The 115,343-nt window shown below is 33.4% G+C and carries 100 protein-coding genes, 1 tRNA gene, 1 other RNA gene and 1 pseudogene (2 of these 103 cut by a window edge); 44 read left to right on the plus strand and 59 right to left on the minus strand.

The genetic code is table 11. The annotated features are described in order from the left end of the window. Positions 1–588 carry the final stretch of an N-6 DNA methylase gene (locus H6589_06470; protein ID MCB9174235.1) on the plus strand. It extends 1,191 nt beyond the left edge of the window, so the window shows 588 of its 1,779 coding nt (coding positions 1,192–1,779); its start codon lies beyond the left edge, outside the window; it ends in the stop codon at positions 586–588. Then, positions 555–1,757: pseudogene (locus tag H6589_06475) on the plus strand (DNA methyltransferase). Before H6589_06470 ends, H6589_06475 begins: the two are co-directional and overlap by 34 nt. On the opposite strand, the gene H6589_06480 reads toward H6589_06475, so the two are convergent. The 4 genes from H6589_06480 to H6589_06495 form a co-directional block, all read right to left on the minus strand. Beyond that, positions 1,733–2,539, minus strand: a complete 807-nt coding sequence (locus tag H6589_06480; protein ID MCB9174236.1) for a restriction endonuclease — start codon at positions 2,537–2,539, stop codon at positions 1,733–1,735. The pseudogene H6589_06475 and the gene H6589_06480 sit on opposite strands and share 25 nt — an antisense overlap. After that, entirely contained in the window at positions 2,514–2,750 is a 237-nt protein-coding gene (locus H6589_06485; GenBank protein MCB9174237.1) for a helix-turn-helix transcriptional regulator, read from the minus strand. The genes H6589_06480 and H6589_06485 overlap by 26 nt, the downstream gene beginning before the upstream one ends. Positions 2,751–2,911: 161 nt before the next feature. Continuing rightward, positions 2,912–3,565 carry an HD domain-containing protein gene (locus H6589_06490; protein MCB9174238.1) on the minus strand — a complete coding sequence of 218 codons (654 nt, stop codon included), beginning with the start codon at positions 3,563–3,565 and terminating at the stop codon, positions 2,912–2,914. After that, on the minus strand, positions 3,562–7,950 hold the full coding sequence (locus H6589_06495) for a translocation/assembly module TamB (GenBank protein ID MCB9174239.1): 4,389 nt from the start codon (positions 7,948–7,950) through the stop codon (positions 3,562–3,564). Before H6589_06495 ends, H6589_06490 begins: the two co-directional genes overlap by 4 nt. An 82-nt stretch (positions 7,951–8,032) precedes the next feature. Here H6589_06495 and tsaD point away from each other — a divergent pair, with 82 nt between their 5' ends. Then, positions 8,033–9,139, plus strand: a complete 1,107-nt coding sequence (gene tsaD, locus H6589_06500; GenBank protein MCB9174240.1) for a tRNA (adenosine(37)-N6)-threonylcarbamoyltransferase complex transferase subunit TsaD — start codon at positions 8,033–8,035, stop codon at positions 9,137–9,139. A gap of 7 nt (positions 9,140–9,146) precedes the next feature. Here the strand turns inward: tsaD and H6589_06505 are convergent, their stop codons facing one another. The 4 genes from H6589_06505 to rnpB form a co-directional block, all read right to left on the minus strand. Further along, the gene (locus H6589_06505) at positions 9,147–13,142 is read right to left on the minus strand and encodes a T9SS type A sorting domain-containing protein (protein ID MCB9174241.1); all 3,996 of its coding nucleotides are present in this window, start codon (positions 13,140–13,142) and stop codon (positions 9,147–9,149) included. Between the two features lie 369 nt (positions 13,143–13,511). After that, on the minus strand, positions 13,512–14,768 hold the full coding sequence (fahA, locus tag H6589_06510; GenBank protein ID MCB9174242.1) for a fumarylacetoacetase: 1,257 nt from the start codon (positions 14,766–14,768) through the stop codon (positions 13,512–13,514). Between the two features lie 90 nt (positions 14,769–14,858). Then, positions 14,859–16,130: a serine hydroxymethyltransferase gene (locus H6589_06515; GenBank protein MCB9174243.1), complete on the minus strand. Its 1,272-nt coding sequence runs from the start codon at positions 16,128–16,130 to the stop codon at positions 14,859–14,861. 306 nt (positions 16,131–16,436) lie between these two features. After that, positions 16,437–16,811, minus strand: an RNA gene (gene rnpB / locus H6589_06520) — RNase P RNA component class A. Positions 16,812–16,930: 119 nt separating this feature from the next. Here rnpB and H6589_06525 point away from each other — a divergent pair. Next, positions 16,931–17,728 (plus strand): HNH endonuclease, encoded by a 798-nt coding sequence (locus tag H6589_06525; GenBank protein ID MCB9174244.1) that lies wholly within the window; start codon positions 16,931–16,933, stop codon positions 17,726–17,728. 17 nt (positions 17,729–17,745) lie between these two features. Here the strand turns inward: H6589_06525 and H6589_06530 are convergent, their stop codons facing one another. From H6589_06530 to H6589_06545, 4 genes are read right to left on the minus strand one after another with little or no spacing between them, the layout of a single operon-like run. Continuing rightward, entirely contained in the window at positions 17,746–18,303 is a 558-nt protein-coding gene (locus H6589_06530) for a Smr/MutS family protein (GenBank protein MCB9174245.1), read from the minus strand. Between the two features lie 32 nt (positions 18,304–18,335). Further along, positions 18,336–19,664: a TolC family protein gene (locus H6589_06535; protein MCB9174246.1), complete on the minus strand. Its 1,329-nt coding sequence runs from the start codon at positions 19,662–19,664 to the stop codon at positions 18,336–18,338. A gap of 10 nt (positions 19,665–19,674) precedes the next feature. Continuing rightward, positions 19,675–22,851: an efflux RND transporter permease subunit gene (locus tag H6589_06540; protein ID MCB9174247.1), complete on the minus strand. Its 3,177-nt coding sequence runs from the start codon at positions 22,849–22,851 to the stop codon at positions 19,675–19,677. 5 nt (positions 22,852–22,856) lie between these two features. Then, complete coding sequence (locus tag H6589_06545; GenBank protein MCB9174248.1) at positions 22,857–23,984, minus strand: HlyD family efflux transporter periplasmic adaptor subunit; 1,128 nt, start codon at positions 23,982–23,984, stop codon at positions 22,857–22,859. A 381-nt stretch (positions 23,985–24,365) separates the two neighbouring features. Between H6589_06545 and meaB the strand changes: the two genes are divergently transcribed. Beyond that, positions 24,366–25,376: a methylmalonyl Co-A mutase-associated GTPase MeaB gene (meaB, locus tag H6589_06550; protein ID MCB9174249.1), complete on the plus strand. Its 1,011-nt coding sequence runs from the start codon at positions 24,366–24,368 to the stop codon at positions 25,374–25,376. Between the two features lie 110 nt (positions 25,377–25,486). Further along, entirely contained in the window at positions 25,487–26,296 is an 810-nt protein-coding gene (locus H6589_06555) for a hypothetical protein (GenBank protein MCB9174250.1), read from the plus strand. Here the strand turns inward: H6589_06555 and H6589_06560 are convergent. Next, complete coding sequence (locus H6589_06560) at positions 26,288–26,809, minus strand: hypothetical protein (GenBank protein MCB9174251.1); 522 nt, start codon at positions 26,807–26,809, stop codon at positions 26,288–26,290. The two genes, H6589_06555 and H6589_06560, sit on opposite strands and share 9 nt — an antisense overlap. A gap of 172 nt (positions 26,810–26,981) precedes the next feature. Between H6589_06560 and rpsO the strand changes: the two genes are divergently transcribed. From rpsO to H6589_06585, 5 genes are all read left to right on the plus strand, one after another. Next, positions 26,982–27,251, plus strand: coding sequence for a 30S ribosomal protein S15 (gene rpsO, locus H6589_06565; protein ID MCB9174252.1), 270 nt, complete (start codon positions 26,982–26,984; stop codon positions 27,249–27,251). A gap of 142 nt (positions 27,252–27,393) precedes the next feature. After that, on the plus strand, positions 27,394–29,532 hold the full coding sequence (locus tag H6589_06570) for a polyribonucleotide nucleotidyltransferase (GenBank protein ID MCB9174253.1): 2,139 nt from the start codon (positions 27,394–27,396) through the stop codon (positions 29,530–29,532). Positions 29,533–29,666: 134 nt separating this feature from the next. Then, entirely contained in the window at positions 29,667–30,536 is an 870-nt protein-coding gene (locus tag H6589_06575) for a sigma-70 family RNA polymerase sigma factor (protein MCB9174254.1), read from the plus strand. Positions 30,537–30,641: 105 nt separating this feature from the next. Continuing rightward, positions 30,642–31,316, plus strand: a complete 675-nt coding sequence (locus H6589_06580) for an RNA methyltransferase (GenBank protein ID MCB9174255.1) — start codon at positions 30,642–30,644, stop codon at positions 31,314–31,316. Positions 31,317–31,476: 160 nt separating this feature from the next. Continuing rightward, positions 31,477–33,306, plus strand: coding sequence for a DEAD/DEAH box helicase (locus tag H6589_06585; GenBank protein MCB9174256.1), 1,830 nt, complete (start codon positions 31,477–31,479; stop codon positions 33,304–33,306). Between the two features lie 70 nt (positions 33,307–33,376). Here the strand turns inward: H6589_06585 and H6589_06590 are convergent, their stop codons facing one another. The 8 genes from H6589_06590 to H6589_06625 all read right to left on the minus strand — a co-directional run bounded on the left by H6589_06590 (position 33,377) and on the right by H6589_06625 (position 46,041). Next, positions 33,377–33,571: a hypothetical protein gene (locus H6589_06590; GenBank protein MCB9174257.1), complete on the minus strand. Its 195-nt coding sequence runs from the start codon at positions 33,569–33,571 to the stop codon at positions 33,377–33,379. Positions 33,572–33,639: 68 nt separating this feature from the next. Next, on the minus strand, positions 33,640–34,797 hold the full coding sequence (gene hppD / locus H6589_06595) for a 4-hydroxyphenylpyruvate dioxygenase (protein ID MCB9174258.1): 1,158 nt from the start codon (positions 34,795–34,797) through the stop codon (positions 33,640–33,642). 31 nt (positions 34,798–34,828) lie between these two features. Beyond that, a complete protein-coding gene (locus tag H6589_06600) occupies positions 34,829–35,989 on the minus strand; it encodes a homogentisate 1,2-dioxygenase (protein MCB9174259.1) in 1,161 nt (386 codons plus the stop codon). A gap of 196 nt (positions 35,990–36,185) precedes the next feature. Beyond that, positions 36,186–38,003 (minus strand): T9SS type A sorting domain-containing protein, encoded by a 1,818-nt coding sequence (locus H6589_06605; protein ID MCB9174260.1) that lies wholly within the window; start codon positions 38,001–38,003, stop codon positions 36,186–36,188. A 22-nt stretch (positions 38,004–38,025) separates the two neighbouring features. Beyond that, positions 38,026–39,852: a T9SS type A sorting domain-containing protein gene (locus H6589_06610; GenBank protein MCB9174261.1), complete on the minus strand. Its 1,827-nt coding sequence runs from the start codon at positions 39,850–39,852 to the stop codon at positions 38,026–38,028. A 102-nt stretch (positions 39,853–39,954) separates the two neighbouring features. Continuing rightward, positions 39,955–40,395 (minus strand): 6-carboxytetrahydropterin synthase, encoded by a 441-nt coding sequence (locus H6589_06615; protein MCB9174262.1) that lies wholly within the window; start codon positions 40,393–40,395, stop codon positions 39,955–39,957. 83 nt (positions 40,396–40,478) lie between these two features. After that, positions 40,479–43,688: a SpoIIE family protein phosphatase gene (locus tag H6589_06620; protein MCB9174263.1), complete on the minus strand. Its 3,210-nt coding sequence runs from the start codon at positions 43,686–43,688 to the stop codon at positions 40,479–40,481. 10 nt (positions 43,689–43,698) lie between these two features. Next, positions 43,699–46,041: a tetratricopeptide repeat protein gene (locus H6589_06625; protein MCB9174264.1), complete on the minus strand. Its 2,343-nt coding sequence runs from the start codon at positions 46,039–46,041 to the stop codon at positions 43,699–43,701. A 313-nt stretch (positions 46,042–46,354) separates the two neighbouring features. Here H6589_06625 and H6589_06630 point away from each other — a divergent pair, with 313 nt between their 5' ends. Beyond that, positions 46,355–46,672 (plus strand): YbaB/EbfC family nucleoid-associated protein, encoded by a 318-nt coding sequence (locus tag H6589_06630; protein ID MCB9174265.1) that lies wholly within the window; start codon positions 46,355–46,357, stop codon positions 46,670–46,672. Here the strand turns inward: H6589_06630 and H6589_06635 are convergent. Next, positions 46,664–47,800 carry a glycerol acyltransferase gene (locus H6589_06635; protein ID MCB9174266.1) on the minus strand — a complete coding sequence of 379 codons (1,137 nt, stop codon included), beginning with the start codon at positions 47,798–47,800 and terminating at the stop codon, positions 46,664–46,666. The two genes, H6589_06630 and H6589_06635, sit on opposite strands and share 9 nt — an antisense overlap. Positions 47,801–47,870: 70 nt before the next feature. On the opposite strand from H6589_06635, the gene H6589_06640 reads away from it, so the two are divergent. Beyond that, positions 47,871–48,425, plus strand: coding sequence for a hypothetical protein (locus tag H6589_06640; protein MCB9174267.1), 555 nt, complete (start codon positions 47,871–47,873; stop codon positions 48,423–48,425). A gap of 2 nt (positions 48,426–48,427) precedes the next feature. Here the strand turns inward: H6589_06640 and H6589_06645 are convergent, their stop codons facing one another. Then, a complete protein-coding gene (locus tag H6589_06645) occupies positions 48,428–48,697 on the minus strand; it encodes a hypothetical protein (GenBank protein MCB9174268.1) in 270 nt (89 codons plus the stop codon). Beyond that, positions 48,666–48,887: a hypothetical protein gene (locus tag H6589_06650; GenBank protein ID MCB9174269.1), complete on the minus strand. Its 222-nt coding sequence runs from the start codon at positions 48,885–48,887 to the stop codon at positions 48,666–48,668. The genes H6589_06645 and H6589_06650 overlap by 32 nt, the downstream gene beginning before the upstream one ends. Positions 48,888–49,102: 215 nt before the next feature. On the opposite strand from H6589_06650, the gene H6589_06655 reads away from it, so the two are divergent. The 4 genes from H6589_06655 to H6589_06670 all read left to right on the plus strand — a co-directional run bounded on the left by H6589_06655 (position 49,103) and on the right by H6589_06670 (position 54,399). Continuing rightward, positions 49,103–49,846, plus strand: a complete 744-nt coding sequence (locus tag H6589_06655; protein ID MCB9174270.1) for a GLPGLI family protein — start codon at positions 49,103–49,105, stop codon at positions 49,844–49,846. A gap of 11 nt (positions 49,847–49,857) precedes the next feature. Then, positions 49,858–52,650, plus strand: coding sequence for an outer membrane beta-barrel protein (locus tag H6589_06660; GenBank protein MCB9174271.1), 2,793 nt, complete (start codon positions 49,858–49,860; stop codon positions 52,648–52,650). A 40-nt stretch (positions 52,651–52,690) separates the two neighbouring features. Further along, a complete protein-coding gene (locus H6589_06665) occupies positions 52,691–53,548 on the plus strand; it encodes a DUF2911 domain-containing protein (protein ID MCB9174272.1) in 858 nt (285 codons plus the stop codon). 221 nt (positions 53,549–53,769) lie between these two features. Continuing rightward, a complete protein-coding gene (locus H6589_06670; protein MCB9174273.1) occupies positions 53,770–54,399 on the plus strand; it encodes a DUF4145 domain-containing protein in 630 nt (209 codons plus the stop codon). Positions 54,400–54,425: 26 nt separating this feature from the next. On the opposite strand, the gene H6589_06675 is transcribed toward H6589_06670, so the two are convergent. The 4 genes from H6589_06675 to H6589_06690 all read right to left on the minus strand — a co-directional run bounded on the left by H6589_06675 (position 54,426) and on the right by H6589_06690 (position 58,374). Continuing rightward, entirely contained in the window at positions 54,426–55,715 is a 1,290-nt protein-coding gene (locus tag H6589_06675) for a T9SS type A sorting domain-containing protein (protein MCB9174274.1), read from the minus strand. A gap of 160 nt (positions 55,716–55,875) precedes the next feature. Continuing rightward, on the minus strand, positions 55,876–56,607 hold the full coding sequence (locus H6589_06680; GenBank protein MCB9174275.1) for a LytTR family transcriptional regulator DNA-binding domain-containing protein: 732 nt from the start codon (positions 56,605–56,607) through the stop codon (positions 55,876–55,878). Next, a complete protein-coding gene (locus H6589_06685) occupies positions 56,607–57,647 on the minus strand; it encodes a histidine kinase (GenBank protein MCB9174276.1) in 1,041 nt (346 codons plus the stop codon). The genes H6589_06680 and H6589_06685 overlap by 1 nt, the downstream gene beginning before the upstream one ends. A 22-nt stretch (positions 57,648–57,669) precedes the next feature. Next, positions 57,670–58,374: a hypothetical protein gene (locus tag H6589_06690; GenBank protein MCB9174277.1), complete on the minus strand. Its 705-nt coding sequence runs from the start codon at positions 58,372–58,374 to the stop codon at positions 57,670–57,672. A 220-nt stretch (positions 58,375–58,594) separates the two neighbouring features. Between H6589_06690 and rpoN the strand changes: the two genes are divergently transcribed. Then, positions 58,595–60,061 carry an RNA polymerase factor sigma-54 gene (rpoN, locus tag H6589_06695; GenBank protein MCB9174278.1) on the plus strand — a complete coding sequence of 489 codons (1,467 nt, stop codon included), beginning with the start codon at positions 58,595–58,597 and terminating at the stop codon, positions 60,059–60,061. A 1-nt stretch (position 60,062) separates the two neighbouring features. Then, positions 60,063–60,680, plus strand: coding sequence for a PAP2 family protein (locus tag H6589_06700; protein MCB9174279.1), 618 nt, complete (start codon positions 60,063–60,065; stop codon positions 60,678–60,680). Between the two features lie 252 nt (positions 60,681–60,932). On the opposite strand, the gene H6589_06705 is transcribed toward H6589_06700, so the two are convergent. Both H6589_06705 and H6589_06710 read right to left on the minus strand, forming a co-directional pair. Further along, on the minus strand, positions 60,933–61,154 hold the full coding sequence (locus H6589_06705) for a DUF2795 domain-containing protein (GenBank protein ID MCB9174280.1): 222 nt from the start codon (positions 61,152–61,154) through the stop codon (positions 60,933–60,935). Positions 61,155–61,309: 155 nt separating this feature from the next. After that, positions 61,310–61,858 carry a cob(I)yrinic acid a,c-diamide adenosyltransferase gene (locus H6589_06710; GenBank protein ID MCB9174281.1) on the minus strand — a complete coding sequence of 183 codons (549 nt, stop codon included), beginning with the start codon at positions 61,856–61,858 and terminating at the stop codon, positions 61,310–61,312. Between the two features lie 81 nt (positions 61,859–61,939). Between H6589_06710 and prfB the strand changes: the two genes are divergently transcribed. Beyond that, positions 61,940–63,026, plus strand: a protein-coding gene (gene prfB, locus H6589_06715) for a peptide chain release factor 2 (GenBank protein MCB9174282.1) whose coding sequence is annotated in 2 segments (ribosomal slippage) — positions 61,940–62,002 and positions 62,004–63,026 — 1,086 coding nt in all. Because the reading frame shifts where the segments join, the coding sequence is not laid out codon by codon here. A gap of 68 nt (positions 63,027–63,094) precedes the next feature. Here the strand turns inward: prfB and H6589_06720 are convergent. Genes H6589_06720 through guaB form a run of 5 tightly spaced genes read right to left on the minus strand, consistent with a single transcriptional unit; the run spans position 63,095 to position 69,815 of the window. After that, positions 63,095–64,066 (minus strand): MoxR family ATPase, encoded by a 972-nt coding sequence (locus H6589_06720; protein ID MCB9174283.1) that lies wholly within the window; start codon positions 64,064–64,066, stop codon positions 63,095–63,097. Positions 64,067–64,103: 37 nt separating this feature from the next. Then, on the minus strand, positions 64,104–65,465 hold the full coding sequence (locus tag H6589_06725; protein ID MCB9174284.1) for a peptidylprolyl isomerase: 1,362 nt from the start codon (positions 65,463–65,465) through the stop codon (positions 64,104–64,106). After that, positions 65,440–66,318, minus strand: coding sequence for a hypothetical protein (locus H6589_06730; protein MCB9174285.1), 879 nt, complete (start codon positions 66,316–66,318; stop codon positions 65,440–65,442). Before H6589_06730 ends, H6589_06725 begins: the two co-directional genes overlap by 26 nt. 4 nt (positions 66,319–66,322) lie before the next feature. After that, entirely contained in the window at positions 66,323–68,305 is a 1,983-nt protein-coding gene (locus H6589_06735) for a peptidylprolyl isomerase (GenBank protein MCB9174286.1), read from the minus strand. 34 nt (positions 68,306–68,339) lie between these two features. Next, entirely contained in the window at positions 68,340–69,815 is a 1,476-nt protein-coding gene (gene guaB / locus H6589_06740) for an IMP dehydrogenase (GenBank protein ID MCB9174287.1), read from the minus strand. A gap of 99 nt (positions 69,816–69,914) precedes the next feature. Between guaB and H6589_06745 the strand changes: the two genes are divergently transcribed. The 3 genes from H6589_06745 to H6589_06755 are packed head-to-tail and all read left to right on the plus strand — an operon-like array spanning position 69,915 to position 71,599. Further along, positions 69,915–70,160 carry a hypothetical protein gene (locus tag H6589_06745; GenBank protein ID MCB9174288.1) on the plus strand — a complete coding sequence of 82 codons (246 nt, stop codon included), beginning with the start codon at positions 69,915–69,917 and terminating at the stop codon, positions 70,158–70,160. A 5-nt stretch (positions 70,161–70,165) separates the two neighbouring features. Further along, the gene (locus tag H6589_06750) at positions 70,166–70,603 is read left to right on the plus strand and encodes a hypothetical protein (protein MCB9174289.1); all 438 of its coding nucleotides are present in this window, start codon (positions 70,166–70,168) and stop codon (positions 70,601–70,603) included. A 9-nt stretch (positions 70,604–70,612) separates the two neighbouring features. Then, positions 70,613–71,599: a YitT family protein gene (locus H6589_06755; GenBank protein ID MCB9174290.1), complete on the plus strand. Its 987-nt coding sequence runs from the start codon at positions 70,613–70,615 to the stop codon at positions 71,597–71,599. 6 nt (positions 71,600–71,605) lie between these two features. Here the strand turns inward: H6589_06755 and H6589_06760 are convergent, their stop codons facing one another. The 10 genes from H6589_06760 to arfB form a co-directional block, all read right to left on the minus strand. Beyond that, entirely contained in the window at positions 71,606–72,004 is a 399-nt protein-coding gene (locus tag H6589_06760; GenBank protein ID MCB9174291.1) for a hypothetical protein, read from the minus strand. A gap of 21 nt (positions 72,005–72,025) precedes the next feature. Then, positions 72,026–73,633 (minus strand): pyruvate dehydrogenase complex dihydrolipoamide acetyltransferase, encoded by a 1,608-nt coding sequence (locus tag H6589_06765; GenBank protein MCB9174292.1) that lies wholly within the window; start codon positions 73,631–73,633, stop codon positions 72,026–72,028. Positions 73,634–73,711: 78 nt separating this feature from the next. Continuing rightward, positions 73,712–74,710: a pyruvate dehydrogenase (acetyl-transferring) E1 component subunit alpha gene (gene pdhA / locus H6589_06770; protein MCB9174293.1), complete on the minus strand. Its 999-nt coding sequence runs from the start codon at positions 74,708–74,710 to the stop codon at positions 73,712–73,714. A gap of 59 nt (positions 74,711–74,769) precedes the next feature. Next, positions 74,770–75,255: a cytidine deaminase gene (locus tag H6589_06775; GenBank protein ID MCB9174294.1), complete on the minus strand. Its 486-nt coding sequence runs from the start codon at positions 75,253–75,255 to the stop codon at positions 74,770–74,772. Between the two features lie 10 nt (positions 75,256–75,265). Further along, entirely contained in the window at positions 75,266–76,309 is a 1,044-nt protein-coding gene (mltG, locus tag H6589_06780) for an endolytic transglycosylase MltG (GenBank protein ID MCB9174295.1), read from the minus strand. Between the two features lie 7 nt (positions 76,310–76,316). Beyond that, a complete protein-coding gene (locus H6589_06785) occupies positions 76,317–76,781 on the minus strand; it encodes a GNAT family N-acetyltransferase (protein ID MCB9174296.1) in 465 nt (154 codons plus the stop codon). Positions 76,782–76,800: 19 nt separating this feature from the next. Then, positions 76,801–77,355: a hypothetical protein gene (locus H6589_06790; GenBank protein MCB9174297.1), complete on the minus strand. Its 555-nt coding sequence runs from the start codon at positions 77,353–77,355 to the stop codon at positions 76,801–76,803. A 49-nt stretch (positions 77,356–77,404) separates the two neighbouring features. Continuing rightward, positions 77,405–78,184 (minus strand): diaminopimelate epimerase, encoded by a 780-nt coding sequence (locus H6589_06795; protein ID MCB9174298.1) that lies wholly within the window; start codon positions 78,182–78,184, stop codon positions 77,405–77,407. A gap of 217 nt (positions 78,185–78,401) precedes the next feature. Next, entirely contained in the window at positions 78,402–78,800 is a 399-nt protein-coding gene (locus H6589_06800; protein ID MCB9174299.1) for a GxxExxY protein, read from the minus strand. A gap of 57 nt (positions 78,801–78,857) precedes the next feature. Continuing rightward, positions 78,858–79,259 (minus strand): aminoacyl-tRNA hydrolase, encoded by a 402-nt coding sequence (gene arfB, locus H6589_06805; protein MCB9174300.1) that lies wholly within the window; start codon positions 79,257–79,259, stop codon positions 78,858–78,860. 115 nt (positions 79,260–79,374) lie between these two features. Here arfB and H6589_06810 point away from each other — a divergent pair, with 115 nt between their 5' ends. Together H6589_06810 and H6589_06815 are read left to right on the plus strand one after the other, a co-directional pair. After that, positions 79,375–80,244 carry an ABC transporter ATP-binding protein gene (locus H6589_06810; GenBank protein ID MCB9174301.1) on the plus strand — a complete coding sequence of 290 codons (870 nt, stop codon included), beginning with the start codon at positions 79,375–79,377 and terminating at the stop codon, positions 80,242–80,244. Between the two features lie 44 nt (positions 80,245–80,288). Further along, entirely contained in the window at positions 80,289–83,864 is a 3,576-nt protein-coding gene (locus H6589_06815; protein ID MCB9174302.1) for a hypothetical protein, read from the plus strand. A 63-nt stretch (positions 83,865–83,927) separates the two neighbouring features. On the opposite strand, the gene H6589_06820 is transcribed toward H6589_06815, so the two are convergent. Then, complete coding sequence (locus tag H6589_06820) at positions 83,928–84,371, minus strand: hypothetical protein (GenBank protein MCB9174303.1); 444 nt, start codon at positions 84,369–84,371, stop codon at positions 83,928–83,930. Positions 84,372–84,544: 173 nt separating this feature from the next. Here H6589_06820 and H6589_06825 point away from each other — a divergent pair, with 173 nt between their 5' ends. Continuing rightward, positions 84,545–84,967, plus strand: coding sequence for a nucleoside-diphosphate kinase (locus H6589_06825; protein MCB9174304.1), 423 nt, complete (start codon positions 84,545–84,547; stop codon positions 84,965–84,967). 217 nt (positions 84,968–85,184) lie between these two features. On the opposite strand, the gene H6589_06830 is transcribed toward H6589_06825, so the two are convergent. Continuing rightward, a complete protein-coding gene (locus H6589_06830) occupies positions 85,185–86,210 on the minus strand; it encodes a DUF2235 domain-containing protein (GenBank protein ID MCB9174305.1) in 1,026 nt (341 codons plus the stop codon). A 111-nt stretch (positions 86,211–86,321) separates the two neighbouring features. Between H6589_06830 and H6589_06835 the strand changes: the two genes are divergently transcribed. Next, positions 86,322–86,711 carry a hypothetical protein gene (locus tag H6589_06835; protein ID MCB9174306.1) on the plus strand — a complete coding sequence of 130 codons (390 nt, stop codon included), beginning with the start codon at positions 86,322–86,324 and terminating at the stop codon, positions 86,709–86,711. Positions 86,712–86,771: 60 nt separating this feature from the next. Next, positions 86,772–87,191, plus strand: a complete 420-nt coding sequence (locus tag H6589_06840; protein ID MCB9174307.1) for a hypothetical protein — start codon at positions 86,772–86,774, stop codon at positions 87,189–87,191. Positions 87,192–87,288: 97 nt separating this feature from the next. Here H6589_06840 and H6589_06845 read toward each other — a convergent pair whose 3' ends face one another. Next, entirely contained in the window at positions 87,289–90,243 is a 2,955-nt protein-coding gene (locus tag H6589_06845; GenBank protein ID MCB9174308.1) for a serine hydrolase, read from the minus strand. Positions 90,244–90,434: 191 nt separating this feature from the next. Between H6589_06845 and H6589_06850 the strand changes: the two genes are divergently transcribed. The 9 genes from H6589_06850 to H6589_06890 all read left to right on the plus strand — a co-directional run bounded on the left by H6589_06850 (position 90,435) and on the right by H6589_06890 (position 96,563). Further along, the gene (locus H6589_06850; GenBank protein ID MCB9174309.1) at positions 90,435–91,280 is read left to right on the plus strand and encodes a transketolase; all 846 of its coding nucleotides are present in this window, start codon (positions 90,435–90,437) and stop codon (positions 91,278–91,280) included. Between the two features lie 66 nt (positions 91,281–91,346). Further along, positions 91,347–91,709 (plus strand): four helix bundle protein, encoded by a 363-nt coding sequence (locus H6589_06855; protein MCB9174310.1) that lies wholly within the window; start codon positions 91,347–91,349, stop codon positions 91,707–91,709. 35 nt (positions 91,710–91,744) lie between these two features. Beyond that, entirely contained in the window at positions 91,745–93,124 is a 1,380-nt protein-coding gene (locus H6589_06860; GenBank protein ID MCB9174311.1) for a VWA domain-containing protein, read from the plus strand. Then, positions 93,124–93,522: a hypothetical protein gene (locus H6589_06865; protein MCB9174312.1), complete on the plus strand. Its 399-nt coding sequence runs from the start codon at positions 93,124–93,126 to the stop codon at positions 93,520–93,522. Before H6589_06860 ends, H6589_06865 begins: the two co-directional genes overlap by 1 nt. Positions 93,523–93,529: 7 nt before the next feature. Then, positions 93,530–94,480 carry a transketolase family protein gene (locus tag H6589_06870; GenBank protein MCB9174313.1) on the plus strand — a complete coding sequence of 317 codons (951 nt, stop codon included), beginning with the start codon at positions 93,530–93,532 and terminating at the stop codon, positions 94,478–94,480. Between the two features lie 20 nt (positions 94,481–94,500). Next, positions 94,501–94,935: a hypothetical protein gene (locus H6589_06875; protein ID MCB9174314.1), complete on the plus strand. Its 435-nt coding sequence runs from the start codon at positions 94,501–94,503 to the stop codon at positions 94,933–94,935. Positions 94,936–95,074: 139 nt separating this feature from the next. Continuing rightward, complete coding sequence (locus H6589_06880; protein ID MCB9174315.1) at positions 95,075–95,623, plus strand: RNA polymerase sigma factor; 549 nt, start codon at positions 95,075–95,077, stop codon at positions 95,621–95,623. Positions 95,624–95,655: 32 nt separating this feature from the next. Further along, complete coding sequence (locus H6589_06885; GenBank protein MCB9174316.1) at positions 95,656–96,066, plus strand: hypothetical protein; 411 nt, start codon at positions 95,656–95,658, stop codon at positions 96,064–96,066. Continuing rightward, positions 96,063–96,563, plus strand: a complete 501-nt coding sequence (locus H6589_06890) for a hypothetical protein (protein MCB9174317.1) — start codon at positions 96,063–96,065, stop codon at positions 96,561–96,563. Before H6589_06885 ends, H6589_06890 begins: the two co-directional genes overlap by 4 nt. A 41-nt stretch (positions 96,564–96,604) precedes the next feature. On the opposite strand, the gene H6589_06895 is transcribed toward H6589_06890, so the two are convergent. From H6589_06895 to H6589_06910, 4 genes are all read right to left on the minus strand, one after another. After that, on the minus strand, positions 96,605–98,332 hold the full coding sequence (locus H6589_06895) for a M3 family oligoendopeptidase (GenBank protein ID MCB9174318.1): 1,728 nt from the start codon (positions 98,330–98,332) through the stop codon (positions 96,605–96,607). 78 nt (positions 98,333–98,410) lie between these two features. Then, a complete protein-coding gene (locus H6589_06900; protein MCB9174319.1) occupies positions 98,411–98,965 on the minus strand; it encodes a DUF5606 domain-containing protein in 555 nt (184 codons plus the stop codon). Positions 98,966–99,029: 64 nt separating this feature from the next. Further along, the gene (locus H6589_06905) at positions 99,030–100,532 is read right to left on the minus strand and encodes an NAD(P)H-hydrate dehydratase (GenBank protein MCB9174320.1); all 1,503 of its coding nucleotides are present in this window, start codon (positions 100,530–100,532) and stop codon (positions 99,030–99,032) included. After that, positions 100,529–100,789: a DUF2752 domain-containing protein gene (locus tag H6589_06910; protein MCB9174321.1), complete on the minus strand. Its 261-nt coding sequence runs from the start codon at positions 100,787–100,789 to the stop codon at positions 100,529–100,531. The genes H6589_06905 and H6589_06910 overlap by 4 nt, the downstream gene beginning before the upstream one ends. A 211-nt stretch (positions 100,790–101,000) precedes the next feature. Between H6589_06910 and H6589_06915 the strand changes: the two genes are divergently transcribed. The 7 genes from H6589_06915 (at position 101,001) to H6589_06945 (ending at position 108,208) form a co-directional block, all read left to right on the plus strand. Further along, positions 101,001–103,346: a TonB-dependent receptor gene (locus H6589_06915; protein MCB9174322.1), complete on the plus strand. Its 2,346-nt coding sequence runs from the start codon at positions 101,001–101,003 to the stop codon at positions 103,344–103,346. A gap of 78 nt (positions 103,347–103,424) precedes the next feature. Next, positions 103,425–103,871, plus strand: a complete 447-nt coding sequence (gene rplU / locus H6589_06920; GenBank protein ID MCB9174323.1) for a 50S ribosomal protein L21 — start codon at positions 103,425–103,427, stop codon at positions 103,869–103,871. A gap of 49 nt (positions 103,872–103,920) precedes the next feature. After that, the gene (gene rpmA, locus H6589_06925) at positions 103,921–104,184 is read left to right on the plus strand and encodes a 50S ribosomal protein L27 (protein ID MCB9174324.1); all 264 of its coding nucleotides are present in this window, start codon (positions 103,921–103,923) and stop codon (positions 104,182–104,184) included. Positions 104,185–104,299: 115 nt separating this feature from the next. Beyond that, a complete protein-coding gene (gene serS, locus H6589_06930) occupies positions 104,300–105,571 on the plus strand; it encodes a serine--tRNA ligase (protein ID MCB9174325.1) in 1,272 nt (423 codons plus the stop codon). A 35-nt stretch (positions 105,572–105,606) separates the two neighbouring features. Further along, positions 105,607–106,131 (plus strand): hypothetical protein, encoded by a 525-nt coding sequence (locus tag H6589_06935; GenBank protein MCB9174326.1) that lies wholly within the window; start codon positions 105,607–105,609, stop codon positions 106,129–106,131. A 2-nt stretch (positions 106,132–106,133) separates the two neighbouring features. After that, positions 106,134–108,002: a hypothetical protein gene (locus H6589_06940; protein ID MCB9174327.1), complete on the plus strand. Its 1,869-nt coding sequence runs from the start codon at positions 106,134–106,136 to the stop codon at positions 108,000–108,002. A gap of 116 nt (positions 108,003–108,118) precedes the next feature. Continuing rightward, positions 108,119–108,208: transfer RNA gene (locus tag H6589_06945), tRNA-Ser, on the plus strand. Between the two features lie 38 nt (positions 108,209–108,246). On the opposite strand, the gene H6589_06950 is transcribed toward H6589_06945, so the two are convergent. The 7 genes from H6589_06950 to H6589_06980 form a co-directional block, all read right to left on the minus strand. Then, positions 108,247–108,693 carry a DUF2141 domain-containing protein gene (locus H6589_06950; GenBank protein MCB9174328.1) on the minus strand — a complete coding sequence of 149 codons (447 nt, stop codon included), beginning with the start codon at positions 108,691–108,693 and terminating at the stop codon, positions 108,247–108,249. Next, a complete protein-coding gene (locus tag H6589_06955; GenBank protein ID MCB9174329.1) occupies positions 108,690–111,788 on the minus strand; it encodes an efflux RND transporter permease subunit in 3,099 nt (1,032 codons plus the stop codon). The genes H6589_06950 and H6589_06955 overlap by 4 nt, the downstream gene beginning before the upstream one ends. Before the next feature lie 95 nt (positions 111,789–111,883). Next, positions 111,884–112,933 (minus strand): efflux RND transporter periplasmic adaptor subunit, encoded by a 1,050-nt coding sequence (locus H6589_06960; protein ID MCB9174330.1) that lies wholly within the window; start codon positions 112,931–112,933, stop codon positions 111,884–111,886. Positions 112,934–112,954: 21 nt separating this feature from the next. Continuing rightward, the gene (locus H6589_06965) at positions 112,955–114,286 is read right to left on the minus strand and encodes a TolC family protein (GenBank protein ID MCB9174331.1); all 1,332 of its coding nucleotides are present in this window, start codon (positions 114,284–114,286) and stop codon (positions 112,955–112,957) included. A gap of 33 nt (positions 114,287–114,319) precedes the next feature. Beyond that, positions 114,320–114,748, minus strand: coding sequence for an OsmC family protein (locus tag H6589_06970; protein ID MCB9174332.1), 429 nt, complete (start codon positions 114,746–114,748; stop codon positions 114,320–114,322). A 31-nt stretch (positions 114,749–114,779) separates the two neighbouring features. Continuing rightward, a complete protein-coding gene (locus H6589_06975) occupies positions 114,780–115,067 on the minus strand; it encodes a hypothetical protein (protein MCB9174333.1) in 288 nt (95 codons plus the stop codon). Positions 115,068–115,073: 6 nt separating this feature from the next. After that, positions 115,074–115,343 carry the end of a DUF3365 domain-containing protein gene (locus H6589_06980; GenBank protein MCB9174334.1) on the minus strand. 687 nt of this gene lie beyond the right edge of the window, so 270 of the gene's 957 nt are visible here — the last part of the coding sequence; its start codon lies beyond the right edge, outside the window — the gene reads right to left on this strand; the stop codon is at positions 115,074–115,076.

Below are 115,343 nucleotides of genomic sequence, written 5' to 3' on the forward strand. Positions count from 1 at the left end.
ATAGATTTTGATGAAAAAGCGGTTCGTGTTGCAAGAACTTTGAATTTAATTGCAGGTGATGGGCAAACCAATGTTTTACATTTAAACACGTTGGATTGGGAACGTTGGGATGAAAAAACAGAAGATGAAGACTGGCAAGACACCTATTTTGAAGGTTGGAAAAAATTGAAGAAATTACGTGAAGACAAAAACAGCAATAGAGATTTTGACTTTGATGTGTTAATGGCTAATCCACCATTTGCGGGAGACATTAAAGAGAGTAGAATTTTATCTAAATATGAATTAGGAAAAAAACCAAACGGAAAATACCAAACCAAAGTAGGGCGTGATATTTTGTTTATCGAGCGTAATTTAGATTTTCTAAAACCAGGTGGACGAATGGCAGTTGTATTGCCACAAGGTAGATTCAACAACAGTAGCGATAAAAATATACGTGATTTTATTGCTGAAAAATGTAGAATTTTAGGTGTTGTTGGATTACACGGCAATGTGTTTAAACCCCATACTGGCACAAAAACTTCTGTACTTTTTGTACAGAAATATAATAAATTTGAACATTTAATCTATATTTTGCATTCTTCGAGTTAGGGCATAAATTATTGACCATAAACGGAAAGTTAGGTTATATCACACCAAATAATTATTTCACTTCTTTGGCAGGTTTATCACTTCGTCAATATTTTTTACAAAATAAATGCGTTACAAGAATTGTAGATTTTAGACATAAAAAAGTCTTTGACGCTCAAACATACACAGCTATAACTTTTCTTGATAACAAGAAAAATGAATCTATCTTGTTTGATAAAATTAAAGACGAGCAAACTTGTTCAAACTTCTTAATTTCAGCTAATGGCTCTCCTAATTATTTAAAAAATCTAAACGTAAACAAATGGCGTTTATTAAAAACCCAAGAGCAAGAAAATATTAGAATCATAGAAACTATTGGAACACCTATAAAGCAATTGTTTAATATTGCAGTTGGTATAGCAACATTAAAAGATGAAGTATTTTTTATAGATTCATCAAACGAAAAAAATAGCTATTTAACAAAAACAACAGAAAACGGAACATTTCAAATTGAAAGGGAAATAACTCGTCCTGTTTATAAAATTTCACAATTTAAAACACAGAAAGACATTGAAAATAATACTTTAAGAATTATAACTCCCTACCATACAAATAATAAAAATGCAGTTCCAATTCTTGAAGATGAGTTCATCTCAAAATATCCTAAATGTTACGAATACCTACTTTCAGAAAAGGAGAAGCTAGAAAATCGTGGAAAAGGGAAAGAAGAGTTTACTCCTTTCTATTCTTGGGGTAGAACCCAAGGAATTACAAGATTTGGCAAAAAGATATTAAACCCTACATTTAGTAAGCATCCAAGATTTTTATTTGTTCCAGAAAAAGATGCCTATTACACTAATGGATATGGGATATATTTTGACAGAGATAATTCTAACACTGTTTCGCTTTTTGAAGATGCAACTCACTCAATGTCAAAAGAAGAAAATATTTTGATTGTTCAGAAAATCTTGAATTCAATTTTAATGGATTATTATGTAAGCAATACAAGCGTTTCTATTCAAGGCGGTTTCCCTTGTTATCAAAAGAATTTCATTGAAAAATTTACAATTCCTAATTTCTCACAAGAAGAAATTAATATTTTGAAAAATCTAAATGATAAATTAGAAATAGACGAATTTTTAATTGAGAAATATAAAGTCAAAATTCAACTCCCAAACCTCGTTTCGTAATTTGATAAAATATTGTCAGTGAAAGTTTCCCAAGACAATTCATCAATACTTGCAGTAGAACTTTCATCTAACAGTCCGTCATTTATTAAGTCTTGATTTGTACTATAAATTTTAGCTGGTGATTGTTCAAAATCAACAAGTAATAAACAAACCCTTTCATATTTGTAATCTTCACGAGTATAATCTAAACGTCCATTAATTGCTTGAAAGGATTTTATATATTTTTCGACAGCACCGACTTTATCAATAAATTGAACTACATTATTATCCATAACAGCGGCATCATATTCTTTCACAGGTATCATATAGACTTCTCCTAATACCATTTTAGGGCATCTAACATGTAGATTTTGTGCTTCTGCAATAGTTCTTTCGTAAAGCGTATCAAAATTTTTAGCAAGTGAACTCATTTGGCTACGAATATTTACAGAAATTGTACGTTCCGTATAATCTTTGCCATAATAATCAGTTGCTTCTCTTAAAATTCCTTCAGTCATTATTTCAGAATCGGGAATATAACCATCAGGTGAAACGCAAACATCTTGATGCTTTTGTTTAATAAATCCAGCTAACTTGAGTTCAGGTTTTGAAGCTCCAAGCGGTGGATGAATTCTATCAGGAGATATTCCTTTTCTAATAAAATCAGCTTTAACAGCTTCGTGTATAAAATTAATTGGTCGAGAAGACCTAATTATTGCTTCTTTTGCTTTAATTCCACCTTCAATAATTGAAGTTTCGATTAGTTCTTTAAATCCGTCAACAGCTTGTTGAATCGTTATCAAATTTGTCATTCCCAAAAAATTCTATTAATGATACTCCAAGTGCAATAGCGATTTTTTCAATATTTACAATTGAAATATTTCTTTGACCATTTTCAACACTCGCAATGTAGCTTCTATCTAAATCAGACGTATATGCTAAATCCTTTTGAGACATCTGCTTGACCTCTCTTAATTCTTTGATACGATTACCTATTTTAGATTTTATTTCCACGAATGCAAAGTTGGAGATTTGTCGACTATAAATCAAAGACTATAAGTAACAATCTAAATAAAATCCAACGCTAAAAACGAAATGAATAAAATAAAAACGGCATACAACAACGTGTATAGAACAAAGTACCATGCGGGCTTCAAGACACCATAAAAGGAACGTTAAACCTTTCCCTCCCACTCTTTAAAAAACTGAGCCAAAAACTGTTCTAAAAACAAGTGTCGTTGTTCGGCAATTTGTTGTGCTGTTTGGGTATTCATTTTGTCTTTTAACAACAAGAGTTTTTCGTAAAAATGGTTAATGGTTGGTGCAGTACTGTTTTTGTATTCTTCGGCAGTTTGGTGTAGTTGTGGTTTAATTTCGGGGTCGTACATCATGCGTTTTTTACTGCCACCATAAGCAAAAGTACGTGCTATACCAATGGCTCCAATGGCATCAATCCTGTCGGCATCTTGTACCACTTTAGAGGTAATGCTTTGCTTACTGTTATCATTATTACCGCCTTTAAACGAAATGTTTTTTATATCGGTAATAATTTCACTTATTTGGTCTTGCGTAAAATCAATAGCTGTTAAAAACTGTGTTATTTTTTCAAAACCAATGTTTTCATCGCCGTTGTTCATTTTATAATCGGCAATATCGTGCAACAAAGCAACCACTTCAACTTTATCCACATCAACATTTTCGGCAAGGGCAATTTGTTTTGCCACGTTAACCACCCTTGAAATATGAAACCAGTCGTGCCCAGTTGCATCAATTAAATGAAACGATTTTGCAAATTCGCGAATGGCAATAAGTTGATGGTTGGTTATCATTTACTTTCAATTTTTGGTTTTTTTCTTCTAAACAACTCACCAAAACGGTCGAATTCCTTACGGTAAAACAAACCTACGCCTTGGGTGTAGTTACTACTTCGTCGTTGCAACGAAAACTGGTTGGATTGGTTAAATCCTTTTACCCGCAATTTACCGTCCTCGGTAATTTTATACTCGATAGAGAAATCGCCCACCAAATTACTTGCATTTTGGTTGTTTGTAGCCCCTTTATTGTCGGAAACACCAAGGTTACCATCAAGCACTACTCTATCGTTAAACAATTGGGTAGATAATGCCAATTCAACCTCTTGGTTAGAAATTTCATCACCTGGTCGGTAATTTAAACCAATATCAAAATCGGTACTAATTTGCGACAACCAATTACTCAATTGATTGGACAACATTTCGGTTGATGTAGTTGAGCCAACATTCGAATAGTTTGCCGTTCCGCCTCCATTGGTTGGAATAAACTGGTTCAATACCAACAACGAAAATACTTGTTTGTTCAACTCTTGTATATTTTCTTGTTGATCGCTTACATACAATACACTTCTTACTTTGTTTTTGGTCGTTTCATCGGCTGTTGGTAATTCTATATCAAAAGCAATATCAGGCGACATCATGGTATTGGTAATGTTTAGTTTTAGGTTTATTGGCGTTCTTTTTTTGTACAATTCGGCACTTGCACTATCTTCGGTATTGGCTATTAACTCGTACAACCTTGCTCTTAAACGGTAAACTGCTGTTAAATTCAATTGAGCCTCTAAAGGGTCGCCATTCCACGAAATTTTACCCCCTTCTTCCAAATCAAATTTCTTGTTAATAATGTTTTGAAGTGTAAACAAATAATCTCCATCTTTTACCACATAATCGCCATACATTTTAAAATCTCCTTGAGGACTGATGTTTATAGCAATATCACCATCACCTCTTGCTCTAATTACATCACCAACTTTATCGTCAAAAATTAAACGAACCTCTGCATCGGGTGTAGCATGTAGTACAAAGTTCATTTCAATGTTCGATAAATCAACTTCCTTCTCCTTTATTTCTTCCTTTACCTCATGGCTAACAAATTCAATAAAGTTGTTTTCCGAAATTTCTTCAGCTGTGTTTAACGGGATATTTATTACCGTTTCTTTTTCGGAGGTTACATCAAGCTCAATGTTCAGTTTGTTTTTATACATGCCTATATTCACCATACCAGTTACAAAAGCTTTCCCGTAAAACATTTCGTTTTCTTTAAGCGTGGTATTCAGTGCCAAAAAGTTTTTTGCATGGAAACCAAAATCTAAACTCACCTCTTTAAAGTAGTTGTGAAAAACCGTAGCATTACTCGATGCTCTATTCCCTCTCTCATCAAAAAATACCACATTATCATAGCTAATCATATCGGGTCTAATCTCTACTTTACACATTGGAGTAGAAAAACTGGTGTTTAGGTAATTCACTAAAAAACTGGTTTTTTGTAATGTAACATAACCTGTAAAAGCTGGTTTATCTAATGTACCTTTCAGTTCAATTTCGGCAGATGCAACGCCTCTCAGGTTAGAAATAAAATCGTCGGTATAATTACTAACCATTTGTAAATCTGTACGTTGTAGCTTTATATCTAAATCCAAGCTTTCTTCTTTCTCAAACGGATAATAATCGCCATTAAAGATGATTGTAGGTAAGTGTCCCTTATAAAATTGTCCATCAACCGATAATCGTTTATCAGCTGGGCTCCATGTTGATTTTACTTGTCCGTTGCCAATACTTGTTTCATTTAAATTCAGTTTGTCAAAATTTAAATCAGAAGTAAAAATAACTTCGTTTTCTTGTTTTTTGATAGAGGCTACTCCATTAATTGTTCCCTGAATTTTAATTATATTTTCAGGTATCAACTTTTGTACGTTGTACAAATTAAAATTGTTAAGGGCAACATCAACTTGGTCGGTAGGTTTGCCCGAAATTTTACCATCAATTAATATGCTTTGATGCCCAGCATCTATCCCCAAACTTTTAATCAGTATTTCAACACCTTCATTTTTTTGATATTCGATAAGGTTGTTTTCGTTAATAGCCCACAAGGTATCGGACACATAAAGGTATGAGTTAGAGAATTGTGTACTAAATGCTTTTGGAGATTTAAACACCGTAAGCAAATTAAAATTAGCCTCAGTTCTGGAGCTAGTATCCTTATTCAACCAATTAATTTGGGTTGAAATAGAGTCGTTTTGCACCACCGAATTGGTCTTGAAATCATCAATAAATAAACTATCACTTTGTTTTATTTGTTCAGCCAAAAGGTCAATCAATATTTTATTTTCGGTTGATTTACTTTCAAATACAGCATTTTTTATTACAATTCCATGTGCATCAATTTTTGGAAAAATTCCTTTAACAGAAAGGGTTTGTTCGCCAGAATGATAATATCCTTTTAATGAAGTATTTTTAGAAAAATCAACCCCTCCCAAAAACAATTTGGAAAGTAAGTCGGACTCAAAAATGGTTAAATCAAAACTAAAGTCGTTGTTAATTTTTACCCCCTCGTATTTATTCGATTGAAATGATGGAAAATAAGCGGTGAAATTATTTGCGCTGGCATCAAACAAGTTTTTAAAGTTGTATTCGCCTTCCAAATAACCTTGCATCATATCCGATTCAACTGATAGTTTTTTTACTTTTCCATTAGCCTCAGATTTTACTAGAATATGTTTTACACGAATATCATCCTCGATATCAGTTAATCGTAAACTAGTAACATCAATTGTTCCTACAAGGTTATCAATACTGTTTCCAACCATATCAACATCCAAGTGCATTGCAAAATTGGTGTTCAATCCTTTATCTTCAATAAAATGAAGTTTTGCCAATTTTGCCTTATTGATATACGATTGGAAATTCATTTTTGGTAATTGACCTGAAAAATCAACCAATCCATTAAAATCAAAATCGATATTTTCATCTTCAACCGACATAAATCCATTAAAGATTTTATTCTTAAACAAACCTTTTACATGCACATTATGATAATCATATCCCTTTACCACAACGTGTTGAACATTTCCTCTTAATTTTGCTTCAATATCTTTCAGTTCCAATCCTTGTCCTTCAATATTAGCATCCATTGATATGGTTCCTACTTCATTTTCAATTTCTAAAAATTTACCCAACTGAAAATTGGTTGTTTTAAGGCTCCCTTTATAAATCGTTTTATTGTTCTGCAATTTCATTGCTAAATCGGTTGACAACCTACCCGCATCGGTATAGAAGGTTCCATAAGTAACAAAATCGTGAAAAAAACCGGTGTAAGTTCCTTTAAATTTAATTTCTCCAAAGTGTTTAAAGTTGTCGGGCAATTCAATAAACTGTTTTGAAGAAAACGGATAAAGTGGGATTTGCTCTAAACTTTTTTTAGATGTAATTAACTCATCAGCCTTAACGTGCATAAAAATATTGTCGGTTTCGGGTATTCCAGTAATATTTACATCGCCTCTAAAGTGAGTACCATCGTCTAAAGTAAAAATAAATTTTCGGGCTTTTAAATTATTTATCCTTCCTCTAACTTCACCCTCAAAATCTACCGATTTATTGACACAATCAAGCGAAGTGGCAAAAAAACATAAATCTTTAAAACTAATTGTTGAAGGTTCGAAGTAAGAATTAATGTTTACATCGCTAATAAAATTTGACATACCATCATAACTCTTAGTTAAGAAATTTACATCGCCTACCAGATTAGAATATGGTGTTTTGATTTTTAACTGTTGTGCAATTATACCTTGCGGCGAAATGTTAAACTTGGTGCTCATGTTATTAATCACAAAACCGCTTTTTTCTTCAAAAGCTAAATGTTCAATGTCACAATTAATTCCTTGTGGGATAAATTCAATGTCGCTCAACGACATATTAAACTTTGACAAAACAGTATGGTCGTAATCAATGCCTAAAACCGGTTCGTAATCAAAGTCGTTGTATGCCAATTTGCTATTTTTAAACTCCACTTTATTCAACGAAAAAATCCAATCACTACTAGTTGTATCAACAGAAGCAAAATGATTTACAATAAATTGGAAATTAAGCGCAGCGTCTTCTTTGTATTTAACAATGTTGATGTATGCATTGTTCAACACAACATCATCAATAATCATTTTTTTATTGCTCAGCGAAAAGGTTTTGATATCCACATTTAACTCATCGATATAAGCCAAGGTATCTTGATGCAAATCCCTTACAAATAACTTGTTTAGAGTAACTCCAGTAAAAAAACTAACGTCAATTTTTTCAACCGAAATTTCGGTATTTAGCTTTTCCGCTAAACTTTCTAAATAATAGGAAATTAAATAGGTTTGAAATCGTGAGCTTTTAGTTGTGGCAACACCAAAAACAATGAGAAGCAATAAAATTGCGACAAGTAGCACCGTTATTATTCTTCTTTTTTTGATAGCTTTGCAGTATAGTTAACCAACAAAAATACGTTTAATGCCGCAATCGTCAACAATTATTTTAGGAATTGAATCGTCGTGTGACGACACCGCTGCGGCAGTTATTTGCAATGGCAAAATTCTTGCCAATGTAATTGCAAATCAAGATGTTCACAAGGCTTATGGTGGGGTTGTTCCAGAACTTGCATCAAGAGCACATCAACAAAATATTGTTCCTGTGGTTGAGGCTGCTATAAAAAAAGCAGGTATCACCAAAAATGAAATAAGTGCTATAGCCTACACCAACGGACCTGGTTTATTAGGCTCTTTGTTGGTTGGCAGCTCATTTGCAAAATCTTTTTCATTGGCACTTGGCATCCCTCTAATTGAGGTAAACCACATGCAAGGGCATATCTTGGCTCATTTTATTGAGGAATCCCCTCCCAGCCTCCCCAAAGGGGAGGGAAACAAAAGCACAAGCCAAACAGATGGCGTAGTGGGAAGCAGTTCCTCCCCTTTGGGGAGGTTAGGAGGGGCTCCTACTTTTCCGTTTATCTGTTTAACCGTTAGTGGTGGTCATACTCAGTTGGTTAAAGTCTCTGATTATTTTACCATGAAGGTTTTTGGTGAAACCATTGATGATGCGGCTGGGGAAGCTTTTGACAAAGTTGCAAAAATGCTTGAACTACCCTACCCTGGCGGTCCACTTGTTGATAAATATGCCAAAGAAGGAAATCCAAACCGATTTGAATTTACTCATCCAAAAGTAGAAGGATTAAACTTTAGTTTTAGTGGTTTAAAAACATCTGTACTTTATTTTCTTCAGCGAGAGATTAAAAATAATCCAAACTTTTTATCAGAAAACCTGAAAGATATTTGTGCTTCTGTACAAAAAACGATAGTAGATATTTTATTGATTAATGTGAAGAAAGCGTTGATTCAAGAGAACATTAATCAAATAGCTATTGCCGGAGGTGTTTCAGCCAATTCTGAATTACGAACTCGTTTATTAGAGTTGAAACAAGAAGGTTACCAAGTGTTTATTCCAAAGTTTGAATATTGCACCGACAATGCTGCGATGATAGCCATAACTGGTTATTACAAATATTTAAAAGGAGAATTCTCCAATCAACAAACTACGCCAAACGCACGAATGAAAATTTGAGTATTGATTAAAACTTTACTTTTTGGGTAATTACCTCAGCATTATTAAAAACCTTTAACAAGTATATCCCAGAGCTAATTTGAGTTGTTGGCAACATAACTGTTTGGTTTTTTCCAGTTAAGGTTTCTAACGATTGATGGACTAATTTTCCAGTCATGTCGTACAATTCGAAATGAATCGCATCATTATCACCACAATTTAGTTTAACCGATAATACATTACTTTCAAACGAATGATAAGTATTAACCAATTCTAATCCTTTAGAGCCTTTAAAAATTACCGTTTCAATGTTGCTATAGCTGTATTTTCCATCAAAATCAGTTTGTTTTAATCGGTAATAAGAAACGCCATTTAATGGTGATTTATCAATGGTAGAATAGTACAAGTTCACATAGCTATTTCCTGCCCCATTTTTAAAATAGATTGGTTCAAAATTGATGGCATCAACCGATCGTTCAATGGTAAAAAAATCGTTGTTTATTTCGGTAGTTGTTGCCCAATCTAAATCAACCACACTTCCATTAGCTGTTGCTTTGAAATAAAGCAATTTAATCGGTAAAATGGTTGGTGCTTTTGCTATGGCGTGAAGAGAAAAACTTTGATAACCAGTTCGCTGTGCATAACCAGCTCCTCCGCTATAAATTCTTCCCGCCAAACCTGTAGCTGGTATAACCGTTGGTGCAGCTAAAAATGTACTCCAATCGGCATACGTTACTGACGAAGCATCACGTTTTACAGGGCAAAACATATTATCATCAGCAGCAGACAAACCAGCCACATTTTGCACATACAAATTCACTCCATACGTTCCACTTGTCGGCTGAGCATCTGGCGTTAAAGTCCAAACTGCAGAATTTAACACATTGGTTAATTGTGTCCCCCATTGCACTGCCGATGCACCTAAATTAGCATCAACATCAGCTGCTGGTGTACCTTGTGGTACATTTGCTACTTTAGCATCGATATATGTTGTTGTGGCTAACGAATTATTAATTAAATCGAAACGTTTGTAATTAGTCGTTGCCATTCCATCTCCGATAGGGAAAACATAAGTTGAAGTATTGTTGGCAATATGATGACGTAAATTTCCATTGATAAACTTGGTGTTCGAATATCCAATAATTGTGGGAACCGTTGTATTGGTAATGATTAACTTGTTTGTTCCTGTGCTTAACATCCCAGTTGTAAATGTTAAATTATTTGACACTGTAACATCTTGTGATAACGAAACACCAGAGGGATTACTATTGTTCAATCTTAAATTGTAAAACTGGGTTGAACCACTTCCAGAAAACGACTGTGCATTGGCTGAACGTAATTCAGTTAAACCATTTGTTCCAGTTATAATTCCATTGTTGGTAATGTTTCCTTTTATCGAAAAATAACTTAACGCATTATTTAATGTTAACACCCCTGAGCCACTAGTATTGGTGATAAGTAAATCATTACAAATAGCTCCATTGGGGTATGTTGCGGGAGAAGCTCCAATAATTGGGTCGTTAGCCACGTTATCAATGGTAACATTGTCTAAAGAATCAGGCACCTCATAATTTTGCCAATTGTGGCAATCAAACCAATTATTATCTAACAAACCTGTCCAATAACCACTACTAAACCCTCCAGGAATGATTGAAAAAGTATAACCACTAGAATATACAGGTACTTGTCCATTATAAGTCGGGCAATCTGTTGAGGCTGACCAATTTGAAATGTTGTTTAACCGATTAATCCAATCTTTTTTTGATGCTGGAGTTGTTAAGCCTGTGTATTTCACATTTACAGTACCTGTTGATGGCATAATACTAAAACAAGTCAAAGGTACTGGCAGCCCTCCTCTTTGCGTAGAGTTGTTATTACAAGTCCATGCGGTATAAGTATTGATAGCGAACATATAAGTTCCTCCAGTATAGGTAGCATTACTAGCTCCTGCAGGATCATTCCATAATCCTCCTTGCATTAAATACACCTGCTCGTCGTTACTATTTAGATTAAAACTATTTCCAACTGGGTAAGTTACTGTCCAATTGTTATCAGGATTAATTCCAGTAAAAATCGTACTGTTTAATATCCTAAAAGTAAATATGGTACCCGCAGCTAATGTGGATGTTGTTCTTGTAATAGTAATAACACCTTCACCGTCTCCCCAAGTATTGCTTCCACATCCTACTCGTTCAAAACCATTATCAGTAATATGAAAAGATGTACCTGGAGTTATATCAACAAAACTAACTAAACTGATTTCATCTTCACCACTTGGATCCCCTCCACAAGCTCCCTGATTTACACATATCCCTACAATTGCCATGTCTCCACCAGAAAAAAGCGTAACGGTATTAATATCAAACGTAGAGCTTGTTGCTCCTGTTAAACCACCACTGGTTGCATTTAACGTGAATCCTGTTCCTGTTGCCGAATGAATAATAGAACTGAATGTAGCCACTCCTGCAACTGCTGCCGCAGTTTGTGGCGAACTCGTCATAGTTCCAGTAGAAGTAACCGAAATGGTTCCTGTAAAATTTATATCAACATTATTACATGCATCTGTTGCTGCAACCGTAACACTAGGTGCCATAATTTGACCTTGTGCAGTGGTTGTTGGTTGTTGAACAAACAACAGTTTAGTTGCAACTACGCTAATTACATTTAGCCCGTTTATGGTTGCTATTGGTGAAAAAGAAGATTTACCAGAGCCAGCAGCACTAAACGTAACATTGCCATTAGATATTTGAAATCCAAAATCTTCTCCATCAAAATTAGTAGCACCAATACCACAATTTAGCGTTAATCGAACACTAATTGTTTTGGTAGAATTATCAGCTACATTAATGTTTAAGCCTGAAAAAGCAACTCTATTTGGACTTGTTGTTACAACACCTGAACCTACATTGGTAGTACCATCAAATAAATCAATTGCTCGAATTGCTGTCGACCAGTCGTTAACTGCATTACCAGCTGCTTGAGAAAATATAATACTATTTACAATGGTTGCTAAATTATCAGCATCAGGAGAGCTTGCTCCTCCATCACGAATAGTAAATTGCCAAACTTGTGTTCCTTGTCCAGAAGTTAATGGCCCTGCCGTATTGATTGTAGAAGAGATTGTAGCTGATTCTCCGTTGGCTGTTATAATATCTGACGTTGAGGACGCAATAACATCGCCACTACAAGTTACATTTTGTGTAGTAGCTCCACCACCAGCATTAGTAATAATTTCACCATTGTAAGCTCCAACTACTCTACCTGCTCTTAAACGAACATAAATTGGTGTAGAAGCTAACGTTGCAGAGGTATAAGGCACCAACACACTACCCGAAAAAGCAGTATTATCAAGTGAAACCTCATAATTGGTCGGTGCTGTAACAGTAATATTACTTGGGAAACCCGTCAATAATGAACCACTTAAATTATAACTTTGAGAAGTTGAAGGTCCAGCTCCTTGAAAATACAAAAAACCGGATAAAGTTGCTGGCGAGACAACTAATGCTGGTCCAGCTGGAACAGTACCTTCAAGTAAAATATTTCTCATCCTAACCCCTTTATAAGCTGCAGCTAACTTAGACCATCTCAACTTAAAAGTTGTAGATAAAACCGTACCTATATTCCAAGTTCCTGCCGAAATATATGACGACGAAGTAGGTGTCGCAGATGTAAATGTAGTTGCATTCCAAGTCGCACCATTATCATCAGAATACTCTACTAAACAAGGATAATTCGTTCCTGCATTATAAGTTGCTACTTGAAAAGTAAGTGTTAAGTTCGTATAACCAGAAACATCAAATGTTTCAGAAATAATTTTATCTCCAGTCCCCTCAATTAACCAATAACCTCCCTGCTGAATAGGTTGAGCCACATCTCCATTGGTATAAGTCCAGCCAGCAGTAGCTGCAGCACATGTATTACTATGAATGGTAACTTGACCCCTTCCTGCTATTTGCAAAAACAAGAAACCCAATAACAACAATGTTCTTCTTAATGGATTTAAATTTTTGATAAATAGCTTCATCGTAAAATATTTATAATTACGAAGCTGGCTTATTAATACTGTATTAAACAGTATTCTTCAAGGATGATCAACTTCAAAAAATGATATTATAAAAAAAATATAATTTTTCTAAACGCTCAATACTAAATTTTATAATTTTCTAGTGGTTTCGGAATCTTACAACTTAAAATTGCAAGTCTTATAGGGTGTTCACTAGCACACAATTAATTTAACAATCCAAAACTACCCACACACAACCTATAATATGATTATGTGAATATTAATAAATCGTTAAAATAGTAGATGTAAAAATAACAAAAAGGTTGCTTTACCAAGAAAAAAGAAATTCCTAGTTTTCAACAAATTACACACAATATAGAAAAGCTAAAACTATTTGGCTGGCAATACTTTTGCTGCTACTTCACCAAAACCTATCCTTACTCCATCTTTTTCGGCAAAACCTCGCATAATTACGGTATCGTAATCCGCAATAAATTTACGCTCTGATCCGTCAAGCATTTTTACTGGTTTTGTTCCTTTCCATGTAGTTTCAAGCATTGAGCCATATTGTCCTTCGTTTGGTCCACTAATGGTTCCTGACCCCATGCAATCGCCAACTCTAATATTACAACCATTAATGGTGTGATGTGCCAATTGTTGGTTCATGTTCCAGTACATGTATTTGTAGTTTGATTTACCCACAGAAACTTCTTCGCTGTTTTCTGGTTTAATCAGCACTTCTAAATTAATGTCAATGTGTTTGTTGCCTTTGTATTCTAAATATGGAAATACTTTTGGATCTTGAACTGGACCGGCAACTCTAAATGGTTCTAACGCATCTAACGTAACAATCCAACACGATAAATGTGACGCAAAGTTTTTACCTAAAAATGGACCTAATGGAACATATTCCCAGGCTTGAATATCACGAGCACTCCAATCGTTAAACAACGCCATTCCAAAAATATAATCGTCGGCTTCGTCTGTGGTAATTGAATCGCCAAGTGGTTTGCCTTGATAAGTGAAAAATGCTGTTTCCAATTCATAATCCAACAAATTACAATTTCCAAAAACCGGAGCTTCTTCTGGGTTTGGTCTTTTTTGACCTTTTGGACGATGTATTGCAACACCCGAAGCCAAAATGGAACTTGAACGACCGTGATACCCCACAGGAATGTATTTCCAGTTTGGCATTAACGCATTTTTTGGATCTCTAAACAAACAACCTACATTAAAAGCATGTTGCTCGCTCGAATAAAAATCAGTATAATCGCCAACCTTTATTGGCAACAACATTTCTACGTCAGCAATATTCAACAAAGCAGCTTTAACGTTCGAGTTGTTTTGAGCTTCTGTATTGGTATCAACAAAAAGTTGAGATAATTGATTTCTTAAATCGCGAGTAGCTTGTTTACCCAACAACATAAAATCGTTTAAAAATGATGAATTAAATAAAGCAGCATCAAACTTTACTAAATTGTGTAACGCCAATTGGTGAATATCAATTACTGTATCGCCAATACGGGAAACGACAACTGTTCCGTTTTTTGTTTTCGCTACACCAAATGGAATGTTTTGTATTGGAAAATCGCTGTTTTGTGGCACTGAAATCCAGCTTTTTAATTTAGGGTTATTTGCTTCTATCATTTTTTATTTTTTATCTTCTTTGTGGGTTTAACCCGCAATCTTAATTAAATTCAATACACTAGATTACGGGTCAAGCCCGTAATGACGTAGTTACTTAAACAACGGATATTTCTCCATCATCTCGTTTACTTCATCTCTTACTTCTTCAATAATGGCTTGGTTGTCCTTGTTGGTGATAACTTTGTCCATCAATTCTACGATGCGAACTATTTCTTTTTCTTTCACTCCTCTTGTAGTAATGGCTGCAGTTCCTACTCTTATTCCTGATGTAACAAATGGCGATTTATCATCGAAAGGCACCATGTTTTTGTTTACTGTAATATCTGCTTTAACCAACAAATTTTCGGCTTCTTTACCCGTAATGTTTTTTGAACGTAAATCAATTAACATACAATGGTTATCAGTACCACCTGAAATCACTCCGTAACCTCTTTTCGTCAATTCATCTGCCATTACTTTGGCATTTTTCATTAGCTGTATACAGTACTCCATGTATTCGTCTGACAATGCTTCTTTAAAAGCAACCGCTTTAGCTGCAATAACATGTTCTAATGGTCCTCCTTGTGTTCCAGGAAAAACTGCTCCATCTAAAATGGCAGACATCATTTTAATTTCTCCTTTTGGCGTTTTTAATCCCCATGGGTTTTCAAAATCTTTCCCCATCATAATCATACCGCCTCTTGGTCCACGTAATGTTTTGTGAGTAGTTGTTGTAACAATGTGGCAGTGTGGCATAGGGTCGTTTAACAAACCTCTAGCTATTAAACCTGCAGGGTGAGAAATATCTGCCATTAACAACGCTCCTACTTTATCGGCCACTTCACGCATACGCTTATAATCCCAATCTCTACTGTAAGCTGATGCTCCAGCAATGATTAACTTAGGTTGTTCAGCTATGGCTGTTTTTTCAATACTATCGTAATCAACTCTACCTGTTTCTTTACTTACGCCATAAAAACTGGTTTTATACAATTTACCCGAAAAATTTACTGGCGAACCGTGTGTTAAATGACCTCCGTGTGATAAATCAAATCCTAAAATTTTATCACCAACTTGCAAAACACCCAACATAACTGCTGCATTGGCTTGTGCTCCTGAATGTGGTTGAACATTTACCCATGCTGCATTAAACAATTGTTTAGCTCTATCAATAGCAATTTGCTCAATAACATCAACCACTTCGCAACCACCATAATAACGCTTAAAAGGTAAGCCTTCGGCGTATTTATTGGTTAACACACTACCCATTGCTTTTAATACGTTATCGCTAACATAATTTTCAGATGCAATCAATTCTACACCCTCTTTTTGTCTGTGGTGTTCTTCTTGGATTAAATCAAAAATTTCTTGGTCTTTGCTCATTTTTAAGGATATAAAATTTAAGCCCCAAAATTAGTTATAAAACACCCATTAAAAAAAATGTAAGTCTCAAAATTGAATAAAAAATTATAGAACGCTGATAACGCCGATTGTTATGATCAATCATGATATGCATGTATTGTATTCAATATTACAACAACCATCTAAAATAAGTAATGAACGCTGATTATGCTGATTGTTATGATTAAGGATGATTATGATTTTTTAAGTTGGTAACAAATCATAATTTATCTTACAAAATCAGCGTATGTTTAAAAAAACATCTGCGTTCTATACAAAAAAGGAAATAAAAAAAGCAAATCTATAAGCCGGGTTCTGTTTTCCAATAAATTGGAACTTCTATCATTTATCTGGGAGCAGGTTTGCACCTACCCTCTTTCAATCTACCCTCCAAGATTGGGCGAGCAGCCCTATAGCCTTGGTTTATTTGATTTTTCAGCTCCAAAGGTTTGCCATGCATATTACATTACTGCAATAACGGTGAGCTCTTACCTCGCCTTTTCACCCTTACCAATCCGAAAACTGGCGGTATATTCTCTGTGGCACTTTCTGTTACCTGTACATTACATACAAATACCCTAGGTTTCCCTAGGTAGGATGCTCTACGCTGTCCGGACTTTCCTCCCTTTTGATAAACAAAAAGGCGATAGAACGATTTGCTTTTTCTAGGGCAAAGTTAGGTTATTTTATGACTACTATATATTTCCATTTGTAAAAGGATTATATTTGAAAGTGTATATAAACAAATCGGTAGCAAGCTTAAAAGACATACACTGAAAAAAATGAGCGAAAAAATTAACCAAGAACAAAGAGCATTTTCTGCATGGACAATTCTAACCAGAAGTGCGAATAATAGTAAACCTATAACTTACGGAGAACTTGCAAGACAGTTAAACCTTCATCATAGAGCAATAAGATTTATTTTAGGAGTTATTCAAGATTATTGTATGAAAAATGAATTACCACCTTTGACAATAATTGTATTAAACAAAAATACAGGACTTCCAGGAGACGGTTTTATTGCATACGATATTGAAAATTCCCAAGATGGAATGAATAAAGTTTATGCTTACGAATGGACAAAACTATCAAACCCATTTGAGTATGCACAAATTGGAACAACAGAAAATCAACTCATAGACGAACTTGTAAATTCGCCACAAAATTCGGCAGACGTTTTTTCGAAAGTTAAAGTAAGAGGAATATCACAAAGAATTTTTAGACAAGCATTATTAAAAGTTTACGACTGTTCTTGTGCTATATGTGGATTTTCATTTGAGGAAGCATTGGAGGCTTCACACATAATTCCATATTCACAAGGAAATGCCGACCAAAGACTAGATGTTAGAAACGGTATTTTACTTTGCTCGACACATCATAAACTTTTTGACAATGGTTTCATAACAATAAATCAAGATTATACAATTAACTATTTTGACAACGAAGAAACAATTGGAGAATATAGCAAATATGACAAATTAATGACGAGTAATTTACACTTACAGAAAATTAATCTACCCAAAGACGTAAAACATTTACCCAACAAAGAGTATTTAGAACAACATCAAAATAGCGAATAAACTAGAAGTGACAATATCTATTTTATAACCACCTCCGTTGCACCAGAACCATACTCCTTATAATCGGCATCTTTAACTACAATATTATCGAATTGTAAAAGGTAGGTTCGTATCTCAGATTTTAACACGCCTTGCCCTACTCCGTGTATAAACACCAGTTTACGGTAACGCTGGTTTAGGGCAGCTTCCATACATTTTTTTACGTGTTGCATTTGAGTATGTAGGCGTTGCCAATCGTCTAATCGCATGGGATATTCGACTAATTCTTCTAAATGTAAATCAATTTCAAGTACTTTTTCGTACTGAAACTTATTGGTAGCCGTGTATTTAGCTAAAACAGTGTTAAAGGTTTTTTTTGAATTTGAGCTGGTTATTTTACTCTTGAGTTCAGCATTATCAACCCTGTAAGCTACAGAATTATCGTTATTGATTACCAAAACTTGGTTGGGTTTTACTTTATGGTCGAAACCATCGGAAGCCTCAATAAGCAATACATCGTTTTTTAGAATGGCTTTTACTACGCCTTCTAAATTTTCGTTAACGAATTTTACTTTATTTCCTACCTCAAAACTCATGGTTTTCAAAGGTACTGTTTTTTCGAACCTGATTAGTTTTTATTACTGAACTCTTCAATAATACCACCCGTTAACCTTACAATATCAGTATTTGTGCTAATGGCATTGTAAACTGCTTCTAATTGTGTAACAACCGTGTTCAAATACGAATTTTGAATGTCTCTAAACTCAAACGAAGTGATGCTCCCCGATTGAAATTTATCTTTTGCAATTTGCAAGTTTAATTCTGCTGTAGATAAACTTTCGTTGGTTAAGTTTAAAATAGCCGTTCTTGCTTTGTATAACTCCACAATAGAAATCAACTCGTTGGTCAAGGTCAATTCCATTTCGCTCGAAGTCAAATCAGCTATTTCTTCTTGTATTCGCAAATTGTTAAATGCACGGTGCGTTTTGTGTCCGTTAAACAAATTAAACGTTAAGGTAAAATTGGCGTAATAGGCAAACGATTCGTTACCGCTGGTATTAATTTTTTGTCCTCCCAAACCTGTTCCCTCAAATCCACTTATGGTTTTATTTGTCCCAGCATTAAACGACAATACAGGAAACATATTTGCTCGCATCAATCCTTTATCTTTTTTCAAAATATTTTGATTGATGTATTGGTTTTTTAAGGTTTGATTATTTGATAACATTCTGTTTTTCAATCCATCTTGACTAATCATTTGTTGCGTATGTTCAAGTTTATCCGACAACACAAATTTCTTCTCCACATCAATAGCCATTAACATGTTTAGGTTTCTTAATGCATTGTTGAATGCCAACTCTTGCATCAAGTAATTGGTGCTATCGGTTAACAATGCATTTTTTACTTGTAGTAAATCAAAGGTAGAAGCTGTCCCCAATTCTTTTTTGGTGGTTACATACTTTAACCTGTCGGTAGAAACTTGTACCAACTTACCAATTGCGTTTAGTTTTTCTTGTTGCAACAACGCATTGTAATACCCCAAAATAATGGATTGAATGGTGTTTTCAACCACCACAGCTGCATTGCCTTCGCTTTGTTCTTGCAAGTATTGCAACTTGTCTTTTCCAATTTTAACCTTAAACCCGTTAAACAACACCCAGTTTAAATCGGCACCATAGGTTAAACTAGTAGATTTTGAAGTACCTTGAATAAATGATGCAGGATTGTTGTTGTCGTTCCAATTAAAACCTTGTGTTGCATTAGTATTGATAGAAGGTAACGCTCCAGCTTCCAACCAATTGTTGTTACGCTCAGCTATTTCAACATTTTTGCCTGCAATTTGAATTTGGTAATTGCTTTTCAATCCCATTTCAATGGCATCTTTTAACGACAAATTGTCTTGAGCAAGTAAAAGGTTACTCAGCAATATGGTGATGAATGTGATAACTAATCTCATAAAAATTTCTTTATTCTAAATCTTGTTTTCTTCTAATATCAATAATGGTTGGTTCCACCTCTTCAGGGGTAGGTTTATCACCTGTCCACAACCATTTAAATGCTCTTCGAGTATCGTTAAACAATAAAATTAACAACGGGAAGAACAATAAAATAAACATGGTTCCGAACAACACTCCATAAGCAACAGATATTGCCATAGGCACTAAAAATTGTGCTTGAAAAGATGGCTCTAAAATTAAAGGATACAAACCAGCAATGGTAGTAATTGATGTAAGTAAAATGGCTCTAAACCTTGATGTGCCAGCATCTAATACCGCATCATTTACACTCATTCCTTCTTTTAAGTTTCTGTTGTATTTATCTAAAAATACAATGGCATCGTTTACCAAAACTCCAATTAAAGCAATTACCCCCCAAACACTCAATAAGGAGAATGGTTGATGTTCCATTCCATGACCTAAAATAGCGTAAAAAGGCGCACTTAAAATTAATGGAAAGAACAATATACCCTGCCAAACAGAATTAAAGTTTAATGATAAAATCAACAACATCAACATAACTAAAACACCACCAATTATTGCCATTGATGAGCCTGATTTTTGAGCTTCTTCAGCTTGACCTCTAAATTCAGCCTTTACATCTGGGTAGTTGGCATACAGTTTAGGAATAATGTCTTCTTTAATTTTATTGTTGATGTCAGAAGTAGAAGCATAAGCATCTACTTGTGCGGCTTCAACTCTAATTTCACGAACGCCATCAAAATGTTTAATACTTACTTCTCCTCGTTCAATTTCGTATTCTACCAATTCTTTAAGAGGAATTAACTGACCAGTCATGGTTTTAATACGAACATTGTCCAACTGCCCCATCGAAACCCTGTCTTCTTCAGGATAACGCACCCATACCTTAACCTCTTCAGTACCTACAATTAACCGTTGAACTTCCTCTCCAAAAAAGCCCTGACGGATTTGTTTAGTAATATCCAAGTGAGTTAAACCCAATAAACGTGCTTTCTCAGTTAATTTCAACAAAATTTCTCTATTACCTTGACCTCCATTATCGGTTACATCCTTTAATTCTGGCATTCTGGTCAATTCTTGTTTTAAGTAATCTTTTGCCTCTTTTATCGAACGATAATTATCACCGTTTAATGCAATTTCAACAGGTTTACCCCATCGGTTACCGCCTCCAATCATAAACTTTTCTAATGAAGGGTCTTTCGTAATTTTATCTTCTACACGTTTAGCAATTTCAAAACTCGAAATTTCGGCACCTTCTACATCTAAATTTACTCGAACCATACCAGCATGAGAACCGCTTTCTCCCAACTCCTCCGTACCACCAACCACAGCAGAAACGTAAGTAATCAAAGTATCGCCATACTCCTCTTCCAGTTCATATTTCACTTCCATTACCTTTTCATAGCAATACCACATAAATTCCGTGGTTTTTTCTTTTGGTTCTCCCGATTTATAAGCAAACTCTACTTTAAAATCATCAAAAGGTATTGCTGGGAAGAAGGTTGATTGGATAATTCCAGCTCCCATCAAACCACCAATAATAATCATAAACAATAATGGGAAAAACACCAGTATACGTCTTAATCGTTTTTTATAGATTATTGATTTTAAGGTAGCTCCATATACTCTATCCCTAATGTATGCTATTCCTTTTTCAACTTTTAACTTTAGCTTCCCAAACCAGTTTAGTTTTTTATCTTGTTGTTGTAATCGTTTCGATTTTAAGTGAGATGGCAACACCAAAAAGGCTTCAATCATAGAGAATAAAAGAGAGGCGATTACTACAAATGCCATTTCTTTCATTTGTTCCATTCCCTCAATAAACATCAATACACTAAAAGCAACAACTGTAGTTAACACAGATGTGAAAACCGAAGAAATAACCTCCATTGTTCCATCAATGGTTGCATCAAGTGGTGATTTTCCTCTTTCGTAATGTGCGTAAATGTTTTCAGCAATCACAATACCATCATCCACCACAATACCTACAACTAAAATCATCCCAAACAACGATATCATATTAATGGTTATCCCATAAAAGAAACCAAAAATAAACATCCCTAAAAACGATATTGGAATACCTGCTGCCACCCATATTGATAGCCTTAAATTTAGAAACAAGCCTAACACAATCAACACCAACAACAAGCCCATTAATCCGTTGTTTAACAACATGTCAATTCGTTGTTTTAACATATCGTAAAACTGGAACATAATGGTAAGCTCCATGTCTTCGTTTTTGGCATTAAATTCTTCAACATATCGTTTTACTTCTTTCGAGATTTTACCTAAATCTTCATCTTCTAATTTCATTATGGTTAAGGTAATGTTACGCTTACCATTAACAAAACTCTTGATTGGCGAATCAGCAAATTGATACTTCACTTTTGCAATATCTCCAATTCGGATAACCTCTCCTTTTGGCAAGGTTCTAACCACCAAATCTTCAATACCCAATTCGGTATTTTGTTTTGCTTTTGCACGAATTAAAAACTCTTCACCATCTGTTTTAACGGAACCAGCAGATACATCTCTATTGTTAAATCGTATGGCATTGGCAACATCATCGAATTTTAAATTGTAACGCAACAACTGTTCTTCTTCTACTTCTATCGAAAATTCTGTTGCTGGATAACCATCTTTTAACACTTGGCTTATAGCGTCAGTATTCAATAAGTCATCTTCAATCTTCTCTGCAGTTTCTTTAAGTTTAATGATATCAACGTTACCCGACAAGGAAATGAAAGAAGCTCTACTGTTCATAAAACCACGTTGTTTTACAACTGTAGGTTTTTCAGCTCCATCAGGAAAACTATTAATTCCATCTACAGCATTTTCAACATCACGCAACACTTCATCTAAATCAACATCTTTGTATGCAACTATATTTACTGTTGCAAAATTTTCTGATGATGAAGAAAAGATTTCTTCTATACCAGCAATTCCTTGCAGTGCTTGCTCAATTTTAATGGTAACACCTTCTTCCATTTCGATAGGCGAAGCACCATTATAGAAAACACTAATACCAATTCGATTAGGATCTTGTTCAGGAAAAAAAGAACTGTCCATGTTTGCTATAGAAATAGCACCAAATACTACCGTAATGATAATGATAGCATTAGCCCAAATGGGGTTTTGTATAAAGTACGAAATCAGATTTCTCATGAAGTTTATTTGTTTTTGATTGGAGTTACTACCATGCTATCAACTGCACCTGGCACTGGCTCAATTACCACCATATCATTATCAGTTAAATCTCTAACAATAACTGTGTTCTTGTTCTTTTTAACGATAGTCAATTCTTTTTTCAATAAAATACTATCTTGAACAATAAACACGCGACCATCATTTAACAACGATCTTCTTGGTATTTCATCAGCATCATACACATTACCAGCGTAAATGCTTGCCTCTAAATACATACCGTTAAATAATTTTCCTTTTTCGTTCGATTCTATACTAATAAACACATCGATAGATTGTGTATTTGTATTGATGTTTTGAGCTATTCTACTTACCTTTCCTTCAAACGAAATGGTTTTATCTTGACTAAACAACGCTACATTATTTCCAATTTTAACCAACGATATATCGCTTGTATTAACTGGAATAGCTACTTCTAATGAAACTGTTTTGATAATGGTTGCTATCGGTGTTCCTGGATTAACAATACCACCAATTTCGGAAGTAACATCAACTACACTACCATTAAACGGTGCATAAACATTGTATTTTTTCAATCGCTCTTCATCTCCTTTAATGTTAAAGTATTCAGTTAATACATTTCGTGAGGCTAAAAATGTTTTTTCTTTTGATGATTTGATTTCTGGTAATTCTGGCAACGTGTTATCTAAATTGATATTATCTAAAAATGCTGTCCATTTCGACGCACTTTCAGGAAAATCAACTTTAATATCGGCCAACGATGAAGCCATGATATTTAAAAAGGCACTTTTACGAGCTTTTAAAGCCAACTGTGCTTCTCTATCATTTATTTTATACAGTAATTGACCCTGCGAGAAGGTCTCTCCAGGTTTAAGCTCAAAACCAGTGCTAATTAATACACCCTGAACTTCGGCTGTAAGTGTAATGTTTCTTGATGATGATACTCTACCAAATCCGTTAATACGGATTTCAACAGTATCGTTTTGGATGGTATGGGTTTTTACAAACTTCTTGTTTTCGTTTGTATTTTCTTTTTCTTTTTTATCATCGCCTTTTCCAGAAGCAAGTCTCCAAACTATAAGAAGTAAAGCTAACGCAGAAACAGATAGAATTATTAGTTGTCTTTTTTTCATAAAATGCCCAATTTAATACTGAGCAAATTTATGTTTAGTAACACAAACAAATAATACTATTACATAAAAGGAAATGTAAGATGATGAGTGGCTTTAAAATTAAAACACTTAAAAATTATTTTTTAATTTTTTTGTGTTTATAGTTTTTACCCATTATATACAGCACAACAAAAACAGTTGCTAAAACTCCTAATGTTATTAAAAATGTGATAAATCCGCTATCCATGGCTATTAGGTTTAAAAGGTTAGTATATGTGGTGTTATTATTTAAACGACAGATTAAACAAAAGGTTGCTTCGACGAACACTTTTATTTTTTCGACAAACAAATAATTCAAATGGTTTTTAATCTTTTCTTACCTTTAACCCTGAAAATAAATTTATGGCACTGAACGATTTTTCGCAAAAGAAAAAACAATTTTTTAATGTTGATTACTATTTTGAAGGTATTCGAAATAAGAACTTAACTATTTTAAGTAAGGCCATAACATTACTAGAAAGCACCAAAACTGAACATCAACAGTTAGCTGAAGAATTAATTGAATTGTGTTTGCCTTTGTCAGGAAAATCGATACGAATAGGCATAACAGGCGTGCCAGGCGTAGGAAAAAGTACTTTTATTGAATCCTTTGGGAAATATGTAATTGAAACCCATAATAAAAAAGTAGCTGTTTTAGCTATTGACCCAAGCAGTACAAAAAGTAAAGGAAGCATTTTAGGCGATAAAACCAGAATGAATTTCTTATCAACCAATGAACATGCTTTTGTGCGTCCATCACCATCTTCTGGTACATTAGGAGGTGTTGCCAAAGCAACAAGAGAAAGCATTATTTTGTGTGAGGCTTTTGGTTTTGATACTATCATTATTGAAACAGTTGGCGTTGGTCAATCAGAAACCGAAGTACATTCAATGGTTGATTTTTTCTTATTGCTGATGTTGGCTGGTGCAGGAGATGAATTACAAGGTATTAAACGAGGCATCATGGAAATGGCTGATACCATTGTAATTAACAAAACTGATATTGAAGATAAAGATAGGGTAAAACTTGCTCAACAGCATTATAAAAATGCATTACACCTATTTCCTGCAAATGAAAATGGTTGGATACCTAAAGTAGAAACTTGTTCTGGTTTAAACAATAGCGGCATAGCCAAAGTTTGGAAAATTATTACAGAATATCAGCAAAAAACATACGACAATGGTTGGTTTGATAACAAACGTAAACAACAAGCAATATTTTGGCTAACCGAAACCATTAATAATAGCATCTTAACTTTGTTTTATAATAAACCTTCCATCAAAGAACTGTTACAAAAAATGGAACAAGATGTAATAAACGGAAAAACTAGTCCATTTAAAGCTGCAAAAATTTTATTAGAGAAGTATAAATAATGATTAATCTCATTATTCAATGTTTTTAAAAATTCTAATTTCGCAGCATCAACTTCAATTTTACAATGCTTAAACCCATTCACATCCTAATAGTTATTCTCTACCTCCCTTTGGTTGGATTATCTCAACCCGAACAATCGGAACAACAACAAAATAACAAAGGACGAGTTTATATGTATTGGGGATGGAATAGAGCCTGGTATACCGATTCAGACATTCGTTTTACTGGAGATAATTACGATTTCACACTAAGTGATGTTAAAGCATTTGACCGTCAAACACCATTTGCATTAGACCCCTATTTTAATATAGGGAGAATTACAATTCCGCAAACAAATTTTAGAATAGGGTATTTTATTAACGATAAACTTGACTTATCGTTTGGTTACGACCACATGAAATATGTTATGCCAAATTATAGAACTGTCAAAATTAATGGATTTATCAATACGGGTAATAAATACGACGGTCATTACTTGAATGATGAAGTTTTTCTTTTGGGCGATTTTTTAACCTTTGAACATACCGATGGTTTAAATTATTTTGATATAGAATTGACGAGAAACGATAACCTTTTGGAGTTATTTAAAATCACACACAATACAAATAAAATTAGATTAAATTCTCTACTAGGTTTTGGTGGAGGATTTTTACTGCCTCGATCAAATGTGATGTTATTAAATAAAACTCGATATGATGAGTTCCATTTAGCAGGCTATGGTTTCTCTGCTAAAACTGGACTGGATTTAATACTTTATAAGTATTTCTTTTTAAGAGGTGAATTAAAAACAGGCTTTATTGATATGCCAAGTATTCGTTCAACGCCCGACCCCAAAGATAATGCTAGTCAACACTTCTTTTTTGGTCAAGCAAATTTTTGCTTTGGTTTTACCTACAATTTTTCTAAAAACCTAAAATAACTGACGAACCTCTTTTTTAATAGTTGATATAGCCATTTGTGTTGGCGATACTTCCAACTTTAATAAAATTTCAAATATTTTCTGACTCAATTCAGCACTAGTAGCATCATCTTTTACTTGCGTTGCAGAAACGTTTATCACTTTTATCACTTCTTCTTTCGCTAATTTAACCGTATCCCAAGCTGCTTGAGAAACATAAATTTGCTGGCTTAAATTGTGTTCAAACTCGGTTCTTACCGTTATAATCAAATCCGATTGAAACTGCTTAGCACTCATTCCTCTTTTTTGAACACGAGAAACTAGGTTGTTTAAAGAAACTCTTTCTAAAAACAAAATCATACGCTCGTAAGCTTGCAATCTCAAAGGAGTTGTGTAATTCTGATTTGCCTTTCTTAATTCCAACAATTGTTTACGATATTCGTTATCCATAAACTTTTTTAGTATAAAAAAACAAGCAACGAACACCACTAAGGCAGGCACTGTGTATTTTAACAAGTCTAATAATTCTTCCATTTTATTCTATTTTTCAGCTGTAAAGTTAAAAAGATTTTACAAAGTATTGAGTTATTCAACAGTTGGTCTATCAAAATAAAAATCCTACGACAACACAACAAGTTAAAATAATAATGCTTACTTTTGCAGCCTTAATTAATCATACATAATAAACATTTAAAACAATTTTGGCATGTATTTATCATCTGAAAAAAAACAAGAAATTTTTAAACAGTACGGCGGAGACGCTAAAAACACTGGTTCTACTGAAGGACAAATTGCATTATTCACTTTTAGAATAAACCATTTAACAGGTCACTTAAAAACCAACAAAAAAGATAAAGGAACTCAAAAAGCTTTATTAGACTTAGTAGGTAAAAGAAGAAGTTTATTAGACTACTACAAAAAGAAAGATATTGTTAAATATCGTGAATTGATAAAAGAGTTAGGAATTAGAAAATAATTTGAACTTACAACAATAACATTAAAGAATAAAGGGGGGCTAGCAATAATTTGCACTCCCCTTTTTTATTATAAAAAAACGTAAACAATTAAACCAAGGAGATGCAGGGTGTATCTCAGTATAAACAAAACAATTAAAAATTATGTCACAAATCGGAATTAAAAAATCCTACACGTTAGGTGATGGAAGGTCCATCGAAATTGAAACTGGAAAACTAGCCAAACAATCACATGGTTCGGTAGTAGTAAAAATGGGAAAAACAATGTTGTTAGCAACTGTAGTTTCAGACAATGAAGCTGGCGAAGACATGGATTTTTTACCATTAACAGTTGATTACAAAGAAAAATTTGCAGCAGCAGGTAAAATTCCTGGTGGTTTCTTAAAAAGAGAAGCAAGACCAAATGATAACGAAATATTAATTTGTAGATTAATCGATAGAGCATTAAGACCGCTTTTCCCAGATGATTACCATGCAAACACACAAGTTGCTGTTCAACTAATATCTTTCGACGAAGAAGTTTTACCTGATGCATTAGCTTGTTTAGCTGCTTCAGCTTGTATAGCAGTATCTGACATTCCTTTTAACGGTCCAACATCAGAAGTAAGAATTGCAAAAGTAGAAGGAAATTGGGTAATCAACCCTACTCCTGCTCAAATGGCGTTATCTGATATGGATATGATTGTTGCCGCTACGATGGACAACATTATGATGGTTGAAGGTGAAATGAAAGAAGTTTCTGAAGCAGAAATGTTAGAAGCGATTAAAGTTGCTCATACCGAAATTAAAAAACAATGTCAATTACAATTAGATTTAGCTGCTATGGTAGAAAAATCTAAAGTAAAAAGAGTGTACGACCACGAAAGAAGCAATGAAGATTTATTGGCTAGAATAAAAACAGCTTGTCACGACAAATGTTATGAAATCGCTGCAAGTTCTATCGCTGACAAAGCATTGAGAGGTCAAAAATTTGGAGCTGTTAAAGATGAATTTATTGCTACATTAAGCGATGAAGAAAAAGAAGATAAATTCTTGATTAGTCAGTACTTTAAAAAAGTACAGAAAAATGCAGTTCGTAGAGTAATTCTTGATGAAAGAAAAAGACTTGATGGTAGAAAATTAGACGAAATCAGACCAATTTGGAGTGAAGTGGATTATTTACCAGGAGCACATGGTTCTTCAATTTTTACAAGAGGTGAAACTCAATCGTTAACAACCGTTACTTTAGGTAACAAAATGGACGAAAAATTAGTTGATGAAGTAACTACTGGCGGAACTGAAAAATTCATGCTACATTACAACTTCCCATCATTCTCAACTGGCGAAGCTCGTCCAAACAGAGGAACTAGCCGTAGAGAAATTGGACATGGAAATTTAGCTTTAAGAGCATTAAAACCAATGATTCCTTTTGATGAAACAAACCCTTACACTGTTCGTGTTGTTTCTGAAATATTAGAATCTAACGGCTCTTCTTCAATGGCAACAGTTTGTGCTGGTACGTTAGCATTAATGGATGCTGGTGTTAAAATTAAAAAACCAGTTTCAGGTATTGCAATGGGTTTAATTACTGAACCAGGCAACCAAAAATTTGCTGTTCTTTCTGATATTTTAGGAGATGAAGATCACTTGGGTGATATGGACTTTAAAGTAACCGGAACTAAAGATGGTATTACAGCTTGTCAAATGGATATTAAAGTTGATGGTTTACCATACGAAATACTAGAACAAGCACTGGCTCAAGCACGCGAAGGTAGATTACACATTTTAAATGAAATGTTAAAAACCATTGCTGAACCAAATGCAGATTACAAACCTCATACTCCGCGTATTACTCAAATCACTATCCCTAAAGACATGATTGGCGCTGTAATCGGACCAGGTGGAAAAATCATTCAAGATATTCAAGCGAAAACAGGTGCAACCATTACTATAGAAGAAGTAAACAATACCGGTCAAGTTTCTATTATGACTAATGATGGTGAAGCCATGAAAGCTGCCCTTGCTAGAATTAAAGCAATTACTGCAGTACCAGAAGTTGGTGAAATCTACAAAGGAAAAGTAAAATCAATTACTAATTTTGGTGCTTTTGTTGAAATTATTCCTGGTAAAGATGGATTACTTCATATTTCTGAAATCAACTGGGATAGAGTTGAAAAAGTAGAAGATGTATTGAAAGAAGGTCAAGAAATTGAAGTAAAATTGATAGAAGTTGATGCTAAAACAGGTAAATTAAAGTTATCTAGAAAGGTTTTATTAGAAAAGCCACAAAAAGAAAACGCTTAATTTTAGTTTTTTAATACACAAAAAGCCCAGCAAATGCTGGGCTTTTTTATTTTAATTCAATTTAATTTTATATAAACGAAACCTTTTTGTAGACGAATCGTAAATTGGCATAGACAAAACATTAAAAACATTCTATGAGACAACTGAAAATTTCGAAACAGGTTACCAATAGAGAAACAATATCATTAGACAAGTATTTACACGACATATCAAAAGTAGGATTAGTTACCGCCGATGAAGAAATAGAACTAGCCATAAAAATTAGAGAAGGAGACAAAGCAGCTTTAGAAAAATTAACTAAAGCCAATTTACGCTTTGTAGTTTCTGTAGCTAAACAATATCAAAATCAAGGTTTAACCCTACCCGACTTAATTAATGAAGGGAATATCGGGTTGATTAAAGCTGCCCAACGCTTTGATGAAACCAGAGGTTTTAAATTTATCTCTTATGCTGTTTGGTGGATTCGTCAATCCATTATGCAAGCTATTGCTGAACAAGCTCGTATTGTTCGTTTGCCCTTAAATAAAATTGGCGGTATCTCTAAAATAAACCGTACATTTTCTGAATTAGAACAACTTTATGAGAGAGAACCAACAAGCGATGAAGTTGCTGATTTATTAGACATTACTTCTGCCGAGGTGAATGATTCCATTAAAATTTCAGGACGACATTTTTCTATGGATGCCCCTCTATCTTCAGACGAGGATAGTAATAGCATGATGGATATTATGGAAGATGATGAAATATTGTTTAATCCAGATAACGATTTAATGAATGAATCGTTACGAAACGAAATAGAACGATCCCTTTCTACACTATCATACCGAGAAGCTGAAGTATTACGAATGTACTACGGAATTAACTGCAAAGCTCCTTTAACATTAGAAGAAATTGGCGAAGAATTTGAATTAACTCGAGAGCGAGTTCGTCAAATAAAAGAAAAAGCCATAAAACGATTAAAACACACTTCACGTTGTAAGTTGTTAAAACCCTATTTAGGATAATTAATTGCAAAATATAGATTAAAAGACTGCTCAAAAGGCAGTCTTTTTTTATTGCATTTTAATAGTATTAATTATCTTTAAAAAAAATATCCACTAACCCAACAAATGAAATCTGACCAAGAAATATTGGACTACCTGATGAGTTACGCTACAGAGAACAAACGAAAATTGTTTAATGAAGTAATTGAAAAACGAACCAACCACATTACTGTTGTTTTAGAAGATATTTTTCAGCCTCACAATGCAAGTGCAGTTTTGCGTTCGTGTGATGTTTATGGAATACAAAATGTTCATGTAATAGAAAACTTCAACAAATACAAAATAAATCCAAAAGTAGTGATGGGTGCTACAAAATGGATAAACATGACCAAATACAATGGTACAGAAGACAACACATTAAGGTGTATTAATCAACTTAAAGCCGAGGGATATAAAATTATAGCCACTACCCCACATCATAACGATTGTGATATTGCTGACCTCCCTATTGACCAAAAAACAGCATTGATGTTTGGTACAGAATTAACTGGATTATCAAAAACTGCTATTGATAATGCTGATGGTTTTGTAAGAATACCCATGTATGGATTTACTGAAAGTTTAAACATATCGGTATGTGCTGCCATTTCACTTTACGAAATAAGTAAGCGACTTCGAAATTCAACAATAAAATGGCAACTAACCGACGAAGAAAAATTACAACAATTGCTAAAATGGACTAAAAAAATAGTAAAAAGTAGCGACTTACTCATCAACAAATTCAACGCTTCAGCTGAATAAATCAGTAAAATAGCTATTTATCCAAATTAAATGTTCAACTTTGCCAAAAATTATACTAACTAATAGTATAATGTGAACACCAGATTGGTAACAGAGTATTCCTGGCAAATTCGTCCTCGCCACAATAATCAAGATACCGATTCGGTATAAAATATTAAAAATGACATTTAAAGAATTAGGTCTTGATGATTCACTCATCAAGGCAGTAGAAGCTTTAGGATTTGAAACGCCATCTCCTATACAAGAAAAATCTATACCCGTACTTTTAGAAGGTAATAGAGATTACATCGGTTTGGCTCAAACCGGAACAGGTAAAACTGCAGCATTTGGCTTGCCATTATTGCAAAAAGTTGATGTTGAATTTAGAGCAATTCAAGGGTTAATACTCTGCCCTACAAGAGAGTTATGTTTACAAATTTCGAAAGAGTTAAAATCTTACGCCAAATATAAAGAAGGCGTAAACATTGTTGCTGTTTATGGTGGAGCTAATATTAGCGAACAAATCAGAGACATCAAAAAAGGGGCTAACATTATTGTTGGTACTCCTGGTAGAACAATTGACTTAATGGGAAGAAAAGTATTGAAATTTGATACTGTTTCAACTGTTATTTTAGATGAAGCTGATGAAATGTTAAACATGGGCTTTAAAGAAGATATTAACGAAATTTTAGAAGGTACTCCTCCATTTAAACACACTTGGTTGTTTTCTGCAACAATGCCTAGAGAAGTTGAGCGTATTGCTCAAACTTACATGGAAAACCCTCATACAGTTACTGTTGGAACAAAAAATAGTTCTGCTGCAAACATTGAACACCAATATTGTTTGGTTAACGGAAGAGACCAATATCATGCTTTAAGAAGATTTATTGATTTTTCACCAGGCATGTTTGGTATTGTTTTCTGTAGAACCAGAAGAGATGCCAAAGAATTTGCTGATAAATTAATGACTGATGGTTATAATGCTGACGCGTTGCACGGAGATTTGTCTCAAGCACAACGTGATAGCGTAATGAATAAATTCAGAAACAGAGCTTTACAGGTGTTAATTGCAACCGATGTTGCTGCACGTGGTATTGATGTTGATGATGTAACTCACGTTTTCCATGTGGATTTACCAGATGAAATTGAAAGTTATACTCACCGTGCAGGTAGAACAGCAAGAGCTGGAAAATCTGGAATATCAATTGCTTTGGTTAGCCCAAGCAAACAAGGTAGAGTAAGATTGGTTGAAAAACAAATTGGAAAAAAGATGGACTTAGTAAAAGCTCCTACTGGAAACGATATTTGTGGTCAACAAATTATTCAACTGATTCAAAATGTACACGATGTACAAATTAATGAAAAAGGAATTGCTCCTTACATTGCAAAAATCAATGAAGAACTTGGTTCTTTTACAAAAGAAGAACTTATTGAACGTTTTATTTCTGTAGAATTTAACCGTTTCTTAAAAGCTTACGAAAAAGCTGGCGACATTAACCTAGAACCAAAAGGCTCTAGAAGAGGTGATGATAGAGACGACAGAAGAGGTGGTAGAGCAGATAGAATGAGTGGTGGCACTCAAAACTCAAAAAGAATATTTATCAATGTTGGTAAATTAGATGGTTTTGAAAACAAAGGTCAAATTTTAGGATTTATCTGCAACCAATCAGGTATTGACGGAAATAGTGTTGGTAAAATTGATTTGTTCGATAGCTTTGCATTTTTAGGTGTTGAAGATGGTGTTGGTGAAAAACTAATTTCAGCTTTAAACGGTAAAAACATTGAAAACAGAGAAGTAAGGGTTGAGTTTTCTCAAGACAAACCAAGAGAGCCAAGAAGCGAATACAAAGGAAAACCAAGAAGTGGTGGTGGTGACAGAGATAGAAACAGAGGGGAAAGACCAAGAAGCGATAGAGGAAGTGATAGAGATAGAGGTCCGAAGAAAAACTTCTCGACATCAAATTCAGGTGGAGCTAATGCTCGTAACTTTAGATCGAGAAGACCGAGATAACCATTAACGTATGATTATAAAAAAAGGTGCTTAAAAATTTAAGCACCTTTTTTTATTTATCTTTAAAATCTTAGTGATGTTCGCCAGACTCTTCAGCTCCTTTATTAAATAAGAATATAGCATAAATAGCTGCTAACACAACTAAAGTCATACTTAACACTTGGATCAATTCATTTTCAACAGAAAGATTAATATAAGCCGACTGAAATGGCACTAATATTAAAAACACAATAATTGCAATGGCTATTAATTTCTTTTTATTCATAACATTAATTTTAGTTTGGTATAAAGATAAAAAAAAATCGGAGTACAATACTCCGATTTTTAAATTTATTATAAAGTTCCTCGTTTTTCCTGTTCTCTTTCAATAGATTCGAACAACGCTTTAAAGTTTCCTGCACCAAAACCTCTCGCACCCATTCGTTGAATTATTTCAAAAAACAAGGTTGGTCTGTCTTCAACAGGCTTGGTAAATATTTGTAATAAATAGCCTTCTTCATCAGCATCAATCATTATCCCCAAACCTTTCAACACTTCAATATCTTCTCGTAAAGCGTGGTTATGAGCCTCTAATCTCAATGGTACTGCTTTGTAATATTCTTCAGGTGGTGTTGACAAAAACTCCACTCCTCTAGCTCTTAGTTTTGATACAGTAGTAATAATATCATCTGTTGCTACAGCAATATGTTGAGCACCTGGTCCTTCGTAAAAATCTAAATATTCTTCAATTTGAGATTTTTTCTTTCCTTCAGCCGGTTCGTTTATTGGAAATTTAATTCTACCATTTCCATTACTCATAACCTTACTCATCAATGCAGAGTATTCAGTATGAATCTGTTTGTCATCAAACGAAAGGAAATTTACAAATCCCATAACATCTTCATAAAATTTCACCCATTGGTTCATTTCATTCCAACCTACATTTCCAACCATGTGGTCAATAAATTTCAAACCTGTTGGCTCTGGATTGTAATCCGATTCCCACTTAGAATAACCTGGTAAAAATACACCATTGTAATTTTTACGTTCTACAAAAATGTGTACAGTATCACCATAGGTATGAATACCTGAGCGAACAACTTCACCCATTTCATCTTTTTCAACGGTCGGTTCCATAAACGATTTTGCTCCTCGTTTAGTGGTTTCTTCCCACGATTTTTTTGCATCTTCAACCCACAACGCAATTACTTTAACGCCATCGCCATGTTTAGCTAAATGCTGATTAATAGGCGATTTTGAGTTTAATGGAGTGGTTAATACCAATTTAATTTTATCTTGCTTAACCACATACGATGCATAATCTCTACATCCTGTTTCTAATCCTTTATAAGCAAACGATTGAAACCCAAATGCTGTTTTATAAAAATGCGCAGCTTGTTTAGCATTTCCAACGTAAAATTCAACGTAATCTGTTCCTAATAAAGGAAGAAAATCTTGAGCACCTTCAAATATTTTTTCTAATCCGTACTCTACACTTTTTATTTCTTTCATAACTCTTTAATAATTTAATTCGTTAATTCTTTTAATGTTCTAACCAAGATTGATAATAATCTCCATCTTGTATATCTAATGCTTGTTGAGTTACCATTAACGGTTTAAAGGTATCTACCATTACAGCTAACTCTTGCGTTTCTTTTTGTCCAATACTACGCTCCATTGCACCAGGGTGCGGACCGTGAGGAATACCTGCTGGATGCAAGGTGATTTGTCCTTTTTCGATGTTATTTCTACTCATAAAATCACCATCAACATAATACAACACCTCATCCGAATCGATATTACTATGATTATAAGGTGCAGGTATTGCTTGTGGATGATAATCGTACAAACGAGGTACAAACGAACAAATTACAAATGTTGATGTTTCGAAAGTTTGGTGTATTGGTGGAGGCAAATGCACTCTTCCTGTAATAGGTTCAAAATCGTGAATTGAAAATTTGTAAGGAAAGTTATAACCATCCCAACCTACAACACTAAACGGATGTGCAGCATACACATATTCGTGCATGGTGTCTTGTTTTTTTACTTTCATCACAAACTCACCTTGTTCATCATAGGTTTCTAACTCATGCGGAGGATGAATATCTCTTTCGCAAAAAGGTGAATGCTCTAAATGCTGACCAAACCAATTTCTATATTGTTTTGGCGTATAAACTGGTGATTTAGATTCTACAATAAACAAACGATTGTCTTCGGTATCGAAGGTAATTTGATAAATCATACCCCTTGGTACAACCAAATAATCGCCGTACTCGAAATCGATATTACCCATGTGGGTTCTCAATTTTCCTGTTCCTTTGTGAACAAAAATAACCTCGTCAGAATCGGTGTTTTTGTAAAAATATTCGGTTAACGATTTTTTAGGTGCAGCCAACACTATAATACAATCGGTATTAAACAACACAGGTACTCTACTTTCTAAATAATCGTTTTTTGGTTCTACTTTAAATCCTTGTAAAGAAATGGATTTCATGTTTTTTTCGATGGCTGCTTTTGGAGCAACATCGTACGATTTTAACACCTTTTTTACTTGAGTTGGTCGTTGTGTATGGTACAACAAAGCCGACATACCGTCGAAACCTATTGTTCCAAACAGCTCTTCGTAATAAAACTTTCCTTCGGGGCTTTTAAAAACCACATGGCGTTTTTGAGGAACGTTTCCTAATTTGTGATATCTTGGCATAAATAATTGATAATTTTAAAATGAATAATTGATGATTGAATGTATAAATTCAATCGTATTCATTCTGGATTTCTTTTGAGCTCTTGTTTTTCTCGTTCCTTATGTTTCATAACATAAAATTTACAACGAATTTAAACATTTTTCGGCGAAAAGAAATGACAAATATCACAATCAATAAAAAGTCTGAATAATTTCTTTAACGATTTACCGAAATTTTATATTGGTCGGTTGTGCCATTTGCATAGGTTAACTTAAACAAATAAGCTCCATTGCTAATACTCACTACATTTAGCTTTAAAGCCTCGTTTCCAATAGTTTTGTTTTCTGATAGCACCAATTTTCCTGTTAAATCAAACACTTCAACCAATAGCTTCCCTTCTACCTTTTTACGTATTGGTACAGTTAGTAAATTGGTTACTGGGTTTGGGAAAGGTAAATATGATATTATATTTTTTTCTTCTTCAACGCTAACACATGGTGGACATGGTTCAAAATCAATATGAGTTAAGTCAAGTGAAATAGAGGGAATAACTCCATAACCCAATCCTTTAAAGTCCCAATTATCTACCCCATTTGTCGTTTTCATTCTTATAGGAGAAATAGGTTCTTGAAAGTGGCTTGCTGTAACTTTATAATTTATTTCTTCGTCGAATCCTAATTTTAAATTAGAACTATTACTACTTACACAAAACAAATACCTCTGATTCATATTTGTAGACCAAGAAAAACCTAATAATTCTACTCTTTCCGTTTGATATAAATTGGTTAAAACATATTGAGTACTATCTGTTAATACCAATGAATTAAATGTTGGAGGAGAATTTAAATTCAAAATTGTATCGTTCCATTTATAAACTTTTAAGTCTATAACTTCTGTTGAATTAGAATTTATAGACGAAACGACAATTTTAACAGACTCAAAACTCAAAGCATAATTTCTCATTTTTAGATTTAAACATACTTCCCATTCAGTACTATTTGTATCAAAAGAATAGGAATTTGTATATAAAGGATTTGAAGAATTATCAGTTCTTGATTTAGCATAAAACCTATTAATTGAATCTGTAATTCTAAAATCATAATTAATTGAGTTGTCAGATATGTCGTCGTCAACATTATTCAAAGAATAAGCAACTGAATAAATCCCACTACCCCAATAAGGAGGTGCATAAGTGCCTAAATCTATAAACTGAGTATCCACATTACTACCAATTGGAGCATTAAAGTTTAAAGGTAAACTTGTTTGGCTATAAATTACTGAGCTATTTAACGATACTGTAACAGATGCAGTAACTCCGTTCTGTGGATTTGAACCTAAGTTATAGGCAAAAAAACCTAAATCTAATGGAAAAATAGTTCCATTTGGAGCAAGATTTTTTGGAGTAGTATTATTTTCAGGCATTAAACAATCAGCTTTACTTGTCGCCATATTATTTGTTAAATAGCCAATAGAACCCTTAACGGAATCAGTAGGGCAATTTTGTAAAGCAAAAAACAAGTCATCACCAACCACCCGACTAATCATTACTACTGGAATAGTAACTCTTGTTCCATAAGAACCTCCTGCCATTGTTATTGGATCACCAGTATGATTAATGATGATTACTCCAATAGCACCACGTTTTTGAGCATTGAGCGCTTTTAATGAAAAATTACAAATACCACGATAAATCACTGCAATTTTACCCGTTAAATCTTGAGCCAAATTCCCTAGTGTATCACAACCTAAAGCAGATTTTGGCACATTGTTTAATGGTGGAGTTCCTATTCCAATTGCTGTTCCAGAAGCACTATCATTTATCATCTCTAATGGTCCAGAAACGGTATTATTTACATCATACATGTTTGGGCAACCCCAATCTGTAGATGAACCATCCAGTTCTCCTGCATAAGTAAATGGATATAAACCCTCTAAACCTGAATTACATGGTACAGCAGTTAGACTAACAATTACTTGAGAGTAACTATTAAACACTAAAATTATAAACAGAATTTGAAAAATAATTTTTTTCATAACCCTAAATTTAATAATTATTTCAACGATTTACCGAAATTTTATATTGGTCGCTTGTGCCATTTGCAAAGGTTAACTTAAACAAATAAGCTCCATTGCTAATACTCGCTACATTTAGCTTTAAAGCCTCGTCTCCTATTGTATTGTTTTCTGTTAACACCAATTTACCTGTTAAATCAAACACTTCAACCAACACTTTTCCTTCTACCTTTTTACGTAATGGTACAGTTAGTAAATTGGTTACTGGGTTTGGGTAAGGAAAATAATCTTTTAAACTTTGACTCTCATTCACGCCTACTTCATGATCGAAATTTATTACGATTGAAGGTACTGTTTCTATTCCAAACCCATGCAAAAACCAACTATTCGGATTACCACTATTTTCTATCATAACTGGAAACATAGGTTGCAAATAATTATTCACTGTTGCATTGTAATTTATTCCTTCATCAAAACCAATCCTAACCGAATCGTTAATATAATTTCTCACACAAAACAAGTATCGTTTATCAGGCATAATGCTAATTGAATTGTTAAAATTAACATCCACAATTGGATTGTTATCTAAAAAAGTATGTGGTGTACTATCTAAAAGTACTAGATTATCAAATGTTGGTGGCGAATAAATATCTGTAAACACATCATTCCATTCATAAGCTCTTATTTCAATCAATTCATTAATAATATCATACCCAGTTGGTGTTGCAACAAATGTTAACCCTTTAAACCATTGCATTGAATTGTAGACATAAGATGATGATGTTTTGTAAGTTATACAAGTTTCCCAACTATCATAATTATCCATTTGATTTAAAGAATATGAAGTAGTATAAATAGGTTTTCCTACATTATTAGTTCTCGATTTGGCATAATAACCAAATATTGGATCGGTAATCTTAAACTCATAACTAAACGAATTATCAAGTAAATACTCGTCTGATGTTGCATTTAAAGTATAAGTAACAGTATAAGTATCTATATTCCAAACGCTCGGTGCATACGTTCCTAGATCAATGTACTGTGTATCTACAAAAGTGCTATCTAAAGCATTAAAATCTAAAGGCGCAGAAGTTTGAGAATATACAGTTGAGCCATTTGATTGACGAACTACAGTTACGGTTGCTGTTGCACCTATTTGAGCATTTGTACCAGTGTTGTAGGCATACAATCCTAAATCGACTGGAAAAATAGTTCCATTTGGTGCTAAATGTTGTGGCGTTGCTAAATTTTCAGGCATTAGAAAATATCCTAATCTTGAACCCATATCATTAGCATAGAAACCTACTTTATTACCAATAAAACCCACAATGCCATTGCAAGTAGTATCTAAACAAGCTAATAGTTCATCACCATCTGCTCTACCAATTTGTATTACAGGAATGGTAACCAAAGTGCCAAATGCACCTCCACTCATTGGTATTGGTGAACCTGTATGATTAATAATCACAACTCCAATTGCCCCACGTTTTTGAGCATTATATGCTTTTAATGAAAAATTACAAATTCCACGAAAGATTACGGCAATTTTACCTGTTAAATCTTGAGTCCAATTTGTAGAATCACATCCCAAAACGGAATTATTAACCGTTATTGTTGGAGTACCAAATGTTGTAGTACCTGCAACCCCATCATTCACCAAAACCAAACAACCTTGAATGGCATTAATAGGATTTGTAATATCAGGAGTACCCCAATCGGAAACGCCACCATCTAATTCTCCACCATATTCAAATGGAAAAGCTCCAACTACATTGGTATCACAACTGTTTGATAAAACATCAAACACTATTTGAGAGAAAGCATTTAGCGAAATGATGATTCCAACTAAAAATAAAGTAACATTTTTCATAAGCCAATAATTAATTTGTTCAACTAATTTAGCTTATTATAAGTGAATTTAAAAAAAATGTTCAATTTATCTTTTGAACGGTCGCTTTTTGGAAGTGAACGGTCAATTATCTTCGGCAAACCACTCTGCAAACGATGAGTTGGTTTCTCTTAAAAACAAACTATGCAGCTTTATATCGGTTGGTAATTTGTCTTTAATTAGCGATGCGAAATAAACCAACATATTTTCACAAGTGGGTTGAAAAGGTACTCGAATTAATTTATCCATAAATTCAAACTGAGTAACATCTATATTCGCTTTTTCATTTAACACCAAGGCATGGTCAAACACATCTACCACCAAATCTTTCACCACTTTTTTAATCACTCCAAAATCAACCACCATACCTTCGTCAGAATCGGAAGTATTGTTTTTAACAGCACCCTTAACCGTTACATTTAATTGGTACGAATGACCATGAATATTTTTACAAGGTCCGTCGTATTTTAATAAGGCGTGAGCCATTTCAAAATGAAATTGTTTGGTTACTCGTATTACTGACATTCTTCTCTGGTTTATTGTTCTGGCTTCAAAGTTATTAGTTTAGATAGACTAAGCAACCCAAACAAGTAAGAAAAAACAAAAATTTAGCTTAATCTACTTCCTATTACTATAACATCATCTATTTGTTCCATAGAACCTTTCCATTCTGCCATGGTTAGTTCTAAAAGATGTTTTTGTTCGTCCATACTTTTAGCGTTTATTTCTAAAAACAACTGCTTAAATTGCTTGTACCTAAATTTCTTTCCATTTGGTCCGCCAAATTGGTCGGCATACCCATCAGAGAATAAATATACCGTATCGCCTTGAGATAACTTAATGGTATGATTGGTGTAGGAACTTTTGCTATCAGCATAACTACCAATAGGAAATCTGTCACCTTTAATTTCATAAAGATGTAGTTTATTCTCTAAAGACATGTCAGGGATTAAATTAGCTCCATTATCTTGTACATTATTAGTTGATACAATGTACAACGGATTGTAAGCTCCTGCATATTCTAAGGTTTTTGTTTTTTTATCAAAAGCACACAGGGTAATATCCATCCCGTCTTTTATTGCTGATTTGTCGGCATCTTTTCGTAATGTTTCTTCTACCCCTTTGTTTAACTGATTTAAAATTTCTGATGGTTTTGTAATACCATATTCCCCAACAATTTTATCTAACAAATTATAGCCCACAATACTCATAAACGCACCAGGAACGCCATGTCCAGTACAATCAACCGATGCAAACAATATCTTGTCATCTTTTCGGTACAACCAGTAAAAATCTCCACTAACAATATCTTTCGGTTGAAACAACACAAAAGTATCCGTCAATTCTCTCACAAAAGCTTCATCAGAAGGTAAAATGGAATCTTGTATTCGTTTCGCATAGGTGATACTGTCAATAATGTCTTTATTTTTTTGTTCAATTTCAGCACTCTTTTGAACAACCTCTTCGGTACGTTGAATGACTTTTTCTTCCAAAATCAATTTTTCTTTAATCAATTGTCTTTCTCTGAATTTAATAAACACGACAACGATTAATAACACAATAAAACCGCATAAGGCAATAAACCACGGCTTTTGCCAGATGGGAGGCGTAATTTCAAAGTTATAGGTTACTGGCTCCGAATTCCAAATTCCATTGTTGTTTGATGCTTTAACTTTAAAAGTGTATTTACCAGGTGGCAACGGCGAATATGTAGCAAATGTTTGTTGAGTAAGTGGTCGCCAATCTTCATCAGCTCCTTCTAACATTACTTGATAATAAATTTGGTCGGGATTTGTAAAACAAATACTACTGTAATCGAATGTTACCGATTTCTCACGGTAATTCAATAATAAATTTTCAGACAATGGTCTATCCTCTAAGTTTACACGTAATCGAGTGATAAAAGTTAAAGGTTCTAAGTTGTTTTGATTTATTTCGTTGGTATTCAGTTTTACTGCACCTTTTATGGTTCCAAACCATAGGTTCCCCTCTTTATTTTTAAAGGTTGCATTGTTCTTCGATTCAATACCAATGAAACCCATTTTTTGACCATAAGAGTAAAATTTCTGCTCTTTCAAGTCAAACTTATTTAAACCCTTGTTGGTTCCTATCCAATAATTGCCATCATCATCAATATTTATTAATGAGATATAATCGGACAATAAACCCTCTTTTACTGTAATTTCTTTGATAATTTTTTCACCATCAAACACTAAAACACCTTTACCTTCTGTTCCAATTAAAATTTTTCCAGCCTTATCTTCAATAATGCAAGTAGGAGTAAATTTTATTTTTAAATCTACTTTTTTTATGTCAGCTCCTTTAATTTTTGAAATACCTTTTCCTCGAGAACCTACCCAAACGTTATTTTTTGAATCGGAATAAACCACCGTAATATCATTTCCTGCCAATCCATGATTTTGAGTTAGCCTATCGGCTAATTGATTTTTTATTTCGTAATACACCAATCCATCAGTAGTCCCAACCCATAAGTTATTGGTATTATCTACCTCCAATGCTGTAATTAAAGGCTGATACATAAAGGAATTGATTCGGAAATTCACTTCAAATCTATCCGAACGAGGGTTTAACTGCATTACTCCTCCACCCCACGTTCCTATCCAAATATTACCAAGTTTATCTTTTTTTATAAACCGAACTTCTTCAAATGGTAAACCACTGTTGTAGTTATAATTTTTTACAACTTTATTGTTTTTTATTTTAGAAATTCCTTTGTTAGTAGCTATCCACGTAAATTCATTATCATCTAATATCGACCATACCTGATTGTCTATTAAGCCTTCGTCTTTAGTAAAAGCTACAAACTGTTCACCTTTATACAACAACAATCCGTTTTCTTTTGTACCGAACAACACATTACCTTCTCTATCGCCTTCAATGCAACGTATCTTATCATCAATTAACCCATTCGCTAAAGTTATACTTTGTATTTGTTTACTTTGATTAACTCTTGTTATTCCGCCACCCCAAGTTCCTATCCACAAGTTATCTTTGTTATCTTCATAGATACTTGTTATCCAATTGCTGGCTAATCCATCTCTAACATCGTAAATTTTAAATTTACTGTCTGATTTAATGTACTCATAAGCTCCACCATTGTATGTTCCAAACCATAAATCACCATTTTTACGTTCGAACATACAAATGATTTGAAAGTATGATGGCATATCTTTTATTACAAAATTTGAAAACTCATTTTTTTGTGAATTATAATACTTCACTCCAACGTCGGTAATAAAACAAACTGTTCCGTTTTTTAATTTTGTTACATTAAACACAATGTCACTCAAGCCCTCTTGTCCTTTAAATTGCTTAAAAACAATTGAATCGGTATTTGTTGAGTAAGGGTTGGTAATTTTTATTGCTCCGCTTTTAAAAGAAGTTACCCATAAATTACCTTCGTCATCTTCAGAAAAAGAGGTAATATCAGCGCCTATGTTCAGTATAATTTTTTTTTCTTTACCAATTATTCTTGTTACCCCTCCATCGGTATGTCCAACCCAAATCGCATCATTTTTATCAATATAAATTGATTTAACAGCCCCTTCGGCTAAACCATGTTCGGTTGTGAAATTTTCAAAATCCTTACCATTAAATTTAGATAAACCACTAGCTGTACCTATCCATAATGCACCTTGTTTATCTTGCTTTACTGCATATACTCCCGATTGAGCCAATCCTTCTTTAACACTGTAAACATCAAAATGATATTTTTGAGCAAAAAGTTGAATATTTAATAAAAAAAGAACCGACAAGAATAGATACTTGTCGGTTAGTTTGTTGAATTTAAAAATCATTATTGTGTGATTATTTTTTCATAAAAAAGAATGTTCCATCTTCGTCCTCTAGCCCAGCAATTTTACCAAATTTAGGTTTTTGAGAGCTGCCACTTTTTGATACTGCACTACTTACCTTATTTACTATGGTTTCAATAGGAATGCAGGCATCAGGATTTGCAGAAAGTGTATTTGCAAAGGTTTTAGTGAATTGAGAATTATCAACGGCTAACTCATACCCAGCCGAAGAAAATACTTGTGATGATTTAAATTTAGTTGCTTGCCAATCGTTACAATTTCTTTCTTTAGGGGTTGCTCTCATAGCTTGATAAAATGATGGTCCTGATTCACAAGCATCGGTAATTACTAAAGTATGTGTAATGTATTTTGAGTACGATTGCATAGCTGCTTTTAAGTTATTAATGTTAAAGTATGTAAACTCTTCGTCACGTTTTGCATCAACTGGAATCCAATACCCCGATTCGTTAATAAATTTACCATGACCAGCATACCAAACTAAAATAGAGTTTACCTGATTACTTCTTACCAAGTCTCTCAATTCAATCGAAAAGAATTTTTCTAATTGAGCTTTACTCATGTTAGATTTATGTATGATGTTATTGATTTTATATTTTGCAAAAGCAGATTTCATCATCGTCACATCTTTTGTAGGTCCATCTAAACTTGCAAAGTTGCTGTAATTAGAATTCTCAATAAACACTACCCACGTTTTTCCCATCGGATTATCACTTAATAAAGCAACATTTTCTCTATTTATTGTAAATACTTTTTCAACAGCATTGCCATAAATATCCTCTGCAGTTATAGTAAATTTATCCTTATTGGTGATGTTTATATTTGCCGAAAATTTAGGGTTTAAGTCCTCTAAAATAAAACTAGCACTTGCTCCTTCAATCATTATCTTTTTTATCAAACTTTCGTCCGATAATATACCCTCTACATATAATGTTGGAGCATCAGAATCTAAATAAATCATTCCATTATCAGAAGCATAAGGAGCCAATAACTTTACCACAGGTGCATCAACTTCTGTTTCAATTAATTTATAATTCCATGTTTCACTGTTTTGATAAACATCAAAAGCTGTAATGTTTATCGATTTTGAAGACGGCAAATCCATCTCTAATTCAAAAAACGGATTTAAAGTATCCTTGTTAAAAATTGCATCTTTGCCATTTATTTTAACAAATTCAATATTACTTTCATCTTTAATTTGTCCTTTTAATGTATATCTTGAAACACCTTTAGCTACCGACAATTCTCCTTCTTTTAACGATACAGGATCAATCATCGATATTTTCGGATTATTTGATTCTTTATTTAACTCATACAATCTTTTTTTAGCTTCGTCGTAAAGTTTTAAGGCATTTCCATCGTAAGGAGTTAACTTTTTAATTGCTTCGTAATCTTTAACTGCCGATTTATAATCCAACATTACCTCATAAGCCTTAGCTCGTTGATAATAAATATTAAAATCTTCTTTATTTAATTGCAATGCTTTAGTGTAATCTGCTATAGCATTTTGATGTTGATTAATACTTTGATAAACATCTGCTCTCATTACATAATAAACTGAATTTTCAGGTTTTAACGTAATTATTTTAGACAAATCATCAATAGCTTTTGATGTGTTTTTATTTTCTAAATTTATTCTTGATCTCATCAAGTACACATCCACATTATTTCCATCTAAAGCTATTGCTTTATCAATAGAAGCATTGGCTTTATCAAACTCATTTAACTTTGAAAATGTATACGCGGCTCCCATGTGAGCATCAATTGACTTACTATCGTAAAATATTGCTCTATTAAAACTGTAACTTGCATCTTGATAATTTTTTACACTATCCAATGCAATCCCCTTTAAGTAGTAAATACGTGCAGTTTTTGAACTCCCAATAGCGTCATCAGTAACATCGGCTGCTTCTTGAAATCTTTTCAATTCCATTAATGACAATGCTTTTAATTCAAAAGCCTCCATTAACTTTTTGTCGTTTGAAATGGCTGATGAAAAAGCTTCCACCGCTTCATTGTACTTTTTTGATTTGTAATAAGCTCTACCTAAATTATTAAAATATTCAGCTTCTTTTGACTTTAACTCTGTAGCTTTCTTAAAATCAACAATGGCTTTATCCAAACTATTTGTCAACTCAAAACACAAACCTCTATAGTTTAAAGCCTTATCATGATTATCTTTATCTGTTAAAACTTTGGTAAACTCTTCAATAGCTGTTTTATAATCTTTTGCTTCAAATGCTTTTTCACCATTTCTAAGATAAGCAAAATAGGCTTGTGCTGAAACACTAGATACAGCAACTAAAAGGACAATAGACAATATACTTTTCTTCAACATAACTATTTAATTTATTCATTATCAACTAGCTACAAATTTAGCCATTTATTCGATGATACAGTGTTTTTTATAGACGAATTACAAAATTTTATTCACAATTTTTCAGTATCAAATGGGTATTTTTGCCTGAATAAAAAGAGCACATGCTAAAAAGAGACAAAATAAAACTTATTGTAGTATCAATACTAGTTGTGTTGATGGCTATCACCTACTTCATTTTTGGAAAAGAATCAATTGCAATGAAATCTGTGTCTGGGTTTAGTTTAGTTTTTTGGATTATAACAATGGTTTACTTAAATAAAAAATACAAATAATGTTAGGAAATTTTTTAAATAAGCAAATGCTTGGCAAAATGGGTGCCATGCAACAACAAATGGAAGAAATTAAAGCTAAACTTGAAAACATTAGCGTTATTGGTGAGTCTGATAATTCCACATGTAAGGCAGTTGCTTCAGGAAATCGTTTAATTAAAGAGATTACCTTAAGCGAAGATTTTATTAAAAACGCATCAAAACAAGAAGTTGAGTCAGCTATCGTTCAAGCAGCAAACAGAGCATTAGAACAAGCAGCAAGAGTTGAGCAATCTGAAATGAGTCATGCTGCAATGAGCATACTTCCTGGATTAGGCTAATTTGTGTTTATTAATAACAGGGTTAGCATACATCTCATAAAATATTTTTCTAGCTTGTTGGTTTTCATACAAACCAACAGCTTCCATTTTCTTCTTGGTATAGGCTAAAAAAGTATCTTTTTGCTCATTGGTATAATTTGAACTGAACTCACTATTGTTATTTAACAAATCACAAGCTATATAATTGTTTGGCCATAAGTGATAATTCCCTTGAATTTCAGCATCAATAACTGAGGCTACACTTTTTAACAATTCATTTCTGTTCTTCACATCAGTAAATTGTTGTATTTTATTGTTTATTGGTGCACAAAAGAAAATATTTACATTCCCTTTAAATCCATCAATACCGGTAGCCATGTGTAAAGCATCTTCATTCGGTTTTTTCACATAGGTCTCACCATTTGCTTTTGCTAGCAAATCTGGTAATTTTATTGCATCACAAGGGTCAAATTCATAAGATAATGCAACTGGTGTAATATTCATTTGAGTTAAATGTGCAAGTAAATCACCTTGTGCTGAAAAACAAAACATTTTAAGTAAACCTGGATTGGTTACATCATTCCCATCTTTAGCTCTACCTTCTCGTTGTGCTATCCACACCGATTCTTTTTTTACATTTAAAACATGTTGAATATAATTTGAAAGTTGCTTAGAGGCCTCTATCATTTCTTGGTTTGGTAAATCTCTTTTTACCATAAAACTCTTGTTTAACCTTACAATATCTCTAACAATAGGGTTTTTCAACAGATTACTTCCAATAGCTATTTCACAACCAATAAAACCAACACGCTTTATCAACAAATAATTAATCAGCCCTGAATCCAACACAATATCTCTATGGTTTGATATAAACGTATAGGTATCTTGTGCATTTAAATCAAAAAAACCATCAGAAGATAATTCTGTTACCGTATTATCAACAACTCGTTCTAAGGTTCTTCTAACCATGTCATACTGAAACTCATTAATAGTTTGGTACGATAATAGCATGGTTTTTAAATCTTCTAACGATAATTCTGGATGATATTTTTGCAAGCCATACAACAACACATCTTCTTTAACAAGGCGTTTTGCAACATCTTGGTATTCGTTATCATTATAACATCTTATATCGTCGAAATTATCCATCAGAAATTTTTTTTTCAAAAATATTATCTATTTTTAGATTTTGCTAATTAAATGTAATTGAATATAGTTTATGAAAAAGTATCTCCCTATTCTTATCGTCTTATTATCAATAGTATTTTATGGTTGTCCTTATCAAAGTCCTGTTGAGTTATGTACTTACGAGGAAGCCTTAAAAACGGATAAAAACTTAGAGGGTTATTGGATAGCATTCCATGAGGATGGCTCGAAAGACGAACTATTTTTTGAAAAAATAGCCAAATCGGTAATGAGTGTAACACATAAAGAATTGGATAAAAACGACCGTTCAAAAGGCATTAACAAATACAGGGTTTATGCAACCAATTTAAATGGTGAAATTCTTTTCAACATTGAAACAAAAGAAGGCAAATACCTTTTCTCGAAATACGGTTGGACTGGCAAAAATGAATTTTACATACAAACCATTAACGAAGATTACATGAGCAAAAACTTTGTGGTTGATTCTGTTAATACAGAAATTCTAAAATCGTTTTTATTTGACAGAGTTAGCAAAGATGCTTTATATGACGAGAAAGTAGAGTTCTACAGAAAAGACTCTCCTGAATATGCAAAAGTGAAAATGTATATGAAAAAATCTGGTTTTTAAGACTATTCTTTAATGTTTTGGGCTTCAATCTCTGATTTTTTCACGCTTTTTGAATAGTCTACATTAAAATTAAATTGTCCTTTATTTTTCTTGTATTCTATAATTGCTGAAGGGAAATCGGCATCAGAATCATCAACTCCTTCACGTTTTTTTATCAACTCCATTACAAACATAAAGGGTTCAGCACCTTTATCACCCTCAAAGGTTGAAATGGCTATACGCTTTGGCAAATAACCTTCTTTAACCAGCTCTAAGGTATAATATTTCTGCAATTTTAAATCGTATGAGAATTTTTTTTGCCCAAGAAACAGTAGAGATTAAGTTATTCTCTTCATAAAGATTTATGGTAACATCTTTCATGTTTTTATTCTCTTCGTCAACCATGTAACCAGAGAAATTAACTTGAGCTTGAATAAAGCTTAAACTAGCCAAACACATTGCAATTAAAAATAATTTTTTCATGATTCCGCTAATAAATTTATTACTGTAACAGTTTTATACGTGAACAAACTATTTAAGGTTGCACAAAATATTAATAATCAAACTATTTACGTAATAATACTTAATCGTTTTATTTAGGAAAGTCATTTATACCACTCATCACAACAAAACTACCATTGGTATAAATTGAAATAAACACATAATAAAGAAGCGTATTTTTGAACAAAAATGTTCAAATGAAAAACATCGCATTTACACTACTTATTTTAAGTAGCACACTTGGCTGGTCGCAAAACAACTCTGGACTAGTTAAATACCAAGAAGTTATTAATACCAAACCCGATTTACAAAAAGCTGAAGAGCAAGGTTGGGCTGAATGGGCAAGCATGGTTCCCGATTCTGTAGTGTTTTATAAAAAGTTATTGTTTAACGAAACTACTTCTAGTTTCAGTATTTTACCCATGGAAGAAGATCCTAATGAGCAAAATATGGTAAAAATGATGATGCGACGTTACGCCAATCCAAATAACGAAACCTATACCAATACCGAAACAGGGAAATTTATTGAGAAAAAAGACTTTATGGGTAAAACCTTTCTAATTAAAGGAAAACCTGAAGAAGTAAAGTGGAAAATGACTGGCGAAATGAAGCAAATAATGAATTACCCATGTATGAAAGCCACTTTTGAAGACTCTACAGGAGTTGTTGATGCTTGGTTTACCATGGAAATTCCTACTTCAACTGGGCCAGAAAAATACAGCAACTTACCAGGTTTAATTTTAGAACTATATATTGCTAAAGAAAAAAGAACCTTAACTGCTATTGAACTCGATTTAAAAGAAGTAAAAGCCGACGAGTTTGTTGAACCAAGTAGCGGTAAAGAAGTTACACGTGAAGAATTTTACAAAATTGTAAAAGAAAAAATGGAAGAAATGAAAAAAAGCGGCGGATGGGGCGGCATGGGAGGTAGAGGTCATTAAGCCATAACATCATGTTAAAAATCATTTCTTTATTATCCATTCTTTTTATTGGATTAAACACCGTTCAGTCGCAAACCTATAATTTTAAAGGGCGAGTTAAAGACAAAACAGCTGAAACCACCATGCCCGGAGCAACAATAATGTTGTTAAATAAAGCCGACTCCACTTTTTACAAGTACAGCATTACCAATGCAGACGGTGAGTTTCAAATTAAGCAAGTAAAGGCAGGTGCGTTTATTTTGCAAATCTCTTTTATTGGTTACGAAACCTTTTACCAACCCATAACCGTTAATGAAAATACAGCACCTGAAACTGATTTAGGTGATTTAGGTTTAAGCACTAAAACAGAGCTCATTAAAACGGTTGAAATTCAAGATGAACTTATACCCATTATCATAAAAAAAGATACCATTGAGTACAACGCCGATGCCTTTAAAACTCAACCCGATGCAAGTGTTGGCGATTTATTGAAAAAACTACCAGGTGTTGAAGTAAGTAAAGATGGAACAGTAAAAGCCCAAGGCGAAAATGTAAAAAAAATATTGATTGATGGTAAACAGTTTTTTGGCGACGATACCAAATTAGCTACCGAAAACCTGCCTGCCGATATGGTAAAAAAAGTTCAGGTTTACGACGACCAATCAGACATGTCGAAAATGACTGGTATTGACGATGGCGACCGCTCGAAAACCATTAACTTAAAACTAAAAAAAGACCGTAAAAAAGGATTGTTTGGTAATGTAGAAGTTGGCGGTGGTGTTGATGATGATGTAAATGCCATGTACGAAAACCGTTTTAACATCAACAAGTTTAAGGAAGACATGCAATTATCGACCTTGGGGATGATTAACAACACCAACAAACAAGGTTTTTCTTACAGAGATTATATCAACTTTGTTGGAGGAGCACAAAATGCCATGGGTGGCGGAGGCTTTAGAAACTTAGCCAACAACAGTAATGGTGTGCCTATTAGCTCGGGAAGTACCAACGATGGTTTAACCGAAACCTTTGCTGGTGGTGTAAATTTAAATTATGATTTTACTCCAGAAAAAACCTTGTCGGGAAACTATTTTTACAATCAATTGGATAAAGACATTGTTAGTGTTACCAACCGACAATACATTAACTCTAGCGATTCATTAAACTACAAATCGCTCATCAACAACAACGAAAATCAATTTAACCGAAACCACCGTTTAAATTTAAAATATGTACAGAAAATAGATTCTACACAAGATTTAACCCTTTCTGGAAACTTTACTTTCTCTGATGGTAGAAACAACAACTACACCACCAACGACAACATTAATTTCGATGCGTTTTACTTGAACAGAAGTAGCTCCAACAACAAATCGACAGGTGATGATGTTTCGGGGAATGGAAACATCCTTTATGGTAAAAGATTCCAAAAACAAGGACGTTCATTGGTAACCAATTTGGCTTTAGGCAATTTTGCCAACCAAAAAGATTATACCATTTCTACTTACAATACATTTTTTGTTAGAGACACTACTATGTTGCAAACTCAAGACGAGTTTAACAACCAATTTAATTACAACGGAAAAATATCGTACACCGAACCTTACGCCAAAAGCAAGTATTTAGAATTGAGTTACCAACGTAGCAACATCCAAACCGAATACAAAAAAGACTTTTTTGATGTAGATGCATTTACCAACAACCGAAACTTTAATAATCGTTTAAGTTTAAATTACATCAATACCTTTGTTTTTGACCAATATGGCATAGGCACCAAAATGATACTTGGTAAAGCCAACGTAACTACTGGTGTTGGTTTTCAACATTCTGATTTGAGTGGAGAAATAAAAACAACCAATGCCAGCGTGGGTAAAACCAATTGGAACGTGTTGCCCAATTTAAAAATTAACTACCAAATGGCAAGCACGGGTAGAATTACTTTCGATTATAGCACCAATGTGCAACAACCAAGCATCGACCAACTACAACCAACACTTAACAATAGCAATCCCTTGAATCTATACCAAGGTAATCCTGATTTAAAATCGGAATACAACCACAATGTAGTTGCACGTTTGATGCGTTTTAATCAATTTACTTTTACCAATGTTTTTGCCATGCTTAGTGGTAATTACACCCAAAACAAAATAACCAACTCGCAAAACATCAGCAACAATTTTGTTACTACCACTACTCCAATAAATGTTGATTACGATTACTTTATAACTGGTTATTTGTATTTTGGAACTCCTATCCGACCCATAAAAAGCAAAATAAACCTCGGTGCAAACTCATCGTACAACAAAAGCATTGTGTTTATTAACACCATACGAAACAATGTTGACCGTGTTAGCCATTCGTTTGACTTAAGTTTAGAAAACCGTAACAAAGATGTGGTGGATGCTAAAATTGGAACAAAAATATCGTTTAACAATACGGCATATTCCGAAAACACTACTTTAAACCAAGATTACATTTCTACACAGTATTACGCCGATTTGTTTGTTGAGTTTTTGAAAAAATACACCTTTAACACCTCTGCCGAGTACACCGTTTATTCAGGTAATCAGTTCACCAATAACCCACGAATACCCATTTGGAAAGCCTTTTTATCTCGTAAGTTCTTAAAGGGCGATGCTGGGTTAATTAAGTTTTCGGTGTACGACATCTTTAACCAAAACATTGGTATTAACCGTACCAGCCAGTTTAATTACATTGAAGACCAACGTGTAAACTCTTTGGGCAGGTATTATTTGGTAAGTGTATCGTATAAGATTACTCGATTTGGCGGTAAAAAGAAAAAAACGACCGAAGAAACTAACTAATCATTCGTTATTTTTGCACACCTAACTTAAAAATGAAATTATGAAAAATGTAAAAACTATTTTAGTTGCTGCTGCTTTAGTAGCTACAACAAGCATATTTGCTCAAATTGAATCGCCACAACCTAGCCCAACGGCTACCATTAAACAAAAAGTGGGTTTAACCGATGTGGAAGTAACTTACTCTAGACCAGGGGTTAAAGACCGTGTAATTTTTGGCGATTTAGAAAAATACGATGTATTGTGGAGAACAGGTGCTAACGCTACAACTAAAGTCAAATTTAGCGATGCAGTAAAAATAAACGGAACAGGAATACCTGCAGGAGAATATTCGTTGTTTACCATTCCTGGAAAAGACGAATGGACGATAGTGTTTAATAAAAACTTGACTTTGTGGGGAACTGCTGGTTACAAAGAAGAAGAAGATGTTGCTCGTTTTAATGTAAAAGCAAGCAAATTGAACGATAAAATAGAAACCCTTACCATCGATTTTAGCGATTTTACTTTTGGTGGTGCTAAAATGTACTTGAAATGGGAAAATACCATGGTGGCTTTCCAAATTGAAACCAATGCTACCGAGCAGGTAGAAAAACAAATTAAGACACAACTGATTGACGGACCAAGTGCAGGTTCTTATGCTGCTGCTGCACGTTTTTATTTAGAAAACGGAAAAGACCTGACACAAGCACTTACGTGGATGAACAAAGCGGTTGAAAAACGACCTGAAGCATTTTGGTATATACACCAACAAGCACAAATTTTAGCTAAAATGGGTAAAAACAAGGAAGCCATTGCTGCTGCCGAAAAATCAATGAAAATGGCTAAGGAAAACAAAGATGGTGATTTTGGATACGTTGCCAACAACGAAAAATTGATTAAAGAATTACAAGGTAAAAAGTAATATTTTTATTTATAATAACAAAAAAGGGGGAGTCAATTGGCTGCCTCTTTTTTTGTTTTTAAACCATACCAAGTATTTAATAAAGATTTAGTTTATATTTGATACAAGATAGATATGACGAATTATTTACTTTTATCATATCTATCTCTACTAAAATAGGTAGATATGTATGATTAAGTCATACATATAAATAAGTTATGTACAATTTTAAATGACAAACAATGAAATACATTGAACCAACAGTATTATCACGTTCCTTCACATGTCCGCATTGTGGGACAATTTCAATGCAAGACTGGTGGGTAAGAAATTGGAGTGGCAATCAACATCCACATAACAACGACTATAATCCATTACGAGTCGGGACATGCCAACATTGCCAAAAGAATACTTTGTGGGTAATGACAACAATGTATTATCCTGACAACGGAAACGCTCCTTTCCCAAATCCCGAAATGCCAGAAAGTGTAAAAAAATTATACACTGAAGCATCGGCAATCCATATGAAATCCCCAAGAGGTGCAGCAGCTCTTTTGCGACTTGGAATACAGGTATTATGCAACGAACTCGGAGAACCTGGGAAAAACATTAATACAGACATTGCTAGTTTAGTGAAAAAGGGACTTCCAGAAATCGTTCAACAGTCTTTAGATATTGTTCGGGTAACTGGAAATGACGCTGTTCATCCGGGAAAAATTGACACAGATAACCCTCAAACTGTTGGACAACTTTTTGAACTTACAAATATTATTGTTGAATACATGATTGCATTACCCAAAAAAGTTAGTGGCATTTATAAAGCACTACCTGCGGACAAAGTTGGGGCAATAAAAGACAGAGATAAAAAATAAAAACTGTGCATAACATCGGTTTGGCGTTACTTCGAAATCAATATTTTTTTGGTGGTGGTTTTTGTATCATCTGTTAATCGTACAAAATAAATACCGTTGGTTAAATCGGTGGTGTTTAACACATATTTTGCATAAACGTTGGTAATGTTTTTAGTCAACATTACTTTACCCACCACATCCAACACCTCTAATTTTTCAAAATTGTATTCGCCCGGCCACTCTAAAGTAACACCGGTACTCGCAGGGTTGGGGTAAACAATTAACGATGCAGATGGTAAAATTTCGCTTATGGCTGTACCCCCACATTTGTTTGATGATAACAACGAAACCCTCGCCGTATTTAAAAACGACCACATTCTGTCTTTTTGCCCCTTGGTAAACATGTTCATACAAGCATCGGTAGAGTAATCCATGTAGTTTTCTAACATATCTGGCGGGTCGTAACCGTTCCAAAAAGGCTCTAAAGCATCATCACAGGTATTGTTGGTTAAGGTACAAATTTGTTGCGAAGCTGCGGCTGCATTAGGTGTATCATAAACATAATCGGTAGAATCGCAATCGCCATCACCCCAAATGTGTCGTAATCCAAAATAGTGTCCTATTTCGTGGCTGGCTGTTCTTCCTAAATTGGCTGGGTCGGCGGCAGCATCCCAAGGTCGGTAACCAGTATGTTGGTAAGTTAACACCAAACCATCAGTTAAAGGATTGTCGCCCGGAAATTGAGCATAACCCAGAACCAAAGGAGAGCCATTAAAATACATATCACACACCCAAATATTTAAATAATCGGAAGCAGGCCAAGGATTAACACCACCAGTAGTATCACTTTTTACTTTATTATCAAAAGGTGAAAAAGAAAAATCGTTAGCAGTTGTTGTAACTCTATTTATACCTGTGGTAAAATTACCAAGAGGGTCAACATTGGCTAAACAAAATTGGATTTCAACATCGGCAGCCAATGAGTCAAATTCTGCTCTGGTGTTAACGGTATCAGGGTTTGTTCGTCGGTAATCTTCGTTCATTACACGCAATTGCGAATAAATAATAGAATCAGGAACATTTTGTGCAGGAATAGAAGGATTGTAAACCACATGAAACACTACTGGTATAGTTGCCACTGTTTTTTTAGCTGTTGGATTGTTGTTTAACCAGTTTTTAGCAAGTTGCTCCGCTTGAAATCTACTTATAGCTAAAGAAGGATTGTTTTCTAACATTTTATTGTGGTTGTGCATGGTACCACATTTTTCAAGTGTTTGAGCAAAAGTTGTACTCATTACCACTATTAAAGCCATTACAGCAATAGATAATTTTTTCATAATCAACTTGTTTAAGTTTTAGTTTGGCTAAAATAAATAAAAATGAATTTTATCTAGCATCATTTTTACCAGTGGCAAATAAAAAGTTTAAATGGGAAGGTTATTTAACAAAGCACATTGTTTTTGTTTATTTTAACTCGTTTCACGTGTTTTTAACTCATTATAAATTTAAAAACTGTTTTAATTCTTGGTACCTCAACCTACTAACACTTAACTTAATATTTCCATTTAAAATGACTTGGTAATTGTCTTTTCCAAATTTTTCAATTTTTGTTAATTCATCTACATTAATAATAAAAGAACGATGTATTCGAACAAACTTTGAAGCATCTAACTGTTCTTCTAAAACCTTCATTGTAATATGCTTTAAATGTTTACCTGTACGAGTATAAATCATCACATAATCATCTTCTGATTCGAAATAAATAATATCATTAATTGGAATAACCACAACATTATTAGATGATTTTACCACAATTTTATTTATTGCAGTAGATTTTAATACATGGTTTTTTAATTGCTCGATATTATTTGATGTTTTAGTACCAACCTTACTTAAAGCTTGTTTAAACCGTTCTTTAGAAAATGGCTTTAATAAATAATCAACCGCATTTAATTCAAATGCCTTGATAGCAAATTCGTCATAAGCAGTGGTAAATATTATTTTTGGATATTCATCCAACAATTCTAGTAATTCTATACCTGTTAGTTTAGGCATTTGCACATCTAAAAAAACGATATCTGGTTTTAACTCATTAATGGCTTTTAAACCCGAAAAACCATTATCAAATTCTCCAATTAGTTCAATATCTTTTTCTGAACTCAAAAAATTTTTAATTAAATCTCTTGCCAATGGCTCATCTTCAATTATAATTGCTTTTAGCTTTGTCATTATTGAGGGATTTTTATGTTAAGCTTAAATAAATGTTGGCTTTTTTCTGTAGTTAATAAATCACGCTTTCTATATATTAAAAACAATCGTTCTTGAATATTTTTAAGTCCAATACCTTCTCCTTTTGTTTGTTTTGCTGATGCATCATAATCGTTTACAACTGTAATAAACAAGGTATTATCTTCAATCTTTGTATCCATAACTATAGCAATAGGTTCAACACTTTCATAAACACCATGTTTTATAGCATTCTCAAAAATTGGTTGTAATATCATTGCTGGAACTTTAGCTGTTAAATAATTATTGTTAATGTTTAGTTTAAAATCTAAACGCTTTCCAAACCTTATTTTTTCAATTTCTAAATACAATTTGATGTTATCTAACTCCATACCCATAGTGGTTACTTGCTCATTTTCATTGCTTAATGCATAGCGTAAATACTCAGAAAGTTTTATAATCATGTCTTGAGCTTTTTCGGGGCTAGTTATGGTTAAGGAACTTATCGAGTTCAAACTATTGAACAAAAAATGTGGGTTAATTTGATTTTTTAAGGCACTCAATTCTACTTCTTTAAGTACGGTTTTAAGTTTAAACTCTTGTTTTATTCGTTCTTGATTATCTTGGTAAAATACAACCACATAATATACTAGAATAAATGCTAAATAGTAAAAAATGCCACTTATAATCCGCCAAGGAAATGAACCTTCTAAAAACAATAAATAAAAATCGTCAGAAACAGCATATTTTAAAATTAAGTAGCCACTAATTAACCATAAGCCAATAATTATTAATGATGATACAAGGTGACTGGCAAAAAGTGCAACAAAATTTTTACTCGTTTTATTGTATCGAACTACATACCATAAGCTGATTCCTAAAAAAGCAAAAAAAATGTTGAACAACAAGCTATCTACAATTGCAATTTTTATCGAAATATGATAATACCAATGTAAAACAGCAAAGTGTGCTCCAATAATAATGAACCACACTGCTGCATAATTTAATAAGTACTTTTTGTTGCTGGTTATTGGGTTTAACATAAGTATTTAAAAGTAGCAGAAATTAATAACTTTTTACTTCTCCACCACCAAAAATATTTACTCCTTTTATTATCAATACTTTACTTGAGTCGCTACCAACCACGTTTCTTTTATCATCAAAACCTCCAAAAATTGAGGTTACATCAACACGAACATCCCAATCGTTTGGTACAATAACTTCTAACCCACCAAACATGGTAAACACATCAACAACACACTCTTTTTCAATAATATTTGCTGAAGTTAAATCCAATTCGCTTCCTCCAAAAATACTGGTTACTTTACCGCCAATAAAATTTTCGGAAGTTATCTTTCTTTTTCCTCCGCCCATAAATGTTAACAAATCAATAAAATTTTCTGAAGAGCCCATTTTTTTAGGGAAATTATGCCTGTTTCTTGCAGTAATCATTACTAAACCGATGGCAATAAATATGGCTGGCCAAAACATGTTTTTAACTTCAAAAGGAATGTCAAACATTTTAGGAAGAATAAAAAAAGTTCCTATTGTGATTAAAATTAATCCTGAACGAAAATTTTGCTTGGTGTAAATATTTATTGTTCCTATAACAATAAGTAACATTTGCCATGAAATAATGATATGGCTAATACTAGCAGGTATAACATTTAGTTTTTTTGCAATTAATACTGCTCCGACAATTATAAAAATGATTCCTACTAATGATCTCTTTTTGCTTTTGTATTCGTATTTTTTTTCTGTTGGTTCCATTATTTTAAGTTTTAAAATTTATAGACCAAAAGTATGTCAGACATTTTACTTATGAAATAACTATTAGGTAACTGGTAGTAAATTTTCGGTAAAGTGTGCTTTTTCAGTTTGAACTGAGTTGTTTTGAATATGTTATTATCGAATAATAAACAATTTAAATTTTAACCTTGACTTTAATACAAGTATTGTTAATTTTATAGGGTATAAAAAAGATAATCACATGTCGTTAAAACAATCGTTAAGCTTTAAACTACAACAGAAACTTTCGCCACAGCAAATTCAGTTAATGAAACTGTTGCAACTGCCTACCATTGCCTTAGAACAACGTATTAAGGAAGAGATGGAAAGTAATCCTGCTTTAGAAGAAGGCAACGAAGATGAATTGGAAGAAGATTTTGGTTACGACCAAGATGATGATTACGACAAAGAAGAACCTACAGAAGCAGAAAAAGAATTTAATTTTGACGATTACATTAACGACGACGAAACCCCATCGTACAAACTAAACACCAACAACCACAGTGCTGATGATGAAGACAGACAAATCCCATTAAGTGGAGGTGCAACTTTTCACGAATTGCTAGAAGCACAACTTACCCTATTTGATTTTGATGAAGAAGATTACGAGATTGCGCATCATTTAATTGGAAGTTTAGACGATTCAGGTTATTTGCGTAGAGATTTAAACTCAATAGTAGATGATTTAGCCTTTACACAAAACATTATTACCGATTTACCTCACTTAAAAAGCATTTTAAAAATTATACAACAATTCGACCCACCAGGTGTTGGTGCCGAAACTTTACAAGAATGTTTGTTGTTGCAGATAAAACGTAAAAAAGGACATTCGTTGGTACTGCTAAACGCTAAAGAAATTTTAGAAAAGTACTTTGATGAGTTTACCAAAAAGCACTATGATAAAATAATTGAGCGCTTGAATATTTCTGAAGAAGATTTAAAAGAAGTGATTGATGAAATATTAAAGCTAAACCCAAAACCAGGCAATTCGTTAAGTGAATCGTTAAAAGTAGTTCAACACATTATTCCCGATTTTATTTTAAACGTATACGATGGTGTTATTGATGTGCAATTGAACAGCCGTAATGCACCTGAATTAAAGGTTAGCCGTGAGTATTCTGACATGATGCAAGGTTATAAAGATTCAAAAGAAAAGCCAAGCAAATCTCAAAAGGATGCCTTGATGTTTGTTAAGCAAAAGTTAGATTCTGCCAAGTGGTTTATTGATGCCATTAAGCAACGACACGACACCTTAATGCTAACTATGGAAGCGATTATTCAGTATCAAAAGGATTACTTCTTGGAAGGCGACGAAACCAAAATAAACCCCATGATTTTGAAAGACATTGCAGAAGAAATAAACATGGATATTTCAACTGTTTCGAGAGTAGTAAACAGCAAGTATGTTCAAACTCCTTACGGTACTTTTTTACTAAAAACATTCTTTTCTGAGTCGTTAAGTACCGATAGTGGCGAAGAAGTTTCGAGTAGAGAAGTGAAGAAAATTTTACAAGATGCAATTGAAGATGAAAACAAAAAAAGACCTTTAACCGACGATAAATTATCGAAATTATTAAACGACAAAGGGTATAACATTGCCCGAAGAACTGTTGCAAAATATCGTGAGCAATTAAACATACCCGTTGCTAGAATGAGAAAAGAATTGTAACATGAACGAACAGTATAAAACAATAGCAAAAATTTTCTCGTACATTTTTCATCCTTTAATTATTCCAACCTTAGGAATGATGATTATTTTCAACACCAACTCGTATGTAAACTTTGCCATACCTTTCGAACTAAAAAAAGCGGTAACTATTCTGGTAGGATTAAGCACTTTTATTATCCCATCGTTAATGACCTTACTATTACTTAATCGTGGTTATATTAAATCGGTAGAAATGGAAACAACCAAAGAGCGAATTTTACCTTATGGTTTTACCATCGTTTTTTACTTTTTTACCATTTACATGATGTTAAAAGCACCTATTCCACCCATCATTTTTAATTTTATGATAGGAGCATTAGTATCTGTAATACTTGCCTTTATTATTAATTTAAGATGGAAAATAAGTGCCCACATGACTGGTATGGGAGGATTAACAGGTGCATTAATTGCAATATCATTTTTGCTAAGTGTTAATTTAATTCCATTTATTGCCTTAGCTATTTTAATTAGTGGTTTAGTAGCCTCTTCGCGATTAATCTTAAATGCACACGATCCTCTCCAATTGGTTGCAGGTTTCTTTCTTGGTATTTTTTGTCAGGTTTTTTCTATCTATTTTTAATATTCGATTAATTAGATAAAAAAATAACCACATAGTAACATAGGTTATACAATCTAAAGAATACATAAACCAATCATAGCATTCTCCGATATATCGGAGAAACATCTACTGTTTGGCTAAAAATGGTTGTAGTGGATATGTAAAATACGATGTTTCTATGTGGTAAAAATAATGGTGTAAGACGAAAAATAAATAACTCCATAAAAAAAGCCCTACCAAGGTAGAGCTTTTCATATTTATGATGTTAATTTTTCAATACTCATCCTCATTAAAGAAAAAATCTTCTTTACTCGGATAATCTGGCCAAATCTCTTCAATACTGTCAAAAGTTTCGCCTTCGTCTTCTAATTCTTGTAAATTTTCAACAACTTCTAAAGGTGATCCTGTTCTTATAGCGAAATCTATCAACTCATCTTTAGTAGCAGGCCAAGGTGCGTCTTCTAGGTGAGATGCAAGTTCTAACGTCCAATACATAATTTAATTTATTTAAAAAATTAATACTTTATTTCTTATCCAGCCTATTAATTTCGGTCTGCTTAAGATTTACGCAAAAATAGATTTTTTGTTCACACTTGCAACACTAAAATATTCACAATTGTTAATAACTTCAATAAAAGTTAAAAATCAGCCTACATACGGGCTTTCCAAGGTATTTCATTTGCCTTATTATCTTGAGTAAGTTTACGGGATAAAACAAATAAATAATCGGATAATCTGTTCAAGTATTTAACTACAAGTGCTGAAACATCTTCCAATTCAGATAAGTGAACAGTAAGTCTCTCAGCTCTTCGGCAAACACAACGTGCAATGTGACAATAAGAAACGGTTGGATGACCACCAGGTAATACAAACGAACGCATTTCAGGCAAAACCTCGTTCATTTTATCAATTTCGTTTTCTAGCAAAGTAATATCTTCTTCAAACAATTGAGGCACTTTTACTTTTTCGTTTCCAGGCTCTGTGGCTAACATTGAACCCAAGGTAAAAAGTCTATCTTGAATTTCAATTAAAACATCAAAAGTGTTTTTATCAATTTTTTGGTCACGAATAAGCCCAATGTATGAGTTTAACTCATCTACTGTACCATAAGACTCTATTCTAATATGGTGTTTGGACACTCTTTTCCCACCAAATAAAGAAGTAGTCCCTTTGTCGCCTGTTTTCGTATATATTTTCATAGCAGTATCATCTAAAATAAATCTATTCAAAAATATTCATTTAATCGCTAACCATAGCGCTCTAAAGTGTAATTTTGCCATATGATTACAAACGAACAAGTAAAAGAACTAGTGAATCGCCTGGCTGCGTTGAGGGGGTACCTTTGACGTTGATGCCAAATTAATTCAGTTAGAAGAAGAGAATCAAAAAACTCAAGACCCTAATTTTTGGGACGACCCAAAAGAAGCTGAAAAACAACTTAAAGTAGTACGAAACATTAAAGTATGGACCGATGGTTACCAGCAAGTAGCCTCTTTGGTAGATGATTTGACTGTACTTTATGATTTTTATAAGGAAGAAGGCGCTACCGAAGAAGAAGTTCAACAACAATATGATTTAGCTTTAGCCCAAATTGAAGATTTAGAGTTTAAAAACATGTTGAGTGCTGAAGAAGATGCTTTAAGTGCTGTTTTACAAATAACTGCTGGTGCAGGTGGTACCGAAAGTTGTGATTGGTCGTCGATGCTTTACCGAATGTACACCATGTGGGCAGAAAAAAATGGCTACAAAATAAAAATACTCGATTTTCAGGATGGTGATGTTGCTGGAATAAAAACGGTTACCATGGAAATTGAAGGAGAATTTGCTTTTGGCTACCTTAAAGGTGAAAATGGCGTGCATCGACTAGTTCGTGTTAGCCCATTCAACTCACAAGGCAAACGTATGACATCCTTTTCATCGGTTTACATTTACCCATTAATTGATGAAAGCATAGAAATAAACATTAATCCTGCTGATATTACTTGGGATTTTGCTCGTTCGGGTGGAGCTGGTGGTCAAAATGTAAACAAGGTTGAAACCAAAGTGTTGCTACGACATTTACCAACAGGAATTATGATTACCAATTCCGAAACACGTTCCCAGTTGCAAAACAGAGAAAAAGCCATGCAATTGTTAAAATCGCAGCTTTACGAAATAGAGATGCGTAAAAAATTGGAAGCTCGTAGTGAAATTGAAGCCGACAAAAAGAAAATTGAATGGGGTTCTCAAATAAGAAGTTACGTATTGGACGACAGGCGCGTTAAAGACCACAGAACAGGCTTTACAGTAAACGACCCTGACAAAGTACTAGATGGCGATTTAGATGGCTTCTTAAAGGCTTATTTGATGGAATTTAGTAATGTGTAAAAAATTCTCGATACGATTTAATTCTGTTACCACTCCATTAAACCTACTCGAACGGACAAAAAGAATGTTTAAAGTAAACTCTCAATAATTTTTTCGATAGAATACCCATCAGCTTCGGCTTTGTAATTTCTTACAATACGATGACGGAGTATTGGTTCTGCAACTGCTTTTACATCTTCAATGTCTGGAGAGTATTTGCCATTTATGGCAGCATGGCACTTTGCTCCTATTACTAAATATTGTGAAGCTCTTGGTCCCGCTCCCCAACTTAAATAATCGTTAACCATTGTATTGGCATATTCGCTTCCTGCACGAGTGCTAGATGCTAATTTAACCGCATATTCTATTACATTATCGGTTACCGGAATTTTACGAATAAGATTTTGGAAATAAACAATTTCCTCAGCATTCATAATTTTATTTAATTGAGAGGTTGAATCTACTGTTGTACTTTTTACTATAGCCAATTCCTCTAAGTATAATGGATAATCTACCCAAATATTAAACATAAACCTATCCAATTGAGCTTCTGGTAATGGATATGTTCCTTCTTGTTCGATTGGGTTTTGAGTAGCCAACACAAAAAATGGGTGTTCTAATTTATATTGATGACCAGCAGCAGTAACCGTTTTTTCTTGCATTGCCTCTAATAAAGCCGATTGCGTTTTAGGAGGAGTACGGTTAATCTCATCAGCTAAAATAATATTAGCAAACAATGGTCCTTTTATAAATTTAAAGTTTTTGTTTTCATCTAAAATTTCAGAACCAATAATGTCAGATGGCATTAAATCGGGGGTAAACTGAATACGATTAAACTTTAATCCCAACGAATCAGAAATGGTATTAATCAATAAAGTTTTTGCCAAACCAGGAACACCAACCAACAAACAATGCCCGCGGCTAAAAATAGAAATCAACACTTTTTTAATTACTTCGTCTTGTCCAACAATTACCTTAGATATTTCTTTGGTTAACTCATTGTATTTAACCACAAAAGCATCTAATGCTTCAACTTCCGATTTGTATTGGTTTTCTGCCATTTATTTTAGATAATTAGGTGATTAAAATTACAAAAAGTTATTGATTGGTCCAGTTATTTTGAAATTCACAATTTTTGTATTCATCTTCTATCTTAACATAAGTAGAAGCTAATTTTGTTTTTATCCATTTATTTGTTGCTTCGTTATGTTTTGTAGATAAAGCAGCTTCTTGAATTTTGGCATAATCTGTTTCAAAACTAGCTTTGTGAGGATCAGTTTTACTTATTAACTTTAAAATTCGGTAACCTTTTTTACCATCAAACGATTCAGCTGGAACAGGTTTTGATATTTCTCCTGCTTTCATGTTTTCAACAATGTAATAAATTTGAGGGTCAACTTGGTCAATTTCAAAAACTGCTGTTCCGGTTTGTGGATTCACCATAACTCCATCACTCTTTTTGGTTTTATCATCGTTAGAATATTTTAAAGCCAACTGCCCAAATGAAAGCGTATCGGTAAAAATTAAATTGTATACACTATCGGCTAAAACTTTTGCTTTCTTAATTTCTTCTTCATCGTCTTTAATTTTAATTAAAATATGACGACAATTCATTTTCTGACCTCGACGTTCAATCAACTGAATAATATGAAATCCAAATTGAGATTCTACAATTTCTGTTACTGTTGTTGAGTTTTTTAATTTAAAAGCTGCTACTGAAAATTCAGGCACTAAATCGGCTCGCCCCATAAATCCAAGCTCTCCACCTTTTTTTGCAGAGCCTTCATCCTCAGAATACAACACAGCTAACGTAGAAAACTGTTCTCCTTTTATAATTCTTTCACGAATGGTATTCAAGCGGTCACGAGCAATTTCACGAGCATCTTTACCTTGTTTTGCATTAATTAATATTTGAGCAACTTCAATTTCCGAATTAATCATGGGGATACTATCTTCTGGCAACGAGTTAAAAAAATCTTTAACTTCTTTAGGTGTTACTTTTACTCCAGAAGTAATTGAAGATTGCATCATTTGTCCAATTAATTGCTCTTGTACAATATCTCTCAACTCATCCTTAATTTCCTTGATTGGTTTTTTATAATACTGCTCCAATTTTTTTTCTGAACCAATTTGAGAAATAAAATAATTAAGTCTTCTATTCATTTCTCCATCAACCTGTGCATCGGTTACCGAAACACTATCAATAACGGCATGATGAAGTAATAATTTTTGATACAACAGTTCCTCCATAATCTGACACTTGCTTTCGTTATCTATGATTATTCCTTGAGACTTTAAAGAAACGAGCTGATTTTCCAACTCCGACTTTAAAATGATTTTATCGCCAACTACAGCAATAATACCATCTACAACAGTACCTTCTTGAGCAATTAAGCTAAGATTAGTGGTTAGTAAAACGAATACTAACCAATATTTAATTGCTTTTAATTTTTGTATCATATATTTCGATGTCTTTCTTATTTAATGCTTGTTCGTATAAATCATTTTTTACTTGATTTAATAGTTTTAATTTTCTTTTATTGATAATCATACTCTTGATGTTGTCCGTTTCAAAACTTAACGGCGACACTTCTTTTTCCAATTTGAAATCAATAAAATGAATAAAGTGCATGGACAAAGAATCTTCCAATACTACACTTTTATTGTTTCTTAAAAAATTACCATCAATATTTGTTGCGTTTGGCACCTCTTTTCTAATTTCATTTAGCTGTATCCATTCGTTGTCGTTAAAATGAAATTGTTCAGCATACTGATGAGCCAATTCTTTTAATTTATTTAATTCAACGCTGTCTTTTGACGTATAGTATTTTCGAATTTTTTTTAAGTTCGGTGCGTTTTTAGAAACCTTTAAATAACGTACTTTTACAATGTCATTTTTAAGTACAAAAACTTGATGGTTGTCTTGATAATATGCTGCAATTTCATCATTACTCACATTGGTATCTAAAATTTCTGTTATCAATTGATTTTCGTACGAGTAAATCAATAATGTTTTTCTATAATCTTGGATTTGTTTCTCAAAGTCACGTTGCTCATCCTTTAAATTTAGTTCTGCTTTTTCTAATACCAATTGCTCCTTAATCCAATTTTGGATAAAATTATTTGCAATCAACAAACTGTCTTCTTTAGAAGCATCTTTTGGTATTATATCAGCAACATCTGACTGGTTAAGAAAAATAGTTCCAACCCTCGCAACAGCATTATCTTCAACCTCAATTTTATTGAAATAATCGCACGAAACAATTAGCCCAAAAAGAACAAAACCAACAATGTATTTGAACCTTTTTAACATTAAATTATTTAACCTGCTTTAACACTTCTTTATCCACTTCAACTTTATATTTTGCTTTCAACTCTGCCACCCACTCTTTTTCTAAGAAATTTTGATAATCAGATGTAACCAAGCCTTTAACTTCGTTTAACTTTTTAGGCTCTGCTTCTAATACATTGGTAATTCTAACTAAATCAACACCTTTAGCCGATTTAACTTTATACAATTTTCCTTTAATCCATTCGTTAGCATCAACCGAAGCATTTTCTCCCTTCTCAAATTTACCTTCGTTTATGGTTAATGTTAATTGGCTTTCTTTGTTGAACATTTTTAACAACTCGTCATTAGTTATTGGAGTTTTTGATTTTTTATTCAATACCTTTTCTACTTGAGTTGCAGTTGCCTCATCGCTACATTTATAAACCGTTGCTTCTGCACGTTTGTTCCACATGTATTTCGATTGGTTTGTTTTAAAGAACTCTTCTAAACCAGCCGTATCAGCAATGGCTTTCGACCATACTTTTTGGTCGGTTAAGTTGAACAATAAAATTCCATCGCGATACTCTTGATACAACAATTTGTATTCGATATTTGTTTTAGGCAATCTTTCTTCTTTAAATGCTAAAGCTTTTTCTTCTAATACTGATTTATATAAACGATTGATTTCTGCCACCACATTCACTTCAGTATTCGGTTTAGCTTTTGGTTTGTTTTCTTCTATTAGTTTAGCAAAATCAGTTTGTGTGTATTCTAATTTCTGACCATCTTTTGCATAAAAACCAAACATTACTTTATTTAACTTTTTAGCTTTATCGGCAGTCCATTCTCCTTTAGCAAACTCATCTGCATTTACCAATTTATAAAATTCATCTCTTTTAGCAATATATTCTTTAAAAGCATTTTCAGCTTTAATTTTATTAATTACTGCCTCTTGAGTTTTATTCGAACGAGAATCTCTACTTACTTTAGATTTTATGGTATTGTACATATTTTCATACGAATCTAAAGGTGTTAACTCCAATCGTTTTATAATATGCCAACCATAGCTCGTTTGTATGGGTTCAGAAAGATCCCCATCATTTTTCAACGTATAAGCAGCCTCTTCAAACTCTGGCACCATTTTACCTGTTCCAAAAGGAGGCAGCTCTCCATTACGAGCAGCAGAACCTTTATCATCAGAAAATTGTTGTGCTAATTCACCAAATTGTGTTTTGTCAGTCAACAACTTAGCATAAATTTCATCAATTTTTTGTTTTTTATTTTTTAGGGTTTCCTCATCTAAATCTTTACTCCCTTGAATCATAATATGAGCAACTTTGATAGTTCCTCTAGCAGCTCTTTTATCGTTTAATTTAATAATGTGGTAACCAAAACGCGTTCTAACTGGCATTGAAATATCGCCAACTTTTAAATTATAAGCTGCCGATTCAAATGGATAAACCATGTGTAAAGCATTAAAATAACCCAGATTTCCTTTGTTGGTTTTTGATGAAGGATCGTTAGACGTTTCAACTGCAACCGTTCCAAAATCTTCACCTTTTAAAATCCTATCTCTAATTTTTAAAATTTGGTTGTAGGCAATCAACGTATCTTTTGGTAAAGCGTTTTCATCAACATTTATTAAAATATGACTTGCATTTACATCATACTTCATTCTTTCGTAAGCTTCCTCAATTAATGCTTCAGAAACTTCTCTATCAGTTAAATATGGTTGAATTAATTGTTTACGATATCCTTCCAATTCACTTTTAAAACTTGCAGAAGTATCCAATCCCAAGTTTTCAGCTTCTCTAACTTTTAGCTTAAACTTGATATACAAATCTAAATATTCGTTTACCGATTCTTCAGTAATAACGGTTTCCTTGGTATTGTTCTTTTTAAAAATAGCGTCAAATTCCGATAAAGTAACTGCTTTATTGTCAATTTTTAATAAAACAGGGTCAGTTTGCTGTGCTTTAGACACCAATACTGCTGAAAGTAATAACGTAACTAATCCAATCTTTTTCATGTTTTATCTTTTATGTTTTTTGATTAACTAATTTTTATGATCTTGTTGAATAATTTGGTGCTTCTCTTGTAATGGTTATGTTATGAGGATGACTCTCGTTAATACCAGAATGAGTAATTCTGATAAATTTAGCACCTTTTAAAGCTTCCATGTTTCTTGCTCCACAATAACCCATACCAGCTTTTAAACCACCTACCATTTGGTAAATAACTTCACTTAAATGTCCTTTGTAAGGTACTCTTCCTGAGATTCCCTCTGGAACCAATTTTTTAATATCATCTTCAGCATCTTGAAAATAACGATCTTTAGAACCTTGTTGCATGGCTTCTATTGAACCCATTCCTCGGTATGCTTTAAACTTTCTTCCTTCATATATTATAGTCTCACCCGGAGATTCATCTACACCTGCAAACAAAGAACCTGCCATAATTGAATCGGCTCCAGCAGATAATGCTTTAACAATATCTCCTGTAAAACGGATTCCTCCATCTGCAATCATGGGCACTCCAGTGCCTTTTAAACCTTCAGCAACCATCATAACTGCCGATAATTGAGGAACACCAACACCTGCAATGATACGAGTAGTACATATTGATCCTGGCCCGATTCCAACTTTAACACCATCAGCACCAGCTTCAACTAAAGCTTTTGCAGCTTCTGCAGTAGCAATATTACCCACCACCACTTGAAGCGTTGGATAAGCAGCTTTTACTTTTTTTAAGGTTTCAATTACACCTTTTGAATGTCCATGAGCTGTATCAATAATAATAGCATCTACACCAGCATTAAATAATGCATCCACTCTGTCCATTACATCTCCAGTAACACCTACTGCTGCAGCTACACGCAATCTACCAAATTCATCTTTACAAGCATTTGGTTTTAGTTGAACTTTAGTAATGTCTTTATATGTTATTAACCCTTTCAATCGATTATTATCATCGACTACAGGTAACTTTTCAATTTTAAATTCTTGAAGAATTTCACGTGCTTTATCTAAATCAGTACCTTCTTTTGCAGTAATAATATTTTCGATAGTCATCACCTCTTTTATAGGTCGAGTTACATCTTTCTGAAATCTTAAATCTCTATTGGTAACAATTCCAACCAAACTATTATTTTGGTCAACCACAGGAATACCTCCAATTTTATGCTCTTTCATTAAATTCAACGCATCATTTACTGTTGAATTTACTGGCATTGTAACGGGGTCTTTAATCATTCCGCTTTCCGAACGCTTTACTTTTCTAACTTTATCCGCCTGCTGTTCTATGGTCATGTTTTTGTGTAACACACCTATTCCTCCCTCTTGAGCAATAGCAATAGCCAACTTTGATTCAGTAACAGTATCCATTGCAGCAGAAACCACAGGGATTTTAAGTTTTATATTTTTTGTGAAATTGGTAGTAATATCAACTTCACGAGGTAAAACTTCAGAATACGCAGGCACCATTAAAATGTCGTCGTAAGTTAATCCCTCACCTATTACTTTGCTAGAAAAATCAAACATATTTTTAAGAAATGAAATTGTGGCGAAAGTACTAAAATTTGTTGATTTTGCGGTGTTAAAATTTGTTAATCAAATAAATAAAATGGTTAACATTGAAACATGGTTAACGATGTGAAATATCCCCAATTTAGAAAGTATAAAAACAATCAATCGTATTTTAAAATTGTTTCTAAAACAAGTTTTGAAGAAATAAAACGAGAAGGTAATTTATGGAAGTTTTATTCTTTTGAAGCTAAAATATTGCCCGACCGCAACTTTATTTACGACATGACGTTTGATTACGAAAACCATTGGGACATTATTAATGAAAGTGATTTTAAAGAAAAAATGAATTTTGTTATTTGATAGTAATGAATATTAAACAAAAAATAGCACTTTTATTTTTATTACTTGGACTAGTCTTTTCAAGTGTATTTAGAATGCGATTCAATTTATCGGATGGCTTTGAGCTTCATAACTTTTGGATAACTATTATCCCTTCAATCTTCGATTATGCAGGTAGCTCAAATGAACCAGAGTTAACTTCTACTTTTTTTGGATATATATTATTTGTAATCTTTGGATTGCTTCTAATCCGTATAAATAAAGATGTTAACATTGTAAAAAACACATCCCTGTTTATCTTCCTAACAATAACTTTTATAGCATTTACAGCCGAATCTTGGTCTTTAATTCAAGATGTAAACTCAAATTTTTCGGGTAAACATTTTAGAATCGGTCCTGTTTTGTTTTTAGTCGGTTTTTACAATTTTGTAAAAAGTTATAGAACAATAAATAATCTTAATTAAAAAAATAAAATGAATTCACTGTGGACTAACATTATTATTCAAACAACATTAAAACGAAAAGATAAAAACCTTGACAACAAGTCAAAAAACAAACCCTATTCCGATTACAAACTTGCAAAAGGTTATAGAGAATTACTTATTATTGTAAAACGCCACATTAAAGATTTCTTCTTAATTTCCATTGGTATATTTTCTGCTTCTTTTGGTTTTAAAGGGTTTCTATTAACCAATCATTTTATTGATGGAGGTGCTACTGGGATTTCATTATTAATTTCAGCCCTAACCGAAATACCACTTTATATCTTGATTATTGGAATAAACCTACCTTTTGTTTTTCTTGGTTACAAAATACTTGGAAAACAGTTTGCTTTTAAAACAACTTTAGCCATTTCTGGATTAGCTTTATGTGTTGCAACTGTTGATTTTCCTAATGTTACTAACGATAATTTATTGGTTGCTATTTTTGGTGGTTTCTTTCTTGGAGCAGGCATTGGTCTTTCAGTTAGAGGTGGTGCAGTAATTGATGGAACAGAAGTCCTTGCTATTTATTTAAGCCGTAAATTCGGTGCTACTCTTGGTGATATTATTGCCATTATTAACGTCATCATTTTCTCTTCTGCAGCTTATTTACTTTCTATTGAAATTGCATTATATTCAATGATTACTTATTTGGCTGCATCAAAAACGCTAGATTTTATTATTGAAGGTATTGATGAATACATAGGTGTTACGATAGTAGCAACACACAGTGAAGAAATAAGACTTATGATAATAAATAAAATGGGACGAGGCGTTACCATTTATAATGGTAAACGTGGATATGGAGAAAGAAACCAAACAAATGATGTCGACATTATTTATACTGTAGTTACACGACTAGAATTAAATAAGCTAAACACCGAAATAGAAAAAATTGAACCTACGGCTTTTGTTGTAATGAATAGTGTTAAGGATACAAAAGGAGGCATCATCAAGAAAAGAGCTTTAGCTCACTAAATATTCTTACTCGTAAAACAAGTCTTCTATATCCATAGCATCTTCACCAAAAGCTTCTATCTCATCTTTTGCAACAACATAGGTACTTTTGTTACCCGCTTTTTTAGAAAAATACAATTCGTAATCGCAGTTATCTTCAGCGCCAACCATCATTATCATGGCATGGTCTTTATTTTTAGCTGCTGTTAAATTATGGTGGCAAATAGGACAAATAAACTCCGCCATCTCTCCTTTTTCTAACGAAAATTTAGAATGATGTTTATAGCTGTACTCTCCCACTTTTGGGCTTAACATTATTAAGCCTTTATGTTTACGGTGAGTTTCTGTTGCAAAAATTAAAAATCCACCTACATTTAAATGTCCTTTACATTTTGGACATAAATAATCGTTTTCTTTCATTCCCATAGCTTTCAGTTTTTTTGTGAATTAAATATTTTGAGCGCCCAACAATACCACTGGATTTTCAATGTAATTTTTAAAAGTTTGTAAAAATGCGGCTCCCGATGCACCATCAACAACTCTATGATCGCAACTCAAGGTTACTTTCATGGTGTTTCCGGGTACAATCTGACCATTTTTAATTACTGGCACTTGTTTTATACCACCAACAGCCATAATACAAGCATCTGGCGGATTAATAATAGCTGTAAATTCATCTATTCCAAACATTCCTAAATTAGAAATAGTAAACGTGCTACCTTCCCAATCTTGAGGTTGTAATTTTTTATCTTTTGCCTTTTGAGCAAAAGTTCTTACTTCACTACTTATTTGGCTTAACGATTTACCATCTGCAAAACGTACAACTGGTACTAATAAACCTTCATCAACCGCAACTGCTACACCAATGTTGACATGTTCGTTGTAGCGAATTTTGTCGCCCAACCAAGAACTGTTTACCTTTGGATGTTTTTTTAATGCTGCAGCAACAGCTTTAATTACGATATCGTTAAACGAAATTTTAACTCCTTCGATGGCATTGATAGAATTTCTTGCACTAATGGCGTTATCCATATCCATCTCTATAGTTAAATAGAAGTGTGGTGCAGAAAACTTGCTTTCTCCTAATCGACGAGCAATGGTTTTACGCATTTGTGAAACAGGCTCTTCGGTATATTTTTCCACCCCAATAAATGTTGAAAAAGCACCACCTGAAGAACCGTTATAATTCTCTATATCAGTTTTGGTAATTCTACCGCCATCTCCAGTACCTTTAATTTGAGCCAAATTGATATTTCTATCAGCAGCCATTTTCTTGGCTAAAGGAGAGGCTATAACCCTTTGTGTTGAATGTTGAGTAATGGGTGATGGGGTTTGGGTAATGGGTGGTGAGTGGTGAGTGATAGGTTTTGGGTGATGTGAACTGCTAACTGTAGACTGAGAACTGTCAACTGACACCTGAGAACTATTCGCTAACAAAGATTTATAATCAGCACCTTTCTCTCCAATTATTGCTAAAACGGCATCTACAGGAGCACTACCTCCGTTTTCAATTCCTATATACAACAAAACTCCATCTTCAAACGATTCAAATTCCATTGTTGCCTTATCAGTTTCAATATCTGCAAGCAAATCACCAGAAGCAACTTTATCACCCACTTTTTTATGCCATTTAGCCACAACTCCTTCTGTCATGGTATCGCTTAACTTGGGCATTTTTATTACTGTTGCTTTAATATTTGACGTATCTACAGTTTTTACCTCAACTTTAGCTTGTGGTTCTTCTACAACTTCTTTTTTAGCTTCGGCTTTTGTTGTTGGAGCAGAACCGCCAGAAAGTAATGAAGAAATATCCTCGCCTTTTTTACCAAAAATGGCCAAGATAGAATCAACTGGAGCAGCACCTTTTTCAGGCACTCCAATATGCAATAAAGTTCCATCTACAAAAGATTCGAACTCCATTGTAGCTTTATCTGTTTCAATTTCAGCTAATAAATCGCCTTCTTTAACCGTATCTCCTATTTTTTTATGCCATTTAGCCACAACTCCTTCTGTCATGGTATCACTTAACTTGGGCATTCTTACTATTTCAGCCATATTTTTCAGTTTAAAGTTAAAAGTTAAAAGTTAAAAGTTTTTATAATCACTTTTACTTTAACCTTCTAAACTCAAGTTTTAATCTTTTATAAATGGGTAATTAGGTTCTGCGTAAATTTCGTTATACATGTCATCAGGTTCTGGAAGAGGTGATTCTTCAGCAAACTTTATAGCATCTTCAATTTGTTTTTTAATTTTAGCTTGTATAGCCTCCAATTGTTTTTCAGTAGCATATTTATTTGCTCGAATGGTTTTTAACACCTTTTCAATTGGGTCTTCGTTTTGGTAGTTTTCTTCCTCTTCTTTGGTTCTGTACTTTCTAGGATCTGACATGGAATGACCTTTAAAACGATAGGTTTCCATTTCTAACAAATAAGGACCTTTTCCATCTCTACACCATTTTGCTGCTTTAGCTATAGCATGGTGAACTGCTTCAACATCCATCCCATCAACTGCTTCTCCTGGCATATCATAACTTAAACCAATTTTATACAGTTCTGTTACATTTGAAGTACGTTCAACAGAAGTACCCATAGCATATTTGTTATTCTCAATAATGTAAATAACAGGTAATTTCCAAATCATAGCCATATTAAATGCCTCGTGCAAAGCTCCTTGACGAATAGCTCCATCACCCATAGAACACATGGTTACATGGTTTTCACCTCTATATTTATCTGCAAAAGCTAAACCTGCTCCTAATGGAATTTGACCTCCAACAATACCATGTCCACCGTAAACATGCTTACTAACATCAAACATGTGCATAGAACCACCTTTACCTTTTGATAAACCTGTAGTTTTACCATACAATTCTGCCATCATGTATTTGGGATCAGTTCCTCTACCAAGCGGGTGAGCGTGGCAACGATAAGCAGTAATCATTTTATCTTCTGGTAAAGTTGCAGAAACTGCTCCCGCAACAACTGCTTCTTGACCTATATACAAGTGAAGGAAACCTCCAAACTTACGTTGTATGTACAACTGACTTAATTTTTCTTCAAATTTTCTCATCAATAACATTGACTCGTACCAAGCCAAGTATTGTTCTTTTGAGAAGGTGATTTTTTTTGCCATGTTTGTTTAATTAATGTGCAAATTTAATATATTTAGATGTGAATTTCGAATTTAAAAAATCACTCTTTTTTTAAGATGTGGTCGGCATTGAATGCAAAAGGTAGGAAAGCACTAATGCTATCAAAAATCCAAACTTTTGAATCGCCCGATTTTAGAATGGCTCTAATCGGTTTTTTTTGTGCCATTTCATATTCCATTAGTACTTGTCGGCAACCACCACAAGGAGAAAATGGTGTTGGATTTCCTTGTTCCGTTACAATTATAATGGTATCAATATTTTTGTTAGGATAAGTAGATTTACCAGAAAAAATAGCCACACGTTCGGCACACAAACCAGACGGATAAGCAGCATTTTCTTGATTTGTTCCTAACACCGTTTCTCCTGTTTCGAAACGAATAAGTGAACTCACTTTAAACAAGGAATAAGGAGAATATGAATTAGCTAAATTTTTCTCGGCAGCCAAAACTAAGTCTACATCTGCTTTGCTCAACTCACTTAAGGTGTTGTATTCTTGATAAGATATGGATATGTTTTTTTCTATCACGGAATAAAATTTAATGAATGTTTCTTCTGTTTAATTCTTTCTGATACCTGCGAGCATTAGCCATGTGTTCATCATAGTTTACTGCAAAATTATGGTAGCCTGATAAATCTTCTTTTGCACACATGTAAATATAATTGTGTTTTTCGTAGTTCAATACAGCATCGAGTGATTTAATGCTTGGTAGCACAATTGGACCAGGTGGCAACCCCGTTCTTTTATAGGTATTGTAAGGCGAGTCAATCGCTAAATGTTTCCCTGTTACCCTTCTTATTTCAAAATCTCCAACAGCATAAATTACCGTTGGGTCTGATTGCAGCAACATTCCCTTTTTTAATCTGTTTACATACAAACCTGCCACACGTGGTCGTTCATCTACTCGCATTGATTGTTCTGCCTGAACAATAGATGCCAAGGTAGAAACTTCAGATTGCGTTAAGTTCATTTTTTTTGCTTTTGCTTTACGATCTTCATTCCAAAAATTCTTGTATTCGGTAGCCATACGTTTTACCAATTCCTCGGAGGAAGTGTTCCAATAAAACTCATAGGTATTAGGAATAAACAATGATAAAATGGTGTTTGAATTGAATCCATAGCTATTAATAAATTCCTTGTCGGTAAGCAATGTATAGGTCGATAAACTATCTGCCTCAATATTTTTTGATAGCTTACCAGCCAATTCTTTAACCGTTCTGATATGATCGAATGATATTTTAACGGGTTCTTGTTTTCCAGACCTCAACAAATCAACCAACTCGTTATTGTTCATGCCATCTCTAAGTAAATATCTACCTGGTTTTATGTTGGTTTTAAAGTTTGATTTCTTTTCAGCAACCCACTCAAAAGAAGTCCTATTTTTAATATAACCTCCTTCGTATAAACCATTGCTTACATCACTAAAAGTTGAACCCGTTTTAATATAGAAATAATCCGTTTTTCCTTTTTTTAATGTTACGTTGGGTTGGTAAATACGTGTATACATGTTGTAACCAACATAGGCACCTATTAGTAATCCAATAAGCAAAACTGAAACAACAACTTTTTTAAACATTTTCATCACTAACTTACCACATTTTTAGTTCAAAATAATTCACTTTTTGTTGATTTAACAATCGCTGTTCAACAAATTCAAATCCACAGTTTTCAAATAAACGAATACTTGCTTTATTATTTTTATAAATGTTACAGAAGATATAAGCAAGCTTTAGTTCATTTCTGCAATAATTAATTACTTGCTTTAATGCTTCGGTAGCGAATCCCATGTTTCTATAGTTTTTATTAGCAATTAAAACTCCTATTCCTGCCGATTTTCCTTTTTCAAATTCAAACAAATCGATACATCCAATAGGTTTACCCATTTTGCTTTCACAAATCATTAACCGTAATTGTTGTTGGCTGTTTATATCTTGTGGCAAACGAACAAAGTCATCAATTTCTTGAGCTGTAAATGGTTCTTTTGTATCGCTCACTTCCCAATTTTCAGGATTATTTTCCCATTCCAAAACAACTGAAGCATCAGCTACAGTCATATTTCTTAGAAAAATATGTTTAGCAACTAACTTCAAGTTTGTTTTTGCGATTTACAGCTGCAATACATTTATCCACATCTTGCTTGGTGTACTTTTTAAGTTCAAACGAGCTACTCTTCAACTTATCAGTCAAATTAACTTCGTAACCATTTGTTATACAATTATTTTTATATAAAATTGGTAACAAATCAAAAATAAAATTTGCTTTGGAAACATCAACATGATAAACCTCTTGAATAAAATCTTTTATTGGAAAAAGACAAGTAATTTCCTCATCAACTTTATGATAATGTTTAACTAAATCGGTAATTGTTTCTTGTAATTCATTCGGATTTTGAGCTGATTCTTTCAATTCTAAAAAAATCAATTCCACTCCTCTTTTTTGAGCCGTTTTTAATAAGTCAATAGCTTTGTAAGTATACCCCGGACCAACAGTAGATATTTCGAACAACAAGCCATTTACCACCATGCCAATATGTGGAGGCACTTTACTTGCTCGGTGAATAAAAATAAAAACTCCTTGTTGGAGGTTTATTTCGGTTATATTTTTTGTGATTGGAATAGAAAAAGACATAAATAAGGTTATGAGTTTATGAGGGTATTAGTTTAAAGTAGTCATTTTTTCAAATTAACAGCTCTCCTTTAAAAACCATTTCAGCAGGACCGATTAACCAAATATCATTAAAACCTCTGGTATCTGTTCGCTTAAAAGCAACTTGTAAAGCTCCACCTTTAGTGTTTACTTGTATTTTCCCCGCAGGCGAACTATTCTTATCCGCCCAACTCAACGCTGCAGCTGTTACACCTGTTCCACACGATAATGTCTCATCTTCTACTCCTCTTTCGTAAGTTCTAATATCCAAACAATCTTGTTTATAATTTACGAAATTCACATTCGTTCCTTCTTGTTTAAACCTATCGTTGTAGCGAATTTTCTTACCTTCTTCAAATACATTTACACCATCAACATCATCAACATTGACAATGTAATGAGGCGAACCCGTATTGATAAAATAATGCGTTTCTCCTTTTTCTATTGTTTCAACATCGTGCATTTTCAAACTCACTTCACCATTTTGGTTTATCCATGCTTCATGCTCCCCATCGGTAGATAAAAACATGGCTTGACTTTGAATAATACCTAAATACTTTGCAAAAGATACTGCACATCTACTTCCATTCCCACAAAAACTTTGACTTCCATCTGCATTAAAATAGACCATATTAAAATCTAAATCAGCAATGTTTTCGATTAAAATTAAACCATCTGCACCAATACCAAACTTTCTGTCGCAAAGCTGTTGAACCAATTTTAAATTAGTCTTATCAAAAACATTTGTACGATTATCAATCATAACAAAATCGTTTCCTGTTCCTTGGTATTTATAAAATGTCAATTTCATTATTGATACTACTTATTTTTCTCGAGAAGACGCAAATTTTTTATAATTTATTACAATCTAGTTATCTCTTCTTTATAATTTATATTCTCGCAAAGACGCAAAGTTCGCAAAGTTTTTTTATTCCCTTCTACCTCTTTTTTTAGACTGAAAACTAGTGACTGAGAATAAGAAAACTTCTTTTTTTTCTCGCAAAGACGCAAAGTTCGCAAAGTTTTTTTTATAAATTATTTACAATTCTTGTTATTCCATCTTTTACTAAAACTTCGTTAAAATTAACCAAAAGACCTAATTTCATGTCTGTTAATCTTAAATAAGTTAGTAATTGTTTGTGATGTATTGCTGTTAAAGATGAAACAGATTTAATTTCAATTATCAATTTATCTTCAACAATAATATCAGCTCTAAACCCAACATCCATTTTTACATCTTCATAAAAAACAGCTATTTCAGGTTGACGATTATAAGGTATTTCTAATTTCTCAAGTTCGAAGCAAATTGCTGATTCATATACAGATTCTAACAACCCAGGACCTAACACACGATGAACTTTAATAAAGATGTTTACCAAAATCTTCGCTAAATCATTCTCCGATAAATTAGTACCTTTTTTATTCATTATGTCTTATTATATCCTTTGCGAACTTTGCGTCTTTGCGAGCCAATGTTTTCAAAATTAATCCATTTTAAACCTTCTTGAACCTTTTTTATCTGAAAGTTTTTTCTTGCTCTCTAGTCTTTTTCTTATTGATGATTTACTAGGCTTGCTTGGTTTTCTTTTTTTAACTGGTTTTAAAGCAGTTTCTAATAAATTAATCAATCGTTCTAAAACAATTTCTTTATTCTTTAACTGACTACGTGTTTCATCACATTGTAAATGCAACAAACCCTCATTATCTATTCTATTAGCCAATTTAAAAAAGATGATACTCTTTTGTTCCTCACTGAACTGCAACGATTTATTTACATCAAAAATCAATTCTACCTTCGACGACACTTTATTAACGTGTTGCCCTCCCGCTCCTCCACTCCTACTGGTTTTAAAGCTTAATTCTTGATAGAGTTGTTCCTTATTCATTTCCACAAAGTTAATAAAACCGTTCAACTGCTCCATTTTACCTTTAGTGTAACTTTTGCTTCAATCAAATCGTCAGTAACCTATATTTGAAAAATAAATTGATTAACAGTATTTTATGGCAACTCTAAAAATAGAAAATCTAACTAAAGTTTATCCTAACGGTGTCAAAGCTTTAGACAATGTAAATATTGAAATTACAAACGGAATGTTTGGTTTACTTGGTCCGAATGGAGCAGGAAAATCGTCGTTAATGAGAACATTAGCTACTTTGCAAGATGCAGATAGCGGCACCGCTTTTTTAAACGATATTGATATTTTAAATAATCCGATAGAACTGCGTAAAGTATTAGGGTACTTGCCTCAAGAATTTGGCGTATATCCGAAAATTACTGCCGAGCAGTTGTTAGACCATATTGCAATTTTAAAGGGAATAACAAGTAGTAAGGTACGTAAAGAATTGGTGGGTTACTTGCTTCAAAAAGTTAACCTATACGAACAAAGGGCTAAATCTGTAAAAGGTTTTTCTGGCGGTATGAAACAACGTGTTGGTATTGCTCAAGCATTGATTGGAAATCCACAATTGATTATTGTTGATGAGCCAACTGCTGGTTTAGACCCAGGAGAAAGAAATCGTTTCCATAATTTATTAGCTGATGTTGGACAAGAGGTTATCATAATCCTTTCTACTCACATTGTTGATGATGTAAGAGAATTGTGTTCGAATATGGCAATCATGAATTTAGGTCAGATTGTTTATAAAGGAACTCCAAACAATGTGTTGCAAGAATTAAAAGGACAAGTTTGGCAGAAATCAATTGCTAGAAATGAAGTTGAAGAATATCAAAAAAACTTCAAAGTTATTTCTGATAAAATGGTTGCAGGAAATCCATTGATTCACATACTTTCTGAATCGAACCCGGGAGAAGGTTTTGAATCTGTTGAGCCAAATTTAGAAGATGTATTCTTTACTAAAATTAATGGTTAACCAACATTCAATCTTTTCACTTTACAAACTTTATTACTTAACAAATGTTTAAAGAGTTTTTTATAAAAGAAATCATCACGGCACTAAAACGCCCCATGATTTATATATTTCTATTAATTATTAGTTTACTGGTTTTTGCAGCTGTGGTTAGCGACAATGTAGTTATTGGCGGTACAGTTGGTAATGTTTATAGAAATGCACCACACGTTATTACTAACTATGTAGCTATTCTTTCCATTTTTGGATTAATGATAGCTACTGCATTTTTTAATAGTGCAGCTTTACGCGACTATGAAAACGATTTTAACGAAATACTTTTTTCTACACCCATTAAAAAATCTGTTTACTTTTTTGGACGATTTTTCGGAGCATTGGTATTATCTACCATTCCACTTCTAGGTGTTTTTATAGGTTTTTATTTCGGTTCTATAATTGGACCTGCCGCAGGATGGATAGATGCTGACCGAATTGGACCTTTTTATGCTGCTTCGTTTATAAACAACTACCTATTGTTTATACTACCAAATATGTTTTTTGCTGGAGCAATTATTTTTGCCATGGCAAACAAATGGAAAAGCACGGTTATTTCATTTGTTGGAACATTAATTATAATTATAGGTTACATCGTTTCAGGAACATTACTTTCTGACATTGAAAATGAAGTAATTGGTGCTTTAGCTGACACATTCGGAATACGTGCTTATAGTATTGATGCTAAATACTTTACACCTATTGAGAAAAACACCATTTCGGTAGGTTTTGATGGTTTATTGTTATACAACAGAATATTATGGTCTGCTCTTGGGGCAATTGTACTTTTCTTATCATACCTATCTTTTTCTTTTACCGAAAAACAGCGTAAAGCAAAAGAAATAAAAGCTGAGAAAAAAAACACCGTGCTATTTAAGCTTCCAACAGTAAGCTTAAACTTTAATATGGCTAGCCAATTCGCCATTTTTAAAAGTTTCTTAAAAATCAATTTATTAAGCATTTTAAAAAGTACAACTTTTAAAATTTTGTTTGCTTTTAGTGCAATTATTTTAATTAGCAACTTCTTTGGTGGGTTTGAATATTTTGGTTTAAAATCTTACCCTCTCACCTATATTATGATAGACGAAATAAATAATGTTTCAGCAATTTTTGTCATCATTATTCTTGTATTTTTTAGTGGTGAATTAATTTGGAAAGACAGGTCAAGTCACATTAATGAAGTAATTGATGCAACCCCTCACTTCTCAATTACCTCATTAATTTCAAAGGCACTTTCGTTAGTAGTTGTTACTTCTTTAATCAACTTATTTTTAATTGTAATTGCTATTCTTTATCAATTATTGAATGGCTTTACCAGAATTGAACTCGATGTTTACTTTTTAGATTTTATCTACAACTCATTACCAAAATATGTTACCTGGTCGATGATTTTAATTTTTATTCAAGTTGCCATAAACAACAAGTATTTAGGTTATTTTATTTCCATCATCTTTTTGTTTTTGTTAGACATTATTTTCTTGATATTAGAAATAGAAACCAACATGATTAAAGTTGGGGCAACTCCAAGTTCTACCTATTCAGACATGAATAGCTTTGGGCCAGCATTAACTGGTGTGTTGTGGTTTAACAGTTATTGGTTACTGTTTGGTTTAATGTTTTTGTTGTTTGCGGGTTTACTATGGATTCGTGGTGTTGCAGGTGGTTTTATGAGTCGATTAAAATCTTCTGGCAAACAGTTTTCAAAAAAATACACCTTCATTATTGCTATTTCTGTTATTGCTTGGTTAAGTGTTCTTTCGGTTGTTTATTACAATACACAAGTGCTAAACAAATACAAAACCTCTGATGAATTTGAAAAACTACAAGCAGAGTATGAAAAAACCTATAAGAAATACGAAAATGTTAATCTGCCAAAAATTACAGCTACTCAATATCACATTGACATATCTCCTGAAACTAGAAATGTGAACGTACTGGTTGGAATAAAAATGGTAAATAAAACCAACGCTCAAATAGACAGCTTGCATTTCACCATTGACAGAAAATGGAACCAAAAAGTTCATCTTAAAAATGCTAAACTGGTATTGAACGACGAAAAATTTGATTACCTCATCTATCAATTAGACCAACCTTTGATGCCAAACGAATCATTAAACATGGTTATACAAGCATCGTGTGTTACCGTTGGTTTTGAAAACGAGGTAAGCAATACTAGCGTAGTTAAAAATGGTACGTTCTTTAATAATTTTGATATTTTACCAAACCTTGGTTACAACGAAGGTTACGAGATAGGCGATAAAAATACCCGTAAAAAATACGATTTACCAGAGAAAAACAGAATGCCTGAATTGGAATCGAATTGCGGTAAAAACTGTATGGTAAATTATTTAAGCAATGGTAGGGCCGATTGGGTAAATGTAGAAACCTTTATATCAACCAGTAGCAAACAAATAGCTATTGCACCGGGTACTTTGGTTAAAGAATGGAAAGATGGTGATAGAAATCACTACCAGTACAAACTTGATCATCCTTCTCAAAATTTCTACGCATTTATGTCGGCAGAATATGAAGTTGCTCGAAGAAAATGGAACGGTATTGATTTGGAAGTCTATTTCAACAACAAGCACACTGATAACATTGAAATGATGTTAAATGCTTTGGAAAAATCGTTAAAATATTACACCGAACATTTTGGCCCGTATTACCACAAACAGGCTCGAATTATTGAGTTTCCAAGATATGCGAGTTTTGCTCAAGCTTTCCCTGGAACAATGCCTTACTCTGAATCGTTAGGTTTTATCATTAACCTTGAAGATGAAGAAGACAATAACGTAATTGACGCGGTAATTGCACATGAAATGGGACATCAATGGTGGGCACACCAAGTAGTTGGAGCAACCATGCAAGGAAGCACCATGTTAAGCGAAAGCTTTGCCGAATATTCTGCCTTAATGGTGATGAAAAACTCTGTAAAAGATTCTGTTAAAATGAAAGAGTTTTTAAAATACGATTTAAGCAGATATTTAAGAGGTAGAAGCAGCGAAGTAGAAAAAGAATTACCACTTTATAAAGTAGAAAACCAAGGACACATCCATTACGGAAAAGGAAGTGTTATTATGTATGCTTTACAAGATTACATTGGCGAATCGATAGTAAATGCTGCATTAAAAACCTTTTTAGAGGAGTATCGTTACAAAGAGCCTCCTTACCCAACTTCGTTAGATTTCTTAAAACATCTAGAACCAAAAGTGCCAGATTCGTTAAAATATTTAATTACCGATTGGTTTAAAGAAATTACGTTGTACGATTTCAGGTTAAAAGAGGCTACTTACAAAAAAGTAAACAGTAAATATGAAGTAAGTTTGAATATTGAAGCATACAAACTAAAAGCCGATACTATAGGAAATGAAACCAAAGTTAAATTGAACGATTGGGTTGATATTGGTGTGTATGCTGATGCTGACGAGAAAAAACTATTGTTTGAGAAAAGAGTGAAGTTTAACAAACAACAAATGAACTTTACATTTTTAATGGACAGTCTGCCCGTTAAAGCTGCCATCGACCCGCGTAAAATTTTAATAGAACGAGTTTACGACGACAATGTAAAAAGTTTATCAGTTAATGAATAAAAAAAGGAAGAGCGTTCAAGTTGAACGCTCTTCCTTTTTACATATAAATAGGCATTTGTAACATTACATATAGTCACCAACGCTTTCGGTATCTAACACTTGTTCGGTTAACATAAACACTTCCTTTTTTAACAATTGAAAGTTTTTACAAAAATTAGAAAACTTATTCTCCAACTCCTCATGCTCAGTTCTAAAAGCTTGTGCATCGTACGAAAATTCATTTTCCATAATTTCTTCAATGTGTCGTAAATGTTTTAACGTACTAAACGACAATGAATTTCTCGTTTTATCAGCTGTAAAAATTTTACTTGCTGCCTGTTCCACTTCATTTATCAATTCCTCATCCGATAACCAGATGTAATATTTATCGATTAATTTATGAAGAAAACTCAATTCAAAATTGTAAAATTCTAAATCAGATTTCCACTTATCGGTTAACACGTGCAACTCTTCCCAGCTTGCAGATTGAATAAAATTGTTCGACGGACGTAATCTATAATTTCCCATGACTTTAATATTTGATAGTACTAAAGTAATTCGAGTAAAAGAAAAATTGTATGATGATTCTCAATACTTGATATGATATTTATCACTATAAATAAATCTCAATTAAATGTTTAAAAAAATGTTTTTGTCTAATTTCGCGTCCACAAATTATAATTACAATAAAATTTAACAACATGGCAAGTAACAGAACTTTTACAATGATTAAGCCTGATGCAGTTGAGAAAAACTACATTGGTGGAATATTAAAAATGATTAACGATGCTGGATTTAAAATCGTAGCAATGAAATACACCAAATTAACTCCTGAAAAAGCGGGTGCTTTTTACGAAGTACACAAAGAACGTCCTTTTTATGGCGAATTGGTTAGCTACATGTCTTCAGGACCAATTGTTGCTGCTATTTTAGAAAAAGACAACGCAGTTGAAGATTTTAGAAAATTAATTGGTGCTACCAACCCTGCTGAAGCTGCTGAAGGTACTATCCGTAAAATTTATGCTGAATCTATTCAAGCTAATGCGGTGCATGGTTCTGATAGCAATGAAAATGCTAAAATTGAAGGTGATTTTCATTTCCCTGCAAACGAAGTATTTGCTTAACAATATTCTAAAACAACCTACTGTCATACTGAATAAAGTTTTATAGCAATTTTTTTAATTGCTTTTAAAACGAAATGAAGTATCTTTTTAGAGTAAATCCGTTTCATCTTAAAAGATTCATCACTTCATTTATTACGAAAAACCAGTTTTTCTATAAATATCGTTCAGAATGACACAATATAAAAAAGTCCCGTAATATTGCGGGACTCTTTTATTTTTAGTCGGTTAAGTGTTTCCACTCTCCATTGTTTTCTTCAAGGTATTTTTTTATGGTTAATGGTTTATAATCCATAGCATCATAACGCTGTTTTACACTAACATGAAGAAAAGTTCCTGGTGCAATTTTTCGAGCGCTTAATCCTAACATTTTATACAATAAACTTTCTTCTTTGTTTTGTTTAGCCAAAGGGTTTAAGGTTACCTTATCAATATGTGGTTGAAACTGTAGGTTTTGTTTTTCTGCTTCTTTCTTCATCCATATCATTGGAATATCACTTAATACTTGTCCGTTTTTATCAGGCGGATAACTCCCCCCAACATCAGAATGAACTCCTGCAAACCAAACCTGCTTTAAATCTACTTTCTTTTCCCAATCTTGCTGCCAAATGGTGGGTTCAAAATCTTTTCTTCTTTCGTCAATAGACAAAGCATGTCGAGCGGTTTTAATAATTGATCCAATCTTGTTATCGTAAAACAAATGTTTGTCTTTAATAAACCCGAAAATACTTTTGGGTAATCCTAAAGCTCCAACAGTATCCCAAACTCCTACAAAATGTACTGGAGTTTTTTGAGAGTGAGAATAATTGGCTCTAAATTCTTGAGATTTCGGTCCATCAGGTTTTTCATCAGGATTTTTGTACAAGTCATACGCTGCTGTAATTCTGTTTTCGTGTTCTTTTTTTAAGATACTACAGTTGTTGATTAAACCTGCTAAACAACGCACCGTATACGCACCTCGACTAAACCCAAACAAGAAAATTTCATCGCCAATATCGTAATTGTGTACAATGTACCTATACCCGTCCATAATGTTTTTATCTAATCCAGCACCGAAGCTCCCGCCTCCTACTTTATCGTGATAAGAACCTATTCCCCAATCGTAAAATACCGTTTGTGCCACGCCTTTATCGTCGACTGGCTTAATGGATCTTGAGAATTTTAATACATTGGTTGGATAATCTTTTGTTAAATCTTCTTCGGGTTTATTCCATGTTCCGTCCGAACAAATGATGATACGTTTCATTTTATGTGTTTTTTATACCGTTAATTAAACGGATTAAAAATAAGCATAATTTACATACACCTTTTGGCATAGTTTTTCGTTTTAATATCAGAAACGCTAAAACTTATTATTATGAACATTCCGCCAAAAATCTTCTTCTTAAGTGATTCGGGAAATAGTAATTTAGCCGAATTTATAAACACCAACTTATACTACGAAAGTTTTGATGTTAGCTTTAAAAAATTGAAAATTGAAACCCTTCAAGCCGAAAATCCTGATTTGATTGTTATTGATTTATATTTCTGTGAAAAACATTCGGATGAAGTTGTAGCCAATGTTTTAAAACAGTTCGGTAACAAACCCATTTACTTTTTAAGCCCAATTAACAACAGAATAAAAGAACTCGTTGTAAAACTAAACACCAACATACATTACCTATCTAATTTTAGTGGTGATGTGATAAAGAAAATTAACTTATTCCTTAACGCTGCTGCATTAAAAAATTATGGAAGGGTTGGGTAAATAATAACTTGATATCCATAAGTATATTTCTAAATTTGAAACTTAATCCTTAATTGTTTAATGAAAACATTATTTATAATATTTTTTTTAGCTTTCATAACTGATGGGGTTGTCGTCAAAAAATTAAACCATCAAGAAAGAGAGCTTAAATATTGTTCAGAAAATAATGAATTGAAAAAATGGGAAATAGATTGTGCTTCAGATTTTAGAGTAACCTTTTTAGAGGCGGAATTAATAAATAAAAAAATGAAAACTTATAAATTATCTGGGAGAGTAAGTGAGATTACAAGACAACTTTCATTACCTGATATGAATATTAACTATGGTGATGTTAATAATAACATTTGTAATTTAAAACAAATCGGTAAAACAGATTCAGAAGGACAATTTATTATTACAGTTCAATTAATTAAAGGAAAAATTGTTCAATTTAATATGGTCGGTTTTAAATCTATTATCATTAATCTGGACATAAATTAAACCAAATTAATTTCGCTTAGCCTTTGTTTGTGTCCCACAAACAAAATAAATATCGTTTGTGAGACACAAACGATGGCTATGAATAACTTTTTTTTCATTAATTCGCTCCTTTCCTACTTTTTGCATTGTTAATGGCATCATAAATCACTTGTTGTATATCTGTTCGGATATTTAAATTCGCCAATTTTTTGTTTTCTCCATCCGGATACGTTCTGTTCGATAAAAACACATACACCACTTGTTCTTCGGGGTCAGCCCAAGCAATGGTTCCTGTAAAACCTGTATGTCCAAAACTCAAATAAGAAACACAACCGCATGTTGGTCCACCTTTACCATCTTCCATAGGCTTATCAAAACCAGCAGCTCTTCGGTTACCATCAACACAAAACTGACATTTGGTAAATTCAGCCAACGTGGTGTCTTTTAACACCTGAACGCCACCATATGTACCTTTGTTCAAATACATTTGCATGAGTTTGGCTAAATCGTTGGCATTCGAGAATAATCCAGCGTGTCCACCAACTCCACCAAGCATTGCTGCTCCAGGGTCGTGCACATCCCCATGTATGGTTTGCTTTCTAAAATAATTGTCCTTTTCAGTTGGAGGTATTCTATCTAACGAAAACTTGTAACGTGGCAAATACGTGGTAGTGGTCATGCCCAATTGTGCATAAATATTACCCACATATTTATTCAATTTTTGTTTGCTTTCTTCTTCAACTATCTTCATCAAAAAATAATAACCCAAATCGCTATACGTATATTTTTTCTCTTTTAAAGGTCCTTTTAAAATCCGTTTGTAAATAATGTCGGGATAAAATTTACTGATGTAAATACTATCTGCGACACGGTAAGGATAATAAGTTGTTGAATCTTTACAATAAATAATATTATCCAACTCCCCGTTGTGTATGGTTTTTAGGTAAAATGGCACCCAAGCTTGTAAGCCCGATTGATGTGCCAGAATTTCACGTAAATTCAAATTGTAATAAGGCGAAGTATCAGGAATTAATTTATTCAAGTAATCGCCCAACTTTGAATCTAAACTAAACTTTTCTTGGTCTTGTAAATGCATTACCCCTAATAGCGTTGAAGCTATTTTAGTAATTGATGCCAAATCGTAGATGTCGGTATTTTTTACGTTGATTAAACTATCGTAAGTGTGGTAACCAAACGATTTGTTGTAAATCACTTTTCCTTCTTTAGCAACAAAAACTTGACAACCTGGATATGCTCCCAATTTGATGCCTTTTTTGGCAATGGTATCAATTTGATACAATTCTTTTTCTAAAATTCCAACCTCTTCCGGCTCCGAATAAGAAAACCGTCCCATTGGTTCTATATCTATACCAAAACCCTGTTTAAATTTAGGCGAAATACTGACTGGCAATTTACCGTTTGCTCCAATTGCTCCATAAATTAATTCTGCAGCAGCATGGTTGGTGTATTTGTTGTTTTGATATGCCAAAACTACAGTGTTTATTTTCTTTAAGCCCTCAAAATTTATCAAACTATAAGGATTCATAAAATTTACCAAAATCACATTTTTAGATTTATTCAACTCTAAAATAAAATCGTTGGTTTCTTTACTAATTCTATATTTTTTCCATGGATTTTTATCGGAATTGTGTAGCGATATAACAACCGTATTGTAAGAATCAAGTGTATCAATAAATTGTTTTTTGTTAGTTGATGTAATGCTCTCTACGTAAAACGAACTAATTTCATTGTACAAACTCAAGGTGTTTTGAAACTCTTGATACTCCTCCTCTCCTATAGCAATTGAAGCTATTTTTATCTTCTCCAATTTTTGTAATGGAATTAAATCATCATCGTTGTTAATAACCGTTAAGGCACTTTGGTAAAGTTGTTTGTTTAACAACTCGTATTCTTTTTTGTTTAAATCTGCCGTTAAGTTAATCGTATTGATTTTGTTTGTTTTATGCACCCCCGACCATTCTTTGGCTTTTAAAATTTTCAAACATCTTTTCTCTACTTCTAACGAATCTATTTCTCCATTCAATATGGCTTTTTTTATTTCATCAATGGCAACTGGTACATTTTCTGAAAACAGCAATACATCGTTACCCGCCAGCAAAGCCTTTACATCAACAATACCAGGCTTAAAATAAGAACTTACTCCTTTCATGTTTAAGGCATCGGTAAACACCAAACCTTCAAATTTCATCGAGTCTTTAAGTAATTCCGTTACTACATTTTTGGATAACGTTGTTGCAGTATTTGCAGAAGTATCGTAAGAAGGAATAAATAAATGTGCTACCATCATACTTGCTAAACCTTCATTAATCAACGCTTTAAACGGATACAACTCAATAGAATCAATACGTTCTTTAGAGTGATTGATGATTGGTAACGCTTTGTGCGAATCGGCATCGGTATCGCCATGACCAGGAAAATGTTTAGCATTTGCCAACACATTTACATCTTGCAAGCCTCTCATGTACGCCACTCCTTTTTTAGCTACATTGTATTTGTTTTCGCCAAACGAACGAGCATTAATAATCGGGTTTTTAGGGTTAACATTTACATCAACCACAGGTGCAAAATTCACTTGAATACCAATTCGTTTACATTGCTCACCAATGTCTTTACCCATTCTATAAATCAAATCGTTGTCTTGAATGGCTCCTAAAGTCATTTGCCAAGGGTATTTCACCACACTATCCAAACGCATGGCCAAACCCCACTCACCGTCAATAGAAATTAACAAGGGAATTTTAGCTTCGGCTTGATATCTGTTCAATAATTCGACATGGCGAAGTGGTCCTCCTTGCATAAAAATCAACCCACCAATATTGTATTTGGTTACCAACGAATCAATTTCTATGGCATGTTTTTCATCACGATTGGAATAAGCAGCAACCATCAATAATTGCCCTATTTTCTCATCCAAGGTCATGGTTTTGATTACAGAGTCAGCCCATTTTGTAGAACTTAAAAAATCTGGTTTTTTTATTACAGTAGTGGTATTAAAAGCACTAAAAAGTACAATTATTAGTAACGAAATTATTAGGATAAGTTTTATTCTCATAGTATTTATTGTTGCAATAAAATTAATGGTAATACCAAGCGTTTTAGCAGATAAATTATTGTGTTTTCAACACTCATACCTTAATAGCTTTTTAGCGATTTTACTTATTACAAGTTTTCAACACCACCACCAATTTCTTTTAAAATTGAACTACTTTTGAACTCGAATTTGAAACTTTAAATACAATAAAAATGCCATCAATTTTAGAATTAGAAAAAGTTGCTTCACAAGTAAGAAGAGATATCGTAAGAATGGTTCATGCCGTTAACTCTGGCCACCCTGGTGGCTCGTTAGGTTGTACCGATTATTTGGTTGCTCTTTACTTCGAAATAATGAATCATAACCCGCAACCATTTGACATGGATGCCAAAAACCAAGATGTTTTCTTTTTATCAAACGGACATATTTCTCCTGTATTTTATAGTGTTTTAGCTCATTCAGGTTATTTCCCTAAAGCTGAATTGGCAACATTCAGAAAATTAAACTCAAGATTACAAGGTCATCCAACAACTCACGAACACTTACCAGGTGTTAGAATGGCGAGTGGTTCATTAGGTCAAGGATTATCGGTTGCTATTGGAACTGCTTTAACTAAAAAATTAAACAACGATAAATCAATCGTTTTCTCATTACATGGTGATGGCGAATTACAAGAAGGTCAAATTTGGGAAGCTGCTATGTTTGCTGCACACAAAAAGGTTGACAACCTAATTTCTTGTATCGATTTTAATCAACAACAAATTGATGGAAGCACCAAAGAAGTAATGGATTTAGGCGATTTAGAAGCTAAATGGCATGCTTTTGGGTGGGATGTGTTACACATGAATGGTAACGACATGAAAAACGTGGTAGAAACCTTAAACATTGCAAAAACACACTTAGGCAAACAAAAACCCGTTATGATTATTATGAAAACAGAAATGGGTAATGGTGTTGATTTTATGATGGGTTCTCATAAATGGCATGGTGTTGCTCCAAACGATGAACAACTTGCAATTGCTTTAGGACAATTAGAAGAAACTTTAGGAGATTACTAATTCAGTCAGCAGTTCTCAATCTTCAGTTCTCAATTAAAAAAAGCTAATAAAAACAATAAAAAAAGCATGAGTACATTCAAAGATTTAACGGTTTATAAAAAAGCTTTTTCTTTAGCGATGGAGATTTTTGAAATAACAAAAGGCTTTCCAAAAGAAGAACGTTATGCGTTAACTGATCAAATCAGAAGATGTTCTCGTTCGGTTTGTGCCAATTTATCTGAAGGATATAGAAAAAGACAGTACCCTGCTCATTTTATTTCAAAAATTTCTGATTCTGATATGGAAAATTCAGAAACTCAAGTTTGGCTCGATTTTGCTTATGCTTGTGAATATATAGACGAAAAAACATATACTACTCAAATTGAAAAGTCAATAGAAATAGGCAAATTGTTAAATCACATGATTAATAACCCTGAAAAATACAAATAGAACTTTTAATTTTTGAAGACTGTAGACTGAAAACTGTGAACTTGATAACCAAACATATTAAATCCCTTACCCTCGCTTTAAGTTTGCTTTTAGCTCTCAACTCCTTTTCTCAAGCTCTACAAAAAACTCGAATTCTTTTTGTACTCGATGCCTCTCAAAGCATGTATGGGTTGTGGGGACAAGAACAAAAAATGAGGGTAGCTTCTCGATTATTGAGCAACTTAATGGATAGCTTACAACACGTGGAGAATTTAGAAGTAGCATTGAGGGTTTACGGTCACCAATTTTCAGTTGCTGCTGGTAATAGAAGTTGTGAAGACACCAAATTGGAAGTACCCTTTGGAGGGAAAAACTATTCAAAAATAAAAACCAAACTAATGGAGATTCGCCCTACAGGAACTACTCCTATTGCTTATTCGTTAGAGCAAACCAAAAACGATTTTCCTCCTTGTGCAAATTGCCGCAACATCATTATTTTAATTACCGATGGTATTGAGGAATGTCAAGGTGACCCGTGTGCTGTAGCGTTGGCTTTACAAAAAAATGGCGTATTGCTTCGTCCCTTTGTTATTGGTATGGGATTGGATTTAGAAACCATTGAAGCATTTCGTTGTGTAGGTAATTTCTTTGAAACCAAAGATGCAGCATCCTTCCAAAATGTATTGCAAGTGGTTATTTCTCAAGCCATGAACAACACCTCTGTTCAGATTAATCTGATTGATGGTTTTGGACAACCTTCGGAAACTGATGTGAACATGACTTTTTACGACAGCTTTTCAAAATCTATTCAATACAATTACATTCATACTATGAATTATTATGGTGTACCTGATACTGTGCCGATTAACCCTGCCATGAAATACGATTTAACCGTACATACTTTACCTGAGGTCACAAAAAAAGACATTACCATAAACCCAGGTAAACATAATGTAATAGCCGTTGATGCTCCACAAGGAATGTTGAAATTGGAAATGAGTGGAATGAACGAATACTCCGATTTAAAATGTTTGGTGCGTAAACATGGTGATTTAAATACTTTCCACGTTCAAAATTTTGAAGAGGTTACCAAATACATTGTGGGCGATTACGATTTAGAGATTTTAACCTTACCACGTATTAAAGTAAACAAAGTAAATATTGCTCAAAGCCACACCACCAAAGTATTTATTGCTGACCCAGGTTTGGCTACTATATTCCTTCCTGCAAAAGGAATTGCAAGCGTTTTTGTACAAGAAAACAACACTTTAAAATGGATTTACAACCTATCACCTAATTCAACCAGAGAAACAGTGATACTACAACCCGGAAATTACGTTTTGGTTTACCGAAGTGTAAACTCTAAAAAAGTGATAGAAACAAAAGAAAAATCATTTAAAATAACATCAGGAGTTTCGACTCAATTAAAATTTTAATGAAAATATTAATCATCATATTATTTATTCTCTTTTGCTCTCAAAGTTTTTTCGGTCAAAGTAAAAAAGAAAATAAAATCAATATTTTAGGAAAATGGGCTTTATCATACAGTATTAATGATATTGAATCTGAAACAATTGAAAAACATAATAAAAGCAGGATTTATGAATTTTTAAATAATGATTCTGTGTATTCTTATTTTCAGAAAGATTCACTTTATCCGTTTTTGAAAGACACAATGTCTTACGTAATAAAGAAAAGATATATTGTGATTTATAAAAATAAAGATGACAAAAAAGGTCATTATTTAAAAATTGACCGATTAACACCTACTAATTTAGATATTACCCATTATACATGGGAAGGATATAAAGATTTTTACGAAAAAATTAAATAAACAACACATGAAAAAATACCCTTACACCGAAAAAAAAGATACTCGTTCAGGTTTTGGCGATGGATTAACTGAATTAGGAAGAGAAAACCCTAACGTGGTTGCACTTTGTGCTGATTTAACTGGTTCCTTAAAAATGAATCAATTTGAGAAAGAAAACCCTGACCGTTTTGTACAAGTAGGTATTGCAGAAGCCAATATGATTGGTATTGCTGCAGGTATGACCATTGGTGGTAAAATTCCGTTTACAGGAACCTTTGCCAACTTTTCTACGGGTAGAGTGTACGACCAAATAAGACAATCGGTGGCTTATTCGGGTAAAAACGTAAAAATCTGTGCTTCACATGCTGGTTTAACTTTGGGTGAAGATGGCGCTACCCACCAAATATTAGAAGACATTGGTTTAATGAAAATGTTACCGGGCATGACGGTAATAAACCCTTGCGACTACAACCAAACCAAAGCTGCAACTAAAGCTATTGCTGACCACGAAGGACCAGTTTATTTGCGTTTTGGACGACCAGCTGTACCTGTTTTTATGAACGAGCCGTTTGTAATTGGTAAAGCCATTGTGTTAAACGAAGGTACTGATGTTACCATTTTTGCAACAGGACATTTGGTTTGGGAAGCTATTTTAGCTGGCGAACAATTAGAAGCAAAAGGCATTAGCGCTGAAATAATTAACATACACACCATTAAACCCTTGGATGAAGAAGCGGTGTTAAAATCGGCAAACAAAACCAAATGTATAGTTACTGCCGAAGAACACATGACGAATGGTGGTTTGGGCGATAGCATTGCTCAAGTAATTAGCCGTAACAACCCTATGCCTATTGAGTATGTAGCCGTTAACGATAGCTTTGGGGAAAGCGGAACCCCTGCTCAATTGATGGAAAAATACGGCTTAAATGCAGATAGTATTGTTAACGCTGTGGAGAAAGTGATGAAGAGGAAAGGATAGAATTAATTAAACGAAAAGGAATGAAAAATATAATTAAAGGTATTATATCACTTACTATTATTTCATTGTTTTTATTTACTAAATGGTGGTATGTGTTACCAGATGATGCTCCTGATATAATTCTTTGGGGATTTCCTTTCCCATATGCAGGTGATGGTTTTCATACATCTATGTCTGTCCAAATTTTTACTTTAGAATTAATTCTTGACGTAATAATTCACCTACTTATTTGGAGCACACTTATTTTGTCAATACATAGATTTTTTTGGAAAATAAAAATTAAAAAATCACTAACAATATTATTAATTACTGCATCTTCAATTTTATTAATTATACCAATTTTTATAGCTTTTTTGCCTGATACAGTATTTAATCTTAGAAAAGATTGGGATATGGAAATAAGAGAAACAGGATGTAAATTTATATGGGAAAATCAACCAAGAATTAGAAGATAAGAAAAATAAATAACGACCTTTCTACTGTAAGTTTTGTATAATATTCTATAATTAATTATTTCACTCCAATTAAACCTTTCCAACAAAATGCAGTCTTAATACCAACCAACTGAAACACATTGGTTAAACTTGTGTATTAATGAACAAATCCAACGACGTAGAATTGTTAAAATTATTTAGAGACGAAAACTCTAGAAACTACGCCTTTGATCTTATTGTTAAACAATACCAACAACGCTTGTATTGGCACATTAGGCGTATGGTCATCAAACACGACGATGCTGATGATGTAATACAAAACACCTTTATAAAAGCTTGGAATGGTTTACCCAACTTTAAAGAAGAATCGAAATTGTACACTTGGCTTTATACCATTGCAACAAACGAGTGCATTACCTTTTTAAACAAAAAACGTCGAATGTTTTTTATTCCTATACACGATGTGGAACAGGAATTGAGTAACCAGTTAGAATCAGATGATTTTTATAACGGCGACGAAATACAACTCAAACTACAAAAAGCCATTTTAACCTTGCCCGAAAAACAACGCTTGGTGTTTAACATGAAATATTACGACGAGTTGAAGTACGAAGAAATGTCAGAAATTTTATCTACTTCGGTGGGAGCATTAAAAGCATCGTACCACCTTGCCGTAAAAAAAATAGAAACTTTTTTAACCCAAGATTAAACTTTTTGTAAAAACCATAGTCTTAACTACAGATGCAAAACAAAAACAACATAGAACAACTTAAAAAAGAAAATCAGTTTACGGTTCCAGCAAATTATTTTGAGGACTTGCCTCAACAAATACATGCTAGAAAGAATCAAACAAAATCGAACACTATTTTTTCAACGAATTGGTACTACAAAATATTAGCACCTACAATGGTAGTTGTTACGTTGTTTGCTTCTTATTATCTCTACCAAAATAACAGTAACACCGAATTAACTCCGCAGGAAATTAGCGAAATAATTATCGACCAAGAGTTGATTCAGTTTGATGAAGAAATGATTTATGAAGTATATGCTGAAACGGCTGCACAAACTCAAACAGAAACGCAAGACGAAGAAATAATCGATTATTTAATAAATGATAACATTAGTATAAATTTAATATTAGAAGAATTATGAAAACAAGACATGTAATAGCGTTACTTTTAATCGGAACATTAGGTGTAACAACAATATTGGCTCAAGAACTAAAACCCTTAGAAAAACATAAATTAGTCCACAAACCAACTATTGAAGAACTAAAAGCCATGAAAATATCCTATTTAACGGAAAAACTTTCTTTAACCCCTCGAGAAGCTGAACAATTTTGGCCTATTTATAATGAATTTGAAGACAAAAAAAAAATAGAACGAAAAAAGTTTCGAAAAGACAAAATAAATATCAAAAAAGATATCGTGTTATCGGATGCTGAAATTGAAAAAATGTTAAATGATCGTATTCAATTAAAACAAGACGAATTGGATTTAGAAAAAGAATATTTGGCTAAATTTAAAACGGTGTTACCCATGAAAAAAGTTGGTGAATTATACAAAGCTGAAGAGTCGTTTAAACGTGAGTTGTTACGTAAAATAAAAAACACACCTTCTCCTACATCACCAACACCACCTACGAAATAAACCCATAAAAAAAACCAACCAAGAGGTTGGTTTTTTTATATTTAATCTAATTTTTTCAGTTCATCCTTTATAAAGTCAACCAACTCTTTTACATAAGCTTGAGAAAAATTAAACTCAATTCCTGCTGCTTTATAAATGTCTTTAATTGATTTGGTGTAACCCAGTTTTAAGGCATCTATGTACTGTTCAATGGCTTTTTCGGGCTGTTGTTTGTAGTTTCTCCAAACAGCAATAGCACCCAATTGAGCCATACCATATTCGATGTAATAAAATGGTACTTCGTACAAATGCAATTGTTTTTGCCACAAGCTCGACAAACTTTTTTCATTACCAGTCCAATCAACCTGATTACTACCAAAAGCTTTCATTATCTCGTTCCATTTTGCATATCGCTCTTCTACAGTATGATTCGGATTTTCGTATACCCAATGCTGGAATTTATCGATAGAAGCCACCCAAGGCAACGTTTCTAACGCTTTTTCCAATTGTTCCTTTTTTGCTCGTTTCAGTTCTTCAGGATTCGTATAAAACTCATTCCAATAATCCATGGCAAGTAACTCCATACTCATTGATGCCAACTCAGCAACCTCTGATGGCGTATCTTTAAATCCTGTCAACTCTAAATCTCTAGTCAAAAACGAATGGATAGCATGCCCTCCTTCGTGAACCATCGTAACTAAATCGCGTTGCGAACCTACCGAGTTCATGTAAATAAACGGTACACCAATTTCGTGTAACGGGTAGTTAAACCCTCCAGGAGCTTTTCCTTTTTTCGAATCTAAATCAATGTATTTCAATTCTTTCATAATGCTTAAACACTCTCCAAAAAATGGTTTGATGTGATTAAAGCAAGTAATGGTTTTGTTTATCAATTCCTCTCCTCCATCAAAAGGTTTTAAGGCAGGTTTACCTGTTGGGTCAACCGATGTGTCCCAAGGTTTTAACCTTTCTAATCCTAATAACTTTTTCTTTTCTTCATCAAAACTATTGGTTACTGGAACTACTTCTTTTTCTATCGCGTCATGGAAATTAAAACAATCTTTAGCTTCATAATCAAACCTACCCAACTCAGCAAACATGTAATCGCGGTAATTTGCAAAACCAGCATTTTTAGCTACCTGATTTCTTAATTTTATTAAATCCGTATACAAAACATTCAATTCATCTTCCGATTTAAACCGAACATCATTCATTAAATGAAAAACCTCCTCTCTAACTTTTCTATCGGTGTTTTTTAAGTAATTCGAAGCTTGTTGTAAGGTTAATTCTTTACCATCGTATTCAATACTCATACTTGCAGAAATTGCTCCATATTTTTGAGCTTCTGCTTGTAGTTTGGTATTTAACGCAATGTTCTCTTCCCTGAAAATATCTATTTGTTTTTTGATACCTCTCAAATAAATAAAGTACTTCTCTTTGTTTAGTTGGTTAATAAAAGGACTGTTTACCAATTTTAAGTTAAAATCGTTGATGAATGGAGCAACATTGGGTTCTATTTCATTGATGAAAAAATTGAAACTTTCTGCCAATTGAACGTCAGTAGTATCAATATTCATTTTAATGTATCGCCAAGCCATATCTTCTTCCAACACCGCTTCTAGTTCACTTCGGTCTTTTAACCATTTTTCTAAATCAGCAACATTGGTTAAATTTCTGTTTTTTAAATCCTCAAAATATAGTTTGATTTTATTCCACGAATCAATAATTAAATCATCGCTTAAAAAAATACGTTTGTTTTTGGTTGGTAATTGTATGTCTTTTGCTTGCATAAATAAATTGTAAAAAAAAAGCTGAACAAATTCAGGGTTTACCTTTATTTGTTCAGCTTTATATAAGTTGATGTAAAATTATCCGTTTTTCTTAGAACCAGCAGCTTTTTTAACTGTTGCTTTTGCTGCACTTGGTTTTTTAGCAACTGGCTTAGCAGTTGTAGGTTTCTTTGTGGTTACTTTTTTATCAGTAACTTTCTTTTTGGTATCTTTTGTATCAACGCCTTTTTCTGCCTTTTTAGGTTCAGCTTCCTGCTGTTTGAAAAAATCAGATTTAATCATGATGTTGAACCACATGAACAATTTTTTCAAATCAGAATTATAAACTCTTTCTTGATCAAAATCTACTACCTTAGCCAAATAAGCTCTTAATTCTTCTGGTTTTGAGTTATGGTCAACTGCCTCTTTTCCTTTTGTAGATTCATACAATTTACCATATACTTCAAGCAACGGCATATCTTCAGTTGTAGTATAAATGCTAATGTCTTCTAACGCACTTACTTTATCAGAAGCATAAACAGGAAGTTTTTTTCCATCTGCTAACGATTCAACAATAAAACCTGATTTGGTTTGCGATACAACTTTGAATAATCCGGGCTTACCCGTAACAGAAATAATAGATTTTAAATTCATATTTTAATTTTAAAGAGAGCAAATGTAATAAATTAAGATTTTAAAAAACAGTTTTTTTTAGTGATTAAATTTTAAGCCAACCGTAAGCCTGAGGCAGATGCTCAATGATATCTGATGCAATTAATGCTTCTTCCCCTAAGTTTTCAGCCGCTACATCGCCAGCCACTCCATGCAAATAAACGCCCATTATTGATGCATTTTCTGGAGAATACCCTTGGGCTAACAACGAAGAAATAATGCCAGTCAACACATCTCCAGCTCCAGCTGTTGCCATTCCTGGATTACCCGAACTATTGAAATAGGTTTTGCCATTCGGCATTGATATAGAAGTATGAGCACCTTTTAAAACCACAATCACTTTATTTTTAATCGAAAATTCTACTTGAAACTTTAATCGTTCCTCATCATTATTCCATTTTCCAACTAATCGCTCAAATTCTTTAGGGTGAGGAGTTAAAATGCTATTTTCAGGTAAAAAAGCTAACCATGTTTTGTTTTCTGATAAGATGTTTAGAGCGTCAGCATCTAAAACCAACGGTATTTTTGTGTTTTGAATAAGTAGTTTTAACACATTTTGTGTTTGTTTATTCGTTCCAATTCCAGGTCCTACACCTATTGCATTATAATTTTCTAAATTTGGTAAATCAGTTATAAAATCGTTTTCATCACTAACAGAACAAATGGCTTCGGGTATAGCAGTTTGCAAAATATTCATTCCACATTTAGGAATATGAGTGGTTAACAACCCTACTCCCGTTCGCAAACAAGCTTTTGAAGACAACACTGCCGCACCCATTTTACCAAAACTACCTGCTAATAGCAAAGCATGACCAAAATTTCCTTTGTGAGCGTATTTTTTTCTTGGAAGTAAAAATTCTTTAACATCTTGTTTTGTGGTAAAAAAGTAATTTGATTCCATTGCATTGATAAAATCGGGGTGTAACCCGATTGGTAAAACGATGACCTCTCCACAAAAAATATTGTTTTGAGGAAACATCATCGCCAATTTAGGCTGCTGAAAAGTCAAGGTATAAGTTGCTCGAACTATATTTTCAGGTAAATTATTTTGATTGTCTTCTCCAAATAAACCAGACGGGATATCTACAGCAACAACTTTGTAATTGTTTAACTGATGAATAATTTGTGCTACAAAACCTTCAATAGGCTTATTTAAACCCGAACCAAATATTGCATCAATTACAATAGTTTTAGGAGGAATAAAAAAACGATAATTATCTTCAGTTAATGTGGTAAATTGAACTTTGGCTTTTTTTAATCTTTCCAAATTAATGGTAAAATCGGCTGAATAATTTTTTGAAAACTCTACTACAAAAACATCGACATTATAATTGGCTTCAGCTAACAAACGTGCTATAACCAAGCCATCTCCACCATTGTTTCCAACACCACAAAAAATAGCAAATGTTTTTTTAGTGCTGTATTTATTTTTAATCCACTCAAAACATTGTTTAGCTGCACGCTCCATTAAGTCAATTGATTTAATTGGCTCGTTTTGCATGGTAAACTCGTCAGCCTTCTTTATTTGTTCTGATGTTAAAATCTTCATAAAAATATTTTTATAATGTAACTAATTACCACAATGCTGATATTAAAAATAAAGAAGTACTTCAACACACTTGCTCCATGTTTGAATTTAAAAACCAAGTGCAAAGGCAAAAACAAAATCATGGCAATAATAGGTAATAAAGCAGGGTATAACATAAAACTTTCTACCAAATTTCCTTTTAGTAACTCAATAAACGAACGTTGCATGCCGCACCCCATACAATCAATATTAAAATACTTTTTGTAAGGACAAGCCATTAAATGTTCTTCTAACCAATCTACTATTCCACTCAAACTTTATTCTTATTAAATCCTATTCAAATTTAAGCCTTTTCAACAAAATCATTATTTCATTAAAGGTTTTAATTAGTGATAAACGGTTCTTAAAATAAAATCTAACTCGTTATTTTTGTTGCTGTATTTATTAATTGGAATTAATACTTTTGCGTTTCAGAAAAAATCAAAGCTAATGAACTTTAAAAATTTAAGTGTTGTTATACTTCTTTTAATAATAACTTCAAACGTTTTTTCACAAGGGACCATTCGTGGTTTTGTATATGATGAAAAATCGGGTGAGCCAGTTATTTTTACCAATGTATATTTAAAAGGTACAACCATTGGCGCTGCAACCGATGTAAATGGTTTTTATTCCATTACCAAAATACCAGCTGGTTCATACGTATTAACGGTGTCTTCATTAGGATTTGATACCGCACAAGTTTCAGTTAAAATTACTGGAAATGAAGTTATTAATCAAAAGCTTTTTATTAAAGAAGCAATGGTACAAATGGAAACTTTCCAATTATCAGCAGAAGCATCAGAAGCTAAAACAGAAGTAAAAATGTCTGTTTCTAAAGTTACTCCAAAAGAAATTCAATCGATGCCCTCAGTTGGAGGTGACCCAGATTTAGCTCAATACTTACAAGTTTTACCAGGGGTTACTTTTACTGGTGATCAAGGTGGTCAACTATACATAAGAGGTGGTTCCCCTGTTCAAAACAAGGTACTTTTAGATGGTATGATTATATACAACCCTTTTCACTCTATTGGTTTATTCTCTGTTTTTGATACCGATATTATGCGTAATGCAGATGTTTACACTGGCGGATTTAGTGCTCAATATGGAGGTAGAGTATCATCTATCATGGACATCACCACCCGAGATGGGAACAAAAAAAGAATGAGTGGTAAACTTTCTGCTAGTACATTTGGAGGTAAAGTAATGTTAGAAGGACCTATTAAAAAAGCTAAAGAAGTAGGTGGCGGAAGTATAACTTATGTTCTTTCAGGTAAACATTCATATCTTGAGCAATCATCATCAATGTACAAATCTTATTTTAAGGGATTAAGTTCAGAAAACGCTAGAGGAATTGACACAACAGGATTACCTTATGGCTTTACCGATATTTATGGTAAAATATCTTTTAATGGTGAAAATGGTAGTAAATTCAACATGTTTGGATTCAATTTTAAGGATCGTGTTAATTTCTCTGACGTATCTAAAATTGGTTGGGACTCATACGGTGGTGGTGCAAACTTTGTGTTAATTCCGGGTTCTTCTAAAACTTTAATTGAAGGTGTTTTTGCTTACTCTAAGTATAAAATTGACATGACAGAAGCTGATGGAAGTCCTAGAACAAGTGATGTTGGTGGCTTTAATGGAGGTATGACATTCACCTCTTTTTCTGGCGATAATGAGTTCAAATATGGTTTTGATGTTTTAGGATTAAGTACCAATTATGAATTTACTAATTCGGTAGATTTAATTATACAACAGCAACAAAGTACCACCGAATTAGCAGGTTTTATGTTGTTTAGATGGAATATTGGTAAACTGGTTTTAGAGCCTAGCTTCAGAACACAGTACTATGCTTCATTATCTGAAATATCACCTGAACCACGTTTAGGCATGAAATACAATATAACCGAATGGTGGAGGGTTAAAGCTGCAGGAGGTTTGTACTCTCAAAATTTAATTAGTGCGAATTCAGATAGAGATGTAGTGAATTTGTTCTATGGATTTATTTCAGGACCAGATAATTTACAAAACAAATTTACCAACCAAGATGGGAGTGTCGAAGAAATTACCTCAAAACTACAAAAAGCAAACCATGCTATTTTTGGATTTGAATTCGATATCAATCGTTCGATATCTTTAAACACTGAAGGGTATTATAAAGGGTTTACTCAATTAACCAACACCAATAGAAATAAAATTTACCCAGACAATAACGACTTTAGCGACAAAGCTGATGAACTTAAAAAAGATTACATTAGGGAAACAGGTAATGCCTACGGAGTTGACTTTAGTTTAAAATACACATCTACACATTTAAACATTTGGGCAATCTACTCCTTAAGTAAAATCAACCGTTGGGATGGAATCTTAGAGTACAATCCTGTTTTTGATAGAAGACACAATGTTAATTTAGTTACGGCTTATATTTTTGGAAAAAATTTAAACTGGGAGTTTAATGCTAGATGGAACTTTGGTTCAGGCTTCCCATTTACACAAACACAAGGATTTTATGAAGGTTTAAGCTTTAATTCTATTGACCAAAACCCTGCCTCTGCAAACGGAACTTTAGAAATTGCTTATGCTGAATTTAATAAAGGTAGGTTACCCTATTATCACCGTTTAGATTTAACCTTAAAAAGAACATTTGTTCTTGGCAAAAATACAGAGTTGGAACTTAGCGCAAGTGTTACGAATGCTTACAATAGAGAAAACATCTTTTATTTAAATAGAGTAACAGGAGATAAAGTTTATCAATTGCCATTGTTACCAAGTTTTGGTATGAACTTTACTTTTTAAAATAAATTAAAGCAGATAAGTGGTAACTTAAAAAAAAATAGTAAGTTTGCCACCTTAAAAATTAATAAATTATATAAAATGTACGCAATAGTTGAAATAGCAGGGCAACAATTTAAAGTTGTAAAAGACCAACGACTTTTTGTACACCGTTTACAAGACAAAGAAGGAGCTAAAATTAGCTTTGATAAAGTTCTTTTAATTGACAACGATGGCAAAATTAACGTAGGCGCCCCAGTTGTAGCAGGTGCTAGTGTAACCGCAAAGGTTCTAGAACACCTTAAAGGCGACAAAGTGCTTGTCTTTAAAAAGAAAAGAAGAAAAGGTTATCAAAAAGAAAATGGTCACCGTCAGTATTTAACTCAAATTCAAATTGAGGGAATATCTGAAAAAGGTGCCGCTAAAAAAGCTGAAGCTAAAACAGAAACAACTGAAGAAGCTCCAGTAAAAAAAGCAGCAACTCCGAAGGCTGAAGCGCCAAAGGCAGCAGCTCCAAAAGCTAAAAAAGTAACTAAAACAGAAGAATAATAAACAGGTTCAAGTTTTTTTTAAACTTTAACTTTAAAACTTATAAGAAATGGCACATAAGAAAGGAGCCGGTAGCTCGAAAAACGGTAGAGAATCAGAAAGTAAACGTTTAGGCGTTAAAATTTTTGGTGGTCAAGCTGCGATTGCTGGCAATATCATTGTACGTCAAAGAGGAACAAAACACAATCCAGGTGTAAATGTTGGTATTGGTAAAGACCACACTTTATTTGCTCTTGTTGATGGTGTTGTTTCTTTCCGTAAGAAAAAAGACAATAAATCATATGTTTCGGTTGATCCAATAACTGAAGCATAAGTTTATATACAATTTACTTGAAATCCTGTATCTGTAAACTTATAGATACAGGATTTTTTTGTTTTTAAGAAAAAGAGATTTACTACATTTGTTATAAAGAATTATACTAAGTTATATGTTACAAACAGCATTTATTAGAGAAAATACAGCCTTAGTTATTGAGCGTTTAAAAAAAAGAAACATCGACGCTACAGCAACGGTTAATCAAATTATTGAGTTAGACGATAAGCGAAAAAAAACTCAACAAGAGTTAGATAACCTTTTAGCCGAAAGTAACCAAATAGCCAAACAAGTTGGCGACTTGTTTAAAAACGGCAAAACAGCTGAAGCGAATGTTTTAAAAGAAAGAACTGTTCAAATCAAAGAACAATCTGCTGGATTAAAAGAAGAACAAAATACCATAGCAATTGACTTACAACAATTACTTTATACACTACCTAATTTACCTAACGAAATTGTTCCAAACGGTAAATCGGCAGAAGATAATGAAACTGTTTATACCAACAACGAAATACCAACTTTACACAAAGGTGCTTTACCACATTGGGAGCTAACCAAAAAATACGACATCATTGATTTTGAATTGGGAGTAAAAATTAGTGGTGCTGGGTTCCCTGTTTACAAAGGCAAAGGAGCTCAATTGCAACGTGCTTTAATTGCATTTTTTTTAGATGAAGCTATTGCAGCTGGATACCAAGAAATTATGCCCCCATTAATGGTTAATGAGGCTTCTGGTTATGGTACAGGTCAGCTACCAGACAAAGAAGGACAAATGTATTACATGCCTGCTGACGATTTGTACATGATACCAACAGCAGAAGTTCCTATCACCAACATTTACCGTGATGTAATTTTAAAAGAAAGTGATTTCCCCATAAAAAATGTAGGTTACACACCTTGTTTTAGACGTGAAGCGGGTTCTTACGGTAAAGATGTTCGTGGTTTAAACAGATTACATCAATTCGATAAAGTAGAAATTGTTCAAATTCAACACCCTGACAAATCTTACCAAACCTTAGACGATATGGTTGAACACGTAAAAGGTTTATTGAACAAACTAGAACTTCCTTACCGAATTTTGAGATTGTGTGGTGGTGATATGGGCTTTACTTCTGCCCTAACGTACGATATGGAAGTGTTTTCTGCGGCTCAAGAAAAATGGTTGGAAGTAAGCTCTATTTCTAACTTTGAAACATTTCAGGCAAACCGTTTAAAATGTAGATACAAAGATGCCGATGGTAAAACACAATTGGTACACACCTTAAACGGAAGTGCTTTAGCTTTACCCCGTATTTTGGCATCTATTTTGGAAAACAACCAAACCGAAAAAGGAATAAAAATTCCTGCTTGCTTGGTACCTTATACCCGATTTGAATACATCAATTAGTAATGAATTTAAAAGCTCTCTTTATACCACTTGTTTTGTCTCTTGTTTTTTCGTGTAAAAACAATAGAGAAGAAGAGGTTAAAAAAGTAGATGAGCTTATTGTATTATTAGAACACACCGAAAACAAGTTTAATGAAATTGATTCTTTAGGCTTGTTTTCGGTTTATACCAAAATGATTACCGACTTAAAAGATGTACACTATTTTACAGATACTTTAGATAGTGAAACGTTTGATAAAATCACCAACGCCTATCATCACCTATCAACATTTACAGCAGCTACACAAAGTTTTCCTCTACTTAAATCAGAACTCATCCATTCTAAAAAACAACTCAACAACCTAAAACAAGACGTTGGTTTTGGACTGATTGAGACCGCAAAATTTTATGCCATATACAAAGAAGAACAAGGAATTTTACTTAATTTAAACGAAGTTTTGGATTCAACCTTTGCTAAAATTAATTCAAAACTGATTGAAACCGAAAACAATTATCCAACAGTTGACTCCATAGTTTTACATTTTAAACAACTTAAAGAAACCAATTCCGTTAATCAATAACCGTGAGAAACCTTTTACACATATTCTTGCTGTTTTTGATAATTGGATTATCACACCATGTTAGTTTTGCTCAAAACAATACCGACGAGGAATTGGCTAATGAATATTTTTACAACAAGGAGTATGAAAAAGCAACTGTTTATTACGAGAAGCTTTTCGATAAAACACGAAGCCAATATCACTACAATAAACTCCTTGATTGTTTTGTAGCTTTAGAAGAATTTAAAAATGCCGAGAAACTAATTAAACGACAACAAAAGCAAAACCCCTTAGAACTGAGCTATAATGTAGATTTGGCTTATGTTTACAAAGTTTCTGGCAAAGAAAGTGATGCAAAAAGTTTAAGCGAAAAAACCATCAAACAATTAAGTCCTAACCAACAACAAGTTATCAATTTAGCTCAGGCTTTTTATTTTAGAAAAGAAACCGAATACGCTATTCAAACCTATTTACAAGGTCGAAAATTGCTAAAAGACATCTTCCCATTCAATTTTGAATTGGCTCAACTGTACAATTCGATTGGACAAACTCAAAACATGGTTACTGAATATTTAGACATTTTATTGGTTCAAGAATCATACATACAAAGCGTACAGAATGCTTTACAAAATAGCCTATACGACGATGATAAAGGAACTAAAAAAGACATCCTTAAAACTTCATTAATTGAGTTTGTGCAAAAACACCCTGATAAACGGGTTTTTTCTGAAATGCTGATTTGGGTTTACATTCAAGAAGAAAATTATGCAGGAGCTTTTATTCAAGCAAAAGCAATGGACAAACGCTTTAAAGAATATGGCGACAGACTAATGGCTTTGGGTCAACTGGCTAGCGAGAACAAAGATTACGAAACCGCCATAAAATGCTATCAGCATGTTATCGGAAAAGGAAATGAAAGCTATTATTATGTAAATGCCAAAATGGAATTGGTAAATGTGTATAAAAACAAAATAACGGCTACTAACAATTATACTCAACTCGATTTAACTGAACTTGAACGTAGCTACCTTTCTACGATAAGTGAATTAGGCAAAACGGCTTCAACCTCTCCATTATTAAGAGGGTTAGCACAACTACAAACCTTTTATTTGCACCAACCCGAAAAAGCCATTGGTTTGTTAAATGAGGTTTTGCAAATGGCTGGAATTAGTGCTCACGAACAAGCACAAACAAAAATTGAATTGGCTGATGTGTATTTGTTTACCAATGAAATTTGGGACGCCTCTCTACTCTATTCGCAAGTTGAGAAAGCGTATAAATACGACCAATTGGGTGAAACGGCTAAATTTAAAAATGCAAAAATTTCGTTTTACACGGGAGATTTTGCTTGGTCGAAAGCCCAACTCGATGTTTTAAAAGCTTCTACATCAAAACTCATCGCCAACGATGCCATGGAATTATCGCTTTTAATCACCGATGCCATTGGTATTGACACCAACGAAGCCCCTCTCCTACTTTTTGCAAAAGCAGATTTATTGAGTTATCAGAACAAAAACGATGAAGCACTCATTTTACTCGATTCACTTCAAAAAGAATTTTCGTACCATGGTTTAAATGATGATGTATTGTACAAAAGGTTTAAAATCAATTACAAAAACCATAAAATTGATGCTGCCATCGACAACCTCAATGAAATTATAAAAAAATACCCTAAAGAACTATTGGGCGACGATGCCATTTTTAACTTAGCTTTGATTTACGACAACGATAAAAACGATAAAGCCAAAGCTACTGAGTTGTATAAAAAATTGCTATTTGAATACCAAGACAGTATTTATGGAGTTGATGCGCGTAAACGATACCGTGAATTAAACGGCGATTCTACTCCTTTTAAAACTACAAGTGACCCTTATCAGTTTGATGCGAATTAAAATTGTAGAGACGAACAATTGTACGTCTCTACGTTATTAAAAATAATCGTTAAAAAAACGACCAATTTATTTCCTCATTAGGATTTGATTGTTATTTTTGCTGTCCGTTAAAAAATGGAAGGTTGGGTGAGTGGCTGAAACCAACAGTTTGCTAAACTGTCGAACGGGAAACTGTTCCGGGGGTTCGAATCCCCCACCTTCCGCCACTAAAGAAAAAGCCGCTATAAGCGGCTTTTTCTTTTTCTTAAAAGTAGATGACTTTAATGGATATGTTTTTATTGGTTTCCAAGTCAAAACATGCTTTTGAAAAACAAGGTTTATTGCCTAAACCTATTTTATTAAAGTTAGAAAATCCAATACCTTCTGTTGGTAGCACCCAACCTTTTTCTATTTTACCGTTCATGTTCTCATCGTGTAAAATGTTTACGGCATATTTTCCAGCAGGTAATTGATGAAACGTAACCCTTGATGAACCATTTTCTATTTTATTCTTTAATATCTTGTAGTATTTTTTATAATCTTCATCTGGTATTGAACCATCTTTGTTATACAATGCAAATTGAACTACCCCTGTTGAATTTCTCAACTGGTTTACCTCAACTGTTAACGAATACGTTTTAGCTTGAAAAGTAAATGAAGTCAGTAAAAATCCGACATTAACTAATGCAAAAATTATCACTAATTTTTTCATCGATTCTTTCTCTTTGTTAATTTTTCTTTAACAGAATCAACCGCATAATACACCACTGGAACTAAATAAACGGTAAGAATTAAAGAGGATAATAATCCACCAATAATAACCCATGCTAAACCATTTTTCCATTCGGCTGCAGAACCTGTTGCCAAAGCAATGGGCAACATTCCTATAACCATAGAAAGCGTGGTCATTAAAATTGGTCGTAACCGTTCTTTTCCAGCAATAATTAATGCTTCTTGGTAAGATTTTCCTTCTGTTTTAAGCTGATTGGTAAAATCCACAATTAAAATGGCATTTTTGGTTACCAATCCCATTAACATAATCAACCCTAACAAAGCAAATAAGCTTAAATGGTTGAGTGATAAGTTTAAGGCTAAAAATGCTCCAATTACCGCAACAGGTATAGAAAACAATACCACAAAAGGATATACAAAACTATCGTACAACGCCACCATTATTAAATAAATCAGCAAAAAGGAAATCAATAAAACAGAACCCAACGCTCCAAAGCTGTCGTTTTGTCTTTTAACATCGCTACCCCAAGTCATTTGCATTCCTTCAGGTAATGGATTTTCTTTAACGTAAGCAACTACTTCATCGGCAACCGTTCCAGATGGACGTCCTAAAGCATCGGCAGTTATGGTAATGGCTGGTTGTCGGTCTTTACGCTCCAACAGCGAAGGAGAATTACTTTTTTTAATTTGAGCAAACTGGCTCACGCTAATTGGCATTCCTTTCGGGTTTACAATCGTTAAATCTTCCACATCGTTATAACTTAATCGGTTAAAATCAGCCAACTGAATACGCACAGGGTATTCAATTCCTTGTTCGGTAAGTGTCGCATCCTCATTACCTGTAAAAGCAGTACGTAAACTCATGCCCACATAAGCTGTATTTAAGCCCAAACGTTGCATTTTATCTTTATCAGGAATTACTTGATATTCAGGACTTCCAGCTTCTACCGAAAGTTTAACATTATCTGCTCCAGGTATTTTTTCTATTATTGTTTTTAATTGATTGGCGGTTGCGGTTACTTCTTCATTATTGCTTCCACTCAAGGTAATTTCTATTGGTGCCGAACGAGGAATTAACCCTAAAGCAGCTATAGAATATTTTATACCCGGAAATTTTTGTTGCAATTCAATTCTTAAGTGTTGCATGTAAGTTTCAGTAGCAATATTATCAATCTCTTTTTTATCTTTCAACTGAATGGTAAACTCGGTTTTGTAAGCAGAGCCCACACCCAAACTACCAATTCCAGTACTTGGTCCGCCCACATTACTAAACAAGGTTTTCACTTCTTTTTGCTGTAAAATATAGTCTTCTATATGTGTAGAAATGGTGTTGTTGTAGTCGATGGAAGTGCTTTTATCAAACTCTAATCCCATTAAAAATTTACCTTGATCGCCCGTAGCAATTAACTCTTTACCGATAATGTTTTGTTTCATCATTATTCCTGTAAGTGCAAAAAGCAAGACAATAATTCCAGTAAAAATTAGCTTATGATTTAACACCCACTCCAATTGTTTTCCATACCAATTGGTAAACTTTTCAAGCTGATGTTCAAACCACAATAAAAATTTATTAAAAAAATTGGTAGGCTGTAAATCTTCTTTTTTACCAATACGTGAAGACATCCAAGGCGTTAAAGTAAATCCTACCAATAAACTGGTTAATGTAGAAGTAATTACCACCACCGAAAACTGTTTAAGCATGTCGGCAACAAAAACTTGCAAGAATAAAATAGGCACAAAAACCACTACATCAACTAAAGTGATGGACAAGGCTGAAAACCCGATTTCCATACGTCCGTCCATAGAAGCAGCACGTTTTTCTTTACCCATATCTAAATGCCGTTGAATGTTTTCAAGCACAACGGTAGCATCATCAACTAAAATCCCGACAATGAGCGACATGGCTAACAGCGTCATTAAATTGAGCGTGTAACCCAATATCCACATTACAGCAAAAGCAGTAACTAACGAGGTAGGAATAGCAACCAATACAATAATCGAATTTCTAAAACTCCTTAAAAACAAGAGCATTACCAACGACACCAAAATAACGGCTAAAATTAAATCGAACACTACCGAATTAACTGCGGCAATGGTATTGTCTGTGCTATCATCAGCAATAATAAATTTCACATTGCTTGCTTGGTTACTTTGCTCAATTTTAGCAAATTGTTGCTTTATTAATTTTGATACATCAACCGCATTGGCATCGCCTTGTTTTTTTAGCAGTAAACCAATACCCGTTTTACCATTATATCGACTTATCGAAGAGGTCTCAACAGTTTTATCTTCTACATCAGCAACATCTTTAACATAAATAGGACTGCCCATTACTGGCATCGCTATTTGTACATTTTTGATGTCGTTAAGCGTATTAAATTTTCCGGTTAACCGAACCGCATTACGTTCTTTGTCGGTTTGCACTTTTCCTGCAGGTAAATCTAACCCAGAGCGATTGATAGCTTCTACCACTTGCAGCATAGAAACTTTGTACAATTTTAATTTGTCGGGGTTAATATTTACTTGAATTTCTCGCTCTTTACCGCCCAACAAGGTAATTTCTGCAACGCCTTTTAATTGTTGAATTTGTGGTAAAAAATCGTCTTTCATTTTTTGATAAAACTCGGTAGCAGGCATATCGCTTGTGGCACTAATCGACATGATGGGCAAATCGTTTGGCGATACCTTGCTCATTTCTGGGCTCATTACATCTTGCGGTAAATCTTTACTGATGTTGTCGATGTAACGTTGAGCATCTTGCATGGTTTTATCCAAATCGGTACCATATTTAAGGTTGGCGATAACTACCGATGCATTAGGAAGCGATTTAGTAACCAAATAATCTACTCCTTCTAAATTGGCTAAAGCATCTTCAATTTTTCGGCTCACCGATGTTTCTACCTCTTCGGGTTCAGCTCCAGGATAACCTGTTTTTATAACCACCACAGGCTGATTAAAATCGGGCATTAACTCGTAACTTAAATTGGTGAATCCAATATATCCCAATAAAATAAATACGCTAAACAGCACTATAATTAGTGATGGTCGTTTTATTGATATTTCTGTAATGTTCATTTTAAAATGCTTTTAAAATTTATTTTATACTTCTCTATCCTTGAACAACACTTCGACAAGCTCAGTGTGACAAAGGATGACAACTCTATTATTCATCAATTTACTTTGACATTTGCTCCATCAAACAAATTGATAAATCCTTTGCTAACCAGTACATCGCCTGCTTTTATGCCAGCGGTAACCAATACTTTATCTTGTATTTTTGTTTTAATGGTTATTTTTTTCAATTCCGCTTTGTTGTTTTTTACAACATAAACACTGGCATTTTCTTCACCACCTTGAATTAATGCAACAGGAATATACAAGCCTTCTTTAGTAATATTTTGTTGCAATTGAACTTTACCAAACATTCCCGATTTTAATTGGTTTTGGTTGGGATTGTTTACGATAAATTGTACTGGAAAACTTCCAGCGGGATTAGCTTGGCTTCCAACTGCAATAATTTTTCCTTGTAAAATTTGTTCTTTGTTATTGTCAGGAACAATAGAATAAGTATTGTTTACTTTAAACAAGTTAATATCGTTTTCAGCAACAAAAATGGTAAAGCGTAATTGTTGAATTTCTGTAAGTTGCAGCAATGGTACACCTGGAGCAGCAAAAGCTCCCGTTTCAGTCATTTTCATAGTAACTACACCATCAAAAGGAGCTTTAATCGTGGATTTGGAAATTTGCTCCAACAACGTCGCACGTTGAATTTTTGCTGCTTGCAGTCCCAACGTAGCTTTTTCTAACTGAACGCCTTGTATAGCATCTGCTTCAGCTAAAATGGTATAACGATTTACATCATTTTCTAAGCCCTTAACCGTTACTTCAGCAGCTTGCAATTGAAGCTTAAGTAACGCATTATCTAACTGAATTAATGCTTGTCCTTTTTTTACTTCCGAACCTAAATCCACCAACATTTCGTTAATTTTCCCTTGAATATCAGCGGTAACTTTCACTTCTTTATTGGCTTCAAAAGTTCCTGCATAAGCAGTTTCGGTGGTTAATTCACTTGATTTAACCGTTATCGTTTCAATTTCAATAGGAGCTTCTTTATCGTAATGATAAATTCTATCTTCCGATTTGTTTTTATTGCTCGCTAATTTAAAAACGACTAAAGCAGTTATCATAATTCCTGCAATGATGTAGATGTATTTTTTCATGAGTTTATATTCTTTCTGTTATTATTGTTTTACTGAAAAATTTCCGGTCAATTTTTTTAATTCTAAATCGGCTTTTAAATAGCCCACAATTGCCGAAAGGTATTGTTGTTGAATTTCTCTTAACGCATTATCTGCCATTAACACTTCGGTTAAATTTGCCGTACCTTGCTTTTGTTGTAAAATGGTTTTGCGGTAAATATCTTCAGCCAATTGGACTTGTTTAAGCGTATTGTCAACCGTTTGTTTAGAAATTATTTTTTCGCTTAACGCATTTTCTGTTTGCATAGCAGTTTGGTCGTTGAGCAAGGTTAGTTGCAAATCGGCATTGTCAATTTCAAATTTCTTTTGGTTAATTTTTCGTTGGGTAACCGTTCCATTAAAAAGTGGGTATTGCAACTTAATTCCTGCAAAACTGATGGGGTAAAAATTTAAAAAATCGTTAGGTTGTTTATCATAACCAAAACCAGTTGTACCGTACATTCCAAACAATGCTAAACTAGGTAATCGAGAGCGTTTTATCGATTTTAATTCATTGCTTAATAAACGAGATTTGGTTTGAGCCAATTGTAAATCAACGTTATTGGTTGAGATTTGGTCTGGTTTTGTTTCAAAAACGATGCTTTGATCTACTTCAATGTTGGTGGTTAAAGGAAGTCCAACCATTATTTTTAAACCATTTAACACTTGTTGGTGTTTGTTTATTAATAAATCTCTTTGCGTTTGGAGTTGTTGCAGTTGCAAAGCAATTTTAGTAACATCCGTCTCTTTTGCCAACAGCTGACTTTTTAGTAAACTCATTGTTTTCAGTAAAGCATTATTGTTTTGAATGTTGCTGTCTAAAAATAAAATTTGATGTTGAAGAATTTGAGCATTGTAATACAAATTACTCACTTCAAAAAACACTTGTTCTTCAGTTTTTTTATACTGTAAACTGCTTAATTCTGTAGCGATTTTGGTCGTTGAAATGTTGCTATACAATTGTGCATTATACAACGGCACACTCAATTGCAAGTTTGCATTAATGTTGTGAGGAACGCCAAACTGAGCCTCTTTAAATTGTCCTTCTGGTGCTTGTGGATTAAACGTAGATAGGGGCATTAACTGATAAGGCAAATCTGTGAAATACTTGTATTCGCCATTAACTTCCAGTTTTGGAATCAAATTCGCCTGAACTTCTTTTCGTTTTTGTTCGCTAATTTGCTGGTTATTTCTACTTATCTGTAAATTTTTATTATTTACTAAAGCAGTATCAATACATTGTTGTAAACTCCATGTTTGGGCGTTTAAAATGCTTGTGCTACTCAGAAAAACAAGTATTATGATTTTTTGTATGTGAGCGTTTACTAACTTCATGGGGTAAAAAATTTTTATTGGTATTTACTTCAATTAACTTATCTCGCAGTTCAAATTAACGGTTGTTTTAATTGAATTAGAAATTAAACAAGCAGCCTCTGATTTATGTAACACCCGTTCAGCTTTTTCTTTTTTGCTGATGTCGTTAATTTTTAACTTGGCATTGAGGTTTATTTCGGTCATTAAAAACTTGCCATCTACTTTATCTAAAATACCTTCTGCATCACAATCAAAAGATTCATATTCTAATTTTGAGTATTCGGCAATGGCTAAAAAGGTAGTCATAAAACAACTTAAAACCGATGCGGTAAATAAATGTTCTGGCGACCAAATACCAGGAATTCCTTTTTCAAATTCTGGCGGTGTTGCCACTTCAATTTTAGTAGGAAGCTCTGGTGATTCCATTATTCCTTTTCTTCCTTCTTCCCATTTTAGGGAAACGTTATAACTGTGTCTGTCCATGATTAAAAAATTTTTAATTATTTATCGTATATTATTTCATTAGAATCAGATAACTATCTGTGACACTACTCATCCAATGGTCTACTAAAGGCTCAATGTTTACATAATCACCTTGTTTTAAGGTTTCTTTAACACCATTGTCGTTTTCAAAAACAACCTCGCCATCAATACACAACAATAAAGCATTGGTTTTGCTTTGATGTTTCGTTAATTCTACCCCTGCCGAAAGATGTATGGTTTTTACCATTCCTTCTTCGCCTTTAAAAAGCGATATTGCCGAAATTCCTTTTGCTGCTGGATGTAAGTCTTTTATATTCATGTTATTTTATTTAGTCATTTCTACCACCCAAATTCCTCGTATTTCATTTTCCTTGTAACCCAAAGCTTTGTCGTCAGGATATTTGGTTTTAATTTTTGCTAGAGTTGATGCATGAACATCAGCATTTGCTACACCGTGACATTGCAAACACATTTTATTGGTTTCAATGGCATAATATCCTACCATTTTATCATCGTGTTCAACAACTTTTGGAACTAATTTTTCACCCTTTGCTATTTTTACTTTAAGTTCTTCTATAAAACTTAATTCCTCAGC

It is taken from the genome of Flavobacteriales bacterium, from assembly GCA_020635795.1.
Lineage (GTDB): Bacteria > Bacteroidota > Bacteroidia > Flavobacteriales_E > Vicingaceae > Vicingus.

Bases quoted from the DNA above. Each gene is read 5' to 3' on its own strand.
- H6589_06490 (MCB9174238.1), bottom strand. From the start codon at position 3,565: ATGATAACCAACCATCAACTTATTGCCATTCGCGAATTTGCAAAATCG.
- tsaD (MCB9174240.1), top strand. From the start codon at position 8,033: ATGCCGCAATCGTCAACAATTATTTTAGGAATTGAATCGTCGTGTGAC.
- H6589_06505 (MCB9174241.1), bottom strand. From the start codon at position 13,142: ATGAAGCTATTTATCAAAAATTTAAATCCATTAAGAAGAACATTGTTG.
- fahA (MCB9174242.1), bottom strand. From the start codon at position 14,768: ATGATAGAAGCAAATAACCCTAAATTAAAAAGCTGGATTTCAGTGCCA.
- H6589_06515 (MCB9174243.1), bottom strand. From the start codon at position 16,130: ATGAGCAAAGACCAAGAAATTTTTGATTTAATCCAAGAAGAACACCAC.
- H6589_06525 (MCB9174244.1), top strand. From the start codon at position 16,931: ATGAGCGAAAAAATTAACCAAGAACAAAGAGCATTTTCTGCATGGACA.
- H6589_06530 (MCB9174245.1), bottom strand. From the start codon at position 18,303: ATGAGTTTTGAGGTAGGAAATAAAGTAAAATTCGTTAACGAAAATTTA.
- H6589_06535 (MCB9174246.1), bottom strand. From the start codon at position 19,664: ATGAGATTAGTTATCACATTCATCACCATATTGCTGAGTAACCTTTTA.
- H6589_06540 (MCB9174247.1), bottom strand. From the start codon at position 22,851: ATGAGAAATCTGATTTCGTACTTTATACAAAACCCCATTTGGGCTAAT.
- H6589_06545 (MCB9174248.1), bottom strand. From the start codon at position 23,984: ATGAAAAAAAGACAACTAATAATTCTATCTGTTTCTGCGTTAGCTTTA.
- meaB (MCB9174249.1), top strand. From the start codon at position 24,366: ATGGCACTGAACGATTTTTCGCAAAAGAAAAAACAATTTTTTAATGTT.
- H6589_06560 (MCB9174251.1), bottom strand. From the start codon at position 26,809: ATGGAAGAATTATTAGACTTGTTAAAATACACAGTGCCTGCCTTAGTG.
- rpsO (MCB9174252.1), top strand. From the start codon at position 26,982: ATGTATTTATCATCTGAAAAAAAACAAGAAATTTTTAAACAGTACGGC.
- H6589_06570 (MCB9174253.1), top strand. From the start codon at position 27,394: ATGTCACAAATCGGAATTAAAAAATCCTACACGTTAGGTGATGGAAGG.
- H6589_06575 (MCB9174254.1), top strand. From the start codon at position 29,667: ATGAGACAACTGAAAATTTCGAAACAGGTTACCAATAGAGAAACAATA.
- H6589_06580 (MCB9174255.1), top strand. From the start codon at position 30,642: ATGAAATCTGACCAAGAAATATTGGACTACCTGATGAGTTACGCTACA.
- H6589_06585 (MCB9174256.1), top strand. From the start codon at position 31,477: ATGACATTTAAAGAATTAGGTCTTGATGATTCACTCATCAAGGCAGTA.
- H6589_06590 (MCB9174257.1), bottom strand. From the start codon at position 33,571: ATGAATAAAAAGAAATTAATAGCCATTGCAATTATTGTGTTTTTAATA.
- hppD (MCB9174258.1), bottom strand. From the start codon at position 34,797: ATGAAAGAAATAAAAAGTGTAGAGTACGGATTAGAAAAAATATTTGAA.
- H6589_06600 (MCB9174259.1), bottom strand. From the start codon at position 35,989: ATGCCAAGATATCACAAATTAGGAAACGTTCCTCAAAAACGCCATGTG.
- H6589_06605 (MCB9174260.1), bottom strand. From the start codon at position 38,003: ATGAAAAAAATTATTTTTCAAATTCTGTTTATAATTTTAGTGTTTAAT.
- H6589_06610 (MCB9174261.1), bottom strand. From the start codon at position 39,852: ATGAAAAATGTTACTTTATTTTTAGTTGGAATCATCATTTCGCTAAAT.
- H6589_06615 (MCB9174262.1), bottom strand. From the start codon at position 40,395: ATGTCAGTAATACGAGTAACCAAACAATTTCATTTTGAAATGGCTCAC.
- H6589_06620 (MCB9174263.1), bottom strand. From the start codon at position 43,688: ATGATTTTTAAATTCAACAAACTAACCGACAAGTATCTATTCTTGTCG.
- H6589_06625 (MCB9174264.1), bottom strand. From the start codon at position 46,041: ATGTTGAAGAAAAGTATATTGTCTATTGTCCTTTTAGTTGCTGTATCT.
- H6589_06630 (MCB9174265.1), top strand. From the start codon at position 46,355: ATGTTAGGAAATTTTTTAAATAAGCAAATGCTTGGCAAAATGGGTGCC.
- H6589_06635 (MCB9174266.1), bottom strand. From the start codon at position 47,800: ATGGATAATTTCGACGATATAAGATGTTATAATGATAACGAATACCAA.
- H6589_06640 (MCB9174267.1), top strand. From the start codon at position 47,871: ATGAAAAAGTATCTCCCTATTCTTATCGTCTTATTATCAATAGTATTT.
- H6589_06650 (MCB9174269.1), bottom strand. From the start codon at position 48,887: ATGAAAAAATTATTTTTAATTGCAATGTGTTTGGCTAGTTTAAGCTTT.
- H6589_06655 (MCB9174270.1), top strand. From the start codon at position 49,103: ATGAAAAACATCGCATTTACACTACTTATTTTAAGTAGCACACTTGGC.
- H6589_06660 (MCB9174271.1), top strand. From the start codon at position 49,858: ATGTTAAAAATCATTTCTTTATTATCCATTCTTTTTATTGGATTAAAC.
- H6589_06665 (MCB9174272.1), top strand. From the start codon at position 52,691: ATGAAAAATGTAAAAACTATTTTAGTTGCTGCTGCTTTAGTAGCTACA.
- H6589_06670 (MCB9174273.1), top strand. From the start codon at position 53,770: ATGAAATACATTGAACCAACAGTATTATCACGTTCCTTCACATGTCCG.
- H6589_06675 (MCB9174274.1), bottom strand. From the start codon at position 55,715: ATGAAAAAATTATCTATTGCTGTAATGGCTTTAATAGTGGTAATGAGT.
- H6589_06680 (MCB9174275.1), bottom strand. From the start codon at position 56,607: ATGACAAAGCTAAAAGCAATTATAATTGAAGATGAGCCATTGGCAAGA.
- H6589_06685 (MCB9174276.1), bottom strand. From the start codon at position 57,647: ATGTTAAACCCAATAACCAGCAACAAAAAGTACTTATTAAATTATGCA.
- H6589_06690 (MCB9174277.1), bottom strand. From the start codon at position 58,374: ATGGAACCAACAGAAAAAAAATACGAATACAAAAGCAAAAAGAGATCA.
- rpoN (MCB9174278.1), top strand. From the start codon at position 58,595: ATGTCGTTAAAACAATCGTTAAGCTTTAAACTACAACAGAAACTTTCG.
- H6589_06700 (MCB9174279.1), top strand. From the start codon at position 60,063: ATGAACGAACAGTATAAAACAATAGCAAAAATTTTCTCGTACATTTTT.
- H6589_06705 (MCB9174280.1), bottom strand. From the start codon at position 61,154: ATGTATTGGACGTTAGAACTTGCATCTCACCTAGAAGACGCACCTTGG.
- H6589_06710 (MCB9174281.1), bottom strand. From the start codon at position 61,858: ATGAAAATATATACGAAAACAGGCGACAAAGGGACTACTTCTTTATTT.
- H6589_06720 (MCB9174283.1), bottom strand. From the start codon at position 64,066: ATGGCAGAAAACCAATACAAATCGGAAGTTGAAGCATTAGATGCTTTT.
- H6589_06725 (MCB9174284.1), bottom strand. From the start codon at position 65,465: ATGATACAAAAATTAAAAGCAATTAAATATTGGTTAGTATTCGTTTTA.
- H6589_06730 (MCB9174285.1), bottom strand. From the start codon at position 66,318: ATGTTAAAAAGGTTCAAATACATTGTTGGTTTTGTTCTTTTTGGGCTA.
- H6589_06735 (MCB9174286.1), bottom strand. From the start codon at position 68,305: ATGAAAAAGATTGGATTAGTTACGTTATTACTTTCAGCAGTATTGGTG.
- guaB (MCB9174287.1), bottom strand. From the start codon at position 69,815: ATGTTTGATTTTTCTAGCAAAGTAATAGGTGAGGGATTAACTTACGAC.
- H6589_06745 (MCB9174288.1), top strand. From the start codon at position 69,915: ATGGTTAACGATGTGAAATATCCCCAATTTAGAAAGTATAAAAACAAT.
- H6589_06750 (MCB9174289.1), top strand. From the start codon at position 70,166: ATGAATATTAAACAAAAAATAGCACTTTTATTTTTATTACTTGGACTA.
- H6589_06755 (MCB9174290.1), top strand. From the start codon at position 70,613: ATGAATTCACTGTGGACTAACATTATTATTCAAACAACATTAAAACGA.
- H6589_06760 (MCB9174291.1), bottom strand. From the start codon at position 72,004: ATGGGAATGAAAGAAAACGATTATTTATGTCCAAAATGTAAAGGACAT.
- H6589_06765 (MCB9174292.1), bottom strand. From the start codon at position 73,633: ATGGCTGAAATAGTAAGAATGCCCAAGTTAAGTGATACCATGACAGAA.
- pdhA (MCB9174293.1), bottom strand. From the start codon at position 74,710: ATGGCAAAAAAAATCACCTTCTCAAAAGAACAATACTTGGCTTGGTAC.
- mltG (MCB9174295.1), bottom strand. From the start codon at position 76,309: ATGAAAATGTTTAAAAAAGTTGTTGTTTCAGTTTTGCTTATTGGATTA.
- H6589_06785 (MCB9174296.1), bottom strand. From the start codon at position 76,781: ATGACTGTAGCTGATGCTTCAGTTGTTTTGGAATGGGAAAATAATCCT.
- H6589_06790 (MCB9174297.1), bottom strand. From the start codon at position 77,355: ATGTCTTTTTCTATTCCAATCACAAAAAATATAACCGAAATAAACCTC.
- H6589_06795 (MCB9174298.1), bottom strand. From the start codon at position 78,184: ATGAAATTGACATTTTATAAATACCAAGGAACAGGAAACGATTTTGTT.
- H6589_06800 (MCB9174299.1), bottom strand. From the start codon at position 78,800: ATGAATAAAAAAGGTACTAATTTATCGGAGAATGATTTAGCGAAGATT.
- arfB (MCB9174300.1), bottom strand. From the start codon at position 79,259: ATGAATAAGGAACAACTCTATCAAGAATTAAGCTTTAAAACCAGTAGG.
- H6589_06810 (MCB9174301.1), top strand. From the start codon at position 79,375: ATGGCAACTCTAAAAATAGAAAATCTAACTAAAGTTTATCCTAACGGT.
- H6589_06815 (MCB9174302.1), top strand. From the start codon at position 80,289: ATGTTTAAAGAGTTTTTTATAAAAGAAATCATCACGGCACTAAAACGC.
- H6589_06820 (MCB9174303.1), bottom strand. From the start codon at position 84,371: ATGGGAAATTATAGATTACGTCCGTCGAACAATTTTATTCAATCTGCA.
- H6589_06825 (MCB9174304.1), top strand. From the start codon at position 84,545: ATGGCAAGTAACAGAACTTTTACAATGATTAAGCCTGATGCAGTTGAG.
- H6589_06830 (MCB9174305.1), bottom strand. From the start codon at position 86,210: ATGAAACGTATCATCATTTGTTCGGACGGAACATGGAATAAACCCGAA.
- H6589_06835 (MCB9174306.1), top strand. From the start codon at position 86,322: ATGAACATTCCGCCAAAAATCTTCTTCTTAAGTGATTCGGGAAATAGT.
- H6589_06840 (MCB9174307.1), top strand. From the start codon at position 86,772: ATGAAAACATTATTTATAATATTTTTTTTAGCTTTCATAACTGATGGG.
- H6589_06845 (MCB9174308.1), bottom strand. From the start codon at position 90,243: ATGAGAATAAAACTTATCCTAATAATTTCGTTACTAATAATTGTACTT.
- H6589_06850 (MCB9174309.1), top strand. From the start codon at position 90,435: ATGCCATCAATTTTAGAATTAGAAAAAGTTGCTTCACAAGTAAGAAGA.
- H6589_06855 (MCB9174310.1), top strand. From the start codon at position 91,347: ATGAGTACATTCAAAGATTTAACGGTTTATAAAAAAGCTTTTTCTTTA.
- H6589_06865 (MCB9174312.1), top strand. From the start codon at position 93,124: ATGAAAATATTAATCATCATATTATTTATTCTCTTTTGCTCTCAAAGT.
- H6589_06870 (MCB9174313.1), top strand. From the start codon at position 93,530: ATGAAAAAATACCCTTACACCGAAAAAAAAGATACTCGTTCAGGTTTT.
- H6589_06875 (MCB9174314.1), top strand. From the start codon at position 94,501: ATGAAAAATATAATTAAAGGTATTATATCACTTACTATTATTTCATTG.
- H6589_06880 (MCB9174315.1), top strand. From the start codon at position 95,075: ATGAACAAATCCAACGACGTAGAATTGTTAAAATTATTTAGAGACGAA.
- H6589_06885 (MCB9174316.1), top strand. From the start codon at position 95,656: ATGCAAAACAAAAACAACATAGAACAACTTAAAAAAGAAAATCAGTTT.
- H6589_06890 (MCB9174317.1), top strand. From the start codon at position 96,063: ATGAAAACAAGACATGTAATAGCGTTACTTTTAATCGGAACATTAGGT.
- H6589_06895 (MCB9174318.1), bottom strand. From the start codon at position 98,332: ATGCAAGCAAAAGACATACAATTACCAACCAAAAACAAACGTATTTTT.
- H6589_06900 (MCB9174319.1), bottom strand. From the start codon at position 98,965: ATGAATTTAAAATCTATTATTTCTGTTACGGGTAAGCCCGGATTATTC.
- H6589_06905 (MCB9174320.1), bottom strand. From the start codon at position 100,532: ATGAAGATTTTAACATCAGAACAAATAAAGAAGGCTGACGAGTTTACC.
- H6589_06910 (MCB9174321.1), bottom strand. From the start codon at position 100,789: ATGGCTTGTCCTTACAAAAAGTATTTTAATATTGATTGTATGGGGTGC.
- H6589_06915 (MCB9174322.1), top strand. From the start codon at position 101,001: ATGAACTTTAAAAATTTAAGTGTTGTTATACTTCTTTTAATAATAACT.
- rplU (MCB9174323.1), top strand. From the start codon at position 103,425: ATGTACGCAATAGTTGAAATAGCAGGGCAACAATTTAAAGTTGTAAAA.
- rpmA (MCB9174324.1), top strand. From the start codon at position 103,921: ATGGCACATAAGAAAGGAGCCGGTAGCTCGAAAAACGGTAGAGAATCA.
- serS (MCB9174325.1), top strand. From the start codon at position 104,300: ATGTTACAAACAGCATTTATTAGAGAAAATACAGCCTTAGTTATTGAG.
- H6589_06950 (MCB9174328.1), bottom strand. From the start codon at position 108,693: ATGAAAAAATTAGTGATAATTTTTGCATTAGTTAATGTCGGATTTTTA.
- H6589_06955 (MCB9174329.1), bottom strand. From the start codon at position 111,788: ATGAACATTACAGAAATATCAATAAAACGACCATCACTAATTATAGTG.
- H6589_06960 (MCB9174330.1), bottom strand. From the start codon at position 112,933: ATGAAAAAATACATCTACATCATTGCAGGAATTATGATAACTGCTTTA.
- H6589_06965 (MCB9174331.1), bottom strand. From the start codon at position 114,286: ATGAAGTTAGTAAACGCTCACATACAAAAAATCATAATACTTGTTTTT.
- H6589_06970 (MCB9174332.1), bottom strand. From the start codon at position 114,748: ATGGACAGACACAGTTATAACGTTTCCCTAAAATGGGAAGAAGGAAGA.
- H6589_06975 (MCB9174333.1), bottom strand. From the start codon at position 115,067: ATGAATATAAAAGACTTACATCCAGCAGCAAAAGGAATTTCGGCAATA.